104 protein-coding genes, 2 tRNA genes and 2 pseudogenes are annotated in these 115,343 nt (G+C 39.5%); 77 read left to right on the top strand and 31 right to left on the bottom strand.

All coding sequences use genetic code 11. The features are described from left to right. Positions 1 to 22: 22 nt before the first annotated feature. The 9 genes and pseudogenes from ACQ86H_RS25935 (at position 23) to ACQ86H_RS25895 (ending at position 8,576) form a co-directional block, all read left to right on the top strand. Positions 23 to 630: pseudogene (locus ACQ86H_RS25935) on the top strand (DUF2306 domain-containing protein). A gap of 120 nt (positions 631 to 750) precedes the next feature. After that, complete coding sequence (locus tag ACQ86H_RS25930; protein ID WP_431292961.1) at positions 751 to 1,224, top strand: Crp/Fnr family transcriptional regulator; 474 nt, start codon at positions 751 to 753, stop codon at positions 1,222 to 1,224. Positions 1,225 to 1,286: 62 nt separating this feature from the next. Next, a complete protein-coding gene (locus ACQ86H_RS25925; RefSeq protein WP_431292960.1) occupies positions 1,287 to 1,502 on the top strand; it encodes a hypothetical protein in 216 nt (71 codons plus the stop codon). Between the two features lie 17 nt (positions 1,503 to 1,519). Further along, complete coding sequence (locus ACQ86H_RS25920) at positions 1,520 to 1,642, top strand: hypothetical protein (protein WP_431292959.1); 123 nt, start codon at positions 1,520 to 1,522, stop codon at positions 1,640 to 1,642. Between the two features lie 357 nt (positions 1,643 to 1,999). Continuing rightward, positions 2,000 to 3,406 carry a dihydrolipoyl dehydrogenase gene (gene lpdA, locus ACQ86H_RS25915; protein WP_431292958.1) on the top strand — a complete coding sequence of 469 codons (1,407 nt, stop codon included), beginning with the start codon at positions 2,000 to 2,002 and terminating at the stop codon, positions 3,404 to 3,406. A gap of 485 nt (positions 3,407 to 3,891) precedes the next feature. Next, positions 3,892 to 5,433: a choice-of-anchor I family protein gene (locus ACQ86H_RS25910; protein ID WP_431292957.1), complete on the top strand. Its 1,542-nt coding sequence runs from the start codon at positions 3,892 to 3,894 to the stop codon at positions 5,431 to 5,433. Positions 5,434 to 5,795: 362 nt separating this feature from the next. After that, positions 5,796 to 6,614: a bifunctional hydroxymethylpyrimidine kinase/phosphomethylpyrimidine kinase gene (gene thiD, locus ACQ86H_RS25905; protein ID WP_431292956.1), complete on the top strand. Its 819-nt coding sequence runs from the start codon at positions 5,796 to 5,798 to the stop codon at positions 6,612 to 6,614. Beyond that, positions 6,611 to 7,264: a TenA family protein gene (locus tag ACQ86H_RS25900; RefSeq protein WP_138819760.1), complete on the top strand. Its 654-nt coding sequence runs from the start codon at positions 6,611 to 6,613 to the stop codon at positions 7,262 to 7,264. Before thiD ends, ACQ86H_RS25900 begins: the two co-directional genes overlap by 4 nt. A gap of 106 nt (positions 7,265 to 7,370) precedes the next feature. Next, positions 7,371 to 8,576: an MFS transporter gene (locus ACQ86H_RS25895; RefSeq protein ID WP_431292955.1), complete on the top strand. Its 1,206-nt coding sequence runs from the start codon at positions 7,371 to 7,373 to the stop codon at positions 8,574 to 8,576. Between the two features lie 272 nt (positions 8,577 to 8,848). Here the strand turns inward: ACQ86H_RS25895 and ACQ86H_RS25890 are convergent, their stop codons facing one another. The 7 genes from ACQ86H_RS25890 to ACQ86H_RS25860 all read right to left on the bottom strand — a co-directional run bounded on the left by ACQ86H_RS25890 (position 8,849) and on the right by ACQ86H_RS25860 (position 17,218). Beyond that, positions 8,849 to 9,142: a type II toxin-antitoxin system RelE/ParE family toxin gene (locus tag ACQ86H_RS25890; protein ID WP_431292954.1), complete on the bottom strand. Its 294-nt coding sequence runs from the start codon at positions 9,140 to 9,142 to the stop codon at positions 8,849 to 8,851. Then, positions 9,142 to 9,381: a hypothetical protein gene (locus ACQ86H_RS25885; protein ID WP_431292953.1), complete on the bottom strand. Its 240-nt coding sequence runs from the start codon at positions 9,379 to 9,381 to the stop codon at positions 9,142 to 9,144. The genes ACQ86H_RS25890 and ACQ86H_RS25885 overlap by 1 nt, the downstream gene beginning before the upstream one ends. A 45-nt stretch (positions 9,382 to 9,426) precedes the next feature. Then, positions 9,427 to 10,230 carry a hypothetical protein gene (locus ACQ86H_RS25880; protein WP_431292952.1) on the bottom strand — a complete coding sequence of 268 codons (804 nt, stop codon included), beginning with the start codon at positions 10,228 to 10,230 and terminating at the stop codon, positions 9,427 to 9,429. Positions 10,231 to 10,846: 616 nt separating this feature from the next. Next, the gene (locus ACQ86H_RS25875) at positions 10,847 to 14,041 is read right to left on the bottom strand and encodes an efflux RND transporter permease subunit (RefSeq protein WP_138819763.1); all 3,195 of its coding nucleotides are present in this window, start codon (positions 14,039 to 14,041) and stop codon (positions 10,847 to 10,849) included. Positions 14,042 to 14,106: 65 nt separating this feature from the next. Next, on the bottom strand, positions 14,107 to 15,174 hold the full coding sequence (locus ACQ86H_RS25870) for an efflux RND transporter periplasmic adaptor subunit (protein WP_138819764.1): 1,068 nt from the start codon (positions 15,172 to 15,174) through the stop codon (positions 14,107 to 14,109). 2 nt (positions 15,175 to 15,176) lie between these two features. Further along, complete coding sequence (locus ACQ86H_RS25865) at positions 15,177 to 16,517, bottom strand: TolC family protein (RefSeq protein WP_138819765.1); 1,341 nt, start codon at positions 16,515 to 16,517, stop codon at positions 15,177 to 15,179. Positions 16,518 to 16,606: 89 nt separating this feature from the next. Then, the gene (locus ACQ86H_RS25860; protein ID WP_138819766.1) at positions 16,607 to 17,218 is read right to left on the bottom strand and encodes a TetR/AcrR family transcriptional regulator; all 612 of its coding nucleotides are present in this window, start codon (positions 17,216 to 17,218) and stop codon (positions 16,607 to 16,609) included. Between the two features lie 166 nt (positions 17,219 to 17,384). Between ACQ86H_RS25860 and ACQ86H_RS25855 the strand changes: the two genes are divergently transcribed. The 4 genes from ACQ86H_RS25855 to ACQ86H_RS25840 all read left to right on the top strand — a co-directional run bounded on the left by ACQ86H_RS25855 (position 17,385) and on the right by ACQ86H_RS25840 (position 19,997). Beyond that, the gene (locus ACQ86H_RS25855; RefSeq protein ID WP_431292951.1) at positions 17,385 to 17,825 is read left to right on the top strand and encodes a sterol desaturase family protein; all 441 of its coding nucleotides are present in this window, start codon (positions 17,385 to 17,387) and stop codon (positions 17,823 to 17,825) included. Positions 17,826 to 17,835: 10 nt separating this feature from the next. Beyond that, entirely contained in the window at positions 17,836 to 18,285 is a 450-nt protein-coding gene (locus tag ACQ86H_RS25850; protein WP_431292950.1) for a hypothetical protein, read from the top strand. 41 nt (positions 18,286 to 18,326) lie between these two features. After that, the gene (murB, locus tag ACQ86H_RS25845) at positions 18,327 to 19,343 is read left to right on the top strand and encodes a UDP-N-acetylmuramate dehydrogenase (protein ID WP_138819768.1); all 1,017 of its coding nucleotides are present in this window, start codon (positions 18,327 to 18,329) and stop codon (positions 19,341 to 19,343) included. A gap of 123 nt (positions 19,344 to 19,466) precedes the next feature. Then, on the top strand, positions 19,467 to 19,997 hold the full coding sequence (locus ACQ86H_RS25840) for an RNA polymerase sigma factor (protein ID WP_121284155.1): 531 nt from the start codon (positions 19,467 to 19,469) through the stop codon (positions 19,995 to 19,997). A 403-nt stretch (positions 19,998 to 20,400) separates the two neighbouring features. Here the strand turns inward: ACQ86H_RS25840 and ACQ86H_RS25835 are convergent, their stop codons facing one another. Continuing rightward, positions 20,401 to 21,909 (bottom strand): phytoene desaturase family protein, encoded by a 1,509-nt coding sequence (locus ACQ86H_RS25835; protein WP_431292949.1) that lies wholly within the window; start codon positions 21,907 to 21,909, stop codon positions 20,401 to 20,403. 202 nt (positions 21,910 to 22,111) lie between these two features. On the opposite strand from ACQ86H_RS25835, the gene ACQ86H_RS25830 reads away from it, so the two are divergent. Next, positions 22,112 to 22,642: a hypothetical protein gene (locus tag ACQ86H_RS25830; RefSeq protein ID WP_138819770.1), complete on the top strand. Its 531-nt coding sequence runs from the start codon at positions 22,112 to 22,114 to the stop codon at positions 22,640 to 22,642. A 113-nt stretch (positions 22,643 to 22,755) separates the two neighbouring features. Beyond that, the gene (locus ACQ86H_RS25825; protein ID WP_431292948.1) at positions 22,756 to 23,331 is read left to right on the top strand and encodes a lycopene cyclase domain-containing protein; all 576 of its coding nucleotides are present in this window, start codon (positions 22,756 to 22,758) and stop codon (positions 23,329 to 23,331) included. A 349-nt stretch (positions 23,332 to 23,680) separates the two neighbouring features. Here ACQ86H_RS25825 and ACQ86H_RS25820 read toward each other — a convergent pair whose 3' ends face one another. Then, positions 23,681 to 24,973: an IS1380 family transposase gene (locus tag ACQ86H_RS25820; protein WP_431292644.1), complete on the bottom strand. Its 1,293-nt coding sequence runs from the start codon at positions 24,971 to 24,973 to the stop codon at positions 23,681 to 23,683. A gap of 470 nt (positions 24,974 to 25,443) precedes the next feature. On the opposite strand from ACQ86H_RS25820, the gene ACQ86H_RS25815 reads away from it, so the two are divergent. Further along, complete coding sequence (locus ACQ86H_RS25815) at positions 25,444 to 25,686, top strand: cytochrome b5 domain-containing protein (RefSeq protein WP_138819772.1); 243 nt, start codon at positions 25,444 to 25,446, stop codon at positions 25,684 to 25,686. Positions 25,687 to 25,826: 140 nt separating this feature from the next. On the opposite strand, the gene ACQ86H_RS25810 is transcribed toward ACQ86H_RS25815, so the two are convergent. After that, positions 25,827 to 26,747 carry a PfkB family carbohydrate kinase gene (locus ACQ86H_RS25810; protein WP_138819773.1) on the bottom strand — a complete coding sequence of 307 codons (921 nt, stop codon included), beginning with the start codon at positions 26,745 to 26,747 and terminating at the stop codon, positions 25,827 to 25,829. 142 nt (positions 26,748 to 26,889) lie between these two features. On the opposite strand from ACQ86H_RS25810, the gene ACQ86H_RS25805 reads away from it, so the two are divergent. Beyond that, a tRNA-Asn gene (locus ACQ86H_RS25805) sits at positions 26,890 to 26,966 on the top strand. A 708-nt stretch (positions 26,967 to 27,674) separates the two neighbouring features. On the opposite strand, the gene ACQ86H_RS25800 is transcribed toward ACQ86H_RS25805, so the two are convergent. Then, positions 27,675 to 27,884, bottom strand: coding sequence for a hypothetical protein (locus tag ACQ86H_RS25800; RefSeq protein ID WP_431292947.1), 210 nt, complete (start codon positions 27,882 to 27,884; stop codon positions 27,675 to 27,677). Positions 27,885 to 27,993: 109 nt separating this feature from the next. Here ACQ86H_RS25800 and ACQ86H_RS25795 point away from each other — a divergent pair, with 109 nt between their 5' ends. Then, on the top strand, positions 27,994 to 28,713 hold the full coding sequence (locus ACQ86H_RS25795) for a cupin domain-containing protein (RefSeq protein WP_431292946.1): 720 nt from the start codon (positions 27,994 to 27,996) through the stop codon (positions 28,711 to 28,713). After that, positions 28,662 to 28,904 (top strand): helix-turn-helix domain-containing protein, encoded by a 243-nt coding sequence (locus tag ACQ86H_RS25790; protein WP_431295478.1) that lies wholly within the window; start codon positions 28,662 to 28,664, stop codon positions 28,902 to 28,904. Before ACQ86H_RS25795 ends, ACQ86H_RS25790 begins: the two co-directional genes overlap by 52 nt. Before the next feature lie 349 nt (positions 28,905 to 29,253). Here the strand turns inward: ACQ86H_RS25790 and ACQ86H_RS25785 are convergent, their stop codons facing one another. Together ACQ86H_RS25785 and ACQ86H_RS25780 are read right to left on the bottom strand one after the other, a co-directional pair. Beyond that, positions 29,254 to 30,438 carry an FAD-dependent oxidoreductase gene (locus tag ACQ86H_RS25785; RefSeq protein WP_431292945.1) on the bottom strand — a complete coding sequence of 395 codons (1,185 nt, stop codon included), beginning with the start codon at positions 30,436 to 30,438 and terminating at the stop codon, positions 29,254 to 29,256. Between the two features lie 75 nt (positions 30,439 to 30,513). After that, positions 30,514 to 31,371 (bottom strand): helix-turn-helix domain-containing protein, encoded by an 858-nt coding sequence (locus tag ACQ86H_RS25780; protein ID WP_431292944.1) that lies wholly within the window; start codon positions 31,369 to 31,371, stop codon positions 30,514 to 30,516. A gap of 323 nt (positions 31,372 to 31,694) precedes the next feature. Between ACQ86H_RS25780 and ACQ86H_RS25775 the strand changes: the two genes are divergently transcribed. The 4 genes from ACQ86H_RS25775 to ACQ86H_RS25760 all read left to right on the top strand — a co-directional run bounded on the left by ACQ86H_RS25775 (position 31,695) and on the right by ACQ86H_RS25760 (position 33,958). Continuing rightward, positions 31,695 to 32,075 (top strand): winged helix-turn-helix transcriptional regulator, encoded by a 381-nt coding sequence (locus tag ACQ86H_RS25775; RefSeq protein WP_138819777.1) that lies wholly within the window; start codon positions 31,695 to 31,697, stop codon positions 32,073 to 32,075. Beyond that, complete coding sequence (locus ACQ86H_RS25770) at positions 32,072 to 32,944, top strand: helix-turn-helix domain-containing protein (RefSeq protein WP_431292943.1); 873 nt, start codon at positions 32,072 to 32,074, stop codon at positions 32,942 to 32,944. Before ACQ86H_RS25775 ends, ACQ86H_RS25770 begins: the two co-directional genes overlap by 4 nt. A gap of 70 nt (positions 32,945 to 33,014) precedes the next feature. Beyond that, positions 33,015 to 33,434: an ester cyclase gene (locus ACQ86H_RS25765; protein WP_210419428.1), complete on the top strand. Its 420-nt coding sequence runs from the start codon at positions 33,015 to 33,017 to the stop codon at positions 33,432 to 33,434. 11 nt (positions 33,435 to 33,445) lie between these two features. Continuing rightward, entirely contained in the window at positions 33,446 to 33,958 is a 513-nt protein-coding gene (locus tag ACQ86H_RS25760) for a DinB family protein (protein ID WP_138819779.1), read from the top strand. Between the two features lie 534 nt (positions 33,959 to 34,492). On the opposite strand, the gene ACQ86H_RS25755 is transcribed toward ACQ86H_RS25760, so the two are convergent. The 5 genes from ACQ86H_RS25755 to ACQ86H_RS25735 all read right to left on the bottom strand — a co-directional run bounded on the left by ACQ86H_RS25755 (position 34,493) and on the right by ACQ86H_RS25735 (position 37,778). Further along, entirely contained in the window at positions 34,493 to 34,654 is a 162-nt protein-coding gene (locus tag ACQ86H_RS25755; RefSeq protein WP_371716936.1) for an integrase core domain-containing protein, read from the bottom strand. 5 nt (positions 34,655 to 34,659) lie between these two features. Then, entirely contained in the window at positions 34,660 to 35,043 is a 384-nt protein-coding gene (locus ACQ86H_RS25750; RefSeq protein ID WP_431292942.1) for a DDE-type integrase/transposase/recombinase, read from the bottom strand. Between the two features lie 569 nt (positions 35,044 to 35,612). Further along, a complete protein-coding gene (locus ACQ86H_RS25745) occupies positions 35,613 to 36,371 on the bottom strand; it encodes an SDR family NAD(P)-dependent oxidoreductase (RefSeq protein ID WP_431292941.1) in 759 nt (252 codons plus the stop codon). Positions 36,372 to 36,383: 12 nt separating this feature from the next. Then, positions 36,384 to 37,010: an NADPH-dependent F420 reductase gene (locus tag ACQ86H_RS25740; RefSeq protein WP_138819782.1), complete on the bottom strand. Its 627-nt coding sequence runs from the start codon at positions 37,008 to 37,010 to the stop codon at positions 36,384 to 36,386. Positions 37,011 to 37,025: 15 nt separating this feature from the next. Further along, positions 37,026 to 37,778: an SDR family NAD(P)-dependent oxidoreductase gene (locus ACQ86H_RS25735; RefSeq protein WP_138819783.1), complete on the bottom strand. Its 753-nt coding sequence runs from the start codon at positions 37,776 to 37,778 to the stop codon at positions 37,026 to 37,028. 107 nt (positions 37,779 to 37,885) lie between these two features. On the opposite strand from ACQ86H_RS25735, the gene ACQ86H_RS25730 reads away from it, so the two are divergent. From ACQ86H_RS25730 to ACQ86H_RS25660, 15 genes are all read left to right on the top strand, one after another. Further along, the gene (locus ACQ86H_RS25730) at positions 37,886 to 38,257 is read left to right on the top strand and encodes a winged helix-turn-helix transcriptional regulator (RefSeq protein ID WP_138819784.1); all 372 of its coding nucleotides are present in this window, start codon (positions 37,886 to 37,888) and stop codon (positions 38,255 to 38,257) included. A 153-nt stretch (positions 38,258 to 38,410) separates the two neighbouring features. Further along, the gene (locus ACQ86H_RS25725) at positions 38,411 to 38,728 is read left to right on the top strand and encodes a LytR/AlgR family response regulator transcription factor (RefSeq protein ID WP_431292940.1); all 318 of its coding nucleotides are present in this window, start codon (positions 38,411 to 38,413) and stop codon (positions 38,726 to 38,728) included. A 6-nt stretch (positions 38,729 to 38,734) separates the two neighbouring features. Beyond that, positions 38,735 to 39,007 (top strand): LytR/AlgR family response regulator transcription factor, encoded by a 273-nt coding sequence (locus tag ACQ86H_RS25720; protein WP_431292939.1) that lies wholly within the window; start codon positions 38,735 to 38,737, stop codon positions 39,005 to 39,007. Between the two features lie 19 nt (positions 39,008 to 39,026). Beyond that, positions 39,027 to 39,290, top strand: coding sequence for a hypothetical protein (locus ACQ86H_RS25715; protein WP_138819787.1), 264 nt, complete (start codon positions 39,027 to 39,029; stop codon positions 39,288 to 39,290). Between the two features lie 839 nt (positions 39,291 to 40,129). Beyond that, positions 40,130 to 40,603, top strand: coding sequence for a hypothetical protein (locus ACQ86H_RS25710; protein ID WP_431292938.1), 474 nt, complete (start codon positions 40,130 to 40,132; stop codon positions 40,601 to 40,603). 74 nt (positions 40,604 to 40,677) lie between these two features. After that, on the top strand, positions 40,678 to 41,136 hold the full coding sequence (locus tag ACQ86H_RS25705; protein WP_431292937.1) for a S1 family peptidase: 459 nt from the start codon (positions 40,678 to 40,680) through the stop codon (positions 41,134 to 41,136). Between the two features lie 428 nt (positions 41,137 to 41,564). Further along, the gene (locus tag ACQ86H_RS25700; RefSeq protein WP_431292936.1) at positions 41,565 to 41,765 is read left to right on the top strand and encodes an RNA polymerase sigma factor; all 201 of its coding nucleotides are present in this window, start codon (positions 41,565 to 41,567) and stop codon (positions 41,763 to 41,765) included. 24 nt (positions 41,766 to 41,789) lie between these two features. Beyond that, positions 41,790 to 42,182 carry a sigma-70 family RNA polymerase sigma factor gene (locus ACQ86H_RS25695; protein ID WP_431295477.1) on the top strand — a complete coding sequence of 131 codons (393 nt, stop codon included), beginning with the start codon at positions 41,790 to 41,792 and terminating at the stop codon, positions 42,180 to 42,182. Between the two features lie 84 nt (positions 42,183 to 42,266). Then, positions 42,267 to 42,887, top strand: coding sequence for a hypothetical protein (locus tag ACQ86H_RS25690; protein ID WP_431292935.1), 621 nt, complete (start codon positions 42,267 to 42,269; stop codon positions 42,885 to 42,887). Continuing rightward, positions 42,854 to 43,450, top strand: coding sequence for a FecR family protein (locus ACQ86H_RS25685; protein ID WP_431292934.1), 597 nt, complete (start codon positions 42,854 to 42,856; stop codon positions 43,448 to 43,450). The genes ACQ86H_RS25690 and ACQ86H_RS25685 overlap by 34 nt, the downstream gene beginning before the upstream one ends. A gap of 153 nt (positions 43,451 to 43,603) precedes the next feature. Then, complete coding sequence (locus ACQ86H_RS25680) at positions 43,604 to 47,287, top strand: SusC/RagA family TonB-linked outer membrane protein (RefSeq protein ID WP_431292933.1); 3,684 nt, start codon at positions 43,604 to 43,606, stop codon at positions 47,285 to 47,287. 18 nt (positions 47,288 to 47,305) lie between these two features. Further along, on the top strand, positions 47,306 to 48,484 hold the full coding sequence (locus tag ACQ86H_RS25675) for a RagB/SusD family nutrient uptake outer membrane protein (RefSeq protein ID WP_431292932.1): 1,179 nt from the start codon (positions 47,306 to 47,308) through the stop codon (positions 48,482 to 48,484). Positions 48,485 to 48,504: 20 nt separating this feature from the next. Then, the gene (locus ACQ86H_RS25670; RefSeq protein WP_431292931.1) at positions 48,505 to 48,741 is read left to right on the top strand and encodes a RagB/SusD family nutrient uptake outer membrane protein; all 237 of its coding nucleotides are present in this window, start codon (positions 48,505 to 48,507) and stop codon (positions 48,739 to 48,741) included. Between the two features lie 3 nt (positions 48,742 to 48,744). Continuing rightward, positions 48,745 to 49,425 carry a DUF4369 domain-containing protein gene (locus tag ACQ86H_RS25665; RefSeq protein ID WP_431292930.1) on the top strand — a complete coding sequence of 227 codons (681 nt, stop codon included), beginning with the start codon at positions 48,745 to 48,747 and terminating at the stop codon, positions 49,423 to 49,425. A gap of 41 nt (positions 49,426 to 49,466) precedes the next feature. Then, positions 49,467 to 49,886 carry a peroxiredoxin family protein gene (locus tag ACQ86H_RS25660; protein WP_431292929.1) on the top strand — a complete coding sequence of 140 codons (420 nt, stop codon included), beginning with the start codon at positions 49,467 to 49,469 and terminating at the stop codon, positions 49,884 to 49,886. Positions 49,887 to 50,406: 520 nt separating this feature from the next. Here ACQ86H_RS25660 and ACQ86H_RS25655 read toward each other — a convergent pair. The 9 genes from ACQ86H_RS25655 to ACQ86H_RS25615 form a co-directional block, all read right to left on the bottom strand. Next, positions 50,407 to 51,534: a TlpA disulfide reductase family protein gene (locus ACQ86H_RS25655; RefSeq protein ID WP_431292928.1), complete on the bottom strand. Its 1,128-nt coding sequence runs from the start codon at positions 51,532 to 51,534 to the stop codon at positions 50,407 to 50,409. Positions 51,535 to 51,546: 12 nt separating this feature from the next. Further along, positions 51,547 to 52,689 carry a TlpA family protein disulfide reductase gene (locus tag ACQ86H_RS25650; RefSeq protein WP_431292927.1) on the bottom strand — a complete coding sequence of 381 codons (1,143 nt, stop codon included), beginning with the start codon at positions 52,687 to 52,689 and terminating at the stop codon, positions 51,547 to 51,549. Positions 52,690 to 52,718: 29 nt separating this feature from the next. After that, positions 52,719 to 53,489, bottom strand: coding sequence for a RagB/SusD family nutrient uptake outer membrane protein (locus ACQ86H_RS25645; protein ID WP_431292926.1), 771 nt, complete (start codon positions 53,487 to 53,489; stop codon positions 52,719 to 52,721). Between the two features lie 80 nt (positions 53,490 to 53,569). Beyond that, positions 53,570 to 54,256 (bottom strand): RagB/SusD family nutrient uptake outer membrane protein, encoded by a 687-nt coding sequence (locus ACQ86H_RS25640; RefSeq protein ID WP_431292925.1) that lies wholly within the window; start codon positions 54,254 to 54,256, stop codon positions 53,570 to 53,572. Between the two features lie 1,357 nt (positions 54,257 to 55,613). After that, the gene (locus ACQ86H_RS25635; protein WP_431292924.1) at positions 55,614 to 57,917 is read right to left on the bottom strand and encodes a TonB-dependent receptor plug domain-containing protein; all 2,304 of its coding nucleotides are present in this window, start codon (positions 57,915 to 57,917) and stop codon (positions 55,614 to 55,616) included. A gap of 120 nt (positions 57,918 to 58,037) precedes the next feature. Next, positions 58,038 to 59,168 (bottom strand): FecR family protein, encoded by a 1,131-nt coding sequence (locus ACQ86H_RS25630; protein WP_138819798.1) that lies wholly within the window; start codon positions 59,166 to 59,168, stop codon positions 58,038 to 58,040. Between the two features lie 87 nt (positions 59,169 to 59,255). Beyond that, the gene (locus tag ACQ86H_RS25625; protein ID WP_431292923.1) at positions 59,256 to 59,822 is read right to left on the bottom strand and encodes an RNA polymerase sigma-70 factor; all 567 of its coding nucleotides are present in this window, start codon (positions 59,820 to 59,822) and stop codon (positions 59,256 to 59,258) included. 303 nt (positions 59,823 to 60,125) lie between these two features. Beyond that, positions 60,126 to 60,863, bottom strand: coding sequence for a hypothetical protein (locus ACQ86H_RS25620; protein ID WP_138819800.1), 738 nt, complete (start codon positions 60,861 to 60,863; stop codon positions 60,126 to 60,128). 210 nt (positions 60,864 to 61,073) lie between these two features. Then, positions 61,074 to 61,382, bottom strand: coding sequence for a hypothetical protein (locus tag ACQ86H_RS25615; RefSeq protein WP_431292922.1), 309 nt, complete (start codon positions 61,380 to 61,382; stop codon positions 61,074 to 61,076). 337 nt (positions 61,383 to 61,719) lie between these two features. Here ACQ86H_RS25615 and ACQ86H_RS25610 point away from each other — a divergent pair, with 337 nt between their 5' ends. From ACQ86H_RS25610 to ACQ86H_RS25575, 8 genes and pseudogenes are all read left to right on the top strand, one after another. Then, entirely contained in the window at positions 61,720 to 62,628 is a 909-nt protein-coding gene (locus ACQ86H_RS25610; protein ID WP_138819801.1) for an alpha/beta fold hydrolase, read from the top strand. Between the two features lie 113 nt (positions 62,629 to 62,741). Next, positions 62,742 to 63,614, top strand: coding sequence for a helix-turn-helix domain-containing protein (locus ACQ86H_RS25605; RefSeq protein WP_138819802.1), 873 nt, complete (start codon positions 62,742 to 62,744; stop codon positions 63,612 to 63,614). A 172-nt stretch (positions 63,615 to 63,786) separates the two neighbouring features. Further along, positions 63,787 to 64,110, top strand: a complete 324-nt coding sequence (locus ACQ86H_RS25600) for an ArsR/SmtB family transcription factor (RefSeq protein ID WP_138819803.1) — start codon at positions 63,787 to 63,789, stop codon at positions 64,108 to 64,110. A gap of 6 nt (positions 64,111 to 64,116) precedes the next feature. Next, positions 64,117 to 64,584, top strand: a complete 468-nt coding sequence (locus ACQ86H_RS25595) for an SRPBCC domain-containing protein (protein WP_138819804.1) — start codon at positions 64,117 to 64,119, stop codon at positions 64,582 to 64,584. 6 nt (positions 64,585 to 64,590) lie between these two features. Further along, positions 64,591 to 64,976: pseudogene (locus ACQ86H_RS25590) on the top strand (DoxX family protein). Between the two features lie 5 nt (positions 64,977 to 64,981). Beyond that, positions 64,982 to 65,560, top strand: a complete 579-nt coding sequence (locus ACQ86H_RS25585) for a YdeI/OmpD-associated family protein (protein WP_431292921.1) — start codon at positions 64,982 to 64,984, stop codon at positions 65,558 to 65,560. A gap of 995 nt (positions 65,561 to 66,555) precedes the next feature. Then, a complete protein-coding gene (locus tag ACQ86H_RS25580) occupies positions 66,556 to 66,750 on the top strand; it encodes a hypothetical protein (RefSeq protein WP_138819807.1) in 195 nt (64 codons plus the stop codon). 1,161 nt (positions 66,751 to 67,911) lie between these two features. Further along, positions 67,912 to 68,472 carry a DUF4256 domain-containing protein gene (locus ACQ86H_RS25575; protein WP_431292920.1) on the top strand — a complete coding sequence of 187 codons (561 nt, stop codon included), beginning with the start codon at positions 67,912 to 67,914 and terminating at the stop codon, positions 68,470 to 68,472. Between the two features lie 7 nt (positions 68,473 to 68,479). On the opposite strand, the gene ACQ86H_RS25570 is transcribed toward ACQ86H_RS25575, so the two are convergent. Then, on the bottom strand, positions 68,480 to 68,980 hold the full coding sequence (locus tag ACQ86H_RS25570; RefSeq protein ID WP_431292919.1) for a GNAT family N-acetyltransferase: 501 nt from the start codon (positions 68,978 to 68,980) through the stop codon (positions 68,480 to 68,482). A 403-nt stretch (positions 68,981 to 69,383) separates the two neighbouring features. Here ACQ86H_RS25570 and ACQ86H_RS25565 point away from each other — a divergent pair, with 403 nt between their 5' ends. From ACQ86H_RS25565 to ACQ86H_RS25510, 12 genes are all read left to right on the top strand, one after another. Beyond that, entirely contained in the window at positions 69,384 to 72,641 is a 3,258-nt protein-coding gene (locus tag ACQ86H_RS25565; RefSeq protein ID WP_431292918.1) for a carboxypeptidase regulatory-like domain-containing protein, read from the top strand. Positions 72,642 to 72,928: 287 nt separating this feature from the next. Further along, a complete protein-coding gene (locus ACQ86H_RS25560) occupies positions 72,929 to 73,087 on the top strand; it encodes a hypothetical protein (protein WP_168202550.1) in 159 nt (52 codons plus the stop codon). Positions 73,088 to 73,614: 527 nt separating this feature from the next. Next, positions 73,615 to 73,691 (top strand) — tRNA-Asn (locus ACQ86H_RS25555). A gap of 528 nt (positions 73,692 to 74,219) precedes the next feature. Then, the gene (locus tag ACQ86H_RS25550) at positions 74,220 to 74,780 is read left to right on the top strand and encodes an RNA polymerase sigma-70 factor (protein ID WP_138819815.1); all 561 of its coding nucleotides are present in this window, start codon (positions 74,220 to 74,222) and stop codon (positions 74,778 to 74,780) included. Positions 74,781 to 74,856: 76 nt separating this feature from the next. Then, positions 74,857 to 76,029 (top strand): FecR family protein, encoded by a 1,173-nt coding sequence (locus tag ACQ86H_RS25545; protein WP_431292917.1) that lies wholly within the window; start codon positions 74,857 to 74,859, stop codon positions 76,027 to 76,029. Between the two features lie 259 nt (positions 76,030 to 76,288). Next, positions 76,289 to 77,305, top strand: a complete 1,017-nt coding sequence (locus ACQ86H_RS25540) for a carboxypeptidase-like regulatory domain-containing protein (protein WP_431292916.1) — start codon at positions 76,289 to 76,291, stop codon at positions 77,303 to 77,305. Beyond that, positions 77,223 to 77,726, top strand: coding sequence for a hypothetical protein (locus ACQ86H_RS25535; protein WP_431292915.1), 504 nt, complete (start codon positions 77,223 to 77,225; stop codon positions 77,724 to 77,726). Before ACQ86H_RS25540 ends, ACQ86H_RS25535 begins: the two co-directional genes overlap by 83 nt. Beyond that, positions 77,618 to 79,792 carry a TonB-dependent receptor domain-containing protein gene (locus ACQ86H_RS25530; RefSeq protein WP_431292914.1) on the top strand — a complete coding sequence of 725 codons (2,175 nt, stop codon included), beginning with the start codon at positions 77,618 to 77,620 and terminating at the stop codon, positions 79,790 to 79,792. Before ACQ86H_RS25535 ends, ACQ86H_RS25530 begins: the two co-directional genes overlap by 109 nt. Positions 79,793 to 79,844: 52 nt before the next feature. Further along, a complete protein-coding gene (locus tag ACQ86H_RS25525) occupies positions 79,845 to 81,260 on the top strand; it encodes a RagB/SusD family nutrient uptake outer membrane protein (RefSeq protein WP_138819821.1) in 1,416 nt (471 codons plus the stop codon). 13 nt (positions 81,261 to 81,273) lie between these two features. After that, on the top strand, positions 81,274 to 82,446 hold the full coding sequence (locus tag ACQ86H_RS25520) for a TlpA disulfide reductase family protein (protein WP_138819823.1): 1,173 nt from the start codon (positions 81,274 to 81,276) through the stop codon (positions 82,444 to 82,446). A gap of 1 nt (position 82,447) precedes the next feature. Then, positions 82,448 to 83,374, top strand: coding sequence for a redoxin domain-containing protein (locus ACQ86H_RS25515; RefSeq protein WP_431292913.1), 927 nt, complete (start codon positions 82,448 to 82,450; stop codon positions 83,372 to 83,374). 35 nt (positions 83,375 to 83,409) lie between these two features. Next, positions 83,410 to 83,565: a peroxiredoxin family protein gene (locus ACQ86H_RS25510; protein WP_431292912.1), complete on the top strand. Its 156-nt coding sequence runs from the start codon at positions 83,410 to 83,412 to the stop codon at positions 83,563 to 83,565. Positions 83,566 to 83,798: 233 nt separating this feature from the next. Here the strand turns inward: ACQ86H_RS25510 and ACQ86H_RS25505 are convergent, their stop codons facing one another. Both ACQ86H_RS25505 and ACQ86H_RS25500 read right to left on the bottom strand, forming a co-directional pair. Further along, the gene (locus tag ACQ86H_RS25505; protein ID WP_138819827.1) at positions 83,799 to 84,212 is read right to left on the bottom strand and encodes a VOC family protein; all 414 of its coding nucleotides are present in this window, start codon (positions 84,210 to 84,212) and stop codon (positions 83,799 to 83,801) included. A 1,076-nt stretch (positions 84,213 to 85,288) separates the two neighbouring features. Next, entirely contained in the window at positions 85,289 to 85,903 is a 615-nt protein-coding gene (locus tag ACQ86H_RS25500; protein WP_138819829.1) for a hypothetical protein, read from the bottom strand. Between the two features lie 512 nt (positions 85,904 to 86,415). Here ACQ86H_RS25500 and ACQ86H_RS25495 point away from each other — a divergent pair. Genes ACQ86H_RS25495 through ACQ86H_RS25485 form a run of 3 tightly spaced genes read left to right on the top strand, consistent with a single transcriptional unit; the run spans position 86,416 to position 89,716 of the window. Next, positions 86,416 to 87,240, top strand: coding sequence for a sensor histidine kinase (locus ACQ86H_RS25495; RefSeq protein WP_431292911.1), 825 nt, complete (start codon positions 86,416 to 86,418; stop codon positions 87,238 to 87,240). After that, positions 87,237 to 87,929, top strand: a complete 693-nt coding sequence (locus ACQ86H_RS25490; protein ID WP_431292910.1) for a LytR/AlgR family response regulator transcription factor — start codon at positions 87,237 to 87,239, stop codon at positions 87,927 to 87,929. Before ACQ86H_RS25495 ends, ACQ86H_RS25490 begins: the two co-directional genes overlap by 4 nt. Before the next feature lie 17 nt (positions 87,930 to 87,946). Then, entirely contained in the window at positions 87,947 to 89,716 is a 1,770-nt protein-coding gene (locus tag ACQ86H_RS25485; RefSeq protein ID WP_431292909.1) for a CocE/NonD family hydrolase, read from the top strand. A 135-nt stretch (positions 89,717 to 89,851) separates the two neighbouring features. Here ACQ86H_RS25485 and ACQ86H_RS25480 read toward each other — a convergent pair whose 3' ends face one another. Next, positions 89,852 to 90,640 (bottom strand): AraC family transcriptional regulator, encoded by a 789-nt coding sequence (locus tag ACQ86H_RS25480; RefSeq protein WP_431292908.1) that lies wholly within the window; start codon positions 90,638 to 90,640, stop codon positions 89,852 to 89,854. Between the two features lie 93 nt (positions 90,641 to 90,733). On the opposite strand from ACQ86H_RS25480, the gene ACQ86H_RS25475 reads away from it, so the two are divergent. From ACQ86H_RS25475 to ACQ86H_RS25400, 16 genes are all read left to right on the top strand, one after another. Next, entirely contained in the window at positions 90,734 to 91,792 is a 1,059-nt protein-coding gene (locus ACQ86H_RS25475) for an SDR family oxidoreductase (protein ID WP_246862694.1), read from the top strand. 300 nt (positions 91,793 to 92,092) lie between these two features. Further along, positions 92,093 to 93,628 (top strand): SulP family inorganic anion transporter, encoded by a 1,536-nt coding sequence (locus tag ACQ86H_RS25470; RefSeq protein WP_431295476.1) that lies wholly within the window; start codon positions 92,093 to 92,095, stop codon positions 93,626 to 93,628. Positions 93,629 to 94,358: 730 nt separating this feature from the next. Beyond that, positions 94,359 to 97,163 (top strand): SusC/RagA family TonB-linked outer membrane protein, encoded by a 2,805-nt coding sequence (locus tag ACQ86H_RS25465; protein ID WP_431292907.1) that lies wholly within the window; start codon positions 94,359 to 94,361, stop codon positions 97,161 to 97,163. 34 nt (positions 97,164 to 97,197) lie between these two features. Further along, positions 97,198 to 98,703, top strand: a complete 1,506-nt coding sequence (locus ACQ86H_RS25460; RefSeq protein WP_138819842.1) for a RagB/SusD family nutrient uptake outer membrane protein — start codon at positions 97,198 to 97,200, stop codon at positions 98,701 to 98,703. An 11-nt stretch (positions 98,704 to 98,714) separates the two neighbouring features. After that, positions 98,715 to 99,371 carry a hypothetical protein gene (locus ACQ86H_RS25455; RefSeq protein ID WP_431292906.1) on the top strand — a complete coding sequence of 219 codons (657 nt, stop codon included), beginning with the start codon at positions 98,715 to 98,717 and terminating at the stop codon, positions 99,369 to 99,371. Next, entirely contained in the window at positions 99,293 to 99,823 is a 531-nt protein-coding gene (locus ACQ86H_RS25450) for a discoidin domain-containing protein (RefSeq protein WP_431295475.1), read from the top strand. The genes ACQ86H_RS25455 and ACQ86H_RS25450 overlap by 79 nt, the downstream gene beginning before the upstream one ends. Before the next feature lie 36 nt (positions 99,824 to 99,859). Next, positions 99,860 to 100,279 (top strand): DUF5007 domain-containing protein, encoded by a 420-nt coding sequence (locus ACQ86H_RS25445; protein ID WP_431292905.1) that lies wholly within the window; start codon positions 99,860 to 99,862, stop codon positions 100,277 to 100,279. Continuing rightward, the gene (locus ACQ86H_RS25440; protein WP_431292904.1) at positions 100,276 to 100,950 is read left to right on the top strand and encodes a DUF5007 domain-containing protein; all 675 of its coding nucleotides are present in this window, start codon (positions 100,276 to 100,278) and stop codon (positions 100,948 to 100,950) included. The genes ACQ86H_RS25445 and ACQ86H_RS25440 overlap by 4 nt, the downstream gene beginning before the upstream one ends. Positions 100,951 to 100,971: 21 nt before the next feature. Then, complete coding sequence (locus tag ACQ86H_RS25435; RefSeq protein ID WP_138819846.1) at positions 100,972 to 104,118, top strand: SusC/RagA family TonB-linked outer membrane protein; 3,147 nt, start codon at positions 100,972 to 100,974, stop codon at positions 104,116 to 104,118. A gap of 11 nt (positions 104,119 to 104,129) precedes the next feature. Continuing rightward, complete coding sequence (locus tag ACQ86H_RS25430) at positions 104,130 to 105,650, top strand: RagB/SusD family nutrient uptake outer membrane protein (protein WP_431292903.1); 1,521 nt, start codon at positions 104,130 to 104,132, stop codon at positions 105,648 to 105,650. A gap of 16 nt (positions 105,651 to 105,666) precedes the next feature. Beyond that, a complete protein-coding gene (locus ACQ86H_RS25425) occupies positions 105,667 to 106,407 on the top strand; it encodes a fasciclin domain-containing protein (protein ID WP_431292902.1) in 741 nt (246 codons plus the stop codon). A 33-nt stretch (positions 106,408 to 106,440) separates the two neighbouring features. Beyond that, a complete protein-coding gene (locus ACQ86H_RS25420; RefSeq protein ID WP_431292901.1) occupies positions 106,441 to 108,060 on the top strand; it encodes a DUF5008 domain-containing protein in 1,620 nt (539 codons plus the stop codon). Positions 108,061 to 108,096: 36 nt separating this feature from the next. Beyond that, positions 108,097 to 109,794, top strand: a complete 1,698-nt coding sequence (locus tag ACQ86H_RS25415) for an alkaline phosphatase family protein (RefSeq protein ID WP_168202554.1) — start codon at positions 108,097 to 108,099, stop codon at positions 109,792 to 109,794. Between the two features lie 31 nt (positions 109,795 to 109,825). Further along, complete coding sequence (locus tag ACQ86H_RS25410) at positions 109,826 to 111,265, top strand: PA14 domain-containing protein (RefSeq protein ID WP_138819856.1); 1,440 nt, start codon at positions 109,826 to 109,828, stop codon at positions 111,263 to 111,265. Between the two features lie 13 nt (positions 111,266 to 111,278). Continuing rightward, a complete protein-coding gene (locus tag ACQ86H_RS25405; protein ID WP_138819858.1) occupies positions 111,279 to 112,112 on the top strand; it encodes a PKD domain-containing protein in 834 nt (277 codons plus the stop codon). 255 nt (positions 112,113 to 112,367) lie between these two features. Further along, positions 112,368 to 114,797: a glutaminase family protein gene (locus ACQ86H_RS25400; RefSeq protein ID WP_371717081.1), complete on the top strand. Its 2,430-nt coding sequence runs from the start codon at positions 112,368 to 112,370 to the stop codon at positions 114,795 to 114,797. The last annotated feature ends 546 nt before the right edge of the window (positions 114,798 to 115,343 follow it).

The raw sequence follows: 115,343 nt of genomic DNA, 5'->3' as shown, positions 1-115,343 counted from the left end.
GTATAAAGCAATAGAACTTAATATGGTAAAAAAAGGATTATGGATTTTATTTGCAAGCTTCGCATTGCTGATTGGACTTTATCCAATGATTTACTTTTTGATCGATAGAAAATTTGGATTGTTAAAATCAAAGTCGGTTGAGTTGTTGAGTAATACTTTCTGGAACCTTGGTTTTTATACGCATATCATTTTGGGGGGAATCGCTTTATTAATAGGTTGGACACAGTTTAGTCCGAAAATGAGAAACAGGCGAATGGCATTACACCGAAAACTGGGTAAGGTTTATGTGGTTTCCGTGCTGCTTAGCGCATTAGCAGGTATTTATATAGGCTTTTTGCAACAGGTGGATGGGTTTCTTCTACAGGATTTATTTGTTTAGGCATCGTTTGGTTTTACACCACATTAAAAGCTTATTTATACATTAAACACGGAGAAATTGAAAAACATCAAAAAATGATGGTTTATAGTTATGCGGCTTGTTTTGCTGCGGTAACATTAAGGATTTGGTTACCAATTTTGACCATGGCTTATGGTGATTTTTCAAAAGCCTACCTGGTTGTTGCCTGGTTATGCTGGATTCCAAATTTGATTGTTGCCTATTTAATCACTAGAAAAACCGCTAATCAATAAGTTGTTTTTGATACCTCACCAGCCGAAATAATTGAATTTTATATGATGTCAGCTCAGGAAATTTTATTCAGTGTCGGATCATTTTCATTTCAAGATCTGCTTCTTTTTGAAGAAAAGATAGTGCGAAAATCATTTGAGAAAAATGATATGCTATTGCGTCAAGGTGAGATTTGCCAATCTGTCTATTTCATCCTATCTGGATCTTTTGTTCAATTTCAGTCTGACTATGAAACTGAAACAATCATCGATCTGCACCTGCCCGAAGAATGGATGTTTAATCACCCGAGTTTGATTAAGCAAATGCCATCAAGCACTATGATTAAAGCATTTGAGGATGCAAAGGTAATTGAATTGAGTTTAATTAACCTGCATGAGCTAATTGCAAGGTCGCAGTCTTTCTTAAACCTGGGAAGAATTTTTGATCAGGCTAATCACCGGACTTACCTTTTCGACAATGCATTAAGCCCTGTCCAAAAATATAATTATATTAAAAATGCAAAGCCGCTCATTGTCCAGGTTTTTCCAGTTAAAATGATCGCTTCATATCTTAAAATAGCGCCCGAAACCCTAAGTAGGGTTAGAGCTAACTATTGAATTTCATGATTTCGATCAAGTGCTGCTGTTTAGAAAATTCCTCATTTTTGAAATAAAAAAATATGCTAACAGAAATCAATCCGAAACTTCCAATGCGTGATAAAGAAATCACCAGAGATTTTTATGTGAATAAATTAGGCTTTAAAGACATTGGGGTAGATAATTTTAAGGATTACCTTATGGTGCAAAAAGATCATGTTCAGATTCACTTTTTTTATTCGAAACACTCGATCCGAAAGAAAACTACGGACAAGTTTATATCCGTACAGATGATATAGAGGGTTTATACAAATGGATGCAGGATACTAAACAAAGCATTCATCCGAATGGGCATTTGCAAACAAAACCATGGGGACAAAAGGAATTTGCTATGCTCGATCCGGATAGTAATTTACTCACTTTTGGGCAATCGGTTTAATAAGTTCATTTAAATATGGTTTGATGCCCTTACCATCAGTTAACACCATTAATAGCTTAATTTCTATTTATAATTAATTAATGGCAAATGCTCGGCCTTGACTTATCCATTGTTCATTCGTTCATTGGGTTAATCAAACATTATAGTCTTAAAGTAAAATGTTTTGTACGCTCAGCAACCTATGAATTTTGAACCTTCAAAAAATATCCCGTTGAGCCTTAATATAGAACGATAAGCTGGTGCTATAAGTCATAACTGATAAACCAATGACTAATAGAGCAATTTCTATAGCCTAATCGACTTTCAGCTTTCCGCCTTTTTTCCCTACATTTGGCTAATCAAAATTCTCAAGAAATTATGCAATACGATGTCGTTGTTATCGGTTCAGGGCCGGGCGGTTATGTAGGCGCAATCCGTTGTGCTCAGTTAGGTTTAAAAACTGCAGTAATAGAAAAATATAAAACTTTTGGAGGTACTTGCTTAAACGTTGGTTGTATCCCATCTAAAGCCTTGTTAGATTCATCAGAGCATTTTCATAATGCTGCTCATACTTTTACTACTCACGGTATCGATTTAAAAAGCCTTAAAGTAAATATGCCGCAGATGATCGCCCGTAAAGACGATGTTGTTGCACAAAATACGGCTGGTATTACTTATTTGTTCAAGAAAAATAAAATCGATTCTTACGAAGGCGTTGGTTCATTTGTAGATAAAAACACAGTTTTAATCACAAAAACTGATGGTTCTACGGAAACCTTAACCGCTAAAAATGTAATCATTGCTACGGGTTCTAAACCTACAGCCTTGCCATTTTTGCCAGTTGATAAAAAACGCATCATTACTTCAACAGAGGCTTTAAATATTAAAGAAGTTCCAAAGTCGATGGTTGTAATTGGTGGCGGAGTTATTGGTTTGGAGTTAGGTTCTGTTTATGCCCGTTTAGGTACAAAAGTTTCAGTAATTGAGTTTTTGCCATCCATCATTGCAACAATGGATGCAAGTTTAGGTAAAGAACTTCAACGCGTATTGAAGAAAAACCTGGGCATGGAATTCTTTATGAATCATAAAGTTACCGGCGCTACAAATAATGGTAAAACTGTAACCGTTACTGCAGAAAACGCGAAGGGTGAAGCCGTAAATTTCGACGCTGATTATTGTATCGTGGCGGTTGGCCGTACGGCTTATACAGAAGGTTTAGGTTTGGATAAAATCGGTATCACTGTTGAAGAAAGAGGTAAAAAAGTCCCTGTAAATGAACATTTAGAAACTTCGGTTCCTGGTGTTTACGCCATTGGCGATGTAATTACGGGTGCCATGTTGGCGCATAAAGCCGAAGATGAAGGTACTTATGTTGCAGAAACCATCGCCGGACAAAAACCACATATTAACTACAACCTAATTCCGGGTGTGGTTTACACCTGGCCGGAAGTTGCATCTGTTGGTTTAACAGAAGAGCAGTTAAAAGAAAAAGGAACAAAATATAAAGCAGGTTCGTTTCCGTTCAAAGCCAGCGGACGTGCGAAAGCAAGTATGGATACCGATGGTTTCATTAAAGTTCTGGCTGATGCTGAAACTGATGAGGTTTTGGGTGTACATATGATTGGTCCGCGTGCTGCGGATATGATTGCTGAGGCGGTTATTGCTATGGAATTCCGCGCATCTGCTGAAGATATCGCCCGTACCTGCCATGCACATCCAACTTATACTGAAGCGCTAAAAGAAGCGGCACTTGCTGCAACTGATAACAGAGCAATACATATTTAATTATTATCTAAACTTCATACTGAGGGATAATTTATTGTATAACAATCAATATGATTGACAGCATTAATCTACGCGTAAAAATCCCCCCGAATTACCATCATTTCGAGCGGATCGATAGTTAACGGGTGCAACGGAGTCGAGAAATCTGTTTTGATAGATCTCTCCACTTCGCGCTGCTTCGGTCGAGATGACGAGCTTTTTGGAGTCTGTCAACGGTAACTTTTTTCAGTATCTTGTTGGTAAATTGCACATATCATTAATCCCGGTATTTATATCGGGATTTTTTTGTTTCAGCCACTTTCTTCATATCGGACTGATAACTATCGAATCGAGATGAAGGTGGTTTCTACTTTAGTCTTTCAACTTTGGTCTTTAGTCTTCCGCTCTAGTCTTTCTTCACAATTCCTTAACCAAATGATAATATTCGCAGGCTGAAAAATAGCGTTTTGCACTTTTATTTTTGCGGTTCAGATATTAAACAAACCATGAACTGTAAAAAACTATTTGGTGCAATTTTTATTGCTTCGCTGGCATTTGCTGCCTGTAAAAAAGATTCAAATGATGATCCTATTGTAGATCCTCCGGTCGAAGCCGTTGTTCCAGAAAAAATAGACAGCTTTAAAGAAACTGCATTTATTGATTTAGGCGGTGAATTCGCTTCAGAAATTTCTGCTTACGATCCCTTAACCAAAAAATTGTTTGTAGTAAGCAATGATGGTGGTGCCAAAGTTGATGTGGTAGACATGAGCAAGTATCCAAATGTTACCAAATTACAAACCTTAGCCTATACAGCAAACGCTGGTATTAATAGTGTTGCAGTAAATAACGGTTTATTGGCAATCGCTTTAGATGGTGCTGATAAACAAGGTAATGGCGATGTTTTGGTGCTGAAAACATCAGATTTATCAGAAGTTAAAAAAATCACCGTAGGTGCTATGCCAGATATGGTAACTTTCAGTCCGGATGGAAATTATATTTTATCTGCAAACGAAGGCGAGCCAAATGCAAGCTATACTGTTGATCCCGTTGGAAGCATCTCGGTTATCAATATCAAAGATAATTATGCAGTTAAAACGTTTAATTTTGCTGGATTAGAATCAGAAAAATCAAGCCTAATTGCCAATGGATTTCGCATTTATGGCCCAAATGCAAGTTTTGCCCAAGATATAGAACCAGAGTACATCACCGTAAGTGCAGACTCTAAAAAAGCCTACGTTACCTTACAGGAAAACAATGGCGTAGCAGAAGTTGATATCGTTGCAGGCAAAATCAACAAAATCATCCCATTGGGCACTAGGGATTTCAGTATTGCAGAAAATGCCGTTGATTTTACAGTAAAAGATGATAAGCCAGAATTTAAAACATGGCAGGTTAAGGGTTTTTACCTGCCTGATGCCATATCTTATTTTACCGCAAACGGTAATGCTTATCTGGCCTTAGCCAATGAGGGCGATACACGTGATTGGTCGAAAGAAACATCCGAAGAAATAGAGGTGGGCAGCAGTAAACTGATCCTAGATCCTGTTAAATTCCCGAATGCGGCAACACTAAAGTTAAATGAAAATTTGGGTAAACTTATCGTTGCGAAAAATTATGGCGATACGGACGGCGATGGTGATTATGATGAACTGTATTCTTTTAGCACCCGCAGTTTCAGCATTATTAATGCCAATACTGGTCAGTTAGTGGCCAATATAGGCAAAGAACTGGCGCAAAAAGTGTCGGATGCCGGAAAATATGACCCCAAAAGAGCAAATAAAAAAGGGGTTGAGGTTGAAGGGATCGCCGTGGCTGAAGTAAACGGGCAAACTTTAGCTTTTATTGGCATGGAACGTGCAGATGCAATTGCTATTTATGATGTAACCAATCCGGCAGCACCAAAATTTGTTCAGTTATTCTCTACCGGCGATGCACCGGAAGGTTTGATGTTTGTTAAACCAAAAGATAGCCCGAATGGCAGAAGTTTATTAATTGTTTCAAATGAAGGAGATGGTACCGTTCGGTTTTATCAACCCGATAAGATATAATTTACCTATTCCTTTATTAATTATTATGTTTTAATCCCGGTATTTATATCGGGATTTTTATATATAATTCATTTCTATAAACAAAGAATAAAAACTAAGCCCTATATTGCGCTACAAAATAAAACTTTAGGGGTGCCTTCAAATAAGTTGGCTGAGAATATACCCTTTTTGAGGTTAAAGGCAGAAGTAAAAAGGTAGAGGGTTAGTTTCCTTCAGCCTTAAAATCCTCCAGCCATCAACCTCAAATGGACCTGATCCGGATCATGCCGGCGTAGGAAATTAGTTTGTCTGCAATAATTGCATAAAATGCCTTCTGCATTTGAAGACTCCTGAAGTTGTACAACAAAATGAAGTCTTTAGCAATGAATTACATTCAAGTATTAACAATTGCCGGCTCAGATAGTGGGGGTGGGGCTGGCATTCAGGCCGATTTGAAGACCTTTTCGGCCCTGGGCTGTTTTGGTACATCGGTAATTACAGCGGTAACTGCACAGAATACGCTAGGGGTGCGTTCAGTGCATGGTATTCCGGCTGCAATGATTAAAGATCAGTTACAGGCAGTATTGGATGATATAGCACCAGTGGCCATTAAAATTGGAATGATTAACCGTGCCGAAGTGGTACAGGTGATTGAAAAAGAACTAAAAGCTTACCAGCAATCTGTTCCTGTTATTTTAGATCCGGTAATGGTCGCTACCAGCGGTCACCGCTTAATCGAACCCGATACCGTTAACCAATTAGTAGAAAAATTGTTCCCTATCGTTAGTTTGGTTACACCAAATATAGATGAGGCCATAATCCTTTCGGAACAAAAAATCAATAACCTCGATGATATGGTTGCGGCAGGGAAGAAAATCATCGAAAAAGGCGCAAAAGCAGTTTTAGTTAAAGGTGGTCATTTGGCTGGGCCGATTATTTACGATGTGCTCATTTCTGGTACTGAAATTCCGGTGGTTTTAGAAAGTGCCTTTATTGCTTCTAAAAATCTACATGGAACGGGTTGTACACTTTCATCGGCTATAGCTGCCGAAATGGCGAAAGGCAACAATTTATTATCCGCAATTAAAAATGCAAAAAACTACATCAGCCAGGCCTTAAAAGCTGGTAGCGAAGTAAAAACAGGTGAAGGTAATGGGCCGCTAAACCACTTTTTCGAACCTTTAAGATTAATTATCCAATGAAGTGGAGCGACGATGCCTGGGAACGGGTTAAACCCATTTATAATAAAATTTTAACCATGCCCTTTAATAAGGAGCTGAGCAATGGTACCTTACCGAAAGAAAAATTTATCTTCTATTTAGTACAGGATGCCTATTACCTTTTAGAATTTGGGCGGACGCTAAGCACTATTAGCGGGCGTATGCAAGATGCAGATTTGGTAATGGCTTTTGCCGGATTTTCTACAGGCGCTATATTTGCCGAGCGGAGTTTGCACGAAAGTTACTTTGTAGAATTTGGTTTAGCAAGCCAGGTGCAACCCACTCCATCTACACTCTTGTACACCAATTATATTCTTAGTCAGGCTGCGTACGCCAATGTAGAAATAGCAGTAGCGGCTGTTTTGCCCTGCTTTTGGATTTATAAAGCGGTGGGCGATCATATTTTCGCTCAACAGACCAATGATCAAAATCCCTATAAGAGATGGATTGATATGTATGCAGGAATCGAATTTGCTGCAGCAGTTGAAAAAGCAATTGATATTACAAATCAACTGGCAGCACAGGCCAATGCCGCAACTCAACAAAAAATGCTGGATGCTTTCGAAATGGCAACCCGTTTAGAATGGATGTTCTGGGATAGTGCTTATGAATTGGAAAAATGGAAAATCTAATATTTTAACCCTATAAGCAACAAATTTTTGATAAAATGTTAAAAACTTGTCGGTATTTCCAATAGATTTAAAGAACTTTGCAGTTCTATAATTTTAAGACATCACTTTGGAAGAAAGCACGCAAGAACAGGAAATTTTAAATAGACAAGAAGATAAACCTGTATTAGCACAAAGCTCTCCAAAACAAGTACGTTTAGCCATATCTGCCTTTTACTTTATGCAAGGGGTCTGTTTTGCAAGTTGGGCCAGTAGGATTCCAACTTTTAAAGCTTCAATGGGTTTAAATGATGCAGAACTAGGCTCTATTCTTTTTGCATTGCCTGCAGGACAGATCATTACCATGTTTTTTTCTGCAAAACTGACCACACATTTCGGCAGTAAAAAAATGCTCAGGGCAACTGCGCCATTATATGCAATTGCCTTAACTTTTTTAGCACTAGCCACTACTGGTTGGCAACTGGCTGCTTTTTTGGTTTTATTCGGCATAACAGGTAATCTTTGTAACATCGCCTTAAATACACAGGGTGTTGCCGGCGAAAACTATTACGGCAAACCCATTATGAGTTCTTTTCATGGCGCCTGGAGTATCGGTAATTTAACTGGTGCATTAATTGCGCTCGGTTTGGTTAACTTAAAATTAGGCATGTATACCCATTTTTGGATTATTGCCCTAATATCTTTAACCAATGTAACCCTTAATTGGAAAAAGTTGCTGAACTATAATAAACCAGATACCGTAATTGAGAAGACAAAGTTTTTTACCATGCCACAAGGTATTTTAGTGTTATTGGGTGTTATCGCATTTTGTAGTATGGCTACGGAAGGTACAATGTTCGATTGGAGCGCTATTTATTTTGAAGATGTGGTGAAGTTACCTCATAATAGGACGATTATTGGTTATGCATCGTTTATGTTTATGATGGCAAGCGGAAGGTTTTTGGGCGTATACTTGATCGGTAAATTTGGGCGGAAAAACTTGTTGCAGATCAGTGGTGCCATTATATCGATAGGTATGGCACTTGCCGTAATATTCCCGAATCTGATTGTTGCCATTTTTGGCTTTATGCTTATTGGCTTGGGCGTTTCGAGTATTGTACCGATGGTATATAGCATAGCGGGTAATAACAAAAAAGTGCCTGCTGGCAAAGCCATTACCATGGTTTCAAGTATCGGATATTTTGCTTTTTTGTTTGGACCGCCCTTAATTGGTTATGTTTCGCAATTATCGAGCTTGCGTTATTCTTTTGGAATCATTTCCGTTTTTGGCCTGCTGATTACTTTTCTGGTTACGAAAATAAAGGAGATAAATTAGGATTTTGTTCCTTAAAAAACTATCGGTTATTTGGAGCGCAAGGTCACTACAAAAAAAATACATTTCTTCCCGTTTTTCGCTTGTACGCTTCGCTTCCTCGTACCTCGTTGCTACAGGGTACCACTTCAACCGGGGCTAATTGGCCATAGTAATACTTAATTTAGTGACTGCTTGGTATATTAACGCTAAACCTTATTTAATGAAGGGGACCTAAATTATAATTTCATTTGCATTGTTAAATGCCAATATGGATTTACGGTTATTCTATGTTTTTAACGTGTAAAGGGCCTTCTGCTAGAATGTCTGACCCTGAGAATTCTGATTTCTTTATTCGTCTTTCTAAAGGATATTCTGTAGCGGTCAATTTCGAAAGCAAAAAAACTGGCGTCGTTATTTTTCTTTAATCTGTCTTTTTGGAATGTATCTGGATGGTTTGGAAGCGACTTGATTTTTGATAAAATTTTTATTTCAATTTTTTCAGCGTAATCAATAAGGTCATTGTCTTCTAAATACTGAATAATTTCTAGTAATTGTTTTACAGCAAGTTTATTCCATTTAATTTCCATTAAATAAGCTTACGCCTTTTTTCAAAAAGTTGTTCTACATCTTCATGAGAAATAAAGTCGCCAGACTCTATTTCTTTATCTGCTTTATCTATTTCCTCATTATATTGATTTAAGAATGCTGCTTCAACTTCTGTTGGTGCATCATTAATATCAGATTGATATTTATAGTCTAAACTATCCAAAAAGGCAATAAGGACTTTTTCTTCCTGCTCATTTTTTGTGTTTACAAATACGCTCATATTCAAATTTAACGAAATTTAACGAAAATAAATATAGGCTATTACCTATTCTTTCTTCACCAATCCATGTTCCTTCAGTGTAGCAACAGCAAGTTCGATCAACCTGAAATTTTCTTCCAGATGCCCGTGCTGCACTTCTACATTGATATAAGGGATATTATTTTGCATGGCATAAACCGATAGGGAACCATCATTGGAAGCAAATTTAGATTGAAGAATTACATTCACGTTTGCCTTTTTTAAGCTGCTGAATAATCTTGGCTCGGTTACGTAAATAAGATCGTCACCATCCATCTGGAAGTTAATGTAAACGGAATCGGCGGTGCTGGCTAAATCGTAACCTGGTAAATAAGACGAGATTCCAAAACCACCATCGGCATTGTTATGGAGGGTTAAAAAATAACCCGTTGTTTTTGGATCGTAAAAATCTACAATTTGCTTTCCTGCATTTAATATGGCTTTTTCAACTTCGTTAGAGCTGAACTGGTTTTTCTTTAACCTGGTATTAACCCCCACTTCGGTGTAGATCGCATTAGGGTCTATGCGGTACTGGTCGTCCATATAGCTGAAATAATAATCCCGAACGGCTCCGTACTGACTGTCGATCAATTCACCGCCGTACCATCGGATATAATCAAAACCAGCCTTTACGCCCGTATCTTCATTATCGTGTACTACCAAAAATTTTACACCATTGGGTTTATAGCTGTATTTTACTAAGGTAATATCCAAATTATAGAGTTTAATAAAGCTCGAATCAGTACGCATAGCTGCAAAAACAGGAGGGTGTTGCGCTTTTACAAGGAGTGTAGAACAGATTAGGAACAGGCTAAGAATGATTTTGAACATAATCCCTAATATACAATGTGAGCACATAATTTGTTTGCTGACAACATTGTAGAATTATCTGCGCATGGAAAAAGCAAGTAATTTAAATATGCTTTTACATGTTTCTGAGTTCTTTGGTCTAAAAAAATAGTGGTTCCCGACTATACCAGAACAATCTTATTAAAATAAAATCTATTATTCGCAGCTAAAACCATGTGTTTTAGATGTGTTTTCGCTGCGGATAAAACTAGTTTTCATAGTTGATATTAAAAGGCAAAAAAATGGAATTGCTCATTGGAAGAATAGTCAATGGTGTTCAAAGTGTTACTTTCATCAGTTTTGTTATACCTGCAGAACGCATTCGGTCAATTCATTAAAGCACCACGATTGTCAGTCTGAGCGTAGTCGAAGACTTTTTGAGGTTGGTTAATCGTAAATAAATACCCTTCGACTACGCTCAGGGTGACATCTTTTGAGATTTATTCCCTTAACTTAATGACATTGTGCATTTGGTTCAGGAGGGTCAGATTAATAAGATTTATGATCTTCACTAAACCATGGCTCCTGATTTTTAAAACTCCACAAAAAAGCCCCGATTTGGGGTCGGGGCTAAATTGATTGTTAATCTGGATGTTTATTAATGTCCGTGATCTAAGTCGTATTCGTTTACATCTTTATGGTCGTATGGTTCAACCATTAACTCATCGATGGTTTTTCCTTTTTTATTGAAGCCAAGGCGCTCTAACATTCTGTCGAACATTAAGTACACCACAGGTACCACAATTAAAGTTAAGAACAATGAACTGGTTAATCCACCTACAATAACCCATGCCAAACCATTTTTCCATTCGGCACCTGCACCGCTTGCCAGGGCAATTGGAAGCATACCAAATACCATGGCGATGGTTGTCATTAAGATTGGACGTAAACGTGCATGGTTAGCCAACACAAGCGCTTCTTTGGTTTCTTTACCTTCAGCTTTTAAGTGGTTGGTAAAATCGACCAGGATAATCGCATTTTTCGCTACGAGACCCATTAACATAATTAATCCCAAAATGGTAAAGATACCAATTGAATTATTGGTTAAAGCCAGGGCCAACAGGGCTCCGATTACCGCTAGCGGAAGGGAAAACATCACCACTAATGGATAGATAAAACTATCGTAGAGGGCAACCATAATCAGGTAAACCAAAATGATCGAAGCCAATAAAGCGATACCTAAGGTACCAAAACCTTCGCTTTGGTTCTCCTGATCACCCGCCCAACTATAACTTACGCCAATTGGCGCTTTGAGTTTGCCATTTTTTTGCATCTCTTCCAGTTTTGCCTGGAATTCTGCAACCACGGTTCCTGTTGGTCTACCGATTGATTGGGCCTTAACTGATACTGAAGTCGATTTATTTAAACGCTCCAGCTGACTTGGTCCTGAACCTTCAGTAATGGTTGCAAACTGCGATAACTTAATCTGTTTGCCATCATTATTTACAAAAATCAGGTTACGTACGTCGTCAATGTTCTGGCGGTTAAAGTTTTGATACTGGATATTGATATCATATTCGTATTCGCCTTTTCTGTATTTGCCATCCGTGTTACCCGCAAAAGCAGTCTGCATGGTAGAACCTACGGTTTGTAGCGTTAAGCCAACTGCCGACATCTTATCACGGTCTACCTGAACGTTAATTTCAGGCGTTCCTTTTTCTACCGATAATTTAATCTCTGTAGCACCAGGAATAGAAGCAAGTACTTTCTGTGCACCTTCGGCATATTTCAAAGCACTATCCAAATCAGAACCCATTACCACCAACTGGATCGGTGCATTTTCTGCAATACCCAAAATACTGATTGGAACGGTTTTTACTTTTGCACCAATTAATTCTTTTGCCAGTGCACGGCTCATTTTCGTTGCAAAAATATCTGAAGAAACACCTTCACGTTCATCACGCTCAACAAGTTTTACGTTGATCTCCGATTTATAGGCTGTTGCCTGCGTACCACCGAAATCACCTGTCGATTGTCCTACAGTTGTAATTAATTGTGTAATCTCTGGTTGTTTATCTAAGAAAGCCTCGGCTTTTTGTGTTAAGAAGTTGGTTTGCTCTAAAGAAGCATCTTTTGGTAACTCCAGCTGAACCAAGAACTCACCTTTATCTGATTTAGGGAAGAACTCAGAACCAATAAAACCGCCTACCAATAAACCGCAAGAACTTAAGAACATCACCACTACGGCAACTAAAGTAAGTGCTTTATGGTTTAACGACCATGTTAATATACTGGTAATCCAAAGGGTAAATTTCTTTAACTGTTTTTCGAACCAGAGAATGAAACGGCCAAATATGTTTTTACCTTCAATATGTTCCAATTTACCGAAACGAGAGAAGATCAATGGTACAATAGTAAATGAAGCGACCAACGAAAGTAAAGTTGCAATAATTACCACAATACAAAACTGACGTAAGATGTTAGATACTAATCCGGTACTTACCGCAATCGGGAAGAACACCACCACAATTACGAAAGTAATGGATACAACCGTAAAACCGATCTCTCTTGTCGCATCAGATGCTGCCCTTACCTTGTTTTTACCCATCTCCATGTGTCGCTGGATGTTCTCCAGTACCACAATCGCATCATCCACCAGGATACCTACCACGAGTGATAGCCCCAACAGCGACATTAAGTTTAAAGTAAAGCCGAACAAGCTGATTCCGATAAAGGTGGCAATTAACGAAACCGGAATGGATACCATTACAATTAACGCATTACGTAAGCTGTGCAGGAAGAAAAGCATTACGAAGGCCACCAAGATAACCGCAAGAATTAAATCGTGGATTACCGCATCGGCTGATTCTAAGGTAAAGATTGAACTGTCGTTAACAATTCTGATATCAAGCTTATTGGCTGCATATTCAGTTTTAAGTTTGGCAATAATGGCGTGTACACCTTTACTTACCTCTACTGCATTCGCATCACTTTGTTTAATGATCTGGATAGCGATAGACGCTTTACGATCGATACGTGCCAGTTTCTCGGTTTCTTTTTGCGAATCCTGAACATCGGCTACATCACCTAAGCGGATCTGTGCTCCATCTTTAGTTGTTGTTAAAACAAGGTTTCTCAATTCTTCCATACTTCTGTATTTACCCGATAAACGGATTAATACATCCTGATTCTGCGTTTTAACACTTCCCGTAGGGAAATCGAGGTTAGAACTCAAAATTAATTGTTGCACCTGAGGAACCGAAAGGTTGTAGCCCTGGAGTTTATTGGCATCTAACGAAACCTGAATTTCGCGTTCTGAACCACCAACAAGGTTAACCTGTGCAATACCACTTACCCTCGAAATTACCGGAGCTATACGTTTATCGATTAAATCGTAAAAGGTAATATCATCCATATTGGCTGATGCCGACATGGTAATTACCGGTAAATCATCCAAAGAGAATTTACTTAACGACGGCGTTTTTACATCCTCAGGCAGATCAGAAAGAATGGCGTTTACCTTTCTTTGTGCGTCATTTAAGGAAATATCGATGTTTGCCGCATCAGTTAAGGTGATGGTAACAGTTGATAAACTCTCAAACGATACAGAATTGATTTTCTTAATGTTTTCCATCGATGATACCGCATCCTCAATCTTTTTGGTTACGGTGTTTTCAACCTCATTTGGCGAAGCGCCAGGGTAGATGGTCGAAATAGATACTACGTTGTTAGAGAATTTTGGAAGTAATTCATAACCCAACGAAAAGTAACTTAGTAGCCCAAGCAAGGTAAGTGCGGTAAACACCACAATCACCAGCGAAGGCCTTTTTATAGATATGTCTGTTATCTTCATTTTAATTCGTATTGCGTTTTGCGATTGGCATATCGCGTTTTTAAAAGCCGAAAAATTCTGTTAACTTACTTTACGATACTAACGGCAGTACCTTCAGTTAAGTTAATCTGTCCACTGGTAATTACAGTTTCACCTTCTTTTAAGCCGTCAAGAATCTCAACATTATCTCCTAAAATACGGCCAGCTACAACATTACGGGTTTTGGCAGTATTGTTGGCTTTGTCCAATACGAAAACCTGATTGCTGCTTACACTACCCACAAATGATGTACGTGGGATAAGGATGCTAGGTGCTTGTTTAGGAAACTTAAATATGGCAGTTCCGTACATACCGGCTTTTAAAGTGTTTTTGTGGCTGTTCTCTACTTCAATTTCAATAGGGAAGTTTAAGGTTCCATCAGCTTTAGCAGCGATGAAAGTTACCTTTCCGGAGAAATTATCAGTTGGGAAAACAGAAGATTTAATGTCGATCTGGTCACCGATTTTAAGATTGGCAACCTGCGATTCGTTAACGTTTACTTTTAATTTTAATTTAGAAACATCAACAAGCTCGAACAATTGAGTACCTTGGGTATTTACAAAAGCACCAACTTCGATGTATCTTTTGTTTACGATACCATTGATAGGCGATTTAATGTTCGCATCACTTAATCTTCTTTGCGAAGCCTGTAAACGCAGTTTTGCATTTCTTGTAGCCAATTTAGCCTGGTCTAACTGTTGTTGCGTAACACCACCAGTTGAGAATGAGCTTTGGTATCTGGCCTCATCTCTCACTGCATTCTGGTAGTTAGCTTCAGCAGTTTCTCTGTCTGTATTGATGATTTCAGCGTCAACGCGGGCTAAAACCTGTCCTTTGCTTACCCGGTCACCTTCATCTACATAAATAGCCGTAACACGACCAGCATTTTCTGATAAGAAGTTAAGTTCTTGTTTAGGAATAAAGTTTCCGTTTGCACTGAAATCTAAATTTACAGCTTTTCTTTCTACTTGGGCAACACGAACGGCAACAGCACCACCACCTTTAGCAATGAAAGCAGTTTTTTCTTCGTTCTTCTTTTTATTGTTGCTTAAAACATAAGCTATTGCACCAAGGGCAACAACAACTACGATGATTATGGTAATTACTCTTTTCATTTCTATTGTACTAGCGATTTAATATTTCCGTTTGATTTGATTAATTGTATTTCGGCTATTTTATAATTTAATAAAGCCTGTGTATAGCTGTTTTGTGCCGAGGTAAGTGCATTTTCGGTATCCAAAAGGTCGGTTAACGAAGCTAAGCCGTTATTGTAGTTATTTTGGGTACTTCTATAGATCTCTTGCGCTAAATCGGCATTTTTACGCTGCGCTTTAATAGTATTTAAATTATTGCGCAATTGTATTTTTGCATTTTCATAAGCCAGGTTTAAAGCATTGTTGGTCTCTTTTCTGCTTTCCTGAGCCTTTTTAATGTCTACATCAGCCTGGCGGATTTTAGAACGGGTTAAGAAACCGTTAAAAATTGGTACTTTTAAGGTTAATCCAATTGCTGACGAACCAAAACCGATAGCCGAAGCATTCGTTTTAAGGAAATCGAAACTATTGCTCTGGCTCGAATAGGTATAATTGCCTGTTAAAGACAAACTAGGATAGTATTCGGCTACATAAGCTTTTCTTTGCAGGGATAAAAGTTTATCCTGGTTATTTAAAAGTTTAACTTCAGTTCTGTTGGCGAGATCGATAGAATCTGTAAACATAGGTAATGTAGTTACTTCTGTTAATTCGGTAGCAGGAAGGCTAATTGGAGTTGCAACCGCCATTCCCATCGAAAATTTCAACTGGTTTTCCAATTGGGTAATCGCATTAAGCGTTTGCTCGCGCTGTGTATTTAAATTGGTTAGGTTTACACTAATCCGGTCTACATCGATTTTTCTGGCTAAACCATTTTTATATTGGTTACCCACAATTTTTTCAACCACTTTAACATTTTTAATGTTGGTGTCGATTACGTTAAGCTGTTGCCTGTTTACCAAAACCTGGTAATAATTGTTGGCCACCAGTTCGATAATTTGTTCTTCTGTTAACTGTGAAGTAAGTGCATAATATTCTTCGCTTGAACGTGCAGCCTGCAGGCCGGTAAAAACCTGTTGGTTAAATAATTGCTGCGAAAGTTGAACGCCTGCGGTAGAATTCCAGTTCTGCCCTAATTTAAACGACTGTGTTGCTCCACCAATATTAGCAACCAACTGGCCAATAATAGGGTTGTAAGTCAAACCTACATTTCCGGTGAGTTGTGGTAAGGCTTGTGCCCTTACTTCTTCTACCTTGTACCTTCCGCCTTCAATATCCAACCTGGCATTGCGCACTTTTGTGTTGTTTTGGAGCGCAAATGTGAGCGCATCTTTTAAGGTAATTTGCTGCTGTGCAATTGCCAGCTGCGGTAATACCGAGCCAATAATGACGATGAGCATTAATCTTACCATTTTTATTCTAAGCATAATGTATTGTTTTTTTGTTTTTGGGTTTCTTCTCTGTTTTTTCAAACCAGTTAATTCGGGTCTGTTTATTGATGCTAACGTCACGCTTTTTAGTCTACACACCTTAAACCTCTTATAAAGATGGTAGTCAGGTTTTTTTGTTTTAAAGTCATTTTATTTAATGCTTTTTTATCAGGGAAAAGGTCCTTGCCGGTTTCCATAATACACATTGTACAAAGGCCCATTAAACTTTCCAGGTATAATTCGGCAACATGTGCTGTATCATCATGCTCAATTTCTCCTTTTGATTTAGCCAGACTAAAAATCTCTGCGAAAAAGTCCTTTTCCGATTCTTTTAATGAGTGCAGTTTACTTTTAATTACCTCATCGTTCAGTAAATCCGGAATGCCCTCCGTAATGCGGAGCATGTAATATTTTTGGAAAAAGGTGTTCCGAACATCAATGGTATTAAAAAGAATTTCCTGTACCGGCAAATCAGGGTTGTATTTCTTTTTAATCAGTTCAAAGAAATCGTTAAACACTCTTTCAATTACTCCCACAATCAAATGTTTTTTATCCGGAAAATAATAATAAAGAGATGGTTTGGATACAGATAGATCTTCGGCAATATCATTCATTGTGGTTTTACCAATACCAAAATGGATAAAGCGTTTTATAGCACCATCAATAATTTGCTCTCTCTTTTTATCGGCTACAATCATTTTACTTTTCTACTTTCTGACTTTTTTAATATTTTAGTCAAAAATAGTGCTAAAAAATGATTTGTCATGAAACGTTTTTTAAAAACATTGTTAAGCTTACAGTTTTATGACATAATTTTGCATATTTGGCTGTTATATATCTTTACAAACCAATCATTTAGAAAAATTGTCTGTATTTATCAATATTCTTATCGTATTATTTACCATTATTTTTATGGAGTGTTTGTCGTGGTTTATACACAAGTATTTATTCCATGGACCACTGTGGTTTATGCATAAAAGCCATCACCAAAAGGCAAAATCATTTTTCGAATGGAACGATCTGTTTGCGGTGTTATTTGCTGGAGTGTCCTTATATTTAATGTACACCGATCGGGATAGTTTTGGCTACCTGTTTTTTGTGGGCTTAGGCATTACTTTGTATGGCCTGATTTATTTTGTAGTACACGATTGGTTTGTGCACCGTCGTTTTAAAACCTTTAAAAGTAATAATGCTTATTTGCAGGCAGTACGTAAAGCGCATAAAATCCACCATAAAAGTAGGGGGAAGGAAAAAGGGAAAGCTTTTGGTTTGTTGTTTGTGCGGAAAGCAGTATTAAAGAGCTAAATTAAGCTATATGAAAAATTATTATCAGATCATTCTTCTTGTAATTATCTCTTTGACCTTATATTCTTGTGAAAAAAAGACTGATAAAGACCGCGCCATTGCACTTGTAGAATCGAAATACGAAACCAGTAACCGGGATTTGAATTTTGATAGTTCAAAATTGGATAGTCTATACAATATATCTCCCCAGGCTTATGCCGATAGCCTGAAAAAGGGAAACGAGCTGGATGTTACCCTGGCTGAATTAGAAAGTCAGATTGAGCATTTGAGTCAGGCAGAGTCGGATAGCGTAGGTTTGATCAGCGCCAGATTAACTAAAGAGCGATACCACTTGTTGGAATTTACTAAAACGAAACCTGCGTTTATTGGCTGGAAACTTTCTGGGGTAACTATAGCAGGAGATAAGCCTGAGATTTTAAGCCTTAATTTTGATAAGGGGATTACCAAAATCGTTCCTTAATTATTTTTTATTCTACTTTTGCAGCATAACCCAAAATCAATATGCTTCAAATCCAGGAAAATATTTCTCTAAAACCATATAACTCATTTGGTATAGATGTTAAGGCCAGCTATTTCGCTGAGATATTCTCTGAGGCAGATCTGGTTAGCTTATTTAAAAACGAGATCATAAAATCTCAAAAGCTTTTAGTGATTGGCGGAGGTAGCAATGTGTTATTTACTCAGGATTATAACGGATTAGTTATTAAAATCAGCATCAAGGGTATTCAATCTGAAGTTATTGATGATAAAGTTTTGGTAATTGCTGGTGCAGGTGAGGTCTGGAATGATTTTGTAAACTATTGTGTTGAACATCATTTTGCAGGTGTAGAGAATTTAAGCCTGATTCCCGGCACGGTTGGCGCTTCACCCATACAGAATATTGGTGCGTATGGGGTAGAGTTGAAAGACGTTTTCGAAAGCTGCAAGGCATTTGAAATTAAAACCGGGAAAATGAAAACCTTCGGCTATGCCGATTGCCGTTTTGGTTATCGTGAAAGTATTTTCAAAAGGGAATTAAGGGGGCAGTATATTATTACATCTGTTACTTTCCGTTTGTCAACTGAAGCAAAAATTAATACTTCTTACGGTGCAATTGAAACGGAGTTGCTGAACAGGGGAATCGAAAATCCAAATATTGCTGATGTTTCTTCTGCCGTATCGCACATCCGTGTGAGCAAACTGCCCGATCCATCTACTATTGGTAACGCTGGCAGTTTCTTTAAAAATCCAGTAATCGAAAAATATGAATTTGCCGATATTGTGGCAAAGTACCCCGATGTGGTACATTACCCCACAGCAGATGATAAAATTAAATTAGCAGCAGGCTGGTTAATTGAACAATGTGGCTGGAAGGGTAAAGTGGTTGGTCAAACAGGCACATGGAAAAATCAGGCTTTGGTTTTAGTTAACCATGGACACGCAACTGGTACAGAAGTGTATAATTTTTCTGAACAAATAATAGACAGTGTGAAGTCTACTTTTGGAGTCATTCTGGAAAGAGAAGTAAATATTCTGTGACGAAGGCTGGCTATTAAGTAGTTAAGCACTTTTAACACCGTGCCAGAAAATTTTGGTATTAAGTTTGTTTAGGTTTAGTAGAATAAGCAATAATTTGTTTTAATCTACCTAAAGCTAAAAATCATGACAAAATTTGAATTCAATCATCTGGTTAATCATCACTCGGTATCACTTAGGTCTTATGCTTTAAATTTTACTAAAGACGCAGAAGACGCAAATGATTTGGTTCAGGACACCATGCTTAAAGCAATCACTTATTACAATAAGTTTAAAGAAGGTACTAACCTGAAAGGCTGGTTATTTACCATTATGAAAAATACTTTCATTAATAACTACCGTCGTTTGGTAAAAACCAATACGCTAATTACACAAAGCGAAGATATTTCTTCTGCAAATCTTTCATACAGTGCGACTAAAAACCAGGCAGAAAGTAAATTTGTACTGGGCGATATTGACAAAGCCCTTTCGCAATTGCCGGAAGAATATTATGTGCCTTTTATCCGCTATTTTGAAGGTTACAAATACCATGAAATTGCGGATATGTTAGAAATTCCAATTGGAACAGTGAAAACCCGTATCCACGTAGCAAGAGGTATTTTAAAAAAATACCTTAAAACTTACTCAAAAGAAATTGCCAGTGTAGAATTGGTATAAGATACATCCATCGAAAAACTAGGGGCTCAGATTTTATCTGGGCCTTTTTTGGTTTGTTCTTATGTCTCCTCATTTCGAGCGGAGTGTTACCTGTACCCATTTTACATCGGTAACGTAATCGAGAACCACGTAGTACTCAGCGAAGCTAAATCCATCTCGAGATAGATCTCTCCATTTCGCTGCTCTTGAGTCGAGATGACGCTTAGATTTTAAGCAAAATTTTCCAAAACAGCCTAAAAAGCAAAAGGCCTGGAAAATCCAGGCCTTTTTGCTTATCATATATTTGGTTAGTTGATTCTTATTTTTTCTTTCAACAATTCGCCTTCTCTCTTATTTCGAAACAAATGCAAACCCCGAACGATTATGTGTTTTGAAGCTTTTTTGCAGTGTTTTTGTTTTGTGGTTATAAAGATAAGGGAAATTTTAAATTTGTCAAGCTTTTTTTAACTTTTTTTATTTCTTTTGCTACCACTTGTCCGGAGATGATTGCAGGTGGTACGCCAGGGCCAGGAACGGTTAACTGTCCGGTATATAAAAAATTTGTTACCTTACTTTTCATTTTGGGTTTTAAGAAAGCAGTTTGTTTCAAAGTGTTTGCTAATCCATACGCATTTCCTTTAAAAGCATGGTAATCTTCAATAAAATCGTTCATGGCATAACTTCGTTTAAACAGAATGTTATCACTAATGTCGTTTCCTGTTAAATTTTTGAAACGATTTATCAATAAATTAAAATATTCTTCCCTTTTGCTTTCGCTATCTTTTAAATCAGGTGCAAGCGGAACCAAAAAGAAAAGGTTTTCGCAACCCTCTGGCGCTACACCCGGATCGGTAACCGATGGACAGCAGGCATAAAATAATGGTTTTGTTGGCCATTGCGGGTCAGTGTAAATTTCTTCAGCATGTTGATCAAAATTCTCGTCGAAGAAAAGATTGTGGTGTAATATATTGTTGAGCTTCTTATTTAAGCCGATATAAAACAACAGGCAGGAAGGAGCCATGGTTCTGGTATCCCAGTATTTTTCGGTGTAATTTTGGTATGGCGCATCAAAAAGGTGTTGATCAATGTGGTGATAATCGGCATTGCCCACTATAAAATCACTTTTAAAATTCCCCTTATTTGTAATCACTTCTTCAGCAATGTTGTTCTTAACTTCAATTTTAACCACCTCGGTATCGAAAATGAATTTCACCCCCTGCTCTTCTGCAATTTTCTGCATGGCATTCACAATTTTGTGCATGCCGCCCATAAGGTACCAAGTACCTAAAACGAGATCCGCATAGTTCATTAAACTATACAGCGCAGGCGTGTTCTGTGGTGTGGCACCTAAAAATAAAATGGGGAATTCTAACAGTTTCCTTAAACGCTCGTTTTTGAACAACTGATGTACGTGTTTGCGCATATTGCCCAAAAGCTGTAGTTTGATTCCGCTAACAGCTAAACGGGGATCGAAATATTCCATTATGCTGTGCGAAGGCTTGAAAACATATTCTTTCATGCCTACATCGTACTTGTACTTTGCCTGATCGAGAAAATGTTTTAGGTTGCCGCTGCTGCCTGGCTCTAGTTTTTCAAATAAAGCATATAGGTCATCCAATGTCGCTGGAACATCAATAATATCATTTTTGCCAAAATAAATGCGGTAAGAAGGACTTAGCCTTTTCAGTTCATAAAAATCGGACGCTGTTTTATCAAAGATCTGATAGTAGTTTTCGAAAACATCAGGCATCCAATACCAGCTCGGGCCCATATCGAAAAGAAAGCCGTCTTTTTCCCAGGTTCTGGCACGGCCGCCAGCCATTTCGTTCTTTTCAATAATACTAACATCACAACCATCTTTGGCCAATAAAGCTGCGGCAGCCAGGCCTGCAAAACCGGCACCTATAATGGTAACCTTGGGTTTTTTCTCCATGGTGTAAATAAAGGAATTTTATTGCGTTTTGTTTTGGTTTTTTGTCATTCTGTGCTTATCATTCTGAACGCAGTGAAGAATCTTTCTTTTGTTAGAAGTAGTCTTTATGGGAGCTTGATTCGATCGGTAGTTTTGGTGAAATGTATTCAGGATGACAGGGAGAGCAAATACGCTTAGCTTTTCTTACATTTGCCACCATCTCATGATTAAACTACGCATTATATTTTTGCTGCTATTTGCAGCAAGCCATGTTACTTACGCTCAGTTATCCACTCAGGAAATTGCAATATTAAAAATTAATATGGTTAAGGCGGTTGAAAACTCCAAACTAACCGATTCTTTATTTACCAGGCTAAATAAACTGCCAAACAAAACAGCACTAATTACCGGCTACACAGGAACCCTGGAAGCGCTCAAAGCCAAACACTCCTGGAATCCGTATAATAAGATCAAGTATGTGAGCCGATCGCTAAAAACGATGCAAAGAGCAATAGATATGGATAAGGAAAATCTGGAGATCCGTTTTATGCGGTTTTCGATTGAATTTTATACGCCTTCCTTTCTCGGCTTCAGTAAAGATTTGGCTCAGGATAAAAAAGAGATTGTTAAACATTATCAAAATGGAAACTTCGGTCTTGCTGATCGCGAACTGGTTAAAAACGTAGCTAAATTTATGATCGACAGTAAAAAATGCAGTTCTGCTGAAGTTAAAATTTTGACAAAACACCTTTAGAATGAATTATATCTATCTACTTATTAATATTGCCGTAATTTTTTTCCATTGGTTTTATCATTTGATAAAAAGGTTCATTTTTTAGCAAATGGAAGTTTGTATTTCCTGCAATATTGCTTACTGGCATTGTATTTTTAATTTGGGATATCCTGTTTACCAAGCTCCATGTATGGTCGTTTAATCCCGGTTACATCATAGGTGTAAATCTTCTGGGCCTACCTTTGGAAGAGATCTTATTCTTTTTAACTGTTCCGTATGCCTGTATTTTTATTTACGAATGTTTGAACATCTATTTCCCAAAAAATGATCTGCAAAAATATAGCCTTGCGTTAAGTAATCTGTTTCTGGGGCTTTGCGTGGCCATTTTATTTTTTGGTTACAACAGGTGGTACACGCTAATTAATTTTGGCTTTTTATTTATAGTGCTGGCTTATGTAGAATATGTAAATGTGGAGTTTAGGTTTATGTACAAATTTTACAGGGCTTACTTGGTTTCGCTTATCCCCTTCTATATTGTAAATGGTTTTTTAACTGCTATTCCGGTGGTGATGTATAATAATAAGCAAAACCTTGGGTTTCGAGTGGGTACTATCCCTTTTGAAGATCATTTTTATTTAATGGGGCTGTTGCTGATGAATATCTACCTGTACGAAGTTTTTAAAAGCAGGGCTGGTAAAAGTCAGGCATAAGGGAGATAATTTTATTTTTTATTAGGAAACGAACGTTCTGTGTTCTTGGAGGTTTTCAGCCCCGCTTTCCATTACTCCCGACTTAACGTCGGGATTCATTGCATCCGATAGCTCCTAAAATCCGCATGTCTGTCTTAATCTGAATATTACTAAGTTCTAAAAATGAATATCACCTGATTTTATTCCACGATAATTATATTTACAGGCGGAAGTTCATTTTTGATTGGCATTTCTGAACAGATTTGGGATCTAAATTTTATTTTAGGCATAAAAATGAAATAGAGGTCCCCTCCTGGCTGTATTTCAGGTAACAATATTAGCGCTATTATTTCTTTTAGTGATCCTGGCCCTATGGGTAGCTATGATCTATTGAGTAAATTCTTAATTTCAGCTTTCTGCCTTGCCTAACCCATTTGGCTGGCCGGATAATGAATCTAAAAAGAAACTTTTTTAGTCTGAAACATGGCTTCAGCGTTTTTACCTTTTGTGAAAAATAATCAATGATTTTATTATATATGTTTCTGCAGATCGCTGTAAGATAAAGGAAAACCAGGTTTTTGTTTAATGTAGAGAAAGGCATGTTATTCCATCCAAAATCATTTTTAAGGATATCAAATTGCCGCTCCATCCTCCCTCTCTGATTATAAAAATGGACAAGGTCAACAACATCCATTTCAAAGTTGTTGGTTAGAATTCCCCTGTATTCATAGGCATCCTGGGTAATCAAATCTACCTGGCCATCTTTTTTCAATCTTCGTTTAGCAATCAGTCGATATGTCTGTGGCTGTTGATTTTGTTCCCTGGCCTGGTTTATAAAGGGAATGATGTCCGTGTACCCTACTTCCAGCAGGCCATTTTTGTCCTCCATCACTTTCCAGTTGCAAATTTGAGGAAAATATTTCTCGACATAGCTGTTTCTGCATCCTATGTAAAAGTGTTCTACCTTTTGTTGCAGCAAAGTAACTACCTCATACTGGTAGGATGCCGCATCTGCCCGAAAGTTTTTAATCTTTTTTACCTTCTTTGTTTCAAGCAGATTAAAAATTCTTTCCAGCGTATCCCTTTGAAATGACTTTGCGTCAGAATTTCCGTTTCTATTTTCGATATAAAGTACAAACTGCTCATTGACGGTACAAACACCTGGCTGATAGCCATAATCCCTTTTGTAGGTCATTTTACTGTCCTGTTTTTCATTGAAAATGATCGTGTTATCATAATCAAGGGTAAGTTCCTGGGAATCAAGAACCCCGATTTTTTTGAGGACTTCCAGATTAAAGTTCTCAAGGGTCTGGTTGGTACAATATTGATGTGTAACCACACCCCGCTTGGTTACACAGGTTTTTGTTTCTTCGGTAAGCCCGGAGAGTCTTCTCAAAACAGTATCGGGGCTTGCCAGTCTAAGATAAGGATTGTCGAGAAAATGACTTTTTAAGTGGGTATGAAGATCTTCAACACTATCGCCGCCACAGAGAAAAACAGATTTAAGTGAGTAGAAAACATCCTTCCAGGAATACTTGCTTTGGGCAGCAACGCAGGGCAGATGGGCATGGCAAAGTTTATCGATTTCTAATTTGTTTAAGTAGTCAAAAACAAAATTTATGCCTCCGAAAGAGGATATTGGATTTGAATTTCTTATTTTCACAGCAGTAATATTGGTCAACACTAATTTAAGTGAATATTACATTGCTGCAAAACATTATTTATCAAGGTTTTGCAGCATCTTTTTTAACCTGCGGACATTAGGAGCTATCGGATCGGGTTTAAGAACGGGGGGCTGCACTATAAAAAACCCAAAAATGAAATGCTGTTTTGGCCAGCTAGCCCCGGTTGAAGCGATACCCTGCAGCAACGAGGGTACGAGGCAGCGAAGCGTAAAAGCGGAAAACGGGAGTGAATTTGTTGTCTTGTAGCGACCTTGCGCTTCAAACCGGAACAATAAATTGAAATACACAACATATAGGTTTTCGACTCTGCTCAGACGGAAAACTTTGCAGTAACCTTTTGCTTAAAAAATAATAGCTGGTTAACCATGTAAGAACATAAGCTTATATACCCTTATATTTCTTATACGGTTAAAACCTTTTGATTATCTTCAGCCCGAAATTAATTTAAATGGATTTACCAGGCTATACCAAACAACAACTTGCTTTACGGAACGGACAGGATAAGCCACAGATCTGGGTAGCATACAAAGGCTTGATCTATGATATGACTGATAGCAGGTTGTGGAAAAACGGGAAGCATTATGAGCATTGGGCCGGGCAGGATTTGACTGACGAACTGCCCGATGCACCCCATACCGAAGCTGTTTTTGAAAAGTTTGTTCCGATAGCTGTACTCGTTAAACCAAATTAATTTGTTTAAGCTGGATTGTTCGGCTTAGAGATTTACCCAATAAAAAAGCCGCAGTTTATAAGAAATTAGTCTTTAAAATCTACGGCTTAATTTATCTGCAGTATGAAACTGGGAACTGCCTATTGAAAACTGTTAACTGATTATATTTCTATGGTGAAAGCACTTAAGTTTACAAATTCTTGAATCCTTGCTGCAACTTCTTCATCGGTTAAATTCAATAACTTTTCTGTTCCAAATTTCTCTACACAGAAAGAAGCCAATGCTGAACCATAAATAATTGCATTTTTCATGTTATTGAAGTTGATTGTACCCACTTTAGCCAAATAACCGATAAAGCCTCCTGCGAAAGTATCGCCGGCACCAGTTGGATCAAATACTTCTGCCAATGGCAAAGCCGGAGCGGAGAATATCTGATCTTCATGGAATAACAATGCGCCATGCTCACCCTTTTTAATGATCAAATATTTTGGACCCATAGCAAGGATTTTCTTCGCTGCTTTTACCAATGAATATTCGCCCGATAACTGACGTGCCTCGGCATCATTAATGGTTAATACATCCACCATTTTAATGGTTTCCAATAAATCATCCATCATAATATCCATCCAGAAGTTCATCGTGTCCATTACGATTAATTTTGGCCGGTTTTTAAGGCGTTTAATTACCGTTTGCTGCACCTGTGGAGTTAGGTTGCCCAGCATCAGGTATTCGCAGTCTTGATAGCTCTCCGGGATAATCGGGTCGAAATTTTCCAATACATTTAATTCCGTAATTAAAGTATCACGGCTATTCATGTCGTTATGGTATTTACCTGACCAGAAAAATGATTTTTCACCTGCTTTAATCTGTAGTCCTTCGGTATCAATGCCATGTTTGGTAAAGGTGTCGATGTCTGATTGATGAAAGTCATCCCCCACTACAGCTACAATTTTTGCTTTATTATAAAAGTAAGAAGCGGCTAAACTTGCGTAAGTTGCAGCACCACCAACAATTTTATCTGTTTTTCCGAAGGGCGTTTCAATAGCATCAAAAGCTACAGTACCTATGATTATCAGGCTCATATATATGTATTAATTTTTTTTAAAATTTTTCACTGCAAATATTGCATAAATAATTTAAAAGCCCTAATATTGCATTCCCAAAACGAACAAGGGCGATTGTGCTGCAGAGTATAGAGAACCTCGTTTTAGGAACAACCAGCACTCCTTCTTAGCTCAGCTGGTTAGAGCATCTGACTGTTAATCAGAGGGTCGCTGGTTCGAGCCCAGCAGAGGGAGCCAAAACCCACGACGAAAGTTGTGGGTTTTTTGTGTTTAGGGCTGGGCGAGAAATTATCTTGAGCGCAGACGAAGGGATCCCAGCAGAGGGAGCAAAGATTTTCAAGCCTGAAAATCACATAAAAACCCCATTTTTAGCTAATAGGATAGGTTTTTTTATTTCCATAATAGGAGGCTTCCTGCTTCATCTTCTCTTTTCAATAGCCAATTATTGTCAGGTTCTACAGCAAAGATTGCTGAACTTCCCGATAATTTGTTGCAAATATCTTACAAGAAAACCCCCGTGATTTAGGACTTCCGGTACCTGTTTACGCAGTTTTTGGTTCTGAAAAATGGAGTATTTATAATAAACTCGATTACAGCTATTCTCACAATCTGGCTAATTGGTGCGAATAAACTGGTTGCTAACTGGTCTTCAATTCCTTCTATAGAAAGTTCCCCAAAATAACCGGCATTGAAATTTGCAGTGTTGTTGATGAGTATATCAATCTTGCTAAATTTATCCAGTCCGGCCTGAACTGCATTACCTTGTACAATACAATCATGCTACCTTAGTCTAAACGGCCCCGGCCGCCCAAAATCCGGCTAGGTGGATCAAGAGGTCGTCCTCGTTGAGCCGTCCGTAACTATGCGCTGTAAAAAGTGCGTGGCCTTGCTGGTCATATTGTGTCCATTCTGAAAGTAGCTGTCCGTGCTGCTGCCTAAACCAATTTACCCGGAAATAACCACCTGGAAATTTTTTTGGAAGCCGGTAGCATGAGCAAGAAGAGAAATTCGTCCACGGCCATCTACGCCAGGATTTGTAAATACCACATCTTCAGCTACACTTGAATTCAAGAGTTGTTCCTGCTCAGCAGGAGATGCCTTGGCGAATGCGTCTAAGTACTTCTCAAAAACGATTCGAAGTTTGTCGTTGGTCATAACATTATTTGTTGAATGCATTGCTTATTAATTATTATTCAAAATTAACCAGACAATATGTACATAATGGACTGATTAATTCATTAATTTTGCTTAATCGTACATTTTCATGGATGCATTAAGTAAAATTTTAGAATCAATTAAGCTTAGCGGTGTAGTTTACCGAAAACTGGAAGTAACGGCTCCCTGGGGAATTGAGTTGCCTAAAAGTCGGTTTTTGCAATTTTGGAAACTGCTGGAAGGGGCGTGTTTCCTTAAAGTAGAAGAAAACTTTTACATACAATTAGCTAAGGGAGACCTTGTGCTGATACCAAATGGAAGCAGTCATTGCATATCTGATAAAGCTGATAGTATCAAGATCCCCTTAAAAACCTATATAAATTTTCGGGACAGCAAAAGCCCTTACTTTTTGGATGGAGATTTGAAAACTGTCATGCTGGGCGGTCACTTTGAATTCGATGATCAATATCAACACCCTCTCATAAACGGATTACCTGGCGTAATCCACTTAAAAGAAATTCATCAACAAAATCAAGACTGGCTCGAACTTACCACCAATCAGATACTCCTGGAAATTGATCAACCAAAGCCTGGCAGTGATATTTTAGTAAGCCGTTTATCTGAAGGGCTTTTCATTCATACATTACGCGCTTATATAGATCAGAGTAAAATCAAGCAGGGGTTTTTGCTTGCATTGACGGATGAAAGGATATGTTCTGCTTTGCAAAACTTACAAGATTCACCTGAAAAAAACTGGACGCTGGAAGAACTTTCTAAATCTGCGGGAATGTCAAGAACGCTTTTTTTAATAGCTTCAAATCGCTGGTAGGGCAAACTCCACTTAGTTACCTCCAGAATTGGCGTATGCAAAAGGCAAAAGAAATACTTTTATCAAGCAAGGACAATGTAAGTGTTGTAGCTAATCAAGTCGGCTATCAATCAGAGGCCGCATTTAACCGTCTCTTTAAACATACATTTAAAGTGACACCTGCTAGGTTTAGAAGGTCACGCAGTAAATAGAACATTTTAATTGAGGAACCACCAATATCTCCCTTACCTAGAAGATCACTCCAAAAGTGGTATTCTGTGTTTTCATATTCGTCAATTTTTATTTTGCGATAGTCTCAGATTGGAGGGCTTTAATGCGCTTTGGCAGGCGGGTGATTCGCCCGTTTATTTCAAACCCCACAAAATGGCTCAAAACCAATAAAATAGATCAAATAAATTAAATATCAATTACTTAATTCGTTATTAATACCCTAATTAGAACGATAGATTTTGAGCGAATTTTAAGCTTATCTGTCTCAGTAAATTTGATAATGGGGATCATTACCTCCCGAATATAAGCTAAGATAATTCAGAAAATTAACTAATCTGTTTTGCCAAGCATTTTAATCAGATTCTGCACCGATTCTTCCGTCGGCGCAGCAAAGTCGCTGATGCTTTCGATTGTTTCTTTACATAATGGCGCAGCCCTGTCAAACATGATCTTTTCATAAGCTGCCATGGCGTCACTAAGTTGTGTAAAATCCTTATTGATCAAACAATTTGACAAATCTAAGGCGTCAAGCATGGCCAAATTAACGCCCTCACCATTGGGCGGCATCAGATGTGCGGCGTCGCCAATAAGAGTGAGGTTTGATTTAGTCCCCCACCTGTTCTCTAAAGGAAAATAGTTCAGCGGCCGGGCAACAAAATGGTTGCAAGCTTTAAATAAGCTGGCAAATATAGGGTTCCAATCTCCGTAGCGATTGATCAGATACTCGTGCACATCTTGAGGGTTACTAAAATCAATACCGCTGTCTTTAACCCAGTTTTCGGGGTACAATGACGCAGCATAAAAAGTCAAGCCGCCATCGCCCCGCGGTTGTGCAGTTATGGTCGCGCTGTTTCCCATGGCCATCAAATTCGCCTGATCAACTAATTTGTAAAATTCGGGACAGGCTGTTTCCGGATGATCTATTTCGCCCTGGATAATTGTCGCGCCTGAATAAGATGCTTTTAAGTCAGTAAGGTAAGGCCGGATCCTGGAGCGGTATCCATCTGAACCGATAACAATATCTGCAGTAGCAGTTGTTCCGTTCTTAAATTGCAATTCCCAAATATTGTCAACCTCCTTCATGCTCAGGAACTGGCTGTCCCATATTACGGTATCGGGTAGCAACCCGTCGATCAAAAGATCCCTCAGTGCACCCCTGTCTATTTCAGGCCTGAATTGCAGATCTCCAAATTGTGGTTTGCCGGCGTGGTTACCTTCATCAAACAAGATATTTCCTTTTGGATCAAGCAAGCGGTATTTATCAGCACCCTGCATGTAATTGTCTTTGAATGCCTCCATCAGCCCGGTCGCGTCCATGGCTTTCAGGCCGGAGTCAAAATGCAGGTCGACAATTGCGCCTTGTACGCGTGCTGCCTGGCTGTGATCCCGCTCATAAACTTTGACCTCCACGCCTTTGATCTGCAAAAGCCTTGCAAGTGTCAGGCCGCCGGGGCCGCCGCCCACTATAGCAATTTTTTTATGAAGTAAAAGTTCCGGTGTTTGTATCATCCCCATGCTCTATTATTTTATGAGCACAAAGGAACGCCGGAAGTTGAGTTAGTGCAATGACACGATACTGTAAGTGTAGGACTATTCGCGGTTTTTCGCCCGAAAATCAATGGGTGCCATGCCGGCCACTTTAGTAAACAGTCGTGTGAAATAGGAATAGTCATAGTAGCCAAGATCGCCGGCGATCTCTTTTATTGATTTTCCTGAATGGTACAGAAGGCGTTTCGCTTCCAGCACCACACGCTGTTGAATATGAGAGGAAACGGACTTTCCGGTAGTAGCTTTCACACATTCATTTAAGTATGAAGGGGATAAACTTAACTGAGCAGCGTATTCAGACGGATTTTTGGTTGACTTATAATGTTTTTCCAATGCGGTCTTAAATTCCCTAGTGAGATCCTCCATCCGGGCATGATTTTCAGCCGGCTTAGACAATGCAAGGTATTGGGAAATGATCGATACAATAAGCGTATTAACGCTTTCCTTCAAAATGGGATGATAAAGTACTTCAGTTTTATTTTCAGACAGTTTGATACATAACGCTGCAGTTTCTGTGAGTACAGCAAGTGCTTCCGGAATAACCGGCAACGCGTTTACCGGCGCAAGACTTTCAAGCATGCTTAAGTACTCCTGCCGGATGTTTTCTTCTGTTATGATCCACGTACAGATCATTGCATCTTCGAACGCTATAACCCTGTGAACTTGATGAGGGTGAATAAAGATAACAGCCGGTGCCTGGATATGATGTGTTTGAAAATCGATTTCGATTAGGGTTTTTCCTATTTCCTGGATGATGAAAGTATAACCACCATCCCGGTGAGACCGTTCGACCTGTTCGGAATTGGGCGACCCGTTAAATGAATCCCGCATCATCATGATCCCCCTGCAACTGTCTTCAGGCAGTATATTTACAGGAATATTATTGGTTTTCTTGCTCATTACAGAAATAGTAAAGATAACTATATGTAAGGAACTAAAACAATCAACGATGTTTTTTAGCTGGCTGGAATTTTCCCCGGTTTATTATCTGCATAAATTGTTCAAGGGCACTGCGCTCAATGTCAGCCAAATCGTTGCATTGTAGCCGGTGACCAGCGTTCTTTTTCCTGACAATTTCAGATCCATGATATTCTTTTTATTACTTTTGTTGATTAACTTACGTTCAGTAAGTCAAAGCTAATAAGTGAATTATTCTAAAACAAGACGGGGCTTGAAAGTCAGATACTTACTTGTAAATAACTGTTGTTGAAAATGAGGCGGATATGAAAGAAATTTCAATAAGGTGTGAGAACGACCGTAACAACTGCCCGGTAAAAGATGTTTTGAACCGTGTGGGTGATAAATGGTCGATGCTTACGGTCATCATGTTATCTGACCTTGGTATGCTACGCTTTAACGAATTGCACCAGCTGATCGTTGGCATATCGCAAAAAATGCTGACCGTTACGCTGAAAATGCCGGGAGCCGACGGACTGCTAACGCGGAAGATGTATGCACAGATTCCGCCTAAAGTAGAGTATGCCTTAGCGTGGCTGGGTGAAAATCTCGTAACACCGCTGATGCATTTATACGACTGGGCGAATGCCAACATGCCCGAGATCAAAGCTTCCCGGGAACGTTATGAAAAGGCAGTCACATTATGAACACCTATTATCTACCGGATGATATATTAAATGGCTCCACTATGGGTGTAGATGAGGTAGTGATCCGTTGCTACACCTCCGGACAGGATTCCGTTAAGAACAGAATCGTCTTAACTCAGAACATGATCAACCTGCTGGTCAGCGGCACCAAGACCGTCGTTTATCCGGATGCAACAGCTGTGGTGAATGCGGGTGAACTGGTGGTATTATCGGCAGGGAATGTACTCACATCCGAGCTATTAACAGGCGGACAGCAGTTTACCAGCATTCTATTTTATTTCAGCAACGAACTGTTCAATAAGTTCCTGATTAAGTATGACCATTTGCTGCAAAGCGTAATTCCTTTAAGCGGTAAAAAGTCCTTCCTTACTTTTAAGCAGGATAATTTTATCAAACAATTTATCGTGTCTATGCAGGCGTTGATGGCTACGGAAAGCGAACTACCGGCAGCGGTCAGATCCATCAAACTGGAAGAGCTGCTCTTGTATCTTTTACATTTCGATCCTGAGCGGTTCCGGGCTATTCAGATTCTTACCAAGGACCGGGAACAATTGCAGATCAAAAAAGTGGTGGAAAGTCATGTCGGTCAGCTGATCACCGTAGATGAACTGGCTTTTCTTTGCCATATGAGCACTTCCACCTTTAAAAGAAGGTTCAGCGAGATCTATCATACCACCCCTCAAAAATGGCTGCTTAACCGAAAGCTGGAAATGGCTGCCGAATTATTGAGATCCGGAGGAGAAAGCCCGTCGGGTGTTTATCTGAAAGTTGGTTATCAGAATCATTCCAGTTTTTCTGAGGCTTTCCGGAACCATTTCGGTCATACCCCAAGCGATTACCAGCAGCAACAATTGAACGTTGTGCCATAACTCCTGAACGTCCGGCCTTAACACGCAACCTTAGCTGGCTGGTACCTTTGTATCATCAATATATGAATATATGAAAACGATGATCGAAAACAACAAAGCAGTAGTGCGTCGCTTTAATAAGGAAGTGATCGAACAGGGAAATGTAGACAGTTTTAACACCCTTATGGACCCTGATTTTATTAACCAATCAGCACCGGCTGAAATGGACAACGGCCCGCAGGGAATGATTTATTTCTTTAACGAAATATTGCGTCCAGCCATACCCGACATGAAGGTGATTATCCATGACCAGATAGCCGAAGGCGATATGGTCACTACCCGCAAAACCATCAGCGGTATGCATACGGGACAATTATTAGGAGCGCCTGCGACCGGACGCGTGATTAGCATCGGGATAATGGACATAGTGAGGGTAAAAGACGGCAGATACATTGAACACTGGGGCATTACTACATTACCAGAACTCCTTGCTACTTTAGCGCGGTCCTAAACACAAATACTATGTTGAAACAATATTTTACTGATCTGGCGGCTTATAATAGCTGGGCAGATGAAAAGGCAATGGACTGGCTGAGCCAGATCACTGATGAGCAATGGGAACAGGTTAATGTCAGCAGCTTTTCCAGTATCAGACAAACCGCTGTGCACATAGCCAGCGCGGAAAAGATCTGGATAGACTTCTGGACCGGGGCACCAGATCCGGTTTACTTGTCGGCCAATTTCAATGGTACCAAAACCGAATTAATGGACATCTGGAAAGCAGCTTCTATAGGATTGGAGCATTATATAAACAGCCATCTGGAGGAGGATTTTATGCGATCAGTTAGTTTTATCTATCCGAACGGCAATATCGGACAAATGCCCTATTATCAAACATTTGCTCATATTGTTAACCATTCAACGTATCATCGCGGGCAATTGGTTACCCTGCTGCGGCAGGCTGGTTACAGCCGATTTTCGTCAATAGATCTGGCAACATATTATATCTTAAAAACCAAAGATTTTAGATCGTAATCTTATGCTCAAAGCGAAGTTTGACAAATGAATACAGAAAGATCGAAGGCGGAATACCGCGGACCTACTCAATCCTTGTTTTTGCTTATCAAGCTTGTCATTGTAGAATTAAATTCATTAAGTCCAATGTCATGTATAGCAAAAAAATCTATGTCTGCATTTTCTATGGCAATTATGGCTTTTTGTAAAACAGCTTCTCCTTTTTTTGTCAGTCTTATTATTTTTGCTCTTGTGTCTGTTTCGTGTTCCTGTCTTGTTAAAAAGCCCTTTTCCTATAACATACGCAATACTTTAGAAACCATCATTCTATCAGCATTACTCTGGTTCGCAATATCAACCTAGGTAACTGCGTTGCTGCTCTTTGAAAGCCATCCTAACGCTGCTAACAAAACAAACTGTATCTGAGTTAAGTCCAATGGGTCTAGTACCTTTTTTTGTTTTCGTTGCCAAAGCATAGTCAGTTGCCCCAGCAAGTAGCCCGGGCTATTGTAAGCTTCCCTGTTTTTCAGACCATTCAAAAGTATAATTTTGTCCTCAAATTTCCTGCAATAAATCTACTGGAGATTTGAAGTTCAATGCCTGGTGTGGTCGATGGTAATTGTAATCCACCATCCATTCCTCTACTTTCTGCCTTACATCATCCAGGGAGTGAAATATGTAGGCATTTAACAATTCTCTTCTGATACTTGCATTCAATCTTTCTATATATGCGTTCTGTATTGGCTCTCCTGGCTGGATAAAACCAGTTCAACATCGTTTTCCTTTGCCCATTCATTCCGCTTATGTGAGATGAACTCAGGCCCATTATCCATTCTTATTTTTTTTGGAAGCTCCCTATATTGTTTTAGGTCATCCAAGGCTCTTATAACTCGCAATGCCGGAAGTGAATAATCTATCTCCATAGCAAGCATCTCTCTATTGTAATCGTCTGCGATGTTCAGCAACTTAAATTTCCTTCCATTCCAGAGCGCATCATTCATAAAATCCATGGACCATATCTCATTTACTGTTCCTGGCACGAACAGGGGTTTTTTAACTCTTTCTGGCAGCCTCTTCTTTGCCCTGCGGCGGATATTAAGCTTCATTGAGGATAAATCCTATAAATCCTTTTATGATTCCATTTAAGCCCTTTTCGACGCAATCGGTAGTAACACTGCCAAAAGCCTATTGAAACGTGGGCTTAGCAAAAAAACCGGGAAAAATTTTAGGAGTTGACGAAACTACTTTTGTATCTGGGGATTAGAAGAAAACCAACCACATAAGGCAATACTGGAAAAGTTAGATATGATGTTGTAATCACTATCATTATTCAACTGTTTAATAATAGGTCAAATTAAATGTTTTATGTTGAATTGAATTAAACCATAACGTCTGTATAATTCTGTGTTGAAAATTATGGTATAACTGAGTTATCTTAAATAATTTATTTAAGCCACTTCAAAAAATAAAAAAGAAAGCACTCAATGATTTGACTAAAGAGGAAATTGGACAGATCTTCCTTATTGAAATCAGCCAATATGATTCTAACAGGCCTAAACTCTATGAAGAAGAGAAGCAACAAAATCCCTGTTTCTTCTGGAAGCAGGGATTTGAAAGCAACGATCAGTATCTGGCTGGCGAGTCACGGTTAACAATAACTCCGTCGCACCACCTTTTAAAAACCATACATACCACCTGACACGGAAATTTGTTCTCCCGTTATCCAGGCGGCATCATCGGAAGCCAGAAATACCGCAGCTTTGGCTATATCTTCGGGCCGGCCCCTGCGGCCAAGCGGCGTATTGGCGATAAACATTTTTTCGTAGTCGCTGCCGGCGGTCACCCCCGCTGCAGTCGCACCTTCGGTTTCCGTAGCGCCCGGCAAAATCGAATTGATGCGAACGTTTTGTGCACCCAGTTCTTTCGACAAAGCGATCGTGATGGCATCTAATGCCGCTTTAGTGGCCGAGTACAAAGAAGCACCCGGAAGCGGCATTTTGCTGGCGCCCGAACTGATATTAATAATATTGCCTCCTTTATCTCCAAATAATTTCAACGCTGCCTGAATGGTCAATATCGGGCCCAGCACATTCACATTGAAACTATTATGAAAAGTTTCTCCTGAAATCAATTCTATAGGAGCGTATCCCTGATAAACAGCGTTATTGACTAATATATCCAAGCCGCCGAATGCCGAATTGGTTTCTTCAAACAACCTGTTTACATCTGCTTCTTTTGATACATCGGCCTGTACAGTAATGGCAGTGCCGCCCTTATCGGTGATGGCTTTCACCACTTGATCCGCGGCCTCTTTACTGGAAGCATAATTAACCACCACCTTTGCGCCTGCCGCCGCAAAGTGTTTGGCGATGGCTGCGCCAATTCCTTTGGAAGCACCCGTAATTACGGCTACTTTGTTTGTTAATATATTCATGGTTAATATGATTTAAGATTTGAACTTTACCAGGTCCTGAAAGATGAGTTTACCCCAGTTCTTTCCTTGAGCCTGCACCAGCAGTCCGCCCTCCGAAAGCCCACCCAGATTTACCGGCGCGAAACCGAGTTTTTCGGCGAGCGCAGAGATCTCTGCGGTGGCGGCCTCATCATCGCTCGTCAGGAACACGACTCTACTGCCACCCTGTACGGCCGGATCCTGGTCAAGAATAGCGGCGATCAAATGATTGAAGCCTTTAACCAGTTTGCCACCAGTGAAGGCCTGCGCCACGAATTGGGCAGAAGGCAGTCCACCCAACTGCTCAGGAGCTACGCCGTAGGCATTGGTAACGTCAACAATGGTTTTGCCTTCCCAGTTGGGCAGCGCCTTTGCGACTTCGTGGTGCGATTCGAAACGCACAGCCAAAAAGATAACGTCGGCCTTGACGGCTTCCGCTAATATTGTCGGATCGATCTCCCGGCCTATAGCGGTCGCATCGGCTGCAAAGCTTCCCGGGTCGCGAGTGGTGGCAACGGATACTTTGATACCCTTGCGGGCGAATGCCCTGGCCAGGGCCTTACCGATTTGGCCGAAGCCGATAATAGCATAGCTTGCTGCTTTTTTTGCTGAATTACTCATTTTGATAACTTTTAATTATTTGGATAAATAGGTCATACCTCCATCTACCAGGAGTTCGGCACCCAACATAAAAGAAGAATCATCAGAGGCCAGAAAGACCGCAGTTTTAGCAATGTCGGAAGGTTGCCCGATCCTGCCTATCGGCATTTGATCTGCAAAGTGTTTTTTTACCGCTTCCATTTGTTCTGCGGGAACAAATTTGTCAAATGCCGGGGTATCTGTGGTACCTGGCGTGATGACATTTGCCCTGATCTTGCGGTCTAACAGGTCGCTTGAAAAGGCTTTGGCTAAAAAGATCACCGCCGCTTTGGCAGCCCCATACAGCGTAAAATTGGCGTAGGCCCGATGTGCGGCATTTGAACCGATCAAAATAATGGAGCCACCATCATTCATATAGGGCAGTGCCTTTTGCACCGTGAAGTAAACACTTTTCAGGTTCAGGTCAATAGCCTGGTCAAAGTCGGCTTCGCTGGTCGTTGCTACTGTTCCTACAGCGCCGCCACCGGCGTTAGCTACGATCACGTCTATTTTACCAAATTTTTCAGCGGCTGCCGCAAACACCCTTTCCAGGTCGGCCAAATTGGTTACGTCACCATTAATAGCGATAAAATCATCGCCCAATACTACCGCGGCACTCGCTAGTGTTTCCTCGTTCCTGCCGACGATAACACCTTTCGCACCTTCGTTTTTAAATGCTTCAGCAATACCCAATCCGATACCGCTGTTACCGCCAGTGATCAGGGCCACTTTATTTTTTAATCTACTCATTGTTTCTTTTTTTATATTTGTTTCTCAAAGGTACTATCAATAGTTTATATTTGTAACTAATGGCGTACATACTGGTTACGAACAGGTAACCACAATTTTTAAATGATATGAAAGACGAAAGATTTTGCAATTCGAATTGCCCGTTTACGAGGGCTATCGGCACTGTTGGAAATAAATGGAAGCCGATAATTATCAACGTCATCGGCAACCGTACGGTTCGTTTTGGTCAGCTCGATACCATCATACCCCTGATTTCCAGAAAAGTATTAACCGAACAACTCAAAGAGCTGGAAGAAGATGGACTATTGGAAAGACTAGCCTATAAGGAACTGCCGCCAAGAGTAGAGTATAAGTTGTCTGAAAAGGGCCTGGCATTTCTGCCGATATTAGAACACATCAAAGAATGGAATTTAAAATATGAGGTAGCTCCGATTAACCTGGAGACCGATAAAAAAAGCAGGATAAATTATGCCGGATAGTTAAACCTGCGGTTTGGCATAAGTAAAATAAAGTGGAACTCGTCGTTAAATTAGAAAGGATGGATTTATGATCAGGTGTGTGATTGTTGATGACGAACCACTGGCTATAGCTTTGCTTGAAGACCACATAAAACAAGTCCATGACCTGCAATCATGTTAGCGACTACAAATCCTCTGGAAGCTATGGAGTACTGTCAGAATTCGGATATTGATCTGATATTCCTTGATATACAAATGCCAAAGTTAGACGGAATTGAAATAATGAGACTGATAAATAATCGCTACAATATCATAGTAACAAGTGCATATAGTGAATATGCTATACTTGGCTTTGAACATAATATTGTCGACTACATGTTAAAACCAATTACATTGGGTAGATTTTTAGCCGCAATATCAAAGGCGAGAGATAAGCTAGATGCCAAGCAAGCTATCGCACGACATGATAATTTCGTATATCTAAAGGTTTAACAGCGCATGCATCGCATAAATTTTGATGAAATTCTTTATGCCCAAGGATTAAGGGATTATGTACTTCTCCATTTCGATAGTAGTAAAATTCCAGACAATGAAGGGACTAATGGATATTCTCTACCAACCAAGTCTTTTGTAAGGATACATAAATCTTATATTGTCGCTATTAGCAAAGTTGAACAGATACATAAAGATTATATTGTAGTCAACAATACTATAATACCAATAGGAGAGTATTATAGAGAAGATTTTTTGAGGCAAATTTTAAATAGTTGATTAAAATAAAAGCACTTATATGGATGATGCGCATGCAATGCTAAGAAGGCTTGTCTATATAAATCCATCTGCAAACGTTAACCAACAGCACTTAGTCAGGCAGACCATTAATCAAAAACTAGGAGAAACCATTACCCTGAGCGAATTAAGGGTCAATCCTTTATACCTAAGAAAAGACAGGGGATATATGGTCATTGATCAGACCATGTACTTACGGAAAAATTATCGCGAGCCCTTTTTTGAACTATTCCACAATACCTCCCATACTGTGCAAAGCCTTTAAAATTTTCAAACTTGCTTTGCTAACACCTTCTTAGCGGATAAGTTATAATCTGCATTGTCGGCTTTTTTTGGTTCGATGTTGGTAAATTCGATAGGAATACAAGTTTTGCTAGCATTGTAGAGTTTAAACGCCTGTTCTGAAAAGAAATAAATTAATTCGGTATACTTTCTGCTTCCTCTTCTGATAGATTAATGCCTTTGACTTTGAGGTCTTCGATTACCTTGTTGGTGGTAAGAGATTTGGTTATTTGATTTTCCATTATGGTTGGTTTTGGTTAACGATGCCATAATAGTTTGTTGGAGTTTATTAAGATAGCGAATTTTTTTGAGATAACTAGTATATATTAAGAGATTTTGATAGCGGCACAGCTAAGCATAAAGAGGAGCAGGCTAAAGAAGCTAAATTGAAATTGGAGGAATCTGAAGAACAACCAATTGTAACTTGTTATCTAATGCAGCTCAGATAGGCGGTCCTGTGTACCGCCTAAGCGCCAAAATCCCTGCGGGACTTGATCGGTATAAAAGAACAAATCGGTCCTGAACGAAAACGCCTTACACATACTTATCAGACTAAAACAGGCATATCGCTTTTCATTTAAAATCCCTAAATTTTAGTCGGATCAAAATGATTTAAAAATCATCTTCTACCTATGGTTTTTCTTATAGTGAAAAGATTGAAGTGACATGTAGCGTTTTAAGCTATCGAACCGTATTTATTGTAAATAACAAGTGGTACATGTCCTTTTAATGCTTAATGGTTATTTAAAAATCCACAAGAAAGAGAGGCGGCAATTAATGTTCAATGATATTAAATATTTACATTTTCTAAGCTCAAATAATATGCAGGCAAAAACAGTATTGACAGTTTTATTAATAAGTGTTGGAATAGCCGTCCAATCATGTAAACGAAATAACCCAGTTGTTCCAAAAAGCGAGCAAACCGTTCCGAAAATTGAAGATATTTTGAACGGAAATGATCAAAATCTGATCAACCTACTAAATAAGGTACGGGGAAGCGTTGGAAGACGTGGCCATGGATCAAAAACAATTTGGAGTAGAAAAAACGATTATGGTTTGGGACTTTATATAAGCGCCAACCATGTTTATAACATATCCGGATGGAATTCCCGAAACGCCAAATTCTTTGACTTATCGTCCGAAAACACGGGCATTTTTGAATTATCTCAAATTCCTCCGAATAATGGAGGTATCGATTTAGGTAATACACTGGTGGCAGATTTCCCCTTATTCATTTCGATATTTCTTCCGGTGCCACTAATACGACCATACTGCCGGCAGAAGATTTTTATCTAGGAATAATTGATAATCAACGAACTCCGCAAGGTTCTTTTCCTAAATACCCTGAACTTGTTAAAACGTCTGAACCATTGCAGTTATACGATCCCGAGCATAGGACAAAAGCAACCCCAACATGGAATGCCGCTGTGGCAGGCGAAAAAGTCATTGCAGTTGGTTATCCTCAGGATGATATCAACTATCCTAACGGAGCAGTAGCTTATGGAAAAATATTATCCGATACAGAAGCTACGCAAACCATCCAAAAACTGAAGATTGCCGGAGACACCGAAGGAGATATACCGTATAATTCGAGTGCCGAATTTTTAATAGAAGCGCAGGCAATAGCAGGGATGAGTGGAGGAGGCGTATTTAATGCAGATGGGCAATTATTGGGTATCATGGTTAGAGGAAGCGACAAGGAAAATGCCCCTCAGATTATCAGAGTAGTTAAAATATCCCATATTAAATCCACTATGATAGCATTTTACAATAGCTTATCTGAAACAAACAAGAATAAAATAAGACCATTTATAAGTGGTGAATTATAATCAGTCGAGCTCAGGTAAGATGAATTTGAAAGATCTATTTGTTGTTTCATCAATATTTAGAATCCTCCTCAATTATTTGGTAAGCCCATCGATGTGGCTATTTGCTATCAGCTAATCAGAGGGTCGCTGGTTACCCACGACGAAAGTTGTGAGTTTTTTGTGTTTAGGGCTGGGCGAGAAGTTTATCTTGAGCGCAGAAGAAGGGAGCCCGGCAGAGGAGCAAAGATTTTCCGGATCAAGCAGAAAAGTTGGGGCCTTTAAAGGGGGAGTTACAAACTAGTGTACTAGATCGATAAATTCAATTTTCATACGAACAAGTCTGACCCATTGCATAAACACAAGGATCTAACAGTAAATAGATCCAAATTGAACCGCCATTGTCATATATAGAAAAATATGTCTATAATTGATGTCAGTTTATTCGTAAATTGGCTTTGAACAAAGTTTTGGCACTAAAACCCCTTTTTAATGAGCAGGAACTGTTGGCTAAGATAGCTGAGGGGGATGAGCGTGCCTTTACGGAGCTTTTTGAAGGGTACTACGGTGCATTGGGAGAATTTGTATATAAAATTACTGAATCCAAGGCTGTAACGCAGGAGATTGTCCAGGATGCCTTCATCAAAATTTGACTCCGAAGGGAAACACTTGCAGGTATCAAAAGCTTCAGTAATTACCTGTTCATAATTTGTAGAAACCAAACATATAACCAGTTAAAGAAAATTGCTGTTGAACGTAATTTTAATTTGCCAATCGAACAACACGTTAACAAGGGTTTCGATATTCAAGAAGAGATTGTACAAGTTGACCATTATCGGGCTTTAATTGATCATTCTATTGATAAACTTCCGGAACAAGCTAAAAGAGTTTATCTTCTCAGTCGCCACGAAAGGCTAAAGCATGAAGAAATTGCTAAAAAATTAAATATTTCTTCTGAAACAGTAAAAAAGCACATTCAATATGCTGTTAATTTCATTAAGAAAGACCTCGATTCTAAAATAGACATCGTTACATTGATGATTTTAATGAGTTCTTTAGTAATTTGTTAACATTCGGTTAATTTTTTCATAAATCACTACCCCTTTTTTCCTGGTCTTTTGTCTTTAGTGTGAAATGACTATAAATCCATTATTATGCAGGATGTAAGGTTAAATATTCTCTTTAAGAAATATTTCGATAAAACAGCTAATCAGCAAGAGCGGGAAGAACTATTTTCTTTGGTCAGAATAGCTGCTAATAAAGAAAATATTGAAAAGGAAATGGAATTACATTGGTTAAATTTCAATGCAAAGGATAATCCTTTTTCGGTGCAGGATAAATCTGCGATGGTTGAAAAAATTCTTCACTTTATTGATGAAGAAATTATAATGCCGGATAAAAAAATAAAAACCTATAAATTATTTACTAAATGGGTTGCCGCCGCATCCATTGCTATAGTAGTAATGGCAGGAAGTTATTTCTACTTTAATAATCATAAACAATTACCCGAAAAAGTAGCTTACCAAAATGATGTTGCGCCAGGGGGCAATGGTGCAACTTTGACCTTAACAAATGGGCAAAAGATATTAGTTAATGATGTACTGTCAGGAAATATTGCCATGCAATCAGGCGTAAAGATTTCTAAAACGCCTGATGGGCAGATTGTATATGAGATCACGGATAATGGTTCAAAGAGTTCAGGGTACAATACTTTATCGACTTCCCGGGGGAGCAAACTCAGGTGCGTTTACCTGATGGAACCATTGTGTTTTTAAATGCAGAATCTTCATTAAAATATCCGGTAAGTTTCGTTGAAAAAGGTAAACGACAGGTGTTTTTAACAGGAGAGGGATATTTTGAAGTTGCTAAAGATCGATCGCATCCTTTTATCGTGAAAACTACGCGACAGGAGGTTCAGGTTTTAGGAACACACTTCAATATAAACTCATATGATGATGAGGCAGCTACAACAACTACATTGCTGGAGGGAAGTGTATTGGTTTCAAATTCGAATCTTGTTCAAAAAGTGCTCAGGCCAGGGGAGCAATCTGTCCTCAGTTCGGGTCGCATTCAGGTAGCGCCTGCAGATGTTGAAGAAGCGATCGACTGGAAGAATGGGGAATTTATTTTCGGCGGTGATAATTTTCGTACAGTAATGCGCAAGATTGAGCGGTGGTATAACATCGAGGTAATCTATGAGCCATCAGCTCCTATAAATCTGCAGTTGGGAGGGTTCTCATCGAGATCACGAAATATTTCTACTGTATTAAAAATGATTGCAAAAACTGGCGAAGTGCATTTTAGGATAGAAGGACGAAAGGTTTTTGTAAGCAAATAAGTATATCAATTAATAGATTATAACTTTTAAACAAAAAAGAATGGAAAAACTTTTACGACAGCAAAACCAGGGCTAAAAAGGTCAGGGGTGCATAAACACCCCTGATAATAGTCTGGCATTAGTTAATAAAAATCAACGAAAACCGCAACAGCTATGAGCTTCGAACCACATGGGCTGCTGCTAAACCAAACCAAACAAATGTATAAATTTTATCTCATTGAAACGGATAGACCAGATCGTCTATTCCCTAAACTCTGGCGTGTCATGCGGCTAACCACCATTATTATTTTAATCACACTGATGCAGGTAAGCGCAGCTGGTTTTGCACAAAATGTGACCCTAAATCATAAAAATGTATCTCTTGAAAAAATTTTCCGGGAGATTCACCGGCAGACTGGCTACGATTTTCTTTATAACAGAGACATCATAATGAAAAAGCAGTCGGTTAACCTTTCTGCTTATAATCAACCTTTGGAGGCTGTTCTTAATTCATGTCTCGACAAACTTGCGCTGGAATTTTCTATCGAGGATAAGATGATCGTGATTAAAGAAAAAGTTTTAACGGAAAATCGCAAAAATTTTGCAATTGATTTAACCATTTCAGGTAAAGTAACCGATACAGCAGGTAAGGCGCTTTCTAACGCAAGCGTAAAAAATGTTACGCAGAACAAATCAGTCATAACCTCAGAAAATGGGAACTTTAGTATAAGTGCCAAATCAGGAGATCGTATTGAAGTTTCATTTATTGGATTTATAACTTTTAGTTTTACCGTAAAGGAAAACTTAGACTATCAGCTCATCAAACTTAGGGCAACAAGTGGTGAGCTTACAGAAGTGCAGGTTGTTTCTACAGGTTACCAAACCTTGCCGAAGGAGCGGAGTGCGGGATCTTTTGCAAAGCCCGACATGGAGATCTTGAATAACCGGTCTGGTACAATGAACATCTTACAACGTTTGGATGGATTAATCCCTGGTCTCACCATCAACAACGCAAACACAGACAATTTTCAAGTCCGTGGATTGACCTCTATTGGTGTGCTTAGCGGGGGTACGAGTGGCATTTACAGCGGCACCGAACGGGGGCCACTTATTGTTGTAGATGGCATTGCCATCAGTAATATTGCTTCGGTAAACCCAAATGATGTAGCTGATATCACGGTGCTGAAAGATGCTACAGCCGCATCCATCTGGGGTTCCAGGGCCGCAAACGGAGTGATTGTAATCACGACAAAGCAGGGTGATCGTTCCGGCAAATTAAAAATTGAATATGATGGTTTCGTCAATTTTTTAGGCAAACCTGATCTGGATAACATGCCCTTACTGAACAGCCAGCAATTCATACAGGCAGCTAAAAATATATTTGATCCTTCAGTTACAAGCTGGCAAACAGTAAGCATTTCCAATTCTACCGGAACTCCTGGTGTGCCTCCTCATGAACAAATTTTGTTCGACTGGTCGCGTGGAAAGATTTCGAATTCTGTTAAAGATGCTAAATTGGACAGTCTCGCAGGAATTAGTAATCGTGCTCAAATCAAAGATCTCTTCTATCAAAGTGAGATATTAACTAACCACACAGTTTCTATCCGTGGAGGAGGAGAAAAATACAGTGCCTATGGTTCTTTCGCTTATACGGGTAACCAAAATAGCAAACCGGGATCTTACACCAACACATTCAAAATCAATGCCCGTCAGGATTACCGGCCATCGCATTTTATAAGGATGTACCTGATTACCGATATTACCAATACAAGAAGTAAAGTAACCCCTTTACCAAATGCGAATAACACTTTTTTACCTTACCAGCTAATTCGTGATGCTCAGGGCAATAACATTCACATGCCCTGGTTGTTCAGGACAGATTCTTTACGGAATGCATACGAAACCAGAAGTGGTATAAGTTTAGACTATAGCCCGTTAGATGAGGCAGAGTATGGCTATACGCTTACAGACAACCTGTTAGCAAGGCTCACTGGTGGTGTTGCACTTAACCTTTTAGATGGCTTAAAACTGGAAGGTACTTATGGCCTGGTAAAAGGCAGCGACAACAGCCGCAACTACAGAGGACAGGAAGCTTATGCGTCCAGAGAGGAAGTGGTGAGTTTTGCAACAGGCAGCGTAGCCGGTAACAATATCCGTTATTTTATGCCACAAAAAGGCGGACGATATACGACAGGAAACAATATGCAGGAAAACTGGACCATTCGTCATCAGTTAGCTTATAATAAAAACTGGAAAAATTCAGAACACCAGTTATCTGCCATTTTGGGTACCGAAATGCAAAGCGCGTTGACAAGAGGTACATCGATTACGCAAAGAGGTTTTAATCCGCAACTTGGAACTACGATGCCTCTCAATTACGACACTTTATCCAAAGGTGTAGTGAATACCATCCTGCGTAATAACTCTTCAAAAAGCCTCTACACCACTAACGATTTTAACTTTGCGCAGGTGGAAACACGATTCCGGTCAACTTACGCAAACGCAGCTTATACCTTTCGTCAAAAATATACGGTCAATGGCAGCTGGCGTCAGGACGAGTCTAATCTTTTCGGTGTAGAAAAATCGGCTCAGAACAGACCGGTATGGAGCATAGGCGCAAGCTGGTCGCTCTCAGGAGAGCATTTTATGGAACACATTGACTGGCTTGGGCGATTGAACCTAAGGGCTACCTATGGAATTACCGGAAATGCGCCCACGCCCGGAACAGCATCCTCCAAAGATATTATTTTAGCAGGAACAGGGTCATCAATCTTTCCCGGATCGATAGCCTATGTCATTTCAAGTTATGCCAATAGAAGCCTTACCTGGGAATCAACGAAAGTAACTAATATTGGTGTTGATTTCGCGATACTGAACAACAGGATCAATGGTGCGTTGGATTTTTATCATAAAAAGACAGAGAACCTGCTCGGCAATGTCCCAAGCAACGGTTTTACAGGTGTAACCACAATTGTGGGCAACCTGGGCGACCTGACGAATAAAGGTGTTGAACTGAGCCTGACTACCGAAAATGTTATCAGCAAGAACTTTAGCTGGCGCACCTTATGGAACATCGCTTATAACTATAATAAAATAAACCGCCTGGCAACAGCCCTCATTTCGACCACAGGTAATTCAGTAATCAATAACAATGGCTACGGAGGCTTTTATCAGGGTTATGCAGCCTATGCTCTTTTCGCCTACAATTATGCCGGACTGGACAATATGGGTGATCCGCAAATCCGATTGGCAAATGGCACGGTAACTAAAGCGTTGAACGTAGCCAAGCCGGAAGATATGGTTTTCATGGGCACTTACCAACCCAAATGGAGTGGCGGTTTTTCCAACATTTTCAGTTATAAGTCACTTTCACTTTCTGCCAATGTTATCTACAACCTGGGGCATGTGATGAGGCGTGACCTCAACAGAACCTATACCCTCAACCGCTTGTATCCCAACGGTACATCACTAACGGGTGCAAATGTGCATTCGGATTTTGAGCAACGCTGGCAGAAGCCGGGTGACGAAAATTTCACGGATATTCCTGGCTGGGTGAGTAATGCCACTACAAGCGGGAGCAGGCGTTATGTCAACTATTATTTATATGGCAATACAAATGTAATCAGTGCATCCTATATTAAATTGCGGGATGTTACGCTTTCTTATAAACTCCCTGAGGTGTTATTACGCCGAATTAAAACGCAAGGTATAACGTTGCGTGTTCAAACGGGTAATATCATGCTCTGGAAAGCAAACAAATTCAATATTGATCCGGAATTTCAGAATGCACTACTGGGTATACGAGGACAGGTAGCCAACCAGCATACATTTTCCGTTGGAGCACATATCGATTTCTAATCATTAAAAAGAGAAAAAATGCTAAAGAAAAATTTCATCATTGTACTAGCTTGTATAGTACTTGTCTCTTGCAAAAAGAGTTTCCTGGAGATTGATCCGATTGGGAAAGTTATAGCTACTACAACAAACGATTATAACAATTTATTTTATACTACAAGTCTGCTATCGACATCTTCCTCCGACATACCGATTACCCTGAGCGACGAAGTCGCCGGAGTTTCTACTTATCTAAGTCCAGCGGCAGTTAACGTACAAAATGCCTTTCGTTGGGAAAAGGACATCTATCTCGACAGTGAAGATGCAGTTGAATTTACCACCTTGACGGCACAGGTATATCTGCTCAACAAAATTGCCAATGAGGTAATGGGTTCAACCGGGGGCTCTGAAGCCGAAAAAAGAGCGATACAGGCAGAGGCCCGTGCAACCAGGGCATGGAGCTATTTTATGCTCATCAACTATTACGGCAAACCGTACAATGCGGCAACAGCAGCGTCTGATCCAGGCTTTCCTATTATTACAGAGGCAGATGCAGCGGCAACTTCCTTTAGTAGAGCCAGCGTGCAGGCCATTTACGATTTTATTATTAAAGACCTTACCGAAAGCATTCCAGATCTTCCGCGCAATTCTTTATTGAGGCAGCGTATGAACAAATCCTCTGCGATCACGTTACTGGCGAAGGTCTATGTCTTTATGGGCGAATATGGGAAGGCACTTTCACAACTGAATCAGGCTGCAACTGTGCTACCCACGAATGTGACCACAGAAATCTACGATTATAACCAAACGTTGGTTCCTGGGGGTAGCTGGGGATATTCTCCTACTGCAAATTCGTATACTAATGGCCCGGCCCCGGTACTGAGTAACGAAGGCATGCTGGCAAGAAATTACAATTCCAAGTTCATGCCCAACTCAAATTTACTCGTGCTAACGCAGGAAGCATACAAATTGTATGGTACGAATGACCTAAGGAAAAGATTATTCACGGAAAGAGCTACCCCATTCTCAAGTAATGTAACCTTTCCGCTGAGCATGGTAAGAAGATACGGGTATAGTACGATTCCATCTTTTGGAATAACCTATCCGGAATACTTTCTCCTTCGGGCAGAGTGTAAAGCCAGAACCAACGATTTGACCGGAGCTAAGGATGATCTTGAAACGCTTCGGAAAAAAGAATGCCGTCAGCAGATGCTGTTGTGAGCATTTCAAATCAAGAAAATATGATCAGGTTTGTTATTGATGAGCGTCGTAGAGAATTCGCCATGTTCGGGTACCGCTGGTTTGATATGAGAAGGTTATCCGTTGATCCACTTTTCGCTAATGATGTTTACACACATAAAATTTACGATTTGCAAGGAAATGTACTGTCTACCTATACTTTGTCGAAAGAGCGATTAACACTTAGATTTCCACTTAAGTTAATGGCTCAGAATCCTGATATTACAAATAATCCATAAACTATGAAAATAAGTATAATCGCTATTTTTCTGCTAATTTGTTGCCAGGTAAAAGCACAATCGAAATATAATGGATCTTTTACCATCAGTGGTGATGTTTCAAAAGTTTGCAAAACAGGACTGATGACTATGGCTTATGCTAATGCGAACGGCAAACCTAAAAGGGATACTGTAAAAATCGAAAATGGAAAATTTAAACTTTCAGGTGAGGTGTCAGAGCCTGTGGTCGCAATACTTAAGATAAAATTACCCCAAGCTACCGTTGGACCGGCATTATACGATCCGAAAAATATGTACCGGATTTTATTGGAACCAATTGACTATAAATTGAGTACAACCGGGGAAAGTCTGAATACCGCAATTGTGAAAGGGAGTCAAATCCAACAGGAATATACCAGATATTTTCAGTCATTACAAAAGTTACATTATGAGATGCGGCCTTACAATATGCAAGCACAAGCATTTGAGAAGCAAATGGACGTAAGTAACTTTATTAATGTACGCAAAAAGCTAGACTCTTTAGACGAGATGGAGCGGGCTATGGTTGACAGTTATGTGTCAGCCAACCCTCACTCTCCTGTTTCACTTTTTGCAGTTGATGATTACAATAGACCTATAATGTCGCCCAAACCTTTCAAGTCCTTTTTTGATAAACTTGATCCCGAATTAAAAAAACAAGCATAGGTCGGAAGCTGGCCAAAGACATTGAGGAAAGAGAATACTTTTTGCCAGACAGTCAATCAGTTGACTTTACTCAACCGGATACATCAGGAAAACTTGTTAGCTTATCTGAATTTAAAGGAAAATATGTACTCCTCGATTTTTGGGCAAGCTGGTGTGGCCCATGCAGGGCGCAAAGTGTGTTTATGAAAAAGGCTTACATACATTTTAAAGATAAGAACTTCACCATCATCGGTGTATCTTGCGACGACAACAGGGAAAAATGGATCGAAGCGATCAGGGAAGATGGAGTTGGTATATGGACACAACTTGGAGATATGACCGGGAAGAAAAATATAGTCAGCGATATTTATAAAGTCAGATCTTATCCGCAAAACCTGCTGATAGACCCCACGGGAAAGATAATAGCCAAAAACCTGGGTGGATTGTTACTCGAAATGAAGTTAAAGGAGGTTTTACACTGATAGCAGGATTTTCATTCACATCGCTCCAGGCAACATTCAGCATATAGCTGTCTATTAACAGTATTTTGGGGTTACTATGTCGTTCGAGATAGTAACCCCTTTTATATACCCCCATCTTTCTCATCAGATGAAGAAAAGCTATTAAGACCATTGAAATGAATTACCTTCGGTGAGCTCGCTTAAGGCTCGGTTTACTTCGTAGCTTTCCGCTTCGCTACAGGTCAGGGTGACGGCTATTAACGAAAAATGTCTGCAGTAGACCTTTAAAGGAATATTAAAATCGAACTCAGGTTAATACTAAAATACCTGAAGAATAGCCATAAAAGCCACATTATTAATCAACTTCAAGTTTCTAGTCTCAGAAGCTAAAAAGGGCAAGCGCGGTAAGTGCACGCTTGCCCTTTTTGGGCTCATATAATTAATGTTCAAGAAAATAACACAATGTTAATTTTCAGAAACATCGTATTGGGAATAAAATTGCCCACACAAATACCAAAATCGGTTATTTGATAGCCATTTATTATTTAATTAGTTTTTTATATTCAGCAAGCTTCGCTTCGTATTCTGTAACCGTACTTTCCATTACAAAACCAACAAACTTTTTCTCTTTCAGGTATTCTTTTGCCTTGGCAATTGCTTGCTCCTGGGCTACTGCGGCAGATTTATAGTCTCCCATATTCACATAACCAATGGCAATCATATTTAACATCAGAGAGCCTGGTTGCGGATTGTCTATCATTGATCTCAGAATGTCTATTGCATACAGATAGCTTTCTTTTGATAAGTTGGGTTTATGGACAATCGCAGCGCCAACTGAACCCCTAAATCCAGGGTTGGTGGCCTGCCATTTTTTGACGAAATCCATTGCTTCCTTTTCTCCGACATGGTCCAGGAGCATCATAAACTTGTTCCAGTTTAAAACAACCCCTTTATTTTGTGGCATTGTTGCAGTGATAGAATCTGTTAGTTGAGATGCTCTATCATATTGTTTAGCTTTAATTGCATCATCAATTAATTTTGTAGCATTCGTCATGGCTATTTCATCTGCCGTTGGTGTTCTATTGGCCTGGTCTATTGCTTTTTTGCGCATTGCCGTAACATCATACTTGCCATCCATGACTACGGTGATAATCGAATCTAAGTTAACCGGGTGGCCCATCCATTGAATGACGCCATCTTTTACCATCATGGAGGTAGGTAAACCAGCCTGGCCTGCAGCGGTCATCCAGTTTTTTGCCATTAATTGGTCTTTGGTATCTGTAATTACGTTAAAATCCATGTTTTTACCCATGCCTTTGGTAAACTTACTCACTTTTGCATAGATGTCATCGTAGGTCATCTTTCCAGATTTATCTTCCCAAATATCTACAGCCACAATGGTTACATCCTTGGCTTTTGTTCTGGCAACATCAGACAGGTGTGGCATAGAGGCAATACAGGGACCGCACCAGGTTGCCCAGAATTCGTAAATATACAGGTGTCCGCTTTTGAATTCTTTGATTGGAGTTCCTTTGATCCATGCCCCATAGTGTAATTCTGGTGCCTTATCTCCGATAAATAATGTTGTGGGTGTTTTTTCCTGCGCTGTTATTGTCAAACTATAGAGCACAAGGATGGTCAATGCGATTATTTTTTCTATCTTTTTCATCTTACTAATTTTTTAAATCTTCCCTGCTGCTTTCAATTTATACTCATCTGCTTTTTTCTGGTAATCATTTATCACCCCTTCTGTAATACCTGGGTTATCCTTTTCTCCTTTGGCAACATCAACTGCCTTTTGCTGGCTTTCAGCTGCTTCTTTAATCTGACCGGCACGCATTTGCAGGGTAGCCAAAATGTCAAAGACCTTGGAATAATTGGTCATACCCCATCCCTTTACGGCCTCAACCGCGAATCTGTAGACTTCTACAGGCAATTTATCATCCTTATAAAGGTTGGCTATTAATACCTGTCCGGCTAGTTTGTCGCTCTGCAAAGCTTTACCGTATGCAATAGCTTTATCAACGCTATAATGTTTTAACAACAGATTAAACTTATCGGTAGCGAACAGGTAGCTATTATTTGGAAATTTCACCTTCGCTTCTTCCATCAATTTTAAAGCCTCATCATAATTTTTAGCGGTTTCCGCGGCTTTGTAATCTTTAATCGCATTGGTATAACCAGCTGATGCTTTTTGCATGCGGATTTCCTGTTCTTCCTTTTTAGCCATCTCTATCTTGTAATCGTAAGTTCCCTTATCTATTGCGTTAAGAATTGAATCAAGATAGACAGGATGTCCAATCCAGGCGATATTTCCATTTTGGATTACAAATGATGAGGGGATGCCATTTTGCCCCGCGGCTTTTAGCCAGTTATTTCCCATGTCTTCGGCTGTATTGTCTGTGATGACATTGTAGGTTAAACGGCCTTTTTTAAACTGGTCATTTACAAAGGTGGTTACTTTGGGAAGATAAGTTTCCTGGTCTTTTGGTCCACCGTACATGTTTTCCCAAACATTGCAACCAATAAAATTGATCTTACCTTCGTATTTTTTAGCAAGCTCTGAAAGATGTGGCATTACAGCAATACAAGGCCCGCACCATGTTGCCCAAAATTCAATAACATAAACCTTATCCTGATCAATTTTTGTAATCGGTTTTGGCCCCTGGATCCATTTTGAATAGGTCAGCTTTGGGGCAGGGTCGCCTAATGAGAGTTTTTTTGTCGCTTTCTCTTGTGCATTTGCCTGACAGAAGATACCTGCAATTAAAGTTAAGCCAAACACTAAAATGTTCAACCGCTTTATTATATCCTGAATTTTCATGTTTTTTATTTTATTATCTGTATAAAAAATTAGTAAGTGTTTTGCTGAATCTGCCCCTGAGATTGGATAACATCATTATTCGGAATCTGGATCATGTAATGAGCGCTTTTAACGGGCATGGTGTAGGTTTTTGGTGAGGTTCTGTCCACAGCGCTTAATGTTACGTTATAGAACTGGTGTGTAACTACAACATCGTCGCTGGTCGTTTCATTGTAGGCAAAACGACGGATATCGTACCACCTGAATGCGAAAGGAAGTTCTCTGCGTCGCTCCTGCAGAACTAAGGTTAGGGCATTTGTAGCATTAAATCCCAAATCTAAATCAGCATAACCGGTCACAAAACGTTTGGTTCTAAGTGCTTTGATCAAAGATGAAGCTGTGGCAAAATCACCCAACCGTGCAGAAGCTTCGGCTTTATTCAACATCACCTCCGCTATCGTTGGCCCTGTTGGAATTAAATTGAGGCCAAACTGTTTAAAGCTATTTAATCCAGGTGTCTTCCATTGTGCGGTAAAACCACTATTTTCGGGCATAAAATGCTTGTACCTTAAATCCTTTGCTCTTTCCGTTTCGTTAGGTCCGTAAGTTGCAATTAGTGAAGGACTGGCATTGAATGTATTTCTGCCTGTATTAAGGCCGGCTGTAAAACTTGTATAGAAGAATTCTGGCCAGGCAAGGTATTGGGTATTTGTCCATTGACTAAGACTTGAATAATTAACCACATACGCAGGGCCGTTGGCTCCGTCAGGTCTGTAAATAGTCGGGTTAGTTGCGGGTTCAATCGTATTAAAATTAACCAATTGGGCATTTGTTGTTGTCAGTGCATTATTGGCGTGGCTAAGTGATGCATTATAATCGCCTGTAAATAAGTAATACCTGCTTAAAAAGCTTCTATAGCCGTTTTACTAACTCTCCATCTAAACAGGGGATTCACGTCTGAATAACTTACTAAAGCCTGCGCTTGTAAAATATCGGAAAGTATAAAATCATAGGTTTCTTTTAAAGTTGCACGGGTTAAAGATTCGGTATAACTTACCGTTTTCCTCAACGGCAGACCAAGCGATTGAAGCGTACTTGCATGGTAAGGCTGGCAGTATTGATTTACCAAAGTCCAATAGGCATAACCTCTATCAAAATAGGCATTGGCTCTAATCATATTTTTAGCTTCATCGCTGCCGCTCACGTTGTCGACATTTGCAAGAATCACGTTGGCGGTTAATATACGTTGAAATGCGTTCGACCATACCGCATCACTTGCTGACGTTTGTATCAGTTTATCAGCGTCGAATGTATAATAAAAGGCACTGTTCAAGTCTAATGCGCCTGGGGATGCATTAAAAGCCGCTAAGTTTATCTCCACATCGTCACTTGCATTCATTGCCGCGTAATTTGCTGCGAATTGGCTGCTCCAATCAGGCGATGTATTTGCAACATTATCGAGTAGTGCTTGTAACTGAGCAGTTGTTGTAATGGAAGCCTGAATTTTGTTAGGCTCCTCCAAATATTTTTTGCACGATGCAAGGCTCACAAAAGCCAGCAGCATGACTGCATATCTAATTTTTTTCATCTCTAAATCGTTATTAAAAACCAATGTTATATTCCGAATTTGAAACCAAAGGTGTAGGCGGCTACAGGTCGGTCAGTTCCCGGCAAAAAGTCCGGGTTGTAACCATGGGTATTATTGTTCCAAACCATGCCTAAGTCCCTTGCCTGTACAAAGACATTGAAGTTTCTCAACTTTGCCCGCTCAAATATTTTTGCCGGGATATTGTAACTGAGGTACAGTTCCTTAAGTTGTATGTAGGATGAACTTTCAATGTAACTCGTTAGAAAAGGTGAGTATCGTGGCCAAATTGTAATGGCTGGGTCAGCCAATAATGGTGGCACTGTCGGGTCGCCGTCTAACACTTGTCTTACAAAACGGTTTGGTGCAGTTTTTCCAAATCCAACAAATGCACTTCCATAGTTGAATGAAGGGTTAAGAAAGTGGGCACCGAAGGTTCCGATGAGTTGCGCCGTCAGGGTAAAATTGCCAAAGGTAAATGTGTTTCTCCATCCCAGGGTATGCGGTGGAGTTGCAGTACCTGCATAGTGCATGTAACCCTTTGTGATGCCGTCATTACTTGCCAGCAGGGTTTGAGAATTAAATCCAAATCTGGCCCCATTTAATCCGTAAATCTGCGGCATTCCCGTGGCATCTACACCGGCATAGTCATACGTGTAGAATGAATTAACCGGCTGGCCCTGTACAAAAGCATTTCCTGGCGCAGTTAAGTTTGCATTAATTGGATTAGGAAAGTACAGATCGGTAACAACATTGTGGTTATATGCATAGTTTAGTGAAGTGCTGTATCCAATACCTGCAGGTAATTTTAATGTTGTTCCCAATTGGATTTCGATACCGCGATTTAGAATTTCTGCATTATTAAACTTTTGTGATGACGTACCGTATGCCTGCGGCAAGGCAACCGTTCCGGTAACCTCGGTACTCTGTTTATTATAAACGTTAATGCTACCGGTCAGTTTATTTTTTAAGAGGGCAAAATCAACACCGAAGTTGATGGTATGTGTGCGCTCCCAATGCAGGTAAGGATTACCAAAACTGCTGATGGTAGCCGTGATTGTACCAGTCCCAACATTTGGCGATGTACCAACGTTAACAAGTGCCTGAGTAGATGTAGATTTATCTGCCGTGCCATTGCTGCCGTAACTTGCGCGCAGGTGCAGGTAGTCTATCCAGTCGCTGGAGGATATGAAATTTTCCGCTTTAACATCCCAATTACCGCCTACTGACCAAAATGGTGACCAGCGGAGTGAAGGGATTGAGGTAATGTAATTAGAAGCATCACCACGAATGTTTAATGAAAGCGTATACTTTTTGTTATAGGTGATATCACTTGCCGCGAAATAAGAAACGTAACGGTCTAATCCATAAGATAATGTCGTGTTGCCGCCTTGAATCGAGGCCAGGTTGTCTCCTGTAACGGTTCCATTAGGAAAAAATCTACTGAACTTCCGTATCCGTAGGGTGGAACTATCGACGTTAATGTAGCCGGATTGTAGCCATATAACCATGGGTATATTGTGCCATCTGTACGGTATTGCGATACCTCACCACCTATAATTGCATTAACATCAAATTTACGCCCTATATTTTTGATGTAAGAAAGTTGGCCCCTATAGTTATAATTGCTAACCTCTGTATCATTTTTCTGAAGAATCCCGCCTTTAGGGATATAAACATTGCCTACAACTTTGGTGGTATTGTTATATTGTAAATTTGTATTAACCAGATTCCTTACAAAATAGGTGTCGTCACTATAATGATTTTTTACCGCAGTTTTGCCACGTTCAATCTGCACCTTTGCATCCAGCGTTAAACCTGGTAGTAATTTTGCGGTTAGGCCTGTCTGGATACGGGCATTATAATTTGCCGACTGCAGGTCGCGACCCCTCATTTCCCTCAACAAGTTATAGCTCCAGTCTGGATAGGGAAATTTATTCATTGGTAATTGCGATAATATGTATGGATCAGGACCACTAGTACCAGTGTTGCCGCCTGCTGCCTGTTTTGCATAAGTCCCATCCGGGTTGAGCAGAAGCTCATAAGACGATAGTCCGCCGCCAAAAAGCGTAGGATAGCCATTCAACTCGGAAAGCGTTACCCCACTATTTTGCTGCCCGTTATACTGAAGAAAAGTATTAAAGTTAAACGTTAAAAATTTCGTCAATTTGTATTCGTTTGAAAAATTAATATCATATTTCTTAAATCCGTTGCCGATAAACCGATCCTTATTATCTTCTAACAATAGTGACAGATAAGTTTTAGATTTCTCGGTATTATTACTCAAACTGATATTATACTGCTGTGTAATGGCATGTCGCATCAGGTATTTTTGAATCTGATCCCGATTATCTACTTTGCTCAACTCATCCAGGCCGGTATTCATCTCCGTGGTTGAGAGCCTGCCGTATTGGTTTGCAAACAATAATTGTTGGGCATTGGTAAGCGTGAAGGTAAAATCACTGGGAAACAGACCACCCTGATAAAAGAAGCCCGCAGTTGGATAGATTTTTTTTGCAAAAGCCAGTTTTTCGTAGGCAATTTGATCAGAAGAATTGGCAATGGTATAGATTTGGTCAAGATCTGGTCTTTCAGACACCCGTGTAAAAGCACTAACGTCTATCGATAATCCTTGTTTGCCCCGGCCTTTTTTAGTCGTTACAACAATCACCCCGTTGGCAGAACGTGCGCCCCAGATTGCTGAAGCTGCTGCATCTTTAAGCACATCCACACTTTCTACATCATTTGGGTTGATTGCCGAAAAATCACCATTCATTAAAGGGAAGCCGTCGATAACAATTAAAGGAGAGCGTTGGTTATTCGTGGTTCCCAAAGTTGAAATCCCCCTGATGGTAAATGCAATGTTGCCATTAGCGCTCTCCGAACCTTGCATACCCGCCACGACACCCTGCAACATGGACGAAAGGTCGGTGTTCGGGCGGTTTGCCAGCACCTCCTGACCAATGTGTTCAATCGTTCCGGATGCCCTGTTTTTTGCCAGCGTTTGGAAACCGGTAGACACGACTTCAACAGCACTTAACTCATTCGTTAAAACAGACATTTTAATTGTTCCAATTGCAGGTTTTGCCTTTACTTCAACCGGGTTGTAGCCCATAAAGGTAATCTCGAGAATATCATCTTCATTGATTCCTTTTAATACGAAATCCCCAAGGTTGTCGGTCAATACGATCGTACCTGTTCTTTGATGCCTAACATTTGCTCCAGGAAGTGGCTTTCCATTCCCATCCACTACGGTACCGCGTGCGTCAATAGCAAAAAATATAGGTTTAAATAAAGCGGGCGTTTCCTTTTCGCTAATCACCACCGTCTTTTTTTCGATGGTGTAGGTTAAGGCCTGATTGGATAAGCTGATCTTCAGGGCCTGCTCTAAATCGGTGTTTATAAAGTTTACACTGATGGGTTTTGCAGATCTTATCCGCTCGGCATTCCAGACAACGTTGTAACCCGTTTGCCTTTTAATCTCTGTAAAAAGTTGTTTAAGCTGGCCATTGCTCGCCTTAAAGGTAAGTTTCTGTGCGAATCCTGAGGCATTTACCTGCATCATGGAGATTATCAAAACAGCGGTAGTTAAGCGCATCGTGAGCAATAGAGGTCTAATACGGGATAGTTGAATACCCCATTTGTAAGTATAAATTTTATACATTTGTTTGAGTTTGGTTTAGTTGATCGATTTACAGTATTTATTGACTTTTTGCCAAACTTACGGCCAGAAGTGTTCCACCACTTTTGGCCTCTTTTGACATTAGTTAATAGTTCTTGGTAGCTATTTTTTCACTATAATCCTCCTTTCTCTGATCTCAAATTGTACATCCTTCGTTAACTGCAACATTCTTAAAACATCTGATACATTCGCAAATTTAGATATGCCCCCTGAAAAGAGTTTATTTCGTACACTTTCGTCCTTGTATTCCACTTCGAGATTATACCATCTCGCTATTTTTCGCATAATGGATTCCAAGGGTTCGTCGTTAAATACAAATTCACCATTTTTCCATGCTATCGCTTCGGCGGCATTAACCTGCTGAACATTTATTATACCTTTAGACTGACTAGCTTCCTGTCCCGGAGTCAATATGGCATGGTTGCCCAGGTTTGAAACTACTTGTACGCGACCTTCTAACAAAGTTGTTTGGGTAGCCGCGTCATCACTATAGGCGCTCACATTAAAATGAGTACCTAATACTTTAATCTGCTGTCCATTAGTCTCCACTATAAACGGATGCATTTTGTCTTTTGAAACTTCAAAATAGGCTTCGCCCTCAAGCTTAACTGTGCGATAGCGATTTGCACTCAAATTTGTCGGATAGGTTAATTTTGATGTGGCATTAAGCCAGACTTTACTTTGATCAGGTAAAACGATTGCAAAGGTTTCTCCTTTTGCGGTGGCAAGGGTGTTTAATGTATTGGCACTTGCATTTACATTTTTTAGGTGATAAACAATCTGGCCGTCTGTTGTTTTAGTAATGGTAACCCCATTATCTTTCGCAATTGTGCCTTGTGAATCATCAGATAGTCGAATTGACTGTCCGTTTGAAAGAAGCAAGGTGGCAGCAATCTTACCAGGAGTGAAATCTTGCTTATATTGTTTAGCAACTTTTTTATCAACTTGACTGGGTACAAAGTAAATCCATACAGTGAATAAAATCATCGCTGCTGCAGCGGCAATTCCTGAGTATAAAGGCCAGATTTTCTTTGTTTTGCGGCGACTTATTTTTGCCTGGATCTGACTAAAAAGCTGGGCCTCCTTCAGATCAGCATTGCCTAATGCCTGGCTTGCCGAATCGTTTTCAACCGTTACTGAACTGTACCAGGCATTGTAGCGTGCAATTTCCTCATCTGAAACTTTGCCAATACTTATCTTTTCAGCCAGCTTTAAAAGCTCTTCATTGTTCATGTTACTCACAATATTTTATTACCGCGTACAGTAACATATAACTTAAAATGGCCGTAGCACCCAAGAAAAAATAAAATAATATTGAAACTAAATTAAGTTCATCAAAAAAGACAGGTTTCCCAATGTTTTTTTGAGTTTTTTAAGGCTGATATTCATTTGATTCTCGACTGTTTTTTCTGATATGCCGAGCTGCAGGGCAATTTCTTTATTGCTTAATAATTCATTTCTGCTTAATTGGAAAATCAATTTTGCACGAGATGGAAGTTTTGAAGTGAATTGTGCAATAATCTCTTTAAGTTCTTTTAATTCCAGTTCATTCTCGTCTGTTTCAGCACGGTGTTTTAATGTTAACGAACGGGCGAGGTATGCGTCTTTTACTTTTCCATGCCGAATAAGATTAGCAATTTTATACTTCACTGCAGCATGTAAATAGGGACGGAAAGAGTCTGTTAAGTGTTTTTCACGATTTGTCCATACCCATACGAAAATCTCCTGAACAATATCATCACAAGAGGTACTGTCCTTTAATACAGCATAAGCCGATTCGTATAATGATTTCCAGTAGCGTTTATAAATTTCATTGAAAGCGACATCATCCCCTGTTTTTAGCTGGGCAGCTAACTCACTGTCAGAGAGAAGATGGTAAGCGATCATGGCCGGTTTAAGAATACTAAAATTTGAATAATGTATCAGAACCGTGAATATCACTAAATTATTACAAAAGGCAAAATGTAACCCATTGATTAATGAGTGTATTTATCGCAAATCTGGAAGAAAATGATGCAAGCATACTCTTAGTTATCGAATAGCAAAGAAGCACAGTCTGCTAGATTTTTTTGACAAGGAGAGGGAATTGTCCGCTAATCACCTATTGAAAATGTAGCTTAAAAGTCTTCCTCATAAAATGCTCATATAAGTATTATTAGCTGAACCGGGGAAGTTTTTTGCCTGATATGTTTAATTTTTGAATTTGATTACCGGTTTGCCATTTACGCATTCTATTTTCTCTACCGTTTTTATATTTGTGAAGTGATTTCCTTTATTTTCAGCTTTGATCACATTAAGGTTTAGCCTGTTGTATAATGAGACCTTTGCCTTGAATTCTTTATAGCCTGTTGTGAGTGAATAGGGAATATATTCCATGCTCATAGTCTGGTGGTTGATTAATCTGGTAAAACTCCAGTTTGCCTCACTGCTGCAGCTTAATGCGGAGGTCAGGATGTCGAGCTGGTTTTTGGTTGTGGTGACTAGTGATTTTGCTTCTTCAACCGGTAGATTCTCCGCGGTAATCAGGTAAACTTTATCATTTTTACAATCCAGTCTAACTGGCTGGTCGGTGGTCCACAGGCTTTCAAAGCAGGGCTCCACAATTAACCCCTCTTTATACCAGGCAGCATATTGATTGTCGGTGAAATCGAGGTATTCCTTTTTAAGCCTTTCATATTTTTGCAGGTCAGAAGACAATATAGGGTAAAACTGCACGGAGCAATTGAACTCGATGGTTTGCACGGTTACCTGGGCTTTTTGGCTGCAAGGGATATTGGTTGATAGAGCCATGATCTCGTTACGTTTGGCAACTGCACGCTCTCCCCATTGGGCAGCGGTGAGTTCTTCTTTTTTACAGCCAGAAAACAACAGGGCAAGCGCAAAGCTAAGGGAAATGAATGAGGTAAGTGGTTTGGTTAAAAATTTCATATCGGTTGGTTATACTGCTTATACGGATAATTGTCAGCTAACGCTACAGCCCCGCCAATAAATAGGCGTTTTATTCTTTTTTTAGCAAAAAGTATCAGATGATATGATTGTCTAATTTTACGGAAAAAGGGTTGTAAATAGCCCATTTTTGCAAAAAGAATGGGCTATTTTTTAGGTTAGGATTTTCTGAACAATTCTTTAAAAATCTTTTTACAAAAAGCACATCCTTTGTGTAGCTTGTTCTATGGAAATTGTTTCGCTATTCGCTATACGTTCCATCATTCGTTTTGGGCCATCGGTCATGATCCAGCCTGGAGAAACCGGTAAACCCCGCCCTCCTTTTGGAGCAACTTCTTTAGAGCGTCCTTTGCTGTAATTAATCAGCCCGGCTTTTGCTGCCGCATAGGGTAGTATGCTTTCATAGAATGGAAGTTTGCCTTTTCGGTGCCTTTTGGTTCCGCTTGTTACCAGGGCAATCTTATTTGATAGTTCGCTGTTGAAATTAAATTGCATTTCCATTGTATATGTTTTTTGCAAAATTCAGGTATAGCATAGTTTCCCGCAAGTACGGCGTTAAGATTCGGATAGTGTAAAATTAATCCATATACGATTCGTATTTCCGTATCGCAATAATTAAACATACTCAAGATATTTGCTTTATTATCATTAAGGATGTTTTCGGAGATGGGATTAATGTCTGATGATTTAATCGATAAGGATTCGATAAATATTTGTTTGTGGGAAAAATGTACAATATTGTTGTCTGTTTGTCCATTCTTTAGGCAGGGTTCTCTCCCCACCTTTGTATTGTCAACAAACAACAAATATTTCAAACATTAATTTAAAAAAAGTAACAATGAAAAATCTAATCTTAACAACAAGCCTGATTATTACCTTAATTACAAGCCAATTTGCTTTTTCACAAAATAAAAGAGTTCCCGCTTCCGCCGGAAGGGCAGAATATATCGAAGTTGAGCCAGGTGTAAAACTTCATGTAACTGATCTTGGCGAAGGACAGCCAATTGTACTGATTCATGGATGGCCACTTAGTGATGAAATGTACGAATATCAATACCAATATCTGGTAAGGAAAGGTTTTAGGGTAATCGGTATTACCTTACGTGGTTTCGGTAAATCTGATAAGCCTTATGGGAAATACAATTTTGATGTTTTTTCTGATGATATTTATGCTGTTCTTCATACCTTAAAAATAGAAAATGCTGTTCTGGGCGGTTTCTCTATGGGCGGTGCCGTTACCATCCATTATGTAAATAAGTATAAATCTGCACATGTGAGCAAACTTGCGCTATTTGCGGCAGCTGCTCCATCCTGGAAACAACGTGCGGATTACAATTACGGAATATCTGAAGAAGGTGCTGCCGGACTGATCAAACAAACCATGACTAGCAGAGAAGATCTGATAGGCGGATTAGGTGCAGCATTTGCGGCCAAAGGTACCACACTTCAAAAAAATACAGAGAAATGGCTTGAAAGTATCAACTTATCTGCAAGTCCGTATGTAGTTACCGAATCTATCAGTGCCCTTGGCGATCTGGATTTGCGTCCTGTGCTTAAAAACGTAACCATCCCAGTAGCCATATTTCAGGGTACAAAAGATCAACTGATTGATTTTACGCTAGCCGAGCAACTACATAAAGGCTTAAAAAACTCATACATTGTAAAATTCGAGAATAGCGGACATGCACTTTTTGTAGAGGAGATGGATAAATTCAACTCTGAGCTAGAACAGTTCGCGAAAAAATAATTAAAAATTTGCCTGTAGGTTTAGATATCTACAGGTAATTTTCGTTTCAGCCCATAATAAAATCATCACGAAGAATCGTATTTTTATCTTTAACTTACTTGATTAGCCCGACTATGAAACGAAGCATTTTTGACGAGAACCTTAAAACCATCGGCATGTTAAATGTCGATTTACAAAGTATCGAAGTCATTAATTCCGAATCATATAAATCCTATATCAAGGTGCTTTATCTTAATGAAGGATTTGAGATAAAAGTAGATTTTAATGTATATACCACTTCTGGTCCAACACTATTCTTTATCAGTCCAAATCAGGTACTGAGCATCGAAAAACTTGGTGAGCAACCTGGTCGATTGGTTTTTTATAACCGCGACTTTTACTGCATACAGTTGCATGATGAAGAAGTTGCCTGTGATGGGCTCTTGTTTAATAACATCAATAATATGCCAATGACGGTGATACCGGCGCAGGATGCTGCTTTTATGGAATACTTGTTTTCGAGGATGGAAGACGAATTTGAATTGAAGGATGGCTCGCTGGAAGAAATGATTAGAACTTACCTTAAACAGCTCTTGATCAAGTCGACCAGATTATGGAAGGTACAGCACTTAGAAGGGGTGATGGCCGCCAGACCCAATAACGACCTCGAGTTTTTCAGAAAATTTACACAATTGGTTGAAGCTAACTTTAAACAAAAGCATAATGTTGCGGATTATGCCGACCGGATGATGATAGCCCCAAAAACGCTTACTCATCGGTTTAAGCGGCTTAATCTACCTCAGCCCAACGAAATCATCAAAAATAGGATTATGCTGGAAGCAAAAAGATTGCTGGTACACACCAACAGAACAGCAAAAGAAATTGCCTATGCGTTGGGTTATGAAGATCCTGCCTATTTTAGCAGATTATTTTTTATTAAAACCGGCGAATCTCCGTCTGGCTTCAGGTCCAAGTACCTAAATGTACAGGAAACGAAACAGGAATAATCTTATGTACTTAGGTTACGGAATTATAGGTAAGGCACTACTTACCCTGTAGAGTTTAATCACTTTAATTTTAATTGCTGATTTATAACAATTGGTTGAAAAGTAAAAAACTCTCAATAAAATTTGCGTAGTTAAATGACTACGCTTATATTTGTAGTCAAATAGCTACATAATGAATTTGAGAAGAGATGTATTTCAGGCGATTGCCGACCCTACCAGAAGGGCAATATTGTTGTTGGTAGCTTCACAGTCTATGACGGCTGGCGCAATAGCTGCCAATTTCGACACCGCAAGGCCAACTGTTTCAAAACACCTGCAAATTCTTACCGAGTGCGAATTGTTAGCGCAAAAACAAACTGGTAGAGAAGTGCATTACCACACTAATGCAAAAAAGATGAAAGAAATAGCCGATTTTATTGAGCCTTTTCGCAAAATGTGGGATGACAGGTTTAATAAACTGGAAGATATTATGCAGAACTATAAACCAGGCAAATAGCATAGCATGGAACAGAAAACAAAAATTGATGCCGAAAATGGCAAGCAGGAAATCGTAATTACGAGAGAATTTGAGCTGCCTGTTGATTTGCTTTTTAAAGCTTATGTAGAACCCGAAATTGTAGCACAATGGATGGGCACCAAAGTGCTAAAGCTGGAAAACAAAAAACATGGTAGTTATACTTTCGAAACTTCTGATCACAAGGGTAATGTAGCCTTTATCGCCAGTGGCGTAATCCACGAATTTGTACCAGATGAAAAAATTACGCGGACATTCGAAATGGAAAATACGCCGTTTGATCCTCAACTTGAATTTTTGACCTTCGAAAAACTGGACAATGAGCGGAGTAAACTCACCATGCATGTGATCTATAAATCGGTTGGGATGAGAGATCAGATTTTAGCACTTCCGTTTGCCCAGGGCATTAACATGGCACATAACCGGTTACAGGATGTTGTTGGTGAATCAAAATAACAGATCATGACAAAGAGAAACAAAATTATCTATTGGATTGCTACGGCATGGCTGTCATTAGGCATGTTATCAACCGGTATTGTACAGTTGTTAAAAATGAAGGAAGAAATAGCTCTTTTTAGCCAGTTGGGTTATCCACTTTATTTTATGACAATATTGGGGGTTGGAAAATATTGGGTGTTGTTGCGGTGTTAATTCCTAAATTTACCTTACTAAAAGAATGGGCTTATGCAGGTTTTTTCTTTGCCATGTCTGGTGCTGTTTTCTCGCATATTGCTATTGGCGATACTAGTATTTCTGCCTATTTCGGGCCATTGTTGTTACTAGTGTTAATTGTGCTGTCATGGTATTTCAGGCCTGCAGAAAGGAAAATTGTTTCAACTAATCTATAATTACGATGAACTCAAAAGTTGATTTTTATTTTAATAAAACCAAAAAGTGGCAGGAAGCAGTAAATTTATTAAGAGGTATTGCGCTTGATTGTAAGCTTACCGAAGAATTGAAATGGGGCTGTCCCTGCTATACTTATAATGGAAGCAACATCGTTTTAATTCATGATTTTAAAGAATACTGTGCTTTTTTATTCTTTAAGGGTGCTTTATTGAAAGATAATGATGGTTTATTGATTCAGCAAACGGAAAATGTGCAATCGGCAAGGCAGATCCGTTTTACCACTGCAATGCAGATCGTAGAAAGGAAAGCGATTTTAAAAACCTATATTTTTGAAGCCATTGAAGTAGAAAAAGCCGGATTAAAAGTTGAATTAAAAAAAACGGCGGAATACAGTATTCCTGCTGAATTTCAAATTAAACTGGATCACATTCCTGATTTAAAAATCGCTTTCGAAGCCTTAACTCCGGGACGCCAAAGGGCTTATTTGTTGCATTTTTCGGCACCTAAACAATCCAGTACCCGTGAAGCAAGGGTTGAAAAGTTTATGCCGCAGATATTAAGTGGGAAAGGATTGAATGATTAGTTTTTTTGGTTTATCATCCTGAAGGATAATTTATTGTATAAAAATGAATATAATTACAGTAGAATTTTTCAAATACATCGGAGTGTTGATGACAGATATACAAGGGGCGTCATTTCGACCGCAGTGGAGAAATCTTTTTACCTCCGCTCTGTCCGTAGTTTAAGCATAGCGTCTCCTATGGATACAAGACTAAGATTGCGTTTATAAACTCCATAAAACGAGTCACAGACTCTTTTTAATTATTAATCCGTAGCGCCCTTCAGAACGTTACGGATAGGTACGAACAAATTGCATTTCTGCTGCCCGTGCCAAAAAATACGAAGCTCTTTTTTGCCCGCTTCACCATAATTTTATTATATTAGGTTAATCAAAAGCGATGATAACCCAACTCAATCCATCTGATTAAAGATTCCCAAAAAAATATTCCAAGTCCACCTTTACGCCACCTTTACCCCACGTTTTGGCCACCTTTCGGCCAGGCGTGCCTAACACCTGCTTGCACATTGCTTAACCCTTGCTTCGGTGGAGTGATGCCCCTGGTGGAGATCAGGTAGATCAAAGATTTGCCTCGCTTTAGATCGGCAGGCTAACAATAGCTAAATAAAAGGTAAAGGGAAAGTTATCTTAAGGTATTGTTGTTGTATAACTGTGTCGGAGCAGCCCGGTTAAAGAAACAATAAACGGCTGTCCTGATTTTTTTATTCCGCCCTGTCCCTAGCGTTAAGCAGAAGCTCTATGGATACAAGATAAAATTGAGTTTATAAACTCCATTAAAATGAGTCACAGACTCTTTTATTATTAATCCGTAGAGGCCAATGGAACGCTATGGACAGATACGGGAGCGTCATTTCGACCGCAGTAGAGAGTCCGAAGGCTCTGCGAAGCAAAATCTTTAACATAGTTCAAAAATCTCTCCATTTCGCTTCAGTCGAGGACGACTTATTTATGTGAGCCATCTACTCCTTTTTCACTACATTTAATTACAAAACCGCTATATGCATACTTCATTTTACTTAGAGAAATTTCAAAAAGCAGCTGATGAGCTTGATCAAAAACGGCTTCGTGAAAAAGAAATCGAGGCTGCTTTTGGAGTGATTTTGGATTCCGTATTTTTAAAACTCTATAAAAAATCCTGGGCAAGTCCCCTTAACTGCAGCATCGAGGATTTTCTTCTCCAATTGGATAAATGATACCATCATTCAAGAACAAAAGATTTATTATAACATTCATGCATTTAAACTGAGGCATCTTAAAGGTTACGCCATACAAAGCAGGCCATTTGCCGATGTATTCAGGAGCAGTTTCAATCTTTTTTAAACCCAATGGCCAAATGTGAGTGTCAATTATGGCCGCTAACTTTAATGGAGGGTTGGGTAAATTGTGATGCGAACGATTTTCAAAATGAAATTTTATCGTTAGCCAATAATTTTATATCGATAGCACATCTTGTTGATGATACATTGATTCAATTCAAAAAATAAAGCCGGATTAAGGGGGTGATTTAAAGAAAAAAATAATCTTATATGCCTCTTATGTTTCCTTATATGGTTAGTTTTTTTATTGAGTGGTTTGTGGTTCTTGGAGGGCTTTGGTTCCGGCATTCGCAGTAGCTCCGATAGAAAAAATCGGAGGCTGCCGCTGCTGTAGGGTTTAGGAACAGGGGTTTGTATACCCTACAGCCTCAAAAATGAAACACTGTTTTAGCCTATTTGTCCCGGTTGAAGCGTTACCCCAACTTCATTAAGTTAAGCAACCGTTGGCACAGGTGAAAATAATTTAACCACAGATAAAAAGGATGCACACAGATACAAAAATCCGTGTTTATCTGTGTGCATTTGTGGTTAAAAACCTCAACTTAATGATATTGAGCGTTACCCTGCAGCGACGAAGTATGCGGAAGCGAAGTGTAAAAGCAAAAACGGGAGTAAACCTGATGTTTTGTACAGGCACCGCGCTCCAAAAGGTTTATTTCTGTTTTACACCATATAAGACATTGAAGGAAATATAAGCTTATAAGCCACTTACATGGTTATTTTTTTTATTTGGAATGAGTGTACAGTAATTCTTGGAGGGCTTCAGTCCCGCCATTCGCTAATTCCGATGAAGGATCGGAACCGCTGCTGTCGGGTTTAGAAACAGGGGTTTATGCACTCTGCAACCTCGAAAATGAAAGCTGTTTTGGCCAACTAGCCCCGGTTGAAGCGTTACCCTGCAGCAACGAGGCACGAGGAAGCGAAGCGTAAAAGCGTAAAACGGGAAGAAGCTTCTTGTTTAGTAGAAGCCTTGCGCTCCAAATATAAATTGGTATTTTTAAAAAAGAAACTGAGCAACTATTCGATTGAAACCATAATATGAGCAAAAAAGAACTATCTGCAGAACAAACGCATGGATTGCTGAATACGCTGAAAACCCGTTTCGAGAAAAACATGAATCGTCATAAAGGTTTTGAATGGGCTGAAATGCAGGCAAAATTGGAAGCGAATGCTGAAAAACTTTGGGTACTTGATGAAATGGAAGTAACCGGCGGCGAACCCGATGTAGTAGATTATGACCAGGCTACAGGTGAATATGTTTTTTACGATTGTTCGGCAGAGAGCCCTAAGGGCCGGAGAAGTGTTTGTTACGATTTGGAAGGACTAGCGTCAAGAAAAGAGCATCAGCCAGAAAATAATGCTATTGATATGGCTGCTGCAATGGGTATCGAACTGTTAACAGAAGAGCAATACCGCTTTTTGCAGCAACTCGGCAAGTTTGATACGAAAACATCCAGCTGGATCGTTACCCCGCCAGAGATCAGAAAGTTAGGAGGTGCTCTTTTTGGTGATCGCCGCTACGATCATGTATTCGTGTACCACAATGGCGCCCAATCGTATTATGCTGCAAGGGCATTTCGTGGTTTGTTAAGGGTATAGCGAACAATTACAGCAGCTTTTGATAGCAAAAGAAACGTAGTCCGGGGCGCTTGGCCAGGCTAATTTCGCCGCTAAACTGATAACCAAGTTTTGGGAAAAGCGCTTGTGTGGCCATATTTTTACTGTTGGTATCTACTCTTAATATTGAGATTCCAGAAGCTTTTGCTTCCTGCTCGGCCTGGTTCATCAAAGCTTTGGCAATGCCCATGCCCTGGCAATCAGGATCAACGGCTAAACGGTGCGTAACAATGGCTTTTTCGGTAATGTCCCAGCCAGCATCGGCATACTCGGGATCCTGATCTGTAGTAATCGCTGAAACACCAACAATTTCGTTTTCCATTTCAGCTACCCATAACTGACCCATCCTAATATCGCTGGCAAATACGTCAGGGTTCGGATAATCATTTCCCCACTGGAAATTTCCTGCAGCACGCATCAAGGGCACAACCTTGCGCACAAGTTGCATAATTAGTGGTATATCTTCTGTAACGGCTAATCTTATTGTCATGGATGCAAAGATAATAGATGGGTTCATTCGTTCAGTTGTTCATTGGTCATTTGTTTGTTGGTTAATGGTTCTTAGCTGGTGGTTCATTGGTTCAGGAGTTATTGGCTTATTAGTAACATGTTACGGAGCTTGAGTAACCGCAAACTAAAAATTGTTAACTGAAAATTGACTTCTGACTAAAGACTTCTGACTTTTCTAATCTTCATCAAATCTTCATCTTTCAGTCTGATATTTGAGCATATTGCTCTTCATCATATTCCGGCTTCCAAAGAGCTGTTAAGGAATTGTTTTCCTATTATTTAATTCTGATTTTCATATTGTTAACATAAGGTTAAACTTAATTTCATGTTAATATTGAGTTAACATTAAGACTGTTGTTTTGTGCAAAATAAAATAACAGAAAATGAAATCACGTATACTATCTCTAGTAAGTATTCTTGTACTCCTGGTCACGTTTGCTCAGGCGCAGGTTACCACGTCTAGTATTAATGGAAAGATTAAGGATAACAAAGGTATCATCCCTGGTGCAACCATCGTTATGGTACACGTTCCTACAGGAACAGTGTCCAAAGGTTCGTCAAACGAATCTGGACTTTACCGCATTGGTAATTTAAATCCTGGTGGACCATACAAAATCACTGTAACCTTTGTAGGTTATAGCCCAGTAGTAAAAGAAAACATTTATTTAACCCTTGGCTCAGATGTAAAACTCGATCTTGATCTTCAGGAGCAGGGTAATCAACTGGCTGATGTAAGTATTAAGGGCCAAAAGGGCGGAACAAAATCTGGTGCAGGTACCAGTATTGGCGAAGGTCAGATTAAAACCTTACCAACCATGAACCGCAGTTTGCAGGATGTTACCCGTGTAACGCCTCAAGGTAGTAAAGACAATACTTTTGGTGGTACCAACTTCAGGTACAATAACGTAACCATTGATGGTGCGATTAACAACGACGCCATTGGTTTCAGTCCTTCATTGGGTGGCCAGAGCGGAAGTTCTGGTATGCCGGGAAGCAGTACACGTACCAATCCAGTTTCGCTTGACGCAATCCAGGATGTTACCGTTCTACTTTCTCCTTACGATGTTAAGGTAGGTAACTTTTTAGGTGGTAGTATTAACGCTGTTACGCGTGGTGGTACCAACGAGGTAGTAGGATCGGTTTACGGTTATGGCCGTAATGCTTCATTGATCGGTAGAAATAAAATCGGCGATAACAGCAAAGAACCATCAGCTTTCCACGATTATCAAACCGGTTTCCGTGTTGGTTTTCCGATTATAAAAGATAAGTTGTTTTTCTTCACCAATGAGGAAATTACCCGCCGTCAGGATCCGGTAATTTTAGGTGCAGGTTCTCCGCAGGGTATTATTTCATTGTCTCAGGCCCAACAAATTTCAGATCGTATGAAAAATGCTTATGGTTTAGATGCTGGTGCTTATGGTGATTATAACATCTACTCTCAGTCTAATAAGTTTTTTAATCGATTAGATTGGAATATCAGTGAAAGTACACAATTAACCATCAGAAACAATACCATCGTTTCAAAGGCTACTAACTTAGAAAGAGACCAGTCTAACTTCAGGTTTGGCAGTATCGATTTTAAGCAGAATAATAACCAAACTTCAACCGTTGCTGACTTAAAAACAAGGTTTAACAATTCTGCTACAAATAACCTGATTTTAGGTTACTCAACTGTACACGATTTCCGTACACCACTTTCTGATCCTGCCATTCCACAAATTGAAATTGGCTCTAATGGTGGTACTATTTTCCTGGGTACGGATAGAGAAGCAAGTATTTTTAACATGAAGCAAAATACTTTTGAGCTAACAGATAACTATTCATTCAGCAAGGGCATACATAATTTTACGGTGGGTACGCACAATGAATTTTATAAAATCAATTATGGTTTTGTAAATGCCTGGAACGGTAGGGTAGCTTATGATAGTGTTGATGACTTCTTAAATAACAGGCCAAAAAGGGTACGTACAAGTTTTGATTATGCTGATAACACCCGCGATAATATTATTGCGAATCCAACCGCTAAATTCAATGTTAATCTTTATAGCGCTTATGGGCAGGATGAAATGCGTTTGAGCGATAAATTTAAACTTACCTTAGGTTTGCGTTTCGATATGGCTGATTTACCAACCATGCCAACTTTGAGTAGTAAAACAACTAACTCACCAGTTGATCCCAACTATGGTACAACTTATACCTATACCCAACCTTCAAACATTAATAATAAGTTTTTAAATAAAGTTCAGATTTCACCAAGATTAGGTTTTAACTTCGATGCATTAGGTGATCAAAGTTTGATTGTACGCGGTGGTAGTGGTTTATTTACCAGTCGTGTACCTTTTGCCTGGTTAGGTTATGCGTATTATAATAATGGTGTTAACTATGGTGCCTATGATCTTAAACCTGCAACAGGAAACAAGGTTGTGACGCAAGTTCCTGGTACCGATCCAATTAAAGATGCATTAGGTGGAAATGGCGAAGCAGGATACGCCGCTAAACAAGGCGTAAACATTAACGATGCAAATGGTGCAACACAAGTAGATTTAGTAGATAATAATTTTAAAATGCCAAAAGCATGGAGAAGTAACCTAGGCTTTGATTTCAAAACACAGGATAACTGGAAATTTACCGTAGAGGGTATTTATAGCAAGGTTATTAAGGATGTTGCTTTCCAGCAAATTAACTATGTAGATAATCCAAAATACATGGTTTATGATACACAGCAGCAACAACCAATTTATAGTACGTCTTCTGGAGCGTACGGAAATGGGAAGATTAATAACAAGTATACAAATGCTTATTTATTATCAAATACCGATCAAGGATATAAATATTCCTTAACAGGACAGGTGAGTAAATCTTTACCATTTGGTTTAGATGTAATGGTGGCTTATACTTATGGTCAGTCAAAAGATATTGCAAACGGTATACGGAACTCGATGGAATCTAACTGGCAGTTAAACCAGGCGCTTAACCCAAATAACCCAGGTTTGGCTTATTCTAACTTCGATATCCGCAACAGGATTATCTCTACCATCAATTATAGATTAGATTGGGCTAAAAACGGTAAATACGTTTCTAACTTCTCTTTGTTCTTCAGTGGTCAATCAGGTTCTCCTTATTCATTGGGTTTGGTGAACAGTACAATCAATGGAACCGGACAAACCGTAAGTTTAATGTATGTTCCGGCAGCTGGCGAAACACAGAAATTTTTTGCCAATACAGCTGATGGAATTGCACAGGCAGCAGCGTTTGATAGCTACATCAATAGTGATAAATACCTAAGCAGCCGTCGTGGCAATTTTACAGAACGTAATGGTGCACGTACCCCTTGGAATGTACAGGCTGATTTCCGTTTCTCTCAGGATATTCAGGTTGCAAAAGGAAAACATCCACACGTACTTACTTTAACTTACGATATCATTAACCTGACTAATTTGCTAAATAAAGATTGGGGTATTCAGTATTTTTCTCCTAATACATTCAACTCGATGGCTAGTATGGGTATCAAAGTTGGAACTGCGGGAACGCCAACCGCTTACCCGGTTTATACTTTTGCACAAAAAGATGTAACCTCTTATTCAAAAGATTTCTTTGCCTCACGTTACCAGATGCAATTGGGATTGAGATATAGTTTTTAATCTTTTTTTAAATAAAAATATATATGACGGTCTGACTTGAAAAAGGTCAGGCCGTTTTTGTTTTGGCTTGAGATCAATCATCATATCGACCCAAAGTAGAGAAATTTAACTGATAGATCTCTCCATTTTACTGCGATTCAGTCGAGAGGACGTGTTCTATTGTCATCTTAATAAGAGCAAATATTTTTGTAAACAATTAACCAATTAAACTTTTTTACAATGCATCCGTCAAAATAAAACACACAGTATAAGCTTGAATTTATTTTTCAATTTAAAAAGGTTAGGTTATGAAAAGGATTGTAAATGTATTGCTCTTGTTGGTTATGGCGGTTAATTTTAGTGCATGCGTGGTAAGTGCGCGTGTACCAAGGGCACATTGGGTGCGTGGGCATTATAATATTGACCCTTATGGTGGTCGGCATTGGGTGCCAGGACATTACCGTTAATTTTTATTATCGCTGCCATCAAAAAATGGTGGCGATTTGTTTTTATTACCATGTTAAAAAATGTGAACACGTAACTTAAGCGATTGCTGATTTAGATTACAGGAATAAAAAATAATACACTAGCGCTATTAATCCCCATTTTAGCATCCAAGAAGAGATTCTTTTACAGATCAGCGTTAAAATTAAAGAAAGACGTAAAGAATTTGGGCATTATTGTTTAAGGGCTACGCTTAGCCAAAAGCTGATATGACTGATCTTAAGGCATTAATGGCGCCTGGATGACACAGGCGCACTGTGTATTGCCATCTTCCAGTGCGGTAAATGCCATTTAAGGTAGCTTTTAATTGTGCTCAACAATTACTCTTGAGTTGTATTTTTTTAACTGGTTAATTATTAGTGTGTTTTAATAATTCTTTAATGTTTTTTTGCATAAATAGTTTAAAAGCACTAATATTGCACTCCCAAAACGAGCAAGGGTATTTAGCTGAAAAGTGTAAATAAACTTCGTTTAAGGAAATAACCAGTAATCCTTCTTAGCTCAGCTGGTTAGAGCATCTGACTGTTAATCAGAGGGTCGCTGGTTCGAGCCCAGCAGAGGGAGCCAAAACCCACAATGAAAGTTGTGGGTTTTTGCGTTTAGGGCTGGGCGAGAAGTTTATCTTGAGCGCAGAAGAAGAAAAGCCCAGCAGAGGGAGCAAAGATTTCATTCTGAAAATCACATAAAAAATCCATTTCTAGCTAATAGGATGAGGTTTTTTATTTCCATAATAGGAAGCTTCATACTCCATTTTGTCCTTTCAGTAGCCAACAATGTTAAGTTTTACAGGAAAAACTATAGAATTTAACGTATGACTTTTACAAATATTTAATAAAGAAAACTCCAAGATTTAGGGCTTCCGGTACCCGTAAACGCAATTTTCTCAAGTTAAAATGTCAACAGTTGATGCAAAACTCCACGTTTACCATTACGGAAAACGATGGCACGCGCAATGTAAAGACCAGAATTTATCACAAAAAACTAGCAGAGGTTCATTGAAACAACACACTTTCTCTGCGACAGGTTATGGATGATACATTCATTTCGTAAATTCATAGCTTTTAACTAACTATGTCATTCATTAGCGTTTAATTAATGGAAGGAGAAGATAGTAAAAGACTCAATATCTACGAATTCGAAACAATGTTTCGAAGAAACCATCAATTTCTGTGTGCTGTGGCGATGCAATACGTTCATGATGAGTTTACGGCGGAAGATATGGTGCAGGACTTTTTCATAGACTTCTGGCAGAGGCGTCATACTATTCAACTGACCACAGGTTTCGAAGCCTACGCACGCAGGGCAGTAAAATATAAATGTATTGATTTTCTGCGCAAAAATGCAGTAACTGAAAAGAGGAATTCGATGCTGGCCGCTCTGGAAGAGGAACAGGAACAAGACAAGGAGCTGGAATATGACGAAATCAGACATCAGCGTTATATAAAAATTGTCGAACTGATTCAGAAACTGCCTGAAAACAGACAAAATATCTTTATTATGCATGCGGTAGATAAAATGAGCTATGCAGATATTGCTAAAAAGCAAAATATTTCAATCAATACGGTCAAAACACAATTAAGCAGGGCTTATTCAGCGCTTCGTAATCATGCCATTCTTGCTTTTATTGCCTTTTCTTCATTATCAGGGCGTTTTTAGATTTATTTTGAAAAAAAATAGAGATTTCCCGATTTGCTGTCACCCATTTTCGATACAGCTACGACAGTGTGTTGATATGGATAAAGAACTCAGCCCTTTTACTCCTGACTGGCATAAGCTTTTAGACAAACTGGAAGCAGATGAACAGTCGTCAAATTCCCTGAGCGCCGATGAACAGGTGCTTTTAGCGGAACTTCGTGCCATCAGGGATGAATCTGCTGACGCATTGAAAACCTACTCTTCTTTTCATACCCATAAAAAGTGGGGTGAATTAAAAGCGCACATCGAGATAACCTCTGCTGTGCGGAGCAAGGGTAAGTTGCGTAAACTTTGGTTCAGCATCGCGGCTGCGGCGGTGTTGCTCATTATCGGAATCAGCTTTATTTATCACAGCGATCAGCAGCGGCCACAAAATCTGGTCAATATGATCAGGAACGATATTCCTCCAGGCAGAAACACCGCAACACTTACCCTGGATAACGGCAAAAAGATAGTATTATCTACTGCCAATGATGGCAAACTGGCCAATGAAGCAGGGATCGTGATCAGTAAAACTGCCGACGGACAAGTCGTTTATACTGTAAAAGATGATAAATTGGCTGCAGGTACACATATCCATACCTTATCGACAGCCGTGGGGGAAACTTACCGGCTTCGCCTGCCAGACCAAAGTGAAGTATGGCTGAATGCATCCTCCTCTATCAGGTTTCCTGCATCATTTGCATCGGCGAAATTGCGTGAGGTTGAACTTACAGGTGAGGCCTATTTTGAAATTGCAAAAGACAAAACACACCCTTTTATCGTAAAAACCAACCTTCAGGAGGTACAGGTACTCGGTACACATTTCAATATCAATAGCTACGCTGATCACCACACAACAGTGACTACACTACTCGAAGGAAGCGTGCATGTGTCAAATCATTTGGAACAGGGAAAAATCATCAAACCCGGAGAGCAATCGATAGTACAGGATGGGCGGGATATCATCGTTGAACCTGCGGACATTAAAAATGTGATGGCCTGGAAAAATGGTTATTTCCGTTTCAGAAATGAGCCGATTGAGGATGTAATGGCAAAAATTATCCGCTGGTACGATATCGACGTAGTATATACAGGCAAGGTATCTGGTGAGAAATTTAATGGTAATATTTCACGGCGTAAAAATATAAGCGAAGTATTAAATATGCTGAGCTATTCTAATGATGTTAAATTTAAAGTTGAGGGAAGGAGGGTGACGGTTATACAATAAAAATCTACTATCTACTCTATAGGAAATTCAAAGTCCATCCCTGGAACCACAGGAGGATGTGCTCCAGAAATAAAATACCAGTCCGACGCCAATCGAACTGGTAACAAAAGGCTGGGAATTAACAAAAATTGTCAACTAACCGCTAAAAGCCGCGATCTCGAAAATACAAGGCTTGAAGCAACAACCTACTTACCAAATGTACCAAATTTGCACTAAACTAGTGCGCTTTTTCAGCGCGCAGTATAACTTATGGAGAGTTATGAAGCTAACCACTCTACTCATGCTTGCTGTTTTCATGCAAGTAAGTGCGGGCACCTACGCACAGAAAATCACTTTGTCAGCCAGAAATGCTGAATTGTTTACCATTTTTGATCAGATCAGCGACCAGAGCGGTTATGATTTTGTCATTACGAATTCTATATTAAAGAATTCCAAAAAAGTGACGATCGATGTTAAAAATGCGGAATTAAGTGACGTTCTGGATCAGATATTTAAAAACCAGTCGCTGGAGTTCACGATCACTAACAAATCTGTACTGGTTAGAAAGAAAGCCCCTGCATTCCTGGAAAAAATTATCAAACAATTTCAATCGATCGATATTACCGGAAAGGTGCTGGATGAAAAGAATCTGCCGCTTCCCGGCGCTACTGTAGGCGTAAAGGGACTGAAAAAACAGACAGTGACCAATACTGATGGCGAGTTTACATTAAAGGATGTTGATGAAGATGCTGTGCTGGTGATTACATTTTTAGGCTATCAGACCAGGGAAATCAATGCTTCGGAAAATCTGGGTAATATCATCCTGGCCGTTCAAACAGGGCAGCTGGATGAAGTGACCGTTTCCACAGGATATCAAACCCTGTCTAAAGAACGTGTAACAGGATCATTTTCTACGGTATCATCCAAACAACTTGATCAACAGCGTTTGAGTAGTATGCAGTCACTGCTGGAAGGCAGGATTCCAGGTTATAACAACGGCCTGATTAGGGGAACAACTTCGATGAACGGATTGGTACAGCCTTTATATGTGATTGATGGCTTTCCTGTAGAAAACCTGAAACTGGATGCCAACAATAGCGTAGCCGAAGGCATACCGGGACTGAACCTGGAAGACATTGAAAGCATTACGGTACTGAAAGATGCTGCTGCTGCATCTATTTATGGGGCACGTGCTTCCAATGGTGTTATCGTTATTGTTACCAAAAAGCAAAAAAGGCAAGCCGCAAATCGCTGCTTCCGGTACATTTACGCTTTCTCCCTACAGGCAATACACTAATAACCTGACCAATTCAGCCGATATTGTTGACCTGGAGAAGGAATGGGCGGCCAATAACCCGAATTTACGCGGTGCAAATGCCGGCACCTACGCGGCCAATTTACTGCAGAATGTGGCTTACCCAAGCCAGGGTATCAATGCTATTCTGAAAAATGCTGCTGGTACCCTTTCACAGGCGGATCTCAATACAAAATTAGGCCAGCTGGCCGCCGGTGGATACCAGTATTATGATGACGTTGAAAAGTACAGCAAGCGCAGTCCTTTTTATCAGCAGTATAACCTGAGTATTGGCAACGCGACAGAAAAAATGCTTTGTACACTTCTGCAACTTACCGCAATAACAAAACACAGGATAAATATGCGGGTGATGAATCACTTGGCATCAACATCAACAATACCACTCAGATTAATAAATGGCTAACCATGGAGCTGAGCACATTCCTGTCCTATAATGAAGGCCAGATCCAACCTTACAACACGTTGTCGCCAGGTTATACATTTTTACCGTATGACAGGCTGGTGAATGCAGACGGAAGTAACTTTACCTCTACTGCTGCATCCCGTTTATCAGCCAATAACATGTCACTGATTAATAATAACCGGCTGTACAATATGGACATTACGCCATTGGATGAACAGGCAATGAGCATTGGTAAAACAAAGAACTTTACCAGCAGGTCGTTTGTGCGCCTGGGTGCAAAAATAACCGACTGGTTGTCTTACAAATCAAGTTTTCAATATGAGTATGCAACGAGCAGGCTGAATCAGCTATATGATAAAAACACCTATTTTGTTCGCAGCAAGGTAAATAGTTTTGCTTCTTTCAATCCTGTGAGTGGCGGACAGGCAATCTTTAATCTGCCTTACGGAAATATTAATTACAGGGAAAATCAGTTCAATAATGCCTATAACTTCCGCCAGCAGTTAAACGTTGATAAAACTTTTGGAGATAAACATAGCTTCACTGCAATTTTAGGGTCTGAGATCAGGAACAGAAAAATTGAATATGATAATCAGTCTCTTTACAACTATAATCCAAGTACATTAACCTACAGCCTGGTTAACCAGCCTTTATTGGGTAGCTACCCTGGTAATATCCTCGGAGGAGGAAGTTTTACCACAAGAGATGCGGCTGTTAACAGAATCAATATAGAGCGTTTTGTCTCCTTCTATAGTAATGTTGGCTATGCCTATGATGAAAAGTATCTCTTTACAGGTAGCATCCGCTGGGACAAATCAAACCTTTGGGGCACAAGTTCGAAATACCAGAATACACCAATCTGGTCATTCGGTGCCGGCTGGAATATCGATAAGGAATCATTCTTTAATGCAGACTGGGTGGATAGATTGAAATTACGTGCTTCGCATGGCATCGGCGGTAATGTTTACACCAACAGTGCACCGTTTACCACTTTCAATTTCAACCCTAACTATAACGTGGGAGGTTTGCAGGCGATCATAGGCAGCAGGCCAAACCCATTGCTGTCATGGGAAAAAACTACGACCACCAATGCCGGTCTGGATTTCGCAATTTTTAAAAACCGCCTATCGGGATCGGTTGACTACTACCATAAAAGTGGCAAGGATTTGCTGGCCAACACGCAGGGTGTGCCGACCGAAGGGTTCGGTTATTCAACCTACGTGATCAATAACGGAGAGATGCTGAATCAGGGAGTTGAACTGGCCTTGTCAGGTGATATCATCCGTGGCAAAGACCTGATCTGGAATTTAGGGATGCAGTATGCCTTTAACAAAAATAAAGTTACTTACGTTAACATAGAGGCACCTTTTTATGTGCTTCAGCTTGATTATCCGCAATCATTCCCACGTATCGGAAATCCATACAATGCCATTTACAGTTATCAATGGGCTGGTTTGAGTAATACAGGATTGCCACAGGTTTACAATGAAAAGGGAGAGAAGGTACAGGCTTCACCGGCTACGCTGCAATCTATTGTCTACAGCGGATCGACCGTTCCAAAATACAGCGGATCAGTGAACAGTACGCTTTCCTATCAAAACTTCAGCCTATCCTTCCTGCTTACTTTTGAGGGCGGTCATAAAATGAGGGATACATTTTTACCTGTATTGGGAGCCAGCTATAATGGTGCCCTCAACGGTTATGTTACGCAAATTTCTGCAGTGAACAAAGATATTGTAAACAGGTGGAGAAATCCGGGCGATGAACTGAAGACCAATATCCCTAAAGTTGTTTTTGCTGAAGACCCTAGCTATAATAGTCAGAGTGCTGACATCTACAGGTATGCAGATATCAATGTGCTGGATGCGACTAATATGCGACTGAGAAATATTTCTCTTGCCTATAACGTACCTCAACTGATCGCTAAAAAAGCAGGACTGAGTAATATACGTTTCCAGTTTAATGTGGAGAACGCCTTTACATTGGCCAAATCCAAAACTGCAAAATACCTGCTCAACGGATACCTTACTCCTAATTATGTATGGGGTGCTTATCTTAATTTCTAGGAAACTATTTTATACTGCATTTAGCAGCAAACAATATTTAAAGACATAAGTGATGAAAAATATATTTTCAAACACCATAAAATTAGCCGCTCTTGCTTCAGTGTTGAGCTTTAGCAGCTGCAAAAAATTTATTGATATCCTTCCTGTAGGTAATGGCCAGATCCCTACTACGCTGTCAGATTATGAGGCGTTGATCCGCGACGAGTATGGTAACCACCGTTCAGATATCACCCAGGCAGTGCTTTTGCTTAATGACAAATTTGAGACCAGCAGCAACCTGAATTACTATCCCCTATACAAGGCGAATTACAACTGGGATGAATCGGCCAACAGGATTGCATTGAACAATGCCGATGAAGGTACTTACTATAATAATTACAAAGGGATCAATACCAGCAACCTGATTATTGAAAAGGCAGCGGGAACAACAGAGGGGACGGAGGCCCAAAAAGCGGAACTGATCGGACAGGCGAAAGTATTAAGGGCGATGGATTATGATATCCTGGCCAATTACTATGCAGACACCTATGAAGAAACAAACGCAGCTACCAAATTATCTGTACCGTTGATCCTTAGTGCTGATATTGGCGCTGCTTATACTCAGGTATCGATCAAAGAACTATATGATTTCATGCTGAAGGATATTAATGAGGCTATTCCTGCTTTAGGCGCTACCAGCGCAACGGTACTGCATCCCAATCTCGGATCGGCAAATGCGCTGAAAGCAAGAATACTTCTGCAAATGGGAAGGTATGCCGATGCGCTGGCTGCTGCAAATGAAGCCCTGAAGTACAATGATAAACTGTTTGACTGGACAACATTTTATAATACCTACAAAACGCAGATAGAGGCTGTTGGTATCTATAGCAATGCACCTACACCAATGGGCTTCAATTATGTGGAAAATTACTATTTCCGTCATGGTGCATCAAGTAATGCCGGACGGGAACAGGCGATCCGCGTTGACCGTGCAGCACGTTTTGAACAGGGTGATGCAAGATTTGCTTCCCGTTGGAAACTCAGGACAGTTGGTGCAGATACGTATTATACCAGCATCACCACTGGTTTTTTCAACGTGGGTGGTTTAACAACCACTGAGGTGTACCTGATTAAAGCAGAATGCCAGGCACGTCTCAACGATGTTGCTGGTGCGATGGCCACATTGAATGCTGTGCGGGTGAAAAGAATCTTTGCTGCAAAATATGCACCGCTGAGCGCATCTAGCACCATAGAGGCGGTAAAACTCATCCAGCGAACCAAAGGTAACGAACTCATTTTAGGGATTACACCTTTTGCTGATGCACGCCGCCTGAATAAGGATCCTAACTATGCCGTTACGCTGAGCAAAACAGAAGCCGGACAAGCCTTAACGCTTGCCCCGAATTCTCATCTCTGGACGATGCCATTTCCACAGGGTGCTTCAAAAAATCCGGGTAATGGTACCATCAAACAAAATGTAGACAAGTAGATTAAAATACAATATGAAACTGAAAATTGGGCATTTACTGCTCCTCATACTCTTAACCGTCTTCCTGGGACAGGCGAAAGCGGTCACCATGCCGGTTACCATCAACGGTACGGTTAAAGGCTTGCCTGATGGCACACGTATCGATCTTTTTCCGGGGGCTACACATGCAAATGAGCAGCCTGTGGCTACCGCTGTAATCAGTAACGGTAATTTTCTGCTCCAAGCAACAATTGCTACAGAACCAAGGCTGTATTATTTGCGGACTGCAGGCATCAGCGGGCAAACCTCATTAGTCCTTCAGCCCGGAAAGATTGTTGTTACCGCCACAGCTACCCTGTCGGGCGGGGCAGAAAACAAATACTATAAGTTTACTGATGTGGTGGTAAAAGGGAGCGAAGCAAATGACCAGTATATGAAAAAAATTGCGCCCAAGAATGAACTCAATGCACTTTTTCTTGCAAATCAGGAAGCCAATAAAGAGGTGATGACCAGGAGAAACCAGGCATACGCTGCGAAAGATACCGCATTGGTTAAATCGATCATGCAGACTCCCGCCTGGAAAAAAGCAATGGCTGATGAATCAGGGTTCTTTAAACAGGCGCAGACAAATATGCGCAAAATTGTGACCGACAATAAAGATTCTTTCTGGGGGCCGCTTTTGGCACTTGATGTCTACAGTTATTTCACTCCGGAAGACAAAAGTATGTATGCAGAGCTGTCGCCTGCTGCACAGAAAAGTTACTACGGTAAGATCCTGGGCGAGCTGATTAATCCCCTGGGGTTTAAAGGCCAGCAGGCACCTTTGCTGAACGCGAAAAATGAGGACGGGCAGCCTGCGGAAATAGGAGCATTAAAAAAAGGACATCAATATGTGCTGGTCGATTTTTGGGCCTCCTGGTGTGTACCATGCCGTAAATCTATTCCCGGTCTGAAAAAAGTGTATGAAGCGTATAAAGATAAAGGCTTGCAGATTGTTAGTATTTCGATTGATAAAAAAGAGGCCGACTGGTTAAAGGCACAGCAGGAAGAAAAACTGCCATGGCCAAGTTTCCTGGATCATGGTGCAACGGCCAATGCCTGGAAAGTACAGGCGATACCTGCCATGTTCCTGTTAGACGGGCAGGGGAAAGTTGTACTGGAAAATATGAGCATGGAAGAAGTAATCACCAAGTTAAAAACATTATAAGATGAACATTTTATTTAAGAGAATATTAAGCATAGTACCCGTGGCACTGGCATGTTATGGAGGCCCGCTATTGGCCCAGAATGGAAAGTATGTGGTGACCGGTAATCTTCCTGCCGTTAAAGATAAGATCTACCTTGGTCACGACGTTGGGGATAAATATGTAATTGCAGATTCAGCCAATGTTATTAATGGTACCTTTATGTTTAAAGGAATGGTCAAAAAACCAGGATTTTATAAATTGGAAAGTAAGGGCCTGAAAAATCCAGTACTTTTTATAATGGAGAATTCGGCTATCAATGTGACCAAACCTGATAGTTTATCTCAGGTGGTCATCAATGGATCTGCTGCACAGGATGTATGGATGGGCTTTTACAAAGGCCCCTGGAAAACAATCACTGCCAAAGCAGGAGATATTTACAGGCGGCTTGATCAGGCGGAGAAAGCCGGCAAAAAAGATACGGCTACCCGTGCAGGTTTCGACCGGGAATTCAGGGCTCTGGATACGATGAACATTGCAACTGTAAAGCAGTACATCCTCAAAAATCCTGCTTCGGCCGGATCTGCAGCAGTCATTTATGATCGTTTTATCAGTTATCCGAATTTTCCGGTGGCCGAAGCGTTCTTTGGGCTGCTCACTAAAGAAGCACAGCAATCGGAAATTGGCGAACAAATCATCACCGCGTTAAAAACCAATGCGAAAACCGCCAAAGGGAAAGTTGCCCCTGCCATTGCGATGCCTGATAAGGATGGTAAGATTGTGAAGTTGTCTGATTTTAAAGGTAAATATGTACTGGTTGATTTCTGGGCAAGCTGGTGCGGACCCTGCAGGAGAGAAAACCCCAATGTAGTTGCCGCTTACAAAAAATACCATGATAAAGGCTTTGAAATTTTGGGTGTATCCCTGGATTCAAAAAAGAAGCATGGTTAAAAGCCATCGCAGCTGATGGGCTCACCTGGACGCATGTGTCGGATCTGCAAGCCTGGTCGAACGCTGCGGTAAAAGCTTATGGCGTAAAATCTGTGCCGGCAAGCTTTCTGCTTGATCCGGAAGGTAAGGTAGTAGGTAAAGATTTAAGAGGAGAGGAACTGAACAAAACCCTGGCAGGCATCTTCAAATAGTAATTAGACAGATCTATAAAATCATTAAAAGGGTGTCCTACCTTTTTGGGCACCCTTTTAAGTTGTTTAATTAACTTTCGCACTCACTCGTCTTAGCATCCCGCTAAGACTATATTATCAAAGCACGATAACCAATCACTGATCAATTAGTATAACCACATTCAAATAAATTCCAAAAAAAGGTAAACACGGATCCGTTGCTTACCTTTTTTTATATTTATATACTTTTTTTATTAGCCCTGCTGTTCAGGCATGCCGTTCGGGTCCATCCATACATATTCCCAATGGTGACCATCAAGATCATCAAAGCTATGCTGGTACATAAAGCCGTAATCAGTAGCCGGATTAGGTATAGTGGCGCCTGCAGCTACCGCTTTATCTACCATTTCGTTAACTGCATCCTTACTTTCAGCCGATATTGCAATGGAGGTTTCTATAGCTTTGTGGGCATCTATAATTTCTTTTTCTGTAAAGGTTTGAAAAAAGGTTCTGGTAAGCAGCATCACGTAAATCGTTTCGCTTATAATCATACAGGTTGCTTTTTCATCGGTAAATTGTGGGTTAAAAGTATAACCTAGTTTGGTGAAAAATTCTACAGATCTGTTAAGATCGTTAACAGCCAGGTTTACAAAAATTTGAGTTGCCATGTGGTTTTATGATTTAGTATATTCAAAGGTATACTAAAGCTACATAGGTATTAATGTGCAAAAACGACAAGTTAAGGGGTAAAACGCGACTTATTGATGGCTTGCCAAACCAAAAGATTTAATATTCTCTATTTTTTACCGCAAAGAGCGCTAAGGGAAGGCGCCAAGCACGCAGCGTTGCTTGGCTAGCGTAAGGTCAATACCATTAAGTTAAGGAATAAATTGCAAAAAAGATGTCACCCTGAGGGGTAATTTATGGTAAAAGTCAATATAAATGGCGGTAGAATTAATGGAAATAAATCTCCCCGAGGGGTCGTCATTATAAGAAAGCATCAGGTCTTTGGCCTGAAAAAATAGGAATGATCCTATATTCGCTTTCTAACGTATTAGATTTAAGATTTGCATCCTGCAAAACTCATTGAGCTAAGATGTCTAAAGTGGTCGCAAAAATTAAAGACTACCCAGTTTAATTAACCACCTTAGACACCAATAACATCTAATTCATTAAATAATCCTCCAGGCTTTCACACCATATAAGCTTATATTATATGGCCCTTAAATGTCTTATACGGTCAAAAAAATAACACTATAGATTAGTTGTTTACATAAACTTCATTACAAGAAGGCTTTTTCAGCCGGCGAAGCAATCTTACGACGATCGCTAACAGTGTGCGATTTTAGATTGCTTGGTGGCTCACAATAACGACCTTTCTTATAAGATCTGTTATTGATAGAAGCTAGAATTTTTCAAATACATTGGAGGGTTGATGACAGATATACAAGGGGTGTCATTTCGAGCAAAGTGCAACGCAGTCGAGAACCCGAAGGCTTTGCTAATCTAAATCTGTTTTGATAGATCTCTCCACTTCGCGTTGCTGCGGTCGGGATGACGACCAGTCTATTTAAATCTGTCAATTGTAGCGTAGTTGAGGGGTATTTACTTTAGATTATGAATCCTGAGAAGTCTTCGATTACGCTCAGACGACAACCGAAGTGTTTAACTTGATGATATTGATTATATGGTATCAGATTTACGTCCATCTTTCATCCATTTTACCTAAGGCCCATATTTTTCGCTAATCAATAAATTGTATCTGTTGTACTAAATAGGCCTTTCCAAACTTCTGCGGATCGTGAACTACTGTAGCTTTAATGGCCTTCCATTTTGGCCGTTGTCCATTTTGCCAGTTTGCACGGATTTCCTGTGCGTTCAACCAGATTTCCTCCAGCTCGTTCTGAACAGTACTGTTTGCATAAGTGAGCTGTAACTTACCTGGAATCAGATAATAGTCATTTCCAGTTTTGCTCAGTCTTATTACTGGTCCTCCAGGTATATAAGAAGTAATCAGCTGCACGGTAAAAGATTCACTTCCTTTATACTGCTCTTTGCTGATTATCTTTTCGAAAATAAAGTAGTATTCAGGCCCGTCTTGAAGGGGCACTTCATCGCGGTTGAACCTCGCTTTAATGCGGTAAGTATAACCGGGCTCCCGCTGATCAAACCCCGAAAGCGAAGCTCCGGCATCTACATTGCCGGGCAATTTTAAAAGTACATCATTATCTGCAGCATAACGAGGGCTTACCAATAATTCAACTTCCTGTCCGTTTTTTAAGTTCAGCGGACCATATCTTTCTGATTTTTTACAAGAAACAAATGCGAAAACAATAAATAGAAGGAGCAGGTTTTTCATAGAGATGTGATTTTTAGATTAGTGTTCCTCCATAAAACGTAAAAATACAGACAGACGCTACACCAGACTGATCTTTTTGTTTCTCCCGCAGATTTAAAGATAACGCAGCGCGCACTAAAATATGTTAGTTCTTTTGCGCAATTGACTCCCGACTTCGGACTATTTCCATTCTATTATTCCAGCCTAAAAAACACTTATCCCCCAAAAGCCTACGCTCGTGTACTTTGTCTTCTTTCTTAAAATTAGTTTTCGTTGCTTTGTTCAGAGCAGAAAATTTTGGTAAAGAAACCCTACATATCGCTTTATTGGAAATGCCAGCTAATTGGTTGGTCGGTAGCGGCTTTGTATTGGACATTCCAAGGTTGGTCTGCTTCAGGTAATTTTAGATTCGATCTGGCTGTTGTGCAGTTTGTTTCGGATGTGGTAATATACATTTTGATTACCCATTTATACCGTAATTTTGCAAACAAAACCGTTGGCAGAATCTTTCACTCGAGAAACTGATCTGGCGAATGTTAATTGTTATTCCGGCGATGGGTATTTTTTATCTGCTGGTTACCATTGGTAAGTTATACCTGGTGAGGCTGTTATTTCTGAGCCATCCACCCCAGTCGTTTACCGATTTTTTTAGTGTACATGCTACTGGTATTTTCGTTGCTGGCATCCGCTTAATGGCTATATGGCTTTTGGCCTATCATCTTTACCATTACGCAAAAAGAGAAATCAGGTTATCGGTAGAAAATGCCAGACTGGAGCTTAGCTTTAAACAATCGCAGTTGGACAATCTTTCTGCTCAGTTAAACCCCCATTTTCTATTCAATGCACTCAATAATATAAAATCTTTGGTATATACCCGCCCCGATGCTGCAGGTAGGGCAATTGATCTGTTAAGCGAACTGTTACGCAGCGGATTATATAAGGGTAGTGCCATGCTCATTAGGTTAAATGAAGAAGTAGAGCTGGTTAGAGATTACCTGGAGCTTGAAGGTTTGAGAATGGAAGAAAGATTAACTTACGATTTGGATATGGATATTTCGCTTTCCGGGTTGATGGTGCCACGTCTTTGTATTCAAACATTGGTAGAAAATGCGGTAAAACATGGAGTTGCCTTAGAAAAGCAAGGTGGAAAGATTGAAGTAATAATTAATGAACATGAAGGATTTGTTAATATCCGTGTTTTAAATCCCGGCAAATTGGAACAGGATAAAACAACTACAGGAATCGGACTTCATAACCTGAAAGAAAGGCTCGATCTCAATTACGACCACTCTGCATCTTTCAGCCTGTATGAAATAGATCAAAAGGTTTGTTCCGAAATTAAAATTCCGATCAGATGAGAAACATTAAGACGCTAATCATCGACGATGAACGTGGGGCAAGGCAGGAGCTGATGAGGATGTTAAAAAGCTATCCGCAGATTAGAGTATTGGGTGAGGCTGCGAATGCTGATGAAGCCGAACAGCTTATTGGACTTTTAAAACCCGAGCTGATTTTTCTGGATATACAGATGCCTGGTCCTTCGGGTTTCGATCTGTTAGAAAATCTGGTATATCTGCCACAGGTGATTTTTGTAACGGCTTTCGACAGTTATGCTGTGCAGGCTTTTGAAGTAAGCGCTATGGATTACCTGATGAAACCTGTACGTGATGAACGCTTTAAAAGTGCAATTGATAAAGCCATAGAAAAGATCAGTATAGATGATGGAACAGCTATTTTTGTGAAAGGCAAGGGCAAATATCATCTCATAAAGTGGAAAGACGTGCATTTGATCGAGTCGGTAGAGAATTATGCGCGACTCTTTTTCGGCAAGGAGCAGGTATTGCTCAAAACCTCCTTAAACAAACTCGAAGAAAACCCCGATTGTGAAAGGTTTTTTAGAGCCAGCAGAAGTATATTATTTAACCTCGACTACATCAGTTCAATAAGAAAAGATGATGAGGGGATGTTTGTAGAGCTTAAGACGGGAAATTTAATCAGGATATCAGAACGGAGGGCTGTTAAATTAAGGAGCCTCATTAAAACATAAACTATAATTTTTTGATCATGAAAATAAACTTAGTAAAACTGGGTGTGGCTGTGCTATGCCTCATAATGGGCATAGAAACTTTTGCACAACAAAAACTAACCTTACCCGATAGCAATAATTACATCATTAACGATAGTGTGATGATTAAAACAAAATACGGCATTAGTTTATCTGCCGTAGTGGTGAGGAAAAAAGGTGTGCAGCAGAAATTGCCAGCCGCATTGTTCTATTTTATCTACTCCAATACCAATAGAAGTTTGGTGGAAGCCAAATATGCAGCCGATCATGGTTATGTTGGTATTGTTGCCGATGCAAGAGGAAAACGGCTCAGCCCCGATATACCGGTGCCTTACGAATATGAAACCAAAGATGTAAATGCGGTTATTGATTGGATCATCCAACAATCATGGAGTAATGGTAGGGTAGGGATGTATGGTGGAAGTTATTCAGGCTTTGCGCAATGGGCAGCGGCCAAATACCTGCATCCGGCACTTAAAACCATTGTACCCTATGTAGCGGCTATTCCAGGGCTTGGCTTGCCCATGGAAAATAATGTTTTTTTAGCAGCCAATTATCAGTGGGCATTTTACATCACCAATAACAAATACACGGATGATGCTGTGAATAAAGATAATGCCCGTTGGCGCAGGATGCGGAATAACTGGTGGGAAAGTGGGGCCGCTTACAATAAGATCGACAGCATTGATGGCACACCAAATCCATTGTTGCAGAAATGGCTTAATCACCCCGATTACGATGCCTACTGGCAGTCGATGGTGCCTTATGGTAAAGATTTTAAACACATTAATATTCCAGTGCTCAGTATTACTGGTTATTACGACGATGGGCAAATTTCAGCATTAGAGTACCTCCGCGAACATTACAAGTATAATCCATCAGCCGAACATTATTTAATTATAGGCCCTTATGATCATTTTGGATCGCAGATAGGTGGAGTAGCCAGGCTGAGAGATTATGAGGTAGACTCAATAGCACTGATCAATACCCGCGAAATCACTTTCCAATGGCTTGATTATATTCTTAAGGGCGGAAAGAAACCTGCACTGTTAAAAGATAAGATCAATTATGAGGTAATGAGCGCAAGTAAGTGGAAGCATGTTTCTTCATTGGTAAAGATGGAGGATTACCACATCCGCTTTTATCTGGACAGTGCGGAAAACGGGCTGATGCTATCGGAGCAAAAGCCAGCCAAAGAAATTTTCATGCACCAGCACATTGATCTGGCCGATAGAAACGAGTTCTACAACGATTATTATCCTGATCCGATCATCAAAAAAGAAATCGACAGATCCAATGGACTGTTTTTTATCACGAAGCCATTTAATCAAGCCATTTCGGTATCAGGTGCACCAGAGGGACAGCTTAAAGCCATCATCAACAAAAAGGATATGGATGTAGGCCTGGTCCTGTATGAAGTTACTCCCTCTGGCGAATATTTCCAGCTTTCTTATTATTTAGGAAGAGCAAGCTATGCACACGACATGAGTAAAAGGAAATTACTCAGGCCTGGCAAATTAGAAACCATACCTTTTTATAGGTCGAGGGTTTTTAGTAAGCAGCTTCAAAAAGGTAGCAGGTTACTTTTGGTGCTCAATATTAATAAAAATCCTTTTGCGCAGATCAATTATGGAACGGGTAAGGATGTGAGTAAAGAAACTGTAAAAGATGCAGGTACTCCACTCAAAATTAAATGGTCTACACAGAGTTTTATTGAGTTAGGTTTGTCGGTTGATGCAAAATTTTATTTAGATAAATACAACCGCTAATTGATCAGGATATGCATTTAGCGGGCCTGGATTTACAATTCGTTTATAAATATTCATTTGTCCGCAGATTTAGAATATGAGCTCAGAATCAACTCCATCACCCATCTTACATTTTCCATGCTTTTGCTCCGGGCTTCAGACTTTTCGCAACAGTTTACTCACGTGGCTTTCATCAACAAGGCCAAATTCTACGGCAATTTGTTTCAATCCAAATCTTCCGCTTTCTATTCGCTGTTGAATTAAATGCTGACGATAATTGTGGATATACTGGCGTAAGGTTATCCCTGTATTTCTTTTAAAATATGGTCCTATATAGTCTTCTGAAAGATTAAAATGTGTTGCCATTACATTCGCCTTTAAATTTTTAGGCTGGTAAATATATTTGTGCAGGTAACAGAAAATGGCTTGAATGTCTTTTGATCGTTGTGCGCAGCTTTTAATTTCGGGCATATTGCGTTGCATAATAGTGGAAAGCATTAAGATCTGTGTCCAGATTAAAGCTTCATTTTGCAACATGTTTATGTTGAGTGACAGGATGAGCGCAATGATTTTTTCAACAATCAAATGATCGTTTGCCGTAAAGTTAAAACTTAGAAAATGTGTTTCCCGGCTTTTGATCAGGTATTCTAAGTACTGTAAGCCTGTTGAACCAATCTCTTTTTGATGGATGTATATATCAGTAAACTTGATGTAAATGAAATGTGTTTTTTCATCAATTTCAAAACGATGGTCATCATCCGGACCAATTAAGAAGAGATTCCCTCCTTTGTAAACAATTGGGATTTCGTTAATGATATGATGGCCAGATCCATTTTTAATGTATATGAGTTCGTAATGATTGTGCCGGTGTACAGGGTGCTGCCATTTGCTTACTTCAAATTCTGAAATAACAATTGGTTGAAATTGGACGTATCGCTTCATCATAGATTTATACAAATCTATCATACTATTTTACAAAAACATAGCTTTAGTTTGTCAGGATCTTTGCTTTACATGAATCAATTTAAATCAAAAGAGATGAATAACAGTAAAACAGCATTAGTTGTGGGTTCAAATGGCGTAATTGGCAGTAATTTAATCAGCCATTTAGAAAATCTTGGCGATTGGGATATTATCGGTTTATCGCGTCGGGGTGGGCTCGATACGGATAAAACCAGGTACATTTCTGTAAACCTGCTCGACCCAGAGGACAGTAAGAAACAATTGAGCCCTTTAACTATGGTAACACATATTTTTTATGCCGCTTATCAAGATAAACCTACATGGGTGGAGCTGGTTGCGCCTAATTTGGCGATGCTTGTAAACGTGGTTAATGCCATTGAAGGTATTGCAAAAGACTTACAGCACATCAGTTTAATGCAAGGCTATAAAGTATACGGGGCGCATTACGGTCCTTTTAAAACACCGGCAAAAGAAAGCGACGGTGGACACATGCCTCCGGAATTTAATGTAAATCAGCAACAGTTTCTTGAGGCACAGCAAAAAGGTAAAAAATGGAATTGGTCTTCTCTTCGGCCATCTGTAGTTGCAGGTACTGCATTGGGAAATCCGATGAATTTGGTTTCTGTAATTGCAGTTTATGCATCCATATCGAAAGAACTGGGTTTGCCTTTGCGTTTCCCTGGCAAATTAGGGGCTTATGATAAGCTTTTAGATATTACAGACGCTGGATTATTGGCAAAAGCAACGGTATGGGCGGCTACAAGCCCGGCATGTGCCAATCAAGCTTTTAATATAACCAATGGTGATTTGGTCCGCTGGAATGATCTTTGGCCTAAAATCGCAGCATATTTTAAAATGGATGCTGCACCTCCACTTCAAATGCCTTTGCAAACCGTAATGGCCGATAAATCGGCTTTATGGACACAGATGCAAGAAAAACATAACCTAGCCAAACATAGTTATGAAGACGTATCTTCATGGGCCTTTGGCGACTTTGTTTTTTCCTGGGATTACGATTTTTTCTCGGATGGTACCAAAGCAAGGCGATTGGGCTTCCACGAGTACGTTGATACTAAAAAAATGTTTTTTAATCTGTTTGACGAACTTAAACGTAAAAAAGTTATCCCGAATTAGTTTTCTTGCCTGGAGTTAATATTGACCAGGATTTGCAATTCGTTTTTAATTATTTATTCCGCAGATCCAGAAGATAAATGCAGAATCAATTCCAACATCCAACTTACGTTCCCATCATTAAGCACTAAGGTATGTTTCTTTTGCACGATAGGCCCGGCCCCCGACTTCGGATTAGATCCATCTTACATTCATTACCTACTAGATATTGTGATGCTTTTGACATGAATTGCAATTTGAAGAATCTATATAGAACTAATGTTCTCATAATTTAGATATTTGCAGCTACTAATAATTTTAATGATGAAGCCTTACCTGCAACTATTCGATTTTTCAAAGAAAATAAATTACAGAACTGAAATTCTTGCAGGTTTAACGGTGGCCATGACCATGATCCCCGAATCGTTATCATTTGCTATCCTTGCGGGTTTTCCTCCCTTAACAGGTTTGTACGCTGCTTTTATTATGGGCCTGGTTACGGCTGTTTTAGGTGGCAGGCCAGGCTTGGTTTCGGGTGGGGCAGGTGCAACAGTAATTGTGCTTATCGCTTTAATGAAAACACAGGGTATAGAGTATGTTTTTGCGGCAGTGGCTTTAGCAGGCGTAATCCAGATTATAGCAGGGCTGTTTAAACTTGGGAAATTTGTCAGGCTGGTTCCGCAGCCCGTAATGTTCGGTTTTGTTAACGGCTTGGCGGTTATTATATTTATGTCGCAGTTAGAACAGTTCAAAACCCTTGTTAACGGCAGAGTAGAATGGTTGAGTGGTGTGCCTTTATATATCATGTTGGCTTTGGTATTACTCACTGTTGCAATAGTGATCATTCTCCCTAAAATAACCAAAGCCATTCCATCCTCACTGGTGGCTATTATTGTGGTTTTTCTTGTTGTCTTATGTTTTAGGATTGATACCAAACTGGTTAAAGATATTGCTTCAGTAAATGGTGGTTTTCCGCCCTTTCATATTCCGAAAGTTCCGCTTAATCTGGATATGCTCAAGATCATTTTTCCCTATTCACTCATTATGGCTGGTGTGGGCTTAACAGAGGGCCTGCTTACGTTGAACCTGGTTGATGAAATTACAGAAACTAAAGGCAATGGGAACAGGGAAAGTATTGCACAAGGAATTGCCAATATTACAAACGGCTTTTTTACGGGGATGGGTGGCTGTCCGATGATTGCCCAAACACTGGTTAACCTCTCGGCAGGTGCCAGGGCCAGGTTATCAGGCATTGTTGCGGCCTTAACTATACTCGTTATCATCTTGATAGGTGCTCCGGTGATCGATCGTGTACCTATGGCCGCGCTGGTTGGTGTAATGATGATGGTAGCCATTGGCACTTTTGAATGGATGAGCTTTAAAGTGATTAATAAAATGCCTGTGCATGATATTATCATTGGCATCCTGGTGGCTGTTATCACCATTTGGCTGCATAACCTGGCACTTGCGGTATTAATAGGTGTAATTATTTCAGCACTTGTTTTCGCCTGGGAGAGTTCTAAAAGAATACGTGCCAGTAAACATATCGATGCCAATGGTGTGAAAACTTACGAAATATTCGGGCCCCTGTTTTTTGGATCAATTGCTAGTTTTAATGAACTGTTTGATGTGGCACACGATCCGCAGCATATCATTATTGATTTTAAGCACAGCCGTGTTTTTGATATGTCGGGCATTGATGCGCTGAATAAACTAACCGAACGTTATCGTTTAGTGGATAAGAAACTTCAATTAAAACATCTGAGTAACGACTGTAAGCGCTTGCTGAAAAATGCTGATCAGATTATCGCAGTAAACATTATTGAAGATCCTACCTATCGGATAGCTACTGAAAGATAAATTAAGTTAACCTTTCTTTTACAATACACTTGCAGTTAACTGATTTTAAGGGATAATTGGGTAGTAGCTATTCAGAACTAAACTATTGCCGGCAATTTAATGGTAATACATACTCTGCATATTAATTTTTACTAAAACGTTTAAGCATTTTAAAAAATTGTAACCTAAAAATTGTTCTGATTATTGTAATTATTTGTAAAAAACATCCTTATCTACTGTTTTATAGGATGTTAATTTTTCAAATTATTTTAATAATATTTATTTTTTACCTGTCTGCTTGACAATTATTTTAATAGAATTAAATATTATTGCGCTGTTTTATAAAAATTTCATAAAAATGACAATTCGTTATTAAAACGTTTTAGTATATTATATATTTGAGTTAACCAAATACTAAATTTTATGAGAATCCCTAACTATTACTACCAAAGTACCTGTTCTTTTAACCTAAGACGTGTCTTGCCGTTTCCGAAAAAATAAGTTCTAGAAATCATTTTTTTACCAATTAAAAGATCCATTAACTATGCGATACTTATGGGCGTGCCTTGTTTTTTTGCCGCGTTTACGTTAAACGTTTTACCCGTTTTTTCGGCGGGCAAAAAAATCATAAAGGCCTAACAATTAATTATTTGATCCTTCAGGATACGACGAAAATTAAGATCGTATCAACTAAAGATTCTTTGCGAAAAGATAGTCTTGAACAGATCAGGAAAAAACACTTTACAACAAATTGTCTGGTGGTGTACAAAAAGACACCAGAGATTTATCGCTCTTCCCTGCAATTTCATTACAGCAAAATTTAAAGGGCAATTTTGCTGGTCTGTATATTCAGGAACCCTCAGGCGAACCAGGTTCTATTCAGAACATGTTTATTAGGGGAGCTGCAATGCCGCTATTATCTAAAAAGGATTTGTACGATGCTCAACCTCTGGTGGTTCTAGATGGAATCCCGTTGGTACGGGAGCATCCTTTCGCTTTTGATATACAGCAATTCGATTTTAACAGAATCGGTCCTGCAACTAATTTATTGACTGGTATTGATATGAATAATATTGCATCGGTAGAAGTGCTTAAAGATTTAGGTTCCACTTCTGTTTACGGGCCAAGAGGTGTTAACGGGGTAATTGTTTTAACCTCAAAAACAGCAGTTGGTAAATACCGCGCGATATCTTTCAATTCGTATATCGGCATGGTGCAAAAACCATTTGTAAATACCATCAATGGTAAATATGAAAATGATTTCAGACAGCGCTTTTATGATGTATATACCACAAATGGCAGATATTCTGATGATGAAGAGTATCCGGTATATTTAAGCGATTCGCTAAATAATGTGTACAGTGGAAAATCAGACTGGACAGATCTATACTATAAAAATGCACTGGTATATGGTATTAATTTCTCACTTGCCGGCGGTACTGACAGGGCGAACTTTAGGTTTGCATTGGGTAATACCAAAAGTGAAGGTGTAGCAGATCAAACGGGTATCGACCGTTATAGCGCCACTTTCAATATCAATATGAAGCCAACCAAATGGTTGTTGTTTTCGACTATGATTAATGCGAACCGCTTAAACCGCGACAGAAATAAAACCTTGCGCGACCGGTTTGCACAACTTAATTATTTTCCTGATTTAAGTGCGCCTCTGCCTCCAAATAAAGATTTCTATGGTTCATACCTGCAAGAATATAAGAAAGGTTTTGATGATAACAAAACAAACTCTATTCAGGGTTATGCCAAATTAGAAGGAATTTTTGGTCAGTTTAAGGTGGTATCATCTTTTAATGCTGATTACAGTGAGGGGTATAGAGATGTTTTTTATGCCAGAACGCTTTTGCAGGGAAACAGTTATGCATCCAATTATTATGGCTTTAGCCAGAGATTAATGATGGATAACAAAGTAACTTACGATTTAAACCTGGATAAGGTTCACGATTTTCATTTTGCCTTAGGGCAATCCATGCAATGGGATATTTATAAATACAGTAACGCCTACGCTTATAAAGGTGTTAATGATTATATTAAAATCAATTTGCTGGACTCTAAACCTAAAAATGACGATGGTAAGGATAACCCAGGTTATTTAACACCAGTTGCCTTTCCAAGAGAATTAACTTATCGGTTTTTAGATAAAACGGAAGATAACTTATTGTCTTTCTATGGAAAAGCTGATTACTCATTTAGCGATAAATACTTCTTATCAGCCGTATTACGTTTAGATGGCTCTTCAAACGCACAACCAACAAGCCGTTGGTTTTATTCGCCAACTATTTCTGCTGCCTGGAATATCAAAAATGAATTTTTGAAAGATAACAGCTTGGTTGATGATTTGGTATTGCGTGCAAGTGCTGGTAGAATGGGGCGTACCTTTAGTTACGATAATTATACGCAGGGTCCACAATATACAGCTTCAGTTGGTTATACTGGTAACTTAACAGTACCTGGATATAATGCATTCGGTGTTTTAACACGTCCTTATCAATTTGGTTGGGTAGGTTATGGTGTGCCTTGGTCGTACTCAGATCAACTTAATGTTGGTGCTGATGTGGCGATGTTGAAAAACCGTCTTCACGTTTCTGTTGACCTTTACAGCAAAACCGACAAAAATCAATTAATTGGCATCCCTGCTTATGCCGAATATGGTTATAAACAATCTATCGAAAGCGGAATGTCTGTTAACAACACGGGTATCGATTTCACCGTGAGTGCTCAAATCATCGCAAAAAGTAAATTTTCATGGAATTCGGCCTTAAACTTTAATCACAATGCTAACGAATTGAAAGCATTGCCAAGAGGACTGGATCAGTTGGTAGTAGGTAACAGATTTTTAAAAGTTGGCCAGCCCGTAGATCAATATTGGTTATTGGAGAATAATGGTATTTACACTGCAGATGCTGATGTGCCAGCGGTTAACGGACAAAAATTAAAATATAAGGGGATTGTTTTAAAGGCCGGCGATCCACGTTGGAAAGATCAAAATGGAGATAATACTATTGATGATAACGATAAAGTATTAAAAGGTCATTCATTACCGACCCTTGCAGGTGGTTTCGATAACAATTTTAGATATGGCAATTGGAGTCTGGCTACAAGTTTCTACTTTAATTTAGGCAGAAAGCTAATCAACCAGGAGATGGCTAACCATTTTGATTTTGTTAACCGCGAAGGTAATACCGATATCAGTTCTGTTAAAGAAATTACCTTCTGGGAGAAACGTGGCGATTACTCAAAATATCCGCTTTACAATCCCTGGAGTACGGTAATCCCATACCGTGCAGATCAGGATCTCTTTTTAGAGAATGCTTCATTCTTAAAATTAAGACAGGTTTCATTGGGTTACGAACTGGGTAATCTGCTTAGTAAGAAGAACATCAAAATCAACAAATTCTTCGTATACGGTGCCGTGAGTAATATTTTCACCATCACGCCTTACACCGGTCAGGATCCCGAGCTAGTTAGCTACGATGGCGTGGATACAGGTTATGGCCAACCCATTCCGAGAACGTATACACTGGGTGTTAAAATGGAGCTATAAGATGAAAACAAGAACTAACAAAACATCAGGTAAGATGAAAAATATATTATACATACTTCTGGTTTCTATAATTGCCTTTTCGAGCTGTAATAAAGCTTTAGAAACCGATTCTACCAGGGTTGTAGGCGAAAAAAATGCCTGGAATACAGTAGAGGATGCCCGGTCGGGAATTTTGGGGGTTTATGCTTTAACACGGGCTGCCTTATCAGATAATAACGGTCACTGGATTTATGGTGATGTAAGAACCGGAGAGTTTTTAAGTCCGAAAAGACAGGATTTAAAGGCTGTAATCGGCAATAATTTAAACGCAGCATATCCTGTGATGGAGGCGTTATCTGATTGGACAAGGTTTTACGCTATTGTAAACGGTGCTAATGTTTTCTTAGAAAATATTGGGCATGTAAAAGAAACAGATAAACGATACACAAGCAATAACATGACAGTGGATATTGCGCAAGCCAGGTTTTTAAGGGCTTTTGCCTATTTCTACATGGTGAGAATCTGGGGTGATGTACCATTTATTACCTCATCAGACGAAGGTAAATTTACGAATAAACCCCGCGAAAGCCAGGCCAGGATTTTAGCATGGGCCGAGCAGGAAATGCTAAAAGCAGCAGCTGATCTGCCATTTATTTATAGCGGTGGCGATGTGCAGCAGCCAACTGATTATTATAATGAAACTTCAGGAAGATGGGGCGGTGCTTTGGCTACAAAAGTTACGGTATACGCGGTTCTAGCGCATTTGGCAGCCTGGAATGGCGATTATACCAGCGTTTCTAAATATGCCAAATTTGTGGAAGATAATTACGGAAAAAGTGCCGGAGGTTTTACAGGAAGTGCTGACTTATCAAATTCCAACGGGTTTTTCTATAATAAAAACACCAGGCAGATGTTCGGTTTTAACTCCGATTATGGCCACGTGGATGGTTCATCTACTGGGCATATTGAAGAGTTAACTTTAGCTGAACCGGTTATGACTAAGTCAGTTCCGGATATTTATCTTCCGAAAGATTCGATTCTAAAATATTTCAATATTGCAAAAGATCAAAGGTTTGCGGTTGATACTTTAGGACAAGCAAAATACGATGGAAGATATTTTACCAACATAAACGGTAAGTACCCCATTTTCAGCAAAATCAAAGTAATTCAGGGTGGCGGAACAGATCCAAACTTCAGGTACTTTACCAGTGCTTTGGTTTTTACCCGCTTAGAAGATATCGTATTGTTAAGAGCAGAAGCGCTTTCAGTTTTGGGCGACCAACAGGGCGCTTTAAATGAACTGCTTTCTGTGATGGTGAGAAGATATGATGACGGATTTTCTGTAAATATAGATGACATCATTAAATTAATTTTCGAAGAGCGTCACCGCGAATTGTTGGGTGAAGGCTCAAGGTGGTATGATTTGATCCGTTACAACAAGATCAAACAGAACGACGCCAAATTTATGAACCTCATTAATTCTGGTGGCATTTACTGGCCAATATCAAGAAAGCTAATTGCTCAAAATAGTTTATTAACCCAAAATGCTTACTGGCGCTAATGATAACGGATATGAAAAATTCAATTAAATACACAGGCGCACTGGCAATCTTATCATTGCTTACGCTCATCAATTCGGCCTGCAAAAAGAATGGAGGATTTTACGATGCACCAGACCAGAATGTAACTTTTGCCGGCAATACTTACGATTATTTGAAAAGCAAACCAGGCGTTTTCGATTCGCTTATTGTAGCGATTGACAGGATGGGTTTGAAAAAAACATTAACCGATAGTAATGTTACGTTATTTGCAGTAAGCAATCCAAGCTTCCAACTGGCTTTACGTAACTTAAATACGTTAAGAAAACTATCTGATAAAGACCCACTTTTTTTGGCCAATATTGATGCTGTTCAGTTGGATACGATGACCTTGTACTATATTATCAGAGGTAAGAAAACAACCGATTCATTAAAACTTCAGGATGGTTTAGACTTGAAAAGTGTACATATTGGTTACCCGATGCATGCGAGTGTAACCAAAATATCGGCTTCTGGTCAGGTTGGTGCCGGACCTGAGGTTATTAATTTTGATAATACCAAAAAAGCAAATTCGTTCGCAACTGGGCAACCAGTACAACATCATCAAATAACATTAAAACCAAAAACGGTGTCGTACATGTTATCAGTGCCGATCACGTATTTGGCTTCAATGAGTTCGTTACCCGGTTAACTTTTGTACCACCACCACCAAACCTTTATCTCGAAATTGGCGGTATATTTTCATCAAACCGCGAAAATGGCGGCGGTATAACCAGTGGAGAAAATTCGAGAAAAGTAATTGATGGGGATGATCACACTAAATTCCTGGCCGATTTACAAGGCGAATTATGGATGAGATTTGAACTTAAAACACCTGCGGTTTCATCGGTATATACTTTAACATCTGCAAATGATGCCAACGAAAGAGATCCAAAAGCATGGACTTATGAAGGCTCGATGGATGGTTCAAACTGGGTAGAATTGGACAGAAGATCTAATTTCTTCTTTGAAGAAAGATACCAGCAAAAAGTATTTAGGTGTACAAATACGGTTGCCTACAAATTTTACCGCATTGTGATTACCGAACTCAGAAACAGTGGAACCTTCCAGTTGGCTGAGTTTACCATAAACAAAACGAAATAAGTGATGCGAAATAGAAACACTAAAATAAATAGCCCGATGAAATCGATCATATATAAATATTTTGCGCTCCTTTTGCTTGCTGTAACCGTTTGCAGTAGCTGTAAAAAGATTTTCGATTTACCCGATGAGAAAGATTATATCAGTAACAATGTAAATTTTAGCAATAAAATTCTGGAGCCAATAATCGGAAGGACCAATCTTATCGGTGGCTTTAACAGCGATAACTCGACCAATCCCATCACTTTCGAAATTGTAAACGTTAGGTTTGGGGATGGAAAGCCGGTGAACGATCTTTTTACAACGGCGCCAACTTACGTATGGACGGCCCCTTATACGGGTTTGGAAAAAGCCTGGCTGAAATTGAGGCAAAAAGAAAAATCGAAACACATCCGATATTCGAAATACGTTCATCAGGTGAATTTATCTTGTAGCCATCAGCAACCAACCAGCTATTGAAACCCCGTCCGACTGATAGTACCAACTTTGCTCAGGATACACGCTTTTTTGATGTAAAGGTTAAAAACACCGGTGGCGAGCGCCTGATCAGAGATTTTCAGATCAGACCTTTCAGAGAACGCCCTTACGAACCATCGAATGATTTTAATGCTTATACAGGTTTGCCTGCCCCTGATCCAAAATTTCCGTTAGACAAAAAACTGAGGGATTACATCCGTCCTTATCTGAATAATGTGATCGGTGCTACTTCTAATTTAAACTTAGTGAGCAACAATGATAAGAAGGATGCCATTGTTTACATCCGTCCATTAACATCAGGAGGTAATGGCCATTCACTACGTATTGTGGTTTTGGGTAAAGATTCTTTACCGATCGATCCTAAGTTCTTCAATGAAACAGTTTGGGATAAAATGATCCATGGTTTCAATATCCAGAAAACCGATCAATATGTTCAGTATGATGTTGCTTATCCAATTCCATTGGTAGAAATCCCTACATCTTATGCTAAAGGCGGATCAAGGGCAAAAGCAGAGTTGAGTTACTCCAGGATTGGTTTTGGAGGGGCACGTACAGTGGCCAGTTTCGGTGTCGATTTCGCTATTTATAAGGCTGGCGACTGGGAAATCGTCTTTTATTTCAAAAACGAGAACCCAAAATTTGCTAACGAATAGTTGATCAATAAAGCTAATATTATGAAAAGAAATATACTTTTATATACATTACTTATTGTATGTATAATCTGTTGTACGAATGCCTATTCGCAAGAAAAAAATATTATTGTAAATGGCAGGGTTCTGGATAAAGATACCAAACAGGGGGTGCCAGGCGTATCTGTTGTTTTGCAAAGCACAAATAAAGGCTTAACGCAAACAAACGGTGATGGAAAGTTTTCGGTTAACGTGCCTGTTGGAGGAACACTTTTATTTAAATTTTTAGGGTACAATACCTCATCGGTTAAAATTACCAATCAAACCAATATCACAGTAACCATTAGCGAGGATCGTAAAGATCTGAATGATGTGATTATTGTAGCTTACCAAAACAGACCAAAAGAAACAACTGCCGGATCGGTAACGGTGCTTAGCGGTAAGGATGTATCCGATATCCCGGTATCAAATATTGAAACCCTTTTACAGGGTAAGGTGCCAGGGTTAAATATCCAGAACAATACCGGTGCCCCTGGTTTTAGGGGATCGGTACAGCTTCGTGGTTTATCAAGTTTAAGTATTTCGGGTAGTGGTAACGATTCATTTTTACAACCTACATCGCCATTATACATTATCGATGGTGTGCCATTAGATGCAGATAAGGCAGCAGAGTTTGGTTTTCAAACGCAAGGCCCCGGGGTGAGTCCACTTTCGCTAATCCCTCAGGAGGATATCGAAAACATCCAGATCCTGAAAGATGCGCAGGCCACTTCCATGTATGGATCAAGAGGTGCTTATGGGGTAATCATCATCACCACAAAAAGAGGTAATTCTAAAGTGCCGCGTATTAAATATGTATCGAACTTTTTCGTTAATGCTCCGCCTAAATTACGCGAAACATTAGGCGGTAATTCAGAACGCCAATTAAAAATTCAGCAAATTATTTTAAACGCTGAGACCATTAATCAGATCAGGGGAATTAGCAATACACCTTTTCTTGCCGATAGTTTAAATGCGTATTATAATAACTCTACTGATTGGCAGGATGTATTTTATCAAACCACCTTTAACCAAAGTCATAACCTGGCTTTAGATGGCGGTGACCAAAAATTTAATTACAAAGCCAATATGGGCTATTATGCGGAAAAAGGTGTAATTAAAAATACGGGTTATAACCGTTACAATTTAAACATGAATATGGAGTTTAAGCCGAATGATAAATTCAGGTTTTTCGGTTTCGTTAATGGCTCTGTAGGTAAACAGAATAAAGGTAACGGTGCAGGTTTGCTTCAATCGGGTGTAGCTGAAAACGGCCAGGCATCAACACTTTTGCCACCTCCGTCTTTTTATCAGGCATCTGGCGGGGTATTATCTGCTTTGCAAACGCTAAACGATAACAATTCCAGAAATTTAAGAGCAAATATAGATGCCCGTTACGAATTTATACCAGGTTTCGCAGCATCTTCTACCTTAAGTTATGATTATACCTCAGATACTGAAACTACATTTACACCAGCCGCAGCCAACGGATCATTTGCCAAGCTTTATGATTATAATGGCCGAAATTTCCAGTTATACAATAGAAATGCAATTACCTACGCTAAAACATTAGGTGAAAAGCACAATTTCTTTATCAATACATTTAACGAAATTTATAAACAGGGCTCCCAATCATCAATAAGCCGGCAGGAAAGAATTCCAAACGATCAGCTCCAGGGGCCAGTCGGCTTCGATGGTTATTACTCAAGAGGTGGCGGAGTTTTAAGTAGTTATAAAAATGCTACAATTGCCTCTTTCGCAGGATCGCTATCTTACGATTATGATAAAAAATATGTTGCTGAATTCTCTTACCGTTTAGATGGTACCTCATCAAGTGGTTTGGAAAATCCATATTCTAAAAACTCTTCAATAGGTTTAAGATGGAATTTCAACAAAGAAAACTGGTTAACAGATCAAAAATGGTTAGACTATGGTAGTTTAAGATTAACCTGGGGCCAGAATATTGTGCCAACAGGTAATCTGCAAAGTATTTATGGTATTTATAACCTCAATGGAAATTACAACAATACGCAAACCATTGGTATCAATTACGATTTAATTCCAAATCCGGCTTTAAAGCCAACCACTACAAGTCAGTATAACCTTGGTTTTGACATTGGTTTCCTGAACAGATTCTCGATTGTTGTGGATAGTTATTTTAAAAAAGTAGATAATTTACTGTTCGATCGTATTTTATCAAATACTACAGGTTTTAATAAACTGTCGAGTAACGATTTGGGTATAGCCAATTATGGTACCGAGATCAGCTTAAATGTAAAAGCCATTACCAGCAAGGATTTCGATTTATCTTTCTCAATAAACGGTGCTTACAACCGCGATGTGCTGTTAAAATTGCCTGAAGAGTATAACGGGCAGTATATCCGCTTCGATGATTCCGGTTACCTGCAACATAATGTTTTCCGTGTAGGCAGAAATACCCTGTCAAACTATTTAAGAATTAACCAGGGGGTTTACAAAACAGACGCAGATGTACCTGTAGATCCGGTTACCGGAAAAAGATACCAAACAAACAATACCTTCTTTTACGGGGGAGATCCGATCTTAAAAGATGTAAATGGCGATTATATTCTGGACAGCAGAGATTACGAAATTACCGGAAACTCACAGCCATTGTTAACAGGTGGTTTATCATTCACCATGAGGTATAAAAGATGGGGACTAAATATGTATGCCAGTTACACTGCCGACAGAACAATCTTAAATAATGCCCTTGCCGATCGTATTGCCATCATGAGAGATCCTTATGCATTAAATGCAGTAGTACCTTTAGGTGATTTGAATATCTGGCAGAAACCAGGCGATGTGGCTAAATATCCATATCCTTATGATTTTAGCCGTTACGGAAATATCCAACCATTAAGAGCTGACCAAACCTTATGGCAGGAAAGTGGTACGTATCTGAAAATTAACAACTTAACCCTTTCCTATATGTTCGATAAGAAGTTGATCAGCAGATTCGGACTGGCTAATTTAAGGATATTTGGTTCCACTAATAACTTAATTACATTTTCTAAGTATAGTGGCCCTAATCCGGAAAACGTAACTGCATTAGGTCGCGATATTTCTAACGGTTATCCTGTGCCACGTACCTATAACATTGGTTTAAATTTAGAACTTAATACAGGCAACTAAAAATATTGATTATGAAAAAAGTTATTATTTACACTTTGGTTATTGCAGCATCTTTTTGCTTGCCTTCATGTAAAAAGTTTTTAAACGTACAGCCTTTAGATAAACTAACAGGGAACAACTTTTTCCAGACTAAAGAAGACGTTGTTGCCAATATTTATGATTTGTCGAGGATTGTTTTTAGCAAAATAAATGAAACGCATTATGTTGGTGCGGTTGGCGAATACAGATCAGGCGAAGTATTACACGAAAGCCAGTCTGACAATGCCGCTTCCCGTGAATATGTGGAGTATTTAGGTCGAAATGATCTGTTAAACCTGATTAGGAGAGGGCAGCCCTGGGACTATTATAATTTTGATAGAATAACAGACTGGACCGGTTATTACAGGGCAATTCAAGGTGCCAATATCCTGATTGCGAAATTAGATGAGGGTGTTCCGGGTGTTTCTGAAACAGAAAAAGGACAGTTTAAGGCTGAAGCCGCCTTTATTCGCTCACTTTGTTACTTTACCATGGTACGGTTATTTGGCGATGTAGTGTATTATACTGATGCATTTCATTCTACATCCTTACCCCGCGAAAATTTTGTATCCGTATTAAATAAATGTATTGCCGATTTAAGTAGTTATAAAAATCAAATTCCATTTACCTACAGCGATCCTGCTTTAAAAGGCGTTCGGGCAAGTAGAGGTAGCATCATTGCCTTAATGATGGAGATGAATATGTGGAACGCAGGCTTTGACGGCGCTAACGCAAGAAAATATTATCAGGCTACTGCAGATCTGGGTAAAGAATTGGTTGCAAGTAATGCCTATCGGTTATTACCAATTTCAGACTGGTCTACAGTAATTAAGGGCCGCTCAGATGAAAGCTTATTCGAATTTTATCAAAGTATAAATTATGGAGATGCCGTACTGAATGTTGCACCAATTGCCGACATGTTTTTGCATTACCCATACAAAAGACCTGAATATACACACCGCGTAAGTTTTGCTTATTACAGGGGCGAATATATGCAGAAACTTTTTCAGGATGGGAGCGACAAAAGAATTACAACCTGGTTTAATGAAGATATTTTTGCCGACAATGGTAAGTTCATGTTATTAAAATATGCCAAGAACTCTTTTATTGTTGGTGAGGAAGATGCCAATCCGGATAATACCTTTATGATTTTCAGGTATGGTGGAGAACTCCTGCTGGCGGCAGAAGCGCTTGCAAATATAGATGAAGACGCCGAAGCCATAAAACTGGTAAATATGGTAAGGGGCCGCGCCGGCGCATCTCCATATACGTCTTCAAATGGAGATCTTAAAGAATTTATCTTTTACGAACGTTCAAGGGAGCTTATTGGCGAGGGGCATCATTACTTCGATTTGGTTAGGACGAAGAGAATTTTAAACAGTCAGTATTCTTACAACGTACTTACATCCGATAAATTTAGTCGTGGTGCCTGGACCTGGCCGATAAACCCGGGTGCGTTAAACAACAACCCATTCATGAAACTGAATGATTATTGGGTTAATGGTGGTAATTAATTATAATAAAAGAGATATGAAAAAGCTAATTTTTGCTTGTGCTGCTTTACTGCTGATATTAAATGCTTGTAAGCGTGATGAATATTATCGTGATGGAGGCCTAGCCAATCCTGACTTTAATGGTAACATGCTTCAATATTTACAGGCTAAAAAAGTACCTTTTGATACCATAGCCAAAATTGTAAAACTGGCGGGTTTAGAAAGTACCTTTTCAAATGAGGACTTTACTTTTTTTGCGCCTGATGATGAGGTAATTAAAAAAACAATCGGGACAATTAGAACTGATGGATTAAATAACCTACTTTTTTACGCAGGAAAAGATACCGTTAAAACGCTGGATCAGATTAGTCCGGTAATCTGGAGGAGATATCTGCAACGTTACATGTTTAAGGGTGTGAATAGGTTAAAGGATTATCAGCAAATCGATTTTGATGTTAAGAGTGTTTATCCGGGCGGTTTGTATTATTCTCTTGGTGGTAATATCTCAAATATTGGAGTAACCTATGCTACCGCGAACAATATCAAATATATCGGGTACCGCCAATTAAACTTAACTTATATCCCCGATGCTTCAAAACCTAATGATAATTGGTACATCAACAAGGTGGCATCATCTGATATAAAACCTACCAATGGCATTGTACACACTTTGGCCTATAATGACATAAGAGGCGGCGCTTATTTTGGCTTTAACGAGAGTGATTTTTTTAGTGATGTATATTTTAGCGGTTTAGCTCCTTCTGATCCCTCAAAATAAGTCATAACTGGTTTTACCTCAAGAAATTAAATAATGAAAAAAATTAAATTTATATTCACAATAATCACTTTGATTGCTTTCAGCTTTCAAGGATGTAAAAAGGCAGATGATGTAATCCCTGACCCTTATGCTGATGCTAAATCGCCATTAGGCGTGGCCATTTCGCAAACTGATGTCCCAGTTCCTGCTGTTGGGATTGTAGGTACATCTGTAGTCATCAAAGCTTCTGGCTTTGATAAATATAAAGATCGATTAACCTTTATGTTTAACGGCGAAAAGGCCGAGGTAATTAGCGTTACGGCCACAGAAATTACCGTTAAAGTTCCGGAAAGCGGAAGTACGGGCGTAACATCAATCGCTATTGGCGATCAGTTATTTATTGGGCCAACTTTTACCGTAACCGGGCTCATGCAGATTGATCCTACTTTTAAAGCTATAGCAGGTACCAACGGTTATGTAAGTCAGGTATACGAAATGCTTGATGGAAGGAATATCGTAGTTGGTAATTTTACCAATTTTGATAATAAAGGAGGTGTGGTTCCCATTAACCGGATCGCAAGAACATCATTAGATGGAGAATACGATCGTACTTTCCGTACAGGGCGGGGAGCTAACGGGACTTTAGCCAGGATTGTAGAAATTGGTGGGCGTTTTATTGTAGCAGGTGGTTTTACCGGATTTAACCAGCGTACAGAAAATATCAGCAACATTACCAGTTTGTTCACCAGCGGAGCAATAGACACCATAAAAATTCAAACCAAAAGAAAGCCAACAGTCACTGATACCATTACGCAGAAATGGTTTCCGAGGTTTAACGGCGGTACAAATGGTTTTATTAACCGTGTATACGCACACCAGGGAAAAATTTTAGCAACCGGCGATTTCAGGTATTATGTAAAAAGAACTTACGATAAGTTTAATTACGATTTATCGAGGGATACGGTCATATTGGACAGTACAGAAATCCGCCAGATTTTGCGCTTTAATTTAGATGGTAGTCTTGATAAAACATTCCGTTTCAACACCGCTACCAATAAAGGAAAAGAAAGTGCAAACGGACCTGTGGATACTTACATGCATACTGAGGCAGAGAAGCTGGAAAAACTGGTTGTGTTTGGTAATTTTACCACTTTCGATGGTCAGCAAGCTAACCGCATTGTGAGGTTAAATGCTGATGGAAGTATCGATCCTACTTTTACATCAGGTACAGGCGCCGATAATGCCATATATTCTTGTACTTATAATGTAACAACAAAAAAATATGTGATTACCGGAAGTTTTACCCGTTATAATGGTAAAGCAGTAGTAGGTGTTGCGGTTTTAAACGATAATGGAACTTTAGATGAATCATTCGCATCGCTCTCCTTCGAAGGTGGGCAAGCTAATTTTGCCAAACAGCTTAATAATGGGTTAATTGTAGTAAGCGGGTATTTTATTAAATACAATGGCATCACCAGAAATGGGTTTATGGTTTTAACACCAACAGGAACATTGGCAAAAGGATACAATTCTACAGGTCCTTTTAATGGTAGCCTATCCGATGTGATCGAAACGAAATCGGCAGATGGTAAAAAAGCACTATTGCTAATAGGTAGCTTTAGTCGTTTTGATAATTTACCATTATACAACATTATTAGGGTAACTATCGAATAACAGATTAAGCTAACCAGAATATAAATTAAGATGAGTATGATGAAAAAATATAAATTATTGATTGGCTTAATCGCAACAATAATTACCACGGCCATATTTTCTTGTAATAAAGAATTCGAAAGAACTATTGGAGATAAGAATGCCAGTGATACCACAACTGTTAAATACGGAAACCGTAAGGTACTTTATTTAGTTGTCGATGGAGCCAGGGGGCAATCGGTTTTAGATGCAAATACACCAAATATTGATGCTATTTTACCGCACGCTATCTACACATGGGTAGGGTTAAGTGATCCTGAAGCAACTGCAAGTGCAACCAATTGGGCAAACATGTTAACCGGGGTTAAAAAAGAGAAGCATAAGGTTACCACCGATGCATTAACGAATAACAATCTGCAGAATTACCCAATTATCTTCAACAGGATTAAAGAGGCAAGTGCAAAATCGAAAATCGTTACCTATACCTCATCAGCGGTTTTTAAATCGTTAAATACAGGAGCTGACGTGACTAGCCTGTTGGCAGATGATGATGCTGTTAAAGCCGGATTGATCAGCAATTTAACAAGTGATACTGCAACGGTTATTGTAGGCCATTTTACGGGGGTTAATGCGGCAGGTGCTGCATCAGGATATGATGTTTCTTTTCCAGCTTATAAAGCAGCTATCGAAAAATTCGATACTTCCGTAGGTGAAATCCTCGCGGCACTAAAAAAACGTCCTGATTATAACAATGAGCAATGGCTGGTGGTTATTGCATCAAGTGCAGGCGGGCAATATACCTTACCCTCAAATGCCGATGACCAAACTATTTTTAGCCAGCCAAAAGTAAATTCGTTTGTAATTTATTATGCACCAACCTACAACAAACGAATTTTAACAAAGCCATTTACGGGTAACAGGTATTTAGGCAAAACAATCCGTTTTAAAGGGGAAGATGTGAGGGCACAGGTTGATGCTGCTGACGCAAACGTTTACAATATAGATGACACTACAAAAGTGACCATTGAACTTAAGGTTAAAAAGAACGAAGACAAATTCTTCTGGCCAAGTGTTTTAGGTAAACGTAATGAGTGGTCTGGTGGCCATCCGAGTGTAGGCTGGGTTATTTATTTAGAAGAAGACTATTGGTATTTTGAGTGGCGGGGCACCAAAGATGGAGATTACCACCAATGTAGGGGTGGGAGTTTTGCCAAGGGGAAATGGACAAATTTAACGGCAAAAATAGAGGTACGTAATGGACAAAGGTTTGTTCGTACCTATACCAATGGTAGCTTTAATAATGAGCTCGAAATTACAGGTTCAGGTTCATTGGCAAATTCTAATCCTTTAAAACTGGGATTTTTAAACGGAAACGGACACGGAGTACCAGATGTATATGTAAGTGATATCCGCTTTTTTAAATTTTCTGTTCCGGACGGAATGATCGGCAACTATGCCTGTCAAACTTCAATAGACCAAAGTCATCCATACTTTAATTTTCTGGTAGGGTATTGGCCCGCAACAGATGGTAATGGTGATATCATGGCAGATTTAAGTTCTCAGGCACATGATTTTAAATTTCAGGGAAACTATGCCTGGGAGAGTTTTAACGATTTAATCTGCCCTCCGGCACCAGAAACACTGGCCATATTTGTTCCTCAAACATCAGATATACCTGCACAGATTATAAATTGGTTAAAGATTGCCAATAAACAAATATGGGGGCTTGATGGCCGGGTTTGGTTAGATCAATAACAGATTTGCTGATTATTTAAAATATCATAAAATGAAGAAAATTATATATATCGCATTGATAAGTTTAGCCATAATTGGTGTTTATTCTTGTCGCAAATCACAAATAGATGATTTAAAATTGCCAGATCCTAATACCAGAAGTGTAACAGGGGAAGGTATCGTTGCCGGAAACGTTTCCATAGATAACGAATACATTAAAGTTCCTTTTAAAATTTCTTTAACGGGCGTTGCAGAAGAGGCCTTTCAGGTAGGTTTAACTTTAAATAACGATACTGTTACGCAGTTAATTAATAATGGAACCATTACAAATGCGATCCTAATGCCGTCTGCAGGGGTAGAATATCCTAATGTGATCAACGTGGCTTACGGAACCGATAAGAGCGAAGGCGTTGCTATTGTTCGCCGGTCAGTATTGGAGCGCAATTATGGTAAAAAAGTGGTTTTCGCCCTAAAGCTTTCGGCTCCCGGCAAAGGAAATAAGATTGCCGCTGGCCAATCTACCATCATGGTTATTATCAATACTGCCGATCTGTTAAAACCCACCGATCTGCACTATTTAACTTTAAATGGCGGTGGTACCTATAATGTAGTATATCAGGGCAATTACATTGTAGGCCCTGCCGGGGTAACGATTCCACTGATTGTAAGTTTAGAAAACCAACCATCAACAGCTTTCAATATTAAAATCAAGGAAAACATAGATACCATTGCTACTTTAGTTGGCAGGGGAACTTTGCCCGCAGATGCAATCCATTTGGCTGCTAAAGATTATAGCGTTGATACTTTGGTTCGGTTTGCCACGGGAGCTTCGAGTGCGATCGTCAGACTTCAGATCCCATGGCCGGTTTTCGATGCCAACATTGTTGCAAATAAGAAATTTGCATTCGCCTTCAGTATTAACGAGGCAAGCAATCATGTAATTCACCCAACTAACAGCAAATTAATAGTGATTGTAGATCCTAATGTAAATTTGGATAATAACTCTTACATCACCGGAAACGGTACTGGTTTAACAGCAAAATATTATACCAATACCCAATTAGATCCGGATGATGGACGCGCGCCATTTAAAACCAGAATTGATGAGCAAATTAACTTTAGTGGGGATAGTTGGCCAGATAGTGTGTACGTTAATACAAAAAGTAATTCTTTGAGCCGAGATAACTTTGCGACCAGGTGGACAGGCGAGTTTTTGGCGCCAGTTCGTGGTACCTATACTTTTTATCAAACCCGCTGGGATGATGGTGCCAGACTATATGTTAATGGCGTAGCGTTAGTAGACGATTACACTACCCAATGGGATAAAGATACACGTAAGGGCACCATATTTTTAGAACGTGGTAAAAGATATAAAATAGAAGCACATCACCGCGAAAATGTAGGTGGGCAGCAGGCTTATCTTGAAATTGAAGTGCCGAATATTTTATCCAAAAGGGTAATACCAAAATCTCAATTATTTCCAACACCTTAAATATTAATCAGATATGAAAAATAACGTAAAAAAATTACTCAGTATTCTATCTCTTTTAATACTTATTGTAATGACAACAGTAAAGTGTAAGAAAGATGCAGAAGAGGTTGTTCCGGTGGTGGACGAACCTAAACCAACAGCAGGTTTTTCGTACGTAAGGCCGGATACTGTAAAATTCTTAGAGTACCAGTTTACGGGTAGCTCGACAAATTACAAAACTTTGTTGTGGCAATTCGGAGATGATAGTACCTCTGTTTTGGTTAATCCAAAACATACCTATCGTTTCCCCGGCAAATATAAAGTAACCTTAACCACCAGAAACAGCCAGGGCTATTCGGCCGCAAAAGAAGTGCTTTTAAATATTGTAGATCCAAATTTCGATCCAACAAAAATTGGAGAGAATTATATGCAGACGGTTGGTGGCATATTTTCGGTAAATTTAGAAGCCGGTGCCGGACCTAATTCTGATGAGGGATCGAAAAAACTGGTTGATGGCGACATCACGACCAAATTTTTGCAGGCAGGTTTTGATGGTACGCAAAGATGTACTTTCGAACTTGCAACCCCACAGGTTGTTGGTGCTTATACTTTAACTTCGGGAAACGATGCTGAAGATAGAGACCCTAGATATTGGATTTTACAGGGATCAATAGATGGTATTCAGTATACCGATTTACATACCGTAACCACTTGCCCGTGGGCAAACTCTAATGAAAGACGCGTTACCAAAAGGTATTATTTCGACAACTTTGTTGCCTATAAATTCTATCGTCTTTATATTAAAGCAAACAGAGGAAGCAGGGTTTTCCAATTATCCGAATGGACCATTAACAAAAAACAGCCTTAGTTTATATAGGTTTTATGCACAATTTGAAAGATACATGGAGCTTAAAAACTTCATGTATTTTTTTGAGGGCTCATTTTAAATGTCATTTAGACAATTAAAAAAATGTCTTCACTTGCAAATTAAATTATATTTTATACTTTAGTAAAACGTTTAACTAAAGTTAAATCTAACCAAAATATACAATCGGATTTCAACACACACATACAAATGATGAACAAAACCAACACTTTTAAATTTATAGGCGTACTCGGCTGCATGTTTGCAGGCAGTTTGCTGAAGGCCCAGGAGCGGAAAGCCCCGGCTTATCCCTTAATTACACACAATACCTATTTCAGTATCTGGTCTACCACGGATAAATTAAACGAATCTTCTACCCAACACTGGACGGGAGCTGATCACTCTCTTTTAGGAATGATTAATGTTGACGGTGGTATTTATCGGTTTTTAGGTAAAGAAACTACCACTTATAGAACGGTTGTACCTGCTTCCGACGAAAAAGCTTACGAAGTTAAATATACTGAAAGTGAGCCACAGGGCGATTGGAAGGCGGAAAATTATAGCGCCACCAACTGGCAAACAGGTGCTACGCCAATTGGTGATGATGAAAAAAATGTAAAAACCGTTTGGAAATCGCATGATATATGGGTGAGGAGAGCCTTTAATGTCGCTAACCCGGCATCAATAAACGAACTGTTTTTAAAGATTAATCATGATGATAATATTGAGGTTTACCTGAATGGAAAGAAAATCTACACGAAAGAAGGCTGGACCAATAACTTCCAATATATTGCCTTAAGCAATAGCGATAAAAATGCTTTAAAGGCAGGGTCTAACGTAATCTCGATCCATTTAATTAACACTGCTGGCGGCCGCTTTCTCGATTTTGGTTTAGTAGAAAAGCTAAAAGACAAAGCAGAAAAAGTACAGCTGGCTAAACAAAAAAGTGTTGATATCAATGCCACGCAAACCATTTATAACTTTACCTGTGGTAAGGTCGATTTAAAATTAACTTTTACCTCTCCCTTGTTAATGAACGATTTGGGTTTGTTTGCACGTCCGGTTTCTTACGTTTCCTATCAGGTAAAAGCAAATGATGGTAAAACGCACCAGGTAAAAGTGTATTTAAGTGCTTCTTCTAACATTGCAGTTTACCGTCCTACACAAGAGGTTGCCGCAACCAAGTACGCAACAGCTAAATTATCAGTATTGAAAACAGGAACGGTAGAGCAGCCAGTTCTTCAAAAAGCAAGTGATGATATGCGAATTGACTGGGGTTATTTTTACGTGGCTGCGCCAAAAACCGGCAATGCCATCCAGTTTGTAACGGCCGAAAAAGATGCTGCCGATGCTTTTAGAAAAGGCAATTCCGCTTCAACCGTTAAACAAGGCAAAATGCTTGCATTGAATACTGTTATCCCCTTCGGAACAGTGGGTAAAGCTGCGGTAGAAAAATATGTTGAATTAGGCTATGACGAAATTTATAGTGTTCAATATTTTAACAAAAATTTAAGACCATGGTGGAATACCTCAGGTAAAGAAACCATTGAATCACAGTTAACGGCTGCGGCTGATGAATACAAAACGGTGATCCGGAAATGCGAGACTTTTAACAAAAATTTATATGCCGATGCCTTAAAATCGGGTGGTAAAGAATATGCTGATTTATGCGTTTTAGGTTACCGCCAGAGTATTGCAGCACATACTCTGGCAAAGAGTCCGCAAGGAGAGATTTTATGGTTATCTAAAGAAAATAACAGTGGTGGTTTTATTAATACCGTCGATGTAACTTACCCTTCGGCACCATTATACCTGATTTATAATCCAGAGTTATTGCAAGGCATGTTGAACGGTATTTTCTATTTCAGCGAAAGTGGAAAATATCCTCATCCCTGGGCAGCCCACGATCTGGGTACTTACCCCTTAGCCAACGGACAAACCTATGGCGAGCCAATGCCGGTTGAAGAATCGGGCAACATGATTATTTTAACTGCGGCGATTGCCAAAGCACAGGGAAATGCCAATTACGCTAAAGCACACTGGAAAACCTTAACCACCTGGGTTGATTATTTAACCAAAGAGGGCTTAGATCCAAAAACACAGTTATGTACCGATGATTTTGCTGGTCACCTTGCCCGTAATGCCAACTTATCGGTAAAAGCTATTGTGGGTATAGCCTGTTATGCCCAGATGGCACAAACATTAGGTTATAATGAAGTAGCTAAAAAATATAGGGATATTGCTGAAAGTATGGTGCCAAAATGGATAGAAATGGCCGATGCAGGCGATCACTATGCTTTAACTTTTGATAACAAAAATACCTGGAGCCAGAAGTATAACCTGGTTTGGGATAAGGTTTTAAATTTAAATTTGTTCCCTCAAAAAATATATGATACCGAAACCAAATATTACCTGACGAAACAAAATAAATACGGTATCCCATTAGATAGTAGAAAGGCCTACACTAAAAACGACTGGATCTTGTGGACCGCTACTTTTGCACCAACACAAAAAGAATTCGAAGCTTTGATTCATCCTGTTTACAAGCATGCTATCGAAACTGACTCTAGAGTGCCTTTGAATGATTTTTATGATTCAAATACTGGTATTCGCGATAACTTTAAAGCCCGCAGTGTAGTGGGTGGCTTTTACATGAAAATGCTTGCCGATAAATTAAATAGTAAATAAGATCTCATCTCCTTTAAATTAACAATCAAAGGTTCTGCATTAATTTGCAGGACCTTTTTTTCCCATCATGCCCTCCATTCCCCTCTTTTAAAGGGGTGTCAGCAGGACGGGGCATTTTTTATCCTATCGATTGGTGTCTCACCCACCGAAATTAAAGATATCTTGTTAGAAATGATTGGCTTGTGGTTCCTGGCTGGTTTTATCCTATCGGTCGGTGTCTCACCGACCGAAGTAAAAGATATCTTATTAGGAAATGAGTGGCTTGTGGTTTCTGGCTGGCTTTAGTCCCGCCATTCGCTATAGCTCCGATAGAAACATCGGAGGCTGCCGCTGCTGTCGGGTTTAGGAACAATGGTTTCTGCACATAGCAACCCCAAAAATGAAATGCTATTTTGCCCAATAGCCCCGGTTGAAGCGGTACCCTGCAACGACCGAGGTACGAGGAAGTGAAGCGTACAAGCGTAAAACGGGAAGGCATTTATTGCTCTGCAGAGGCCTTGCGCTCCATATAATGGAAATAGGCACTTTTAAATTATCCTATCGGTC

Origin of the sequence: Pedobacter sp. P26 (assembly GCF_050632135.1) — a bacterium.
Taxonomy (GTDB): Bacteria; Bacteroidota; Bacteroidia; order Sphingobacteriales; family Sphingobacteriaceae; genus Pedobacter.
This window is presented reverse-complemented; position numbering and strand designations above follow the sequence as displayed.

Coding starts and splice junctions, on each gene's coding strand:
- ACQ86H_RS25925 (WP_431292960.1), top strand. CDS start 1,287: ATGCTAACAGAAATCAATCCGAAACTTCCAATGCGTGATAAAGAAATC.
- ACQ86H_RS25920 (WP_431292959.1), top strand. CDS start 1,520: ATGCAGGATACTAAACAAAGCATTCATCCGAATGGGCATTTGCAAACA.
- lpdA (WP_431292958.1), top strand. CDS start 2,000: ATGCAATACGATGTCGTTGTTATCGGTTCAGGGCCGGGCGGTTATGTA.
- ACQ86H_RS25910 (WP_431292957.1), top strand. CDS start 3,892: ATGAACTGTAAAAAACTATTTGGTGCAATTTTTATTGCTTCGCTGGCA.
- thiD (WP_431292956.1), top strand. CDS start 5,796: ATGAATTACATTCAAGTATTAACAATTGCCGGCTCAGATAGTGGGGGT.
- ACQ86H_RS25900 (WP_138819760.1), top strand. CDS start 6,611: ATGAAGTGGAGCGACGATGCCTGGGAACGGGTTAAACCCATTTATAAT.
- ACQ86H_RS25890 (WP_431292954.1), bottom strand. CDS start 9,142: ATGGAAATTAAATGGAATAAACTTGCTGTAAAACAATTACTAGAAATT.
- ACQ86H_RS25885 (WP_431292953.1), bottom strand. CDS start 9,381: ATGAGCGTATTTGTAAACACAAAAAATGAGCAGGAAGAAAAAGTCCTT.
- ACQ86H_RS25880 (WP_431292952.1), bottom strand. CDS start 10,230: ATGTTCAAAATCATTCTTAGCCTGTTCCTAATCTGTTCTACACTCCTT.
- ACQ86H_RS25875 (WP_138819763.1), bottom strand. CDS start 14,041: ATGAAGATAACAGACATATCTATAAAAAGGCCTTCGCTGGTGATTGTG.
- ACQ86H_RS25870 (WP_138819764.1), bottom strand. CDS start 15,174: ATGAAAAGAGTAATTACCATAATCATCGTAGTTGTTGTTGCCCTTGGT.
- ACQ86H_RS25865 (WP_138819765.1), bottom strand. CDS start 16,517: ATGCTTAGAATAAAAATGGTAAGATTAATGCTCATCGTCATTATTGGC.
- ACQ86H_RS25860 (WP_138819766.1), bottom strand. CDS start 17,218: ATGATTGTAGCCGATAAAAAGAGAGAGCAAATTATTGATGGTGCTATA.
- ACQ86H_RS25850 (WP_431292950.1), top strand. CDS start 17,836: ATGAAAAATTATTATCAGATCATTCTTCTTGTAATTATCTCTTTGACC.
- murB (WP_138819768.1), top strand. CDS start 18,327: ATGCTTCAAATCCAGGAAAATATTTCTCTAAAACCATATAACTCATTT.
- ACQ86H_RS25840 (WP_121284155.1), top strand. CDS start 19,467: ATGACAAAATTTGAATTCAATCATCTGGTTAATCATCACTCGGTATCA.
- ACQ86H_RS25835 (WP_431292949.1), bottom strand. CDS start 21,909: ATGGAGAAAAAACCCAAGGTTACCATTATAGGTGCCGGTTTTGCAGGC.
- ACQ86H_RS25830 (WP_138819770.1), top strand. CDS start 22,112: ATGATTAAACTACGCATTATATTTTTGCTGCTATTTGCAGCAAGCCAT.
- ACQ86H_RS25815 (WP_138819772.1), top strand. CDS start 25,444: ATGGATTTACCAGGCTATACCAAACAACAACTTGCTTTACGGAACGGA.
- ACQ86H_RS25810 (WP_138819773.1), bottom strand. CDS start 26,747: ATGAGCCTGATAATCATAGGTACTGTAGCTTTTGATGCTATTGAAACG.
- ACQ86H_RS25800 (WP_431292947.1), bottom strand. CDS start 27,884: ATGACCAACGACAAACTTCGAATCGTTTTTGAGAAGTACTTAGACGCA.
- ACQ86H_RS25795 (WP_431292946.1), top strand. CDS start 27,994: ATGGATGCATTAAGTAAAATTTTAGAATCAATTAAGCTTAGCGGTGTA.
- ACQ86H_RS25785 (WP_431292945.1), bottom strand. CDS start 30,438: ATGGGGATGATACAAACACCGGAACTTTTACTTCATAAAAAAATTGCT.
- ACQ86H_RS25780 (WP_431292944.1), bottom strand. CDS start 31,371: ATGAGCAAGAAAACCAATAATATTCCTGTAAATATACTGCCTGAAGAC.
- ACQ86H_RS25775 (WP_138819777.1), top strand. CDS start 31,695: ATGAAAGAAATTTCAATAAGGTGTGAGAACGACCGTAACAACTGCCCG.
- ACQ86H_RS25770 (WP_431292943.1), top strand. CDS start 32,072: ATGAACACCTATTATCTACCGGATGATATATTAAATGGCTCCACTATG.
- ACQ86H_RS25765 (WP_210419428.1), top strand. CDS start 33,015: ATGAAAACGATGATCGAAAACAACAAAGCAGTAGTGCGTCGCTTTAAT.
- ACQ86H_RS25760 (WP_138819779.1), top strand. CDS start 33,446: ATGTTGAAACAATATTTTACTGATCTGGCGGCTTATAATAGCTGGGCA.
- ACQ86H_RS25750 (WP_431292942.1), bottom strand. CDS start 35,043: ATGAAGCTTAATATCCGCCGCAGGGCAAAGAAGAGGCTGCCAGAAAGA.
- ACQ86H_RS25745 (WP_431292941.1), bottom strand. CDS start 36,371: ATGAATATATTAACAAACAAAGTAGCCGTAATTACGGGTGCTTCCAAA.
- ACQ86H_RS25740 (WP_138819782.1), bottom strand. CDS start 37,010: ATGAGTAATTCAGCAAAAAAAGCAGCAAGCTATGCTATTATCGGCTTC.
- ACQ86H_RS25735 (WP_138819783.1), bottom strand. CDS start 37,778: ATGAGTAGATTAAAAAATAAAGTGGCCCTGATCACTGGCGGTAACAGC.
- ACQ86H_RS25730 (WP_138819784.1), top strand. CDS start 37,886: ATGAAAGACGAAAGATTTTGCAATTCGAATTGCCCGTTTACGAGGGCT.
- ACQ86H_RS25725 (WP_431292940.1), top strand. CDS start 38,411: ATGTTAGCGACTACAAATCCTCTGGAAGCTATGGAGTACTGTCAGAAT.
- ACQ86H_RS25720 (WP_431292939.1), top strand. CDS start 38,735: ATGCATCGCATAAATTTTGATGAAATTCTTTATGCCCAAGGATTAAGG.
- ACQ86H_RS25715 (WP_138819787.1), top strand. CDS start 39,027: ATGGATGATGCGCATGCAATGCTAAGAAGGCTTGTCTATATAAATCCA.
- ACQ86H_RS25710 (WP_431292938.1), top strand. CDS start 40,130: ATGCAGGCAAAAACAGTATTGACAGTTTTATTAATAAGTGTTGGAATA.
- ACQ86H_RS25690 (WP_431292935.1), top strand. CDS start 42,267: ATGCAGGATGTAAGGTTAAATATTCTCTTTAAGAAATATTTCGATAAA.
- ACQ86H_RS25680 (WP_431292933.1), top strand. CDS start 43,604: ATGAGCTTCGAACCACATGGGCTGCTGCTAAACCAAACCAAACAAATG.
- ACQ86H_RS25675 (WP_431292932.1), top strand. CDS start 47,306: ATGCTAAAGAAAAATTTCATCATTGTACTAGCTTGTATAGTACTTGTC.
- ACQ86H_RS25670 (WP_431292931.1), top strand. CDS start 48,505: ATGATCAGGTTTGTTATTGATGAGCGTCGTAGAGAATTCGCCATGTTC.
- ACQ86H_RS25665 (WP_431292930.1), top strand. CDS start 48,745: ATGAAAATAAGTATAATCGCTATTTTTCTGCTAATTTGTTGCCAGGTA.
- ACQ86H_RS25655 (WP_431292928.1), bottom strand. CDS start 51,534: ATGAAAAAGATAGAAAAAATAATCGCATTGACCATCCTTGTGCTCTAT.
- ACQ86H_RS25650 (WP_431292927.1), bottom strand. CDS start 52,689: ATGAAAATTCAGGATATAATAAAGCGGTTGAACATTTTAGTGTTTGGC.
- ACQ86H_RS25640 (WP_431292925.1), bottom strand. CDS start 54,256: ATGAAAAAAATTAGATATGCAGTCATGCTGCTGGCTTTTGTGAGCCTT.
- ACQ86H_RS25635 (WP_431292924.1), bottom strand. CDS start 57,917: ATGTATAAAATTTATACTTACAAATGGGGTATTCAACTATCCCGTATT.
- ACQ86H_RS25630 (WP_138819798.1), bottom strand. CDS start 59,168: ATGAACAATGAAGAGCTTTTAAAGCTGGCTGAAAAGATAAGTATTGGC.
- ACQ86H_RS25625 (WP_431292923.1), bottom strand. CDS start 59,822: ATGATCGCTTACCATCTTCTCTCTGACAGTGAGTTAGCTGCCCAGCTA.
- ACQ86H_RS25620 (WP_138819800.1), bottom strand. CDS start 60,863: ATGAAATTTTTAACCAAACCACTTACCTCATTCATTTCCCTTAGCTTT.
- ACQ86H_RS25615 (WP_431292922.1), bottom strand. CDS start 61,382: ATGGAAATGCAATTTAATTTCAACAGCGAACTATCAAATAAGATTGCC.
- ACQ86H_RS25610 (WP_138819801.1), top strand. CDS start 61,720: ATGAAAAATCTAATCTTAACAACAAGCCTGATTATTACCTTAATTACA.
- ACQ86H_RS25605 (WP_138819802.1), top strand. CDS start 62,742: ATGAAACGAAGCATTTTTGACGAGAACCTTAAAACCATCGGCATGTTA.
- ACQ86H_RS25600 (WP_138819803.1), top strand. CDS start 63,787: ATGAATTTGAGAAGAGATGTATTTCAGGCGATTGCCGACCCTACCAGA.
- ACQ86H_RS25595 (WP_138819804.1), top strand. CDS start 64,117: ATGGAACAGAAAACAAAAATTGATGCCGAAAATGGCAAGCAGGAAATC.
- ACQ86H_RS25585 (WP_431292921.1), top strand. CDS start 64,982: ATGAACTCAAAAGTTGATTTTTATTTTAATAAAACCAAAAAGTGGCAG.
- ACQ86H_RS25580 (WP_138819807.1), top strand. CDS start 66,556: ATGCATACTTCATTTTACTTAGAGAAATTTCAAAAAGCAGCTGATGAG.
- ACQ86H_RS25575 (WP_431292920.1), top strand. CDS start 67,912: ATGAGCAAAAAAGAACTATCTGCAGAACAAACGCATGGATTGCTGAAT.
- ACQ86H_RS25570 (WP_431292919.1), bottom strand. CDS start 68,980: ATGACAATAAGATTAGCCGTTACAGAAGATATACCACTAATTATGCAA.
- ACQ86H_RS25565 (WP_431292918.1), top strand. CDS start 69,384: ATGAAATCACGTATACTATCTCTAGTAAGTATTCTTGTACTCCTGGTC.
- ACQ86H_RS25560 (WP_168202550.1), top strand. CDS start 72,929: ATGAAAAGGATTGTAAATGTATTGCTCTTGTTGGTTATGGCGGTTAAT.
- ACQ86H_RS25550 (WP_138819815.1), top strand. CDS start 74,220: ATGGAAGGAGAAGATAGTAAAAGACTCAATATCTACGAATTCGAAACA.
- ACQ86H_RS25545 (WP_431292917.1), top strand. CDS start 74,857: ATGGATAAAGAACTCAGCCCTTTTACTCCTGACTGGCATAAGCTTTTA.
- ACQ86H_RS25540 (WP_431292916.1), top strand. CDS start 76,289: ATGAAGCTAACCACTCTACTCATGCTTGCTGTTTTCATGCAAGTAAGT.
- ACQ86H_RS25525 (WP_138819821.1), top strand. CDS start 79,845: ATGAAAAATATATTTTCAAACACCATAAAATTAGCCGCTCTTGCTTCA.
- ACQ86H_RS25520 (WP_138819823.1), top strand. CDS start 81,274: ATGAAACTGAAAATTGGGCATTTACTGCTCCTCATACTCTTAACCGTC.
- ACQ86H_RS25515 (WP_431292913.1), top strand. CDS start 82,448: ATGAACATTTTATTTAAGAGAATATTAAGCATAGTACCCGTGGCACTG.
- ACQ86H_RS25505 (WP_138819827.1), bottom strand. CDS start 84,212: ATGGCAACTCAAATTTTTGTAAACCTGGCTGTTAACGATCTTAACAGA.
- ACQ86H_RS25500 (WP_138819829.1), bottom strand. CDS start 85,903: ATGAAAAACCTGCTCCTTCTATTTATTGTTTTCGCATTTGTTTCTTGT.
- ACQ86H_RS25495 (WP_431292911.1), top strand. CDS start 86,416: ATGTTAATTGTTATTCCGGCGATGGGTATTTTTTATCTGCTGGTTACC.
- ACQ86H_RS25490 (WP_431292910.1), top strand. CDS start 87,237: ATGAGAAACATTAAGACGCTAATCATCGACGATGAACGTGGGGCAAGG.
- ACQ86H_RS25485 (WP_431292909.1), top strand. CDS start 87,947: ATGAAAATAAACTTAGTAAAACTGGGTGTGGCTGTGCTATGCCTCATA.
- ACQ86H_RS25480 (WP_431292908.1), bottom strand. CDS start 90,640: ATGATGAAGCGATACGTCCAATTTCAACCAATTGTTATTTCAGAATTT.
- ACQ86H_RS25475 (WP_246862694.1), top strand. CDS start 90,734: ATGAATAACAGTAAAACAGCATTAGTTGTGGGTTCAAATGGCGTAATT.
- ACQ86H_RS25470 (WP_431295476.1), top strand. CDS start 92,093: ATGAAGCCTTACCTGCAACTATTCGATTTTTCAAAGAAAATAAATTAC.
- ACQ86H_RS25460 (WP_138819842.1), top strand. CDS start 97,198: ATGAAAAATATATTATACATACTTCTGGTTTCTATAATTGCCTTTTCG.
- ACQ86H_RS25455 (WP_431292906.1), top strand. CDS start 98,715: ATGAAAAATTCAATTAAATACACAGGCGCACTGGCAATCTTATCATTG.
- ACQ86H_RS25445 (WP_431292905.1), top strand. CDS start 99,860: ATGAAATCGATCATATATAAATATTTTGCGCTCCTTTTGCTTGCTGTA.
- ACQ86H_RS25435 (WP_138819846.1), top strand. CDS start 100,972: ATGAAAAGAAATATACTTTTATATACATTACTTATTGTATGTATAATC.
- ACQ86H_RS25430 (WP_431292903.1), top strand. CDS start 104,130: ATGAAAAAAGTTATTATTTACACTTTGGTTATTGCAGCATCTTTTTGC.
- ACQ86H_RS25425 (WP_431292902.1), top strand. CDS start 105,667: ATGAAAAAGCTAATTTTTGCTTGTGCTGCTTTACTGCTGATATTAAAT.
- ACQ86H_RS25420 (WP_431292901.1), top strand. CDS start 106,441: ATGAAAAAAATTAAATTTATATTCACAATAATCACTTTGATTGCTTTC.
- ACQ86H_RS25415 (WP_168202554.1), top strand. CDS start 108,097: ATGATGAAAAAATATAAATTATTGATTGGCTTAATCGCAACAATAATT.
- ACQ86H_RS25410 (WP_138819856.1), top strand. CDS start 109,826: ATGAAGAAAATTATATATATCGCATTGATAAGTTTAGCCATAATTGGT.
- ACQ86H_RS25405 (WP_138819858.1), top strand. CDS start 111,279: ATGAAAAATAACGTAAAAAAATTACTCAGTATTCTATCTCTTTTAATA.
- ACQ86H_RS25400 (WP_371717081.1), top strand. CDS start 112,368: ATGTTTGCAGGCAGTTTGCTGAAGGCCCAGGAGCGGAAAGCCCCGGCT.